Origin of the sequence: Pseudomonas sp. BN411 (assembly GCF_029871235.1) — a bacterium.
Classification (GTDB): Bacteria; Pseudomonadota; Gammaproteobacteria; order Pseudomonadales; family Pseudomonadaceae; genus Metapseudomonas.
On the sequence record NZ_SSOM01000032.1, the window covers coordinates 1 to 88,692 of the forward strand.

Genomic DNA, 88,692 nt, shown 5'->3' on the forward strand with positions numbered 1-88,692 from the left:
CCGCGAGAGGCGTGTGGGGCCATGGATGGCCCCTCTCGCCGTGCCCCCGGCGCAATGATGGAGCGAGGGAAGTCCGGCGAAGCCGGACCCGGATGCAGGGGCAAGCGTTTTGGTTCCTTTTGGGCGTTTGCAAAAGGGACTCGCCTGGGAAGGCGAAACCAGAAACATCCGCAGAACTCGGCAAGCAGCTTGGCTCGACGCTTTCCAGCCACACACCCACAAAAACAAAGACGCCAGCCCTTTGCGGGGCTGGCGCCTGGAATAAGAAATCGGGGCCGGTGTGAGGGCACCGAACCCCGGTGGACGATGCTGCGATGCGAGCAGGATCGCAGCCCGGCCACAAGGATCTCCACCTCCCGTACTGGCGAGAGGGAGTGCTAGGGAACTCTGGCGCCCAGGGCGCCGTGCCTGGTGGTGGATCAGTGGCGGCGATCCGGCCTCACCAGGCCCAGTTTTTCGATTCGGTAGCGCAGCATGTCCCGCGTCAGGCCCAGCAAGCGGGCGGACTTGGTGACGTTCCAGTCGGTCTTGTCGAGCATCCGGATGACCATGTCCCGCTCGGCCTCAGGCTCGGCGCCCTGGCCGTTGCCATTGCCGTGGGTGCGGTAGTGTCCGGAAGGCTCGTCCACCAGGGTCGGGCAGATGTGCAATTGCGCGGCGGTCACCAGTTGGCCCTGGGCCAGCAGCACGGTCTGCTCCAGCATGTTGCGCAGCTCGCGCACATTGCCCGGCCAGCTGTAGCTCTGCAGCAGGTGCTCGGCCTCGGCGGAGAACTGCAGCCCCGGCTTGCCATAGCGCTTGCCGTGCTGTTTGAGGAAATGCCGGGCCAGCAGCAGGATGTCGTCGCCGCGCGCGTACAGCCGTGGCACGCGGATGGAGATGATGCGCAGGCGGAAGAACAGGTCCCGGCGGAATTTCCCCTGCTGCACCATCTGTTCGAGGTTGCAGTTGGTGGCGCTGATGATGCGCAGGTTGACCTTGCGCTCCTTCACCGAGCCGATGCGGCGGATGGTGCGGTCTTCCAGCAGCTTGAGCAGCTTGGCCTGGAGCACCAGGTCCATCTCGCCCACCTCGTCGAGGAACAGGGTGCCGCCGTCGGCGGCTTCCACCAGGCCCAGGCGGCGATCCTTGGCATCGGTGAAGGCGCCCTTCTCGTGGCCGAACAGCTCGGCCTCCAGCAGATGCGCGGGAATCGAGGCGCAGTTGAACTCGACGAAGGGCCCCTTGCCCCGCGTGCCGTCGAAGTGCAGCGCACGGGCGATCAGTTCCTTGCCGGTGCCGGTCTCGCCTTCGATCAGTACCGCCGGCAGTTCGGCGTCGACCATGCGGCTTTCGGCATCCAGCAACTGGCGCACCATGGATTTGACTTCGAGCATCACTGGCGAATCGCCGATCAGCGCCGCCAGCCCGGCGTCCTGCGCCGCGCGGCTGTGGTAGAAGTCCAGCTTGTGCTCCAGGCGCTGCGCCTCCAGGGCCTTTTCCAGCAGCAGCTTGAGCTCGGCCAGGGCCACCGGCTTGGTCAGGTAGTGGAAGGCACCGGCCTTCATCGCCTGCACCGCGTCCTCGATGTTGCCGTAGCCGGTCATCATGATCGGCTTGATCTGCGGCGCACGGGCGCTCACCTCGCGGATCAGTTCATGGCCGCTCATGCCCGGCAGGGAGTTGTCGGTGAGCAGCACGTCGGGCACCTGGTCCCGCAACAGCTCCAGCGCCTCTTCGGCCGAATGGCACACCAGGGCCTCGAAGTTCTTGCGTTCGAGGTAGGTCTGGATATTGCCGGCCAGCAGCTCGTCGTCTTCGACAATCAATACGCTGTGTTCCATTACCTGCGCCCCCCAGCGACCTTGAAGTTCAGGCAGATGCGGGTGCCTTCGCGCTCGCGGCTGGTCAGGCTGACCTTGCCGCCAAAGCGCTCCATGATCCGCTTGACCATCACCAGCCCGACGCCGAGGCCGCCCTGCTTGGTGGTGTAGTAGGGCTTGAAGGCCATGGTTTCCTGCTTGCGCGTCATGCCCTGGCCGGTGTCGGTGATGGCCAGCAGCAGGCGCTTGCCGGAGCCGTCGGGCTTGACCTCGATGCGCAGCAGGCCGCCGCTGGGCATGGCCTCGATGGCGTTAGCGAACAGGCTGTTGAGCACCTGCGCCAGCAACACCCGGTGGCTGACCACCGCCGGCGCCGACTCGGCGTGGAACTCCACCCGCACGCCGGAGTGGCGAATCTGCTGGTCGAAACCATGCAGTGCCTCGTTGATCACCGCCACCGGCTCCACCACCTCGATATCTCCGGACAGCGGCCGCGCCGAGATCAGCAGCTCGCGGACCCACTTCGACATGCGGTCCACCTGGCTGATGATGTCGGCGATGTTCTTCTGCACCGGCGGGTCCACCAGTTCCTGGGCGAGCTCCGCGCTGGAGCGGATCGACGCCAGCGGATTGCGCAGGCTATGGGCCACGGCGGAAGACATCTCGCCGAGGGCGACGAAGGTCTCGTTGGCGATCAGCTGGCTCTGCTGCTGGGCCAGCAGCCCCTGGGCACGGCGCACGATCCAGAACAGGCCGAAGTAGATCAGCCCGCCACCGATGGCGGTGGCCAGCCAGATCAGCACGAAGCCGCGCTGGATGCGCTGCACCAGGTCGCGGGGCTCCTTGTAGATCTCCACCACCGACGCCACGTTGCCCTGCTCATCCAGCAGCGGAATGTAGTTCTCGATGAACAGGGTGCGCGGGGCGCGGAGGAATTTCTGCTCACTGCGCCCGCTGGTGACCTCGTCGTAGCTGGTGGCCACTTGCTGCGGCGAAGAGAAGGCCTGCTCCAGGTCCTCGTTGCCGCTCATGTCCCTCCCCACCAGCGCCGGGTTGGTGGACCAGACGATCACCCGGTCGGCGCCGTAGATATTGGCCAGCAGGGCATCGGGCAGCATCGCGATGTGGTCGAGGAATTCATTGCGCGCCCGCTGCCGCGCTTCCAGCATGCTCTGCGGGTGGTGGCCGTCCTGGCGGGCGTCCAGCAACTCGCCCATGGTCATGCTCACCGGCAGCGCCACGTGGCGGATTTCGGCCGAAGCGATGGACTGGATGAACTGCGAGCTGAGCATCGCGTCGCGTTCGATGCTCTCGGTCACCACGAAGCGCGTCGAGATGATCCCAAGGCCGATGGCCACACTGGCGATCACCACCAGGCTGACCAGCGAGAACCAACGCAACAGGTTGAATTGCGGCGGCGGGGAATCGCCGGTCTTGCCGATTGCGTACCTATCCCAGATCACCGACAGAGCGCTCATGGAAGCCTTCCTATGCGTTGCGTGATGGGTTCGTCCCGTCGTGCCAACCGGGGGGCCTTGGACGCTTGTGCCTGTGCATAAACCAGGCCTGTTTTGCCCAGGCACCGTGCAAGCCCCCTAGCACGCGGCCTCCCCGGTTTTCCCCAGGCTTTTCCCCACTCCCCCACCACCCCCAAATTCACCCAGTTCTGGGGGGACTCCCCCACCTCGGCGGCAGTGTCGGCGACTTTTTACGCCACAACCGAAAGCCTTGAGCAGCGCGGCCTGGAGAGGCGATTTCGCAACACTGGCACGCTCGTTGCGGAGGGCCGGGCAGCCAGCCTGTGGCACAGCGAATCCGCAGCAAGGCGCCCACATTGCAAGAGGGAAAGCTCATGCAACGCACACTCTCCAAGGCCACCACCTCGATCCTTCTCATCGTCGCGGCGGACCAGGCGCCCGCCGCCCTGTACGCCGTGGATCCCGGCCCCTACAACCCTGACATCGGTTCCTTCGCCGCCTGGTACCAGGACACCCACGGCCGCACCCTCGACCTCTGCCTGTCGAAGACGGTCAGCTCGCGGGTAGCCGGTGCCCCAGGTGCTCCCAGCTACATGTGCTCGCTACTGCCGGAACCGGGGGTCTACGACGACAACCAGCCTCTGGTGTTCCCCACCAACTTCCCGCCGGAAGCCTTCTGGTTCACCGCCGACGCCGCCATCGCCGATGCAGCCAGTGGCATCGACCTGTCGTACGGGGCCGCCATCGAAGCTGCCTTCGCCGTTGAAGAACCCGCAGAAGGCGATCAGATCAGCTTCGCCCGCATCCGCATCCGGGTGGATGTCCCCACCATCGGCACCTACACCGTCACCCACCCCTATGGCGTGGAAGTCTTCGAAGTCACTGCCGCCGAGTTCGGTACCGACGGTGGCCGCGCCATCAACATGACCCGCGACATCGGCATCGGCGCGCCGAAGACCTATGACGGCGCCCTGGGTGGCGACATCGGCCCGTTCCTGCGCAGCGTCAACGGTCCCTACATCGAGGTGAACCCGGAGACCAGCGCAAGCGAGCGCTTCATCGGCGACCCGAACATCAACGAGCCGGTCACCGGCAGCCCGTTCAACACCAACTACGTGCGCATCCAGGGCCCCGCTGGCATCGACGTGCGCACCAACCTGTTCGCCATCTCCGGCAAGCTCTCCGACGTGGAGCGCCCAACCCCGGTAATCGTCCAGCGCTCGACCTACTCGCGCGGCACCGCTGAAGCAGGTTCCAGCGCCCAGCAGGACGTCTTCGTGATGGCGCCACCACCACCCGGCACCGCCAGCTATGACGACGCTGCCGGAGCCGCCGTGGCCATGACCGAGGCCAACGCCACCGGCAACTGGTACGGCCAATCCACGGGCAATCCGTCGACACCGGCCAGCGTCACCATCCATGCCGACAACAGCATCGCCATCCCGGAAAACACGCCGACCACCGTGGGCGCACCGCTGGTGGATCTGGTTCGGATCCAGCGCGCCGAGTACAGCCTGAATTCCGGCCAACTGACCGTGGTGGCCAGCAGCAGCGACGAGACCAATCCGCCCACGCTCACCGCCACGGCCAGCAGCGGCGCAAGCATCGGCTCGCTCACCGGTGACGGCGCGACCAAGACCCTGATCACCGGCGTCACCCCCACCCCTCCGGCGACGGTCACCGTCACCTCGGGCAGCGGCGGCAGTGATACCGAAGAAGTGGTCATTCTTCCCTAAGCGAACCCAGAGCCGAGCGCTCAAGCGCCAGGAGGCAACATGAACAAGTGGCCCTGCCTGCTTCTCACAACCCTGGGTCTCGCCGTCGAAGGTATTGACGTGGCGGAGGCTGCCCTCGAGGCGGTCCACCTGGGTCCTTACACCGCATCTACCGGTTACTTCCCGCAGTGGTATCAGGATGGCGACGGCCTGAGCCTGGAGCTCTGCCAATCCAAGGCACTCAGCCCCACCGGCGGCTACATGTGCACCCTGCTGCCGGAACCGGGCCAGTTCGATGACCTGCAGCCGATGGTCTTCCCCAACAACTGGCCCAGCGAGTTGTTCTGGTACATGGCCGAGGCCAGCATCCCGGCCAACGCCGCCGGCTACGAGCTGGAGGTCTACACCGCCGCCATCGAGGCCGCCTTCGCCCTGGAAGTGCCCCGTGTCGGTGACCAGCAGAGCTTCGCGCGCATCCGTATCCGCGCCAACATCCCCGTGGCGGGAACCTATGTCGTCACCCACCCCTACGGCCAGGAGACCTTCACCGTGACCCCGGCCCAGGCCGCCGACAAGGGAGGCCGTCGCGCCATCAACATGACCCGCGATATCGGCATCGGTGCGCCGGGCATCTTCACCAGCGCCCTCACCGGCGACGTCGGCCCCTTCCTGAAAGGCCCTGGCTACCCCTATCCAGGCACCAATCCGGAAACCGGGGAGGCTGAGCAGTTCGTCGGTGACCCCAACGTTCCCTCGACAGTGACGGGCAGCCCTTTCGACACCAACTTCGTCGAGATCAGCGGCCCGGCGGGGACCATCCGCACCGAGTTGTTTTCGGTCTCCGGCAAGGTCTTCGACTCCCGTGCCGCCACCCCGGTGGAAATCGAACGGGCCAGCTACCGGCGCACCAGCCAGGGCACCCGCCTGGAAGTGTTCGCCAACGGTCCGGCCAACTCCGAGTTGTGCTACCGGGAAACCCTGGAGCTGGTGACAGGGGGCACGAGGCCTGCCTGCCTGGCAGACATGGACAATGACGGCAGCGGCTACTTCTTCGCGCATAACCCGTCGCCGTCCGTACTGCCGCCGTTCGTGGTGGTCACCGGTACCGACCCGGCCAATGTCACCAAACCGACCTCGGTTTCCCGTGAAGTCACGGACGTGGTGAAAGTCAGCACCGCTCGCTACAACTGGGCCGATCACTCGCTGACCATCGAAGCCAGTTCCAGCGATGAGACGCAGATCCCCGATCTGGCTGCCCAGGGCTTCGGCCGCATGATCAAGGCGGGTGTCCTGCAGACCCTGCGGGTAACCGACCTGTCCCAGCCGCCAGCCGTAGTCACGGTGAAGTCCGCCGCAGGCGGTGCCGATACCGAGCCGGTGGTCGTGGTCGGCAGTGCACCCGCAGAAGTGCCCAACCAGGCACCGGTGGCCGTGAACGACGGCATCAGCACCGGCTTCGGCGTACCGGTGACCATCAATGTGCTGGCCAACGACAGTGATGCCGACGGCGACGTCCCACTCAGCATCACCGACCTGACCCCGCCGTCCACCGGCCTTGGCACCGTGGACATGAACGGCAGCACCAGCGTGGTCTACACCCCGCCGCCCGTGGTCAACAGCCCACTCACCGCCACCTTCACCTACCGCGCCCAGGATGTACGCGGCAAGGCGTCGGCACCGGCGACCGTCACCGTCAGCGTCAGCCCGAACCAGCCACCTGTGGCCATCGCCGACACCGGCGCGACCCTGAACGTGCCGGTGACCCTGAACGTGCTGACCAACGACAGCGATCCGGAAGGCAACGTGCCGCTCACGGTGGTCAACCTCACCCAGCCGGCTACCGGCCTGGGCACGGCGAGCACCAACGGCACCACCATCACCTACACCCCACCGGCCACTGTCACCACAGCCTTCGCCGCCACCTTCACCTACCAGGCCCAGGACGCCCACAACGCCCTCTCCGCCCCGGTCACGGTGACCGTGCAGGTGACGCCGCCGCCGGCTGCCGCAGAGAACTTCACCGTCACCACCAGTGAGTTCACCCTGCGTTCCAACAACCGGGTGACCTGGAGCCTGGACGGCACCAGCTCGGTAACGGTCGGCAACAGCGTGCGGGTCCGGGTGACCAGCACCACCGGCCTGGTGGATCTGGGCAGCGTGGTAGTGCCGGCCAGCGGACGCTGGCGTGTGGCGGTCACCACCACCAACGTGGTCCCAACCGCCGCCCCGACGGCCACCATCACCACCTCCACGGGCACGGTGCGCACCGTGACCCTGACTCCCCGCTAGGAGCCTGGCCATGACCACCGCCGTCCTGTCGCGCACCGTCCTTCTCCTGGTTCTCGGACTCGGAAGTGGCGCGCCGCAGGCGGCGGACCTGATGGAAAACTTCGACCTGGCCGGCGGCAACGCCGACCTCGCCAGCCCACAAGGCGCGCCCCTGGACCAACAGGCCCTGGTGCGCCAACTGGGCGAGGCGAACGTCGCGCTGCTGACGCAGAACGGCCAGTCGCTGCTGGGACAGATCATCCAGAACGGCAGCGACCAGGAGGCCTACATCCTCCAGGAAGGGGTGCAGAACCTGGCGTCCATCTCCCAACAGGGCACCGGCAACCAGGCCTACATCTCCCAGAGCGGCGCCAACAACCGGGCCGGAATCGACCAGGTCGGCGCCAACAACAGCGCAACCATCGTGCAGTCCGGGGAAGGACTGAACAGCAGCATCACCCAGTACGGAAACGGCCTGAGCGTGCAGGTGATCCAGCACTGACGGCGCACTCACGACCCGAATGACTCGCAGGGAACCATCCCCAGGAGGCAATACCATGTTCCAGTACAAACCGCTTGCCGCTGCGATCCTGGCCCTGGTCAGCATCCAGGCCTTCGCCGACGACAGCATCTCGAACCAGACCCAGAACGGCTTCGAGAACGTCGCCGAAGTACAGCAGGACGCCGCCACGAGCACTGCAACCCAGGACCAGACTGGGGATGGCAACAACGCATACGCCGACCAGTCGAACGGCACCGGCACCCTGATCCAGACCCAGAACGGCCAGTTCAACGCCTCCACCGGCGTGCAGGACACCGAGGCCGGAAGCCAGATCACCCATACCCAGACCGGCGAGTTGAACGGCGCCCACAGCGAACAATGGTTCAACGACAGCAGCCACGCCACGGTGACCCAGGACGGTGACTACAACTCCGCCTTCAGCTTCCAGGACAGCCAGATCGGCAGCCGCGTCGAGATCAACCAGGGCGATTCGGAAAACATCGCCAACGCCGAGCAGATTGCCGGCACGGACAACCAGACCACGATCGACCAAGCCGGCATGGCCAACGAGTCAGGCACCTGGCAAATCGACCAGACCGGCAGCCGCATCGGTATCCAGCAGGGCGGCGAGCTGAACACCGCCTATGTGGACCAGAGCCAGGGCAACACCAACCAGGTGGACGTGTTCCAGACCGGCGAAAGCGGCTACCTCGAGGTCTGGCAGACCGAGCAAGAAGGTAGCCAGGTCAGCATTGACCAGGGCGGCGGCGCGCTCAACGAGTTGGTGGTCGACCAGAGCTTCGGCTCCGGCAACCTGGCCACCATGATCCAGAGCGGCGACACCAACGCCGCCTGGGCCGACCAGTACCAGTCCACCGACTCCACCACCACCGTGACCCAGGCCGGCAGCAGCAACCTCGCCCTGACCTACCAGGAAGGCGACCGCCTGGGCCTGACCGTCAGCCAGACCGGCAACGACAACAACGTCTACGCCAGCAACTGGCAGGGTGCCCAGGAAGGCGGCCAGTTCGGTGCCGACCAGGCCGTAGTGCTGAGCCAGGACGGCAACCGCAACACCGCCAACTTCACCCAGGAAGGCAACTTCAACGAGCTGTACTTCGACCAGGTGGGCGACGACAACACCCTGGCCATCAGCCAGCGTGACAGCAACAACCTGGCCGAAGGCTCCAGCGAAGGCATCGGCAACAACGTCGAGATGGACCAGTCCGGCAGCCTGAACCTGAGCCAGGTCTACCAGAGCGCCGGCGGCGGCAACACGGCCACCATCACCCAGGCCGACATGAACAACATCTCCGTCGTCACCCAGGCGGGCTGGGACAACCAGGCCACCATCACCCAGAGCAACTTCAACCAGAACTCCGTCATCGACCAGACCGGCACCGGCAACAGCGCCATCGTCGTCCAGCAGTAACTCCCCTCTGCCGCCGCCCTTCATGGGCGGCGGCCTTTTTCCCCATGCTCCTAGCCGCCCTGCTGGCCAGCGCCAGCCTCCAACTGCAACCCCAGGCTCCCGGCCAGGCCAGCGTGAGCCTGTGCTTCGAACCTGCAGGCGCGGCCATCCGGTATGAACTCCTGGTCACCACGCAGAGCCCAGCAGGCAGGAGCCAGTCGCGCCAGAAAGGCGTAGCCGAGCGTAACTGCCCGGTGCACAACAGCCTGAGGCTACCGCCGGGTACGCGAGTGGAAGCGCGACTGAGATGGTGGGTGGAGGGGGTGGAGCAGGTGGCTGTGGTGAGGGAGGTTGGTTTGTGAATTATTCTGCGGTGCGCCCGCCTGTAGGGGCGAATTCATTCGCCAAGCAGAACGCAGTTCTGCCATAGCGTGTGCACGCGGGAAATTACCCTCACCCCCGGCCCCGGCCCTGCGCCCCAGCCTGATCGCTTCGCGCTCAGGCGCTCATCGGCACTGGAAGCGGTGCTTCCAAAAGCGTGCCTCTTCGCCCCAGAGGTAGAGGGGTGACTCGCGCCGGAACCGCCTTGCCTCCCTGGCACCTCGGCCCGGCCAGGCACATTCCCTGTGGGGGCGAATTCATTCGCAAAACAGGACGCAGTCCTGCTCCCTGGCACCTCACCCCAGCCAGGCACCATCCCTGTAGGGGCGAATTCATTCGCCAAGCAGGGCGCAGCCCTGCCCTACTCGATCGACGCCTGCGCACCCATGTATTTCTTCAGCGAGGTCTGTTCCAGCGGCTGGTCCCCGGCGGCCTGCCACAGGCGGCGTTCCACGCCCTGGGCGATCAGGTGGGCCACGGCGGATTCGATGGCCGAAAGCACGCAGAGCTGCGCCGGTTCATTGGTGGTGTAGCCGGCTTCGGCCTCCAGCAGTTCCTTGAACTCGATGAACTTGAACACGCTGGCGCTCTGCCCCACCGAGTAGATGGTCTTGGAGGTCATCACATTGGCCAGGACCATGCCGCTGCGCACGTCCACCGCGCGCAGGTTCACCGAGACCTGGTCCACGCGGTATTCGTGGGAGGCGCCGATCCCCAGGTAGCGGGCGCCTTCGCCGCCGCTGCGGACGTTGGTGTCATACGCGATGATGCCGCCCTCCAGCAGCAGGTTGGCGGCCTGCAGCGGCGGCAGCTGGCTCTGGATGTTCGCCGGAGTGTTGGGCTTGTTCTGCGAGGCGCGGATGATCTTGCGTTCGGTCAGCACGTTCTGCAGGCCTTCGCGCTCCAGCACCATGAACCAGCCGCTGGCCTGCAGCGCGTCCACCAGCATGCTGGCAGCGCCTTGGGTGACGCTGGTGGAGAAGGAACTGGCCGGAGTCGGCTTGTACTGGCCGGTCTGGTCGCGGAACCCGTACACCGCCGCCACCAGCCGCCCCTTGGGCCGGGGCAGGTTGAGCAGGTCGTAGTAGGTCGAGGCGCGCGGGGTCAGGGTCGGGATCTGGTCCGCGGTATCCGCCGACATCGGCTGGCGCAGAGCGCAGCCTTGCAGGGTGGCGAGCAGCAGGACCAGCATCAGCACTCTGTTCATGGTCGTGGCTTCCTGTCGATGCCTGGATTAGGGGAGCAGGCCGTTGACGACGACTTCGGAGATTTCGCCCGTGGCGCGATCGGTGATCTGGATGGTCAGCTCACCACCGTCGTCGATCATGTTGACGATGAAGGAGTCGGTGGTGAGGCTGCCGGTGTTGCCGTCCTCGATATTGGTCAGCAACTGCGACAGCAGGCGCGACTCCAGCGAGCTGGTGAAGCGCTGGAGGGCGGATTGCCGGCTGGCGGCGGACGAGCTCGAATCCGGGTCGTCGTGATCGTTCTGCGCCTGGGCGTTGTTCAGCAGCCAGGTGCCGTTCAGCGGGTTGCCGCCGAACGCGGGGTTGACCGGGGTGTACACCAGCTCGGTGGCCTGGACCGAACCGACCAGGCCGAATCCGAGCAGCCACAGGGCAAGTCTGTTCTTGTTCATAGCTCGTCCCTCTCCATGTCGTGCGTGTCTTGCAGGAGGCGCTGCAGCTTCTGCTGGGCGATGGCCTCCAGCACCAGGTCGGCCGCCGCGTAGGCGGTGGGTTTGAGTTCGGCGGTGTTGGGCGGGAGAAACTGGCGGTAGAGCACGCGCTGTTCGTACTCCACCCAGATCAGGCTGCCCCAGCGGGCATCGGGGCGTTCGCGCACCACCAGGTTGAAATCCAGCTTGCTGGTGTCGCGCAGGCGCTCGCTGAAGGAGCGATAGAAGTCGTGGCCGATGTGGGAAATCGTGTAGTCGATGATGAAGCCCATGATCTCGTCGTCATCGGCGCGTGCCGTACCCAGCGCGCAGCACAGCGCGATCACGGCCAGCACCGGTGCGCGGCTCATGGCGCCACCCCTTTCGGCGCGCCTTCCATGAAGGCCTTCTCGGCGACGAAGCGCCAGTCGGCGTAGCTGCCCATGCCCTCGAACTCCACCCACTGCGCGGGGAAGTGCGCCTGCTTCAGCGGCCGCTGGCGGGACTGGCTGTAGACGCCGGCGATGCGCCCGTCGAAGGAGCGGATCAGGCCCCAATCGAGGCTGCCGGTCACGGGGTCGGGATAAAGCCGGCGCAGGTGGCGCGCAGCCTGGGGAAAGCGGTTGTCTTCCAGCAGGTCTTCCAGGGCGGCGGGGTACTGAGACACGCCGTTCGACGCCCGGTAGTAGCTGCGCAGGGCCTGCGCATACTGGCTGCCGACCCAGAGCAGGTCCCGCTCGCGGGCACGCTGGCTGGCGGTGGACCAGAGCTGCCCCGCACCGGCCAGCGCCATCCCCATCAGCATGACGAGGAAGAGCACGCCGAGGTAGGTGAAACCCTGCTCACCAGTCCGCATAGAGGCTCCCGTCCCGCGCCCGCCCGGGGGCGCCGCTCTTGACGTCGTAGACGCTGCCCGGCGCGCCATCCGGTGGCGGTAGTGCCACCCACAGGTCAGTGCGCTCGGTCATCGGGTCCAGCGGCAGGGCGCGCAGGTAGCGCTGGGCAACCAGCTCCTCTATCGAATCAGGATAGCGCCCGGTGTCGCCGTAGAACTGGTCCAGGGCCTCGCGCATGACCGAAAGGCTCTGGCGCAGGGTGGTCTCTTTGGAGTTCTCCAGGCTGGAGAAATAGCGCGGCGCGGCGATGGTCATCAGCGTGGCGATGATAGCCATGACCACCAGCAGTTCGATGAGGGTGAAGCCCTTCTGCCGTGCCATGTTCACCACTCCCGGTACGGCGTGCCGTTGAGGCCGTCGCCCTTGGCCAGTGAATAGACGTCGAACACGTCCACGCCGGGGCGCGGGTCGTCCGCCGGGCTGGTGTAGGCGCGCAGGCCCCAGCTTTCTGCCGGTTCCTCGCGCGCATCGGCGAAGGGGTCGCGGGGAATGCGGCGCAGGAAGTAGATGCGATCGCCCTTCACGCTGCGCAGGTCGCGCACCCCATCCACCAGCACCTGCAGCGACGGCGGGTAGCCGGTGCTGGCGGCGGACTTCTCGATATGCCCGGCATCGGCCGCCAGCTTGTAGGCGTCGATGGCGTCGCGGATTTCGTAGAGGGCGACCTTGAGTTCCTGCTCCTTGCCCCGGCGGATCACCGTTTCGGCCAGCGGCGCGGCCATGCTGGCGAGCAGGCCGAGGATGGCCATGGCGATCACCAGTTCGATCAGCGAGAAAGCAGCCTGGCGTTTCATGGTTCAGGGCCTCCCGCTGATGGGCGTGGGCGTGACCACCACCGCCGGTGCGTCGGGCAGTTCCACGCCGAGAGCCTCCACCGGGCCGCGCACGGTTGGCACGCGCATGCTGCTCTCGGTACCCGACGGGAACTCCATGTCGTAGGGGCTCTGGTACGGCAGGTTGCGCACGATGCGCGGGGTGATCGACAGCACCAGCTCCGACTTGGCGACCTGGTCGTTGTTGCTGCCGAACAGCCGTCCCACGCCGGGGATGTCGCCGAGGCCGGGAATCTTGTTGCCGCTGTTGGCCTGGTCATTGCGCACCAGGCCGGCGAGCACCTGGGTCTCGCCGTCACGCAGGCGCAGGGTGGTCTGGGCGTTGCGGGTATCCACCTGGACCGGGATGGTGCCCTGCTGGGTCGGCGGCAGCGAGGTGGCGTTGCTCACCTCCAGGGCGATCTTGATGGCCACCTCGTTGTTCAGGTGCACCGTGGGCTGCACCTCCAGCTTCAGGCCGACGTCGAGGTAGGTGATGCTCTCGGTGATCACCGGTCCCTGGGTGGACGGCACGGCGGTGGCACTGACGATGGGCACCCGCTGACCGATGTGGATGCGCGCCTGTTCACGGTTGCTGACCCGCAGTACCGGGCTGGCCAGGGTGTTCACGTCGTTGTCCTGGGCGTTGATCTTCAGCTGCGGCGACGGCGAGATGCTGATGCGGCTGGAGTCGATACCCTTGAGCTGGTCGAGGATGGACACCGGCTGGCCTTCGTCATTGAGCACGCCGAAGGTGTTGGGCCACTGCAGGCCGAGGTCGACGATGCGCTTGCGCGACACCTCCATCACTTCCACTTCCAGCACCACCTCGGGGTTGGACTGGTCCTGGGCCTGGAACAGCTTCTCGGCCATGCGCACGGCGTCGGGCGTGTCGCGCATGGTCAGGGTGTTGAGGCGCTCGTCGATGAACACGTCACGGGTCTTGAGCAGGGTCTTGACCAGGTTCATCGCGGTCGCCGCATCGGTGTTGGTGAGGTAGAAGGTGCGCATCACCAGGTCCTGGTAATCCTTCAGCTTCTGCGGCGAATCCGGGTAGACGACGATGGTGTTGTCGTTCACCACCCGCTGGTGCAGCTGGTTCTGTTGCAGCAGCAGCTCCACCGCATCCTCGATGGGCACCTCGCGCACGAAGATGGTGGCCTTCAGGTCCGGGCGCACATCCTTGTCGAAGATGAAATTCAGCCCCGAGGTCTGCGCCAGCACTTCGAAGATCACCTTCAGGTTGGCATCGCGAAACTCCAGGGTGACCGGACGATCCAGGCGCGAACGCAGCTGCGGATAGGGCGCGACGGAGCGTGCCTGGACCACCTCGATGCTGCGCTGCAGCTCGCGGGCGCCGTCGTGTTCCGGGTCCAGTGCGAGGATGCCGCGCACCTGGCGCGAGGCCCCCACCACATCGCCCCGGCGCAGGTCGGTCTGGCCCTGGCGCAGCATGTCCTGGATGTTGCGCTGCTGCTCGATCACGTGCAGGCCGTCCAGCGCCCGCTGGTTGTGCTTCTCGATGCGCAGCACCCGTTCGTAGTTCAGTCGCGCGGTGGCGAAATCGCGCTGGGTGCGGGCCAGGTCGCCGTCGCTCAGCAGCGCCTTCACCGCGCGGGCGCGCTGGGTGGTCACGGCCATCTGCGCGCCGACGTCGTTGGGCGACTCGCGGGCTTCCTGTTCCAGCCTGGCCAGCCCCTCTTCGAACTGGCCGGCGTCGATCAGGTCCAGCCCTTCGCGCTGGGCCAGGTTGGTGGTGCAGCCGGCGAGCAACACCAGGGCCAGGTAATACGCCAGGCGTTTCATAGCGCACTCCCCACGTCCAGGGACTGGGCGACGTCCAGGGGCAGATAGACCAGGGTCATGCGCTCGGCGTCGATGCGCTGGACCTTGTAGGTCTTGTCGATCAGGTCGCCTTCGCGCACCACCAGCACCTGTTCGCCGCGCAGCAGGAACACCTGCAGCGCCCGGCGATCATCCAGCTTGCCGATGAACTTGAACGGCAGCGGCGGCGCCGTGGGTTTGGCCGGCGCTGGCGGCGGCAGCGCGGAAGCGGCCATCGCCGGCGCGGGCGGTGGTGCCACGTACCAGCTCTGCGAGGCGAACAGGTCGGCCGCCGGAACCGCCACCTCGGGCGCGGCGGAAGGTGCCACGGCCGGAGCCGACGCGTTCTCGGCCGTTGCCGAGCCCAGGCGCTGGACGCGCGGCATGGCGCGGGGTTCGGCCTGGTCGCCGAAGAATTCAGGAACCGCCGCCAGCACGGCGGCCGAGCCGAGGAAAGCCAACCAGAACAGACGGCGTGCCATGGTCACCTCGCCAGATACAGGGTCATGCGGATGCGCCCTTCGAGTTCCGAATCGGCGATCTGCTTGCGTTGCAGTTCCACCTCTTCCAGGGCCAGGGCCGGCAGTTGTGTCTGCAGGCCATGGAGGAAGCGGCGCAGTTGCGGGTAGCTGCCGCGCACCGGCAGCAGTACCTGGTAGCGCGCCAGGCGGGTCTTGGGATCGAGTCCGAGGGCGTATTCGCCACGGGCCAGGGAAATGCCCTCCTCCTGGGCCAGCCCGTAGATGCGGTCGATGGCGCCGGTGGCGTCCAGTTGCGCCGGCAGGTTGCGGCGGAAATCCTCCAGCTGCGCCGACGACGCGCCGCTGGCTGGCCTGCTGGCCGCCGGGGCGGCTGCCGCCGCGAGTTGCCCACGATCAGCCGCCAGCTGGCGCTCCATGTTCGCCAGGGCCTGCCGTGCCGGCAGCAGGCCCAGCACGGCGTAGCCCAGCGCCACCAGCAGCAGCGCGCCACCGACCAGGCCCGGCCAGCCGAGACGAAGGGCCTGCTCGATGAGGATCAGCCTAGGGACGCGCATCCTTCACCCCCCAGCTCGCCAGCAGGTTGAAACGGATGGGCCGCTCGGCCTGCTCGGCGACCATTTCATGGTTGAGCAGCGAGACATCGCTCAGGGCGTCGCTGGCTTCCAGTTCGCGGTGGAAAGCCAGCATGGCCGGCAGGTCGCGCGCTTCGGCGGCGATGCGCAACTGGCCCTTGCGGGCATCCGGGGCCAGGGACAGCAAGGCGATGTCCTTGCGCGGCTGGGATTCGAGCATGGCGAACAGGCCGTCCCAGGGCAGGTTCATCTGCGCGGTGATGCGGCGCATCTCCGCCACGCTGGCAGCCCTGGCCTTCTCCTCGCTGGCCGACATGGGCGCCTGGCGCAGGCCACGCTTCTGCAGTTGCTGCTCGACGCGTTCCAGTTCGGCGCTGCGGGCTTCGCGTTCATCGCAGGTACGCAGGTGGGCGCCGAGCATGAAGACGGCCATCAGCATCCCGCCGCCCAGGAGAATCCAGCCGGGGACGGTGGAAATGGCCTTGCGCTGAAAGTCGAGATCGATCGGGCGCATGTCAGTTCACCGTCATGGCCATGGCAAAGAGTGGGTCGCCTTGTGCAGCAGCCGGCAGTTCAAGCTCCAGACGGGCGATAGCGTCGGTGATCGAGCCCGCACGGCCGGGGGCGTGCAGGTAGCAATTGACCGGCCGGTCCTGCTCCAGGCTGTGGAGCTCGCCTTCGCGGGCGATCAGGTCATTCAGGGCGGCGTCGCTGTCGTCCAGGGCCACCGAGCGCACGGCCGCCCAGCGACCGCCACGGGCCAGCAGCAGGTTGCCGCGTCCGGGTTCGGCCACCAGGAAGAGAAAGTCGTCCAGCACCAGGGCGGCGCGGTGGCGGTTGAAGGCCGCCATCAGGTAAGGCTGTACCGAAGCGAGCCGCAGGCCGTTGGCCTTGGCCACGCTGCGCAACTGGGCCAGCAGCTCCTCCGGCATGGCGGCGGCCAGGCGTGGATGGCCGGCAGCTTCGGGCGACAATTTCAGGCTCCAGCCGTCGCCGAGGGCGCCGTAGATGTCCTCGAAGCACAGGCGCGCGTAACCGGCCAGTTCCTCGGGGCTGTTGATGGCCTCGCTCCAGGGCACCAGGCAGAAGCGCGTGTAGTGGCTGGAGAGGACCACCCGCAGCTCCGCGCGGCCGGGTTGGCGTCCGGCCAGCAGGGACTCCAGCGCCGCCACGGCGCCCGGCCAGGCCAGACCGCCGACTGAGTCGAAGTCGACGCTGCCGAGCCAGCGCTGGCCGCGGCTGCGGTACAGGCCCACGCTGCGGGGCCCGAGCACGGCGGTGCAGGCCTCAGGCCACAAACGTGACACGGTTGATCTCCTCCAGCGTGGTGCGGCCTTCGCGGACCAGGTCCAGGGCCGAGGTGCGCAGCAGGCGCAGGCCGCGCTTGACCGCCAGGTCCTTGATGCGACTGATGGGCTGGCGCTCGATGATGAGTTGCCGCAGGTCGTCATCCAGGCGCAGCAGCTCGGCGATGGCGGTGCGCCCGCGATAGCCAGTGCCCCGGCAGCGGCCACAACCGGGGCAGCTGACGAAGCGGTACTGGTGGGCGCTGGCGGGGTCGATGCCGGAGAGCAGCAGCTCCTCCTCACCCGGTTGCACGGCCTCGGCGCAGCTCGGGCAGGCCAGGCGGATCAGGCGTTGGGCGAGCACCGCGTTGAGGGCGGAGACGAAGCTGTAGGGGTCCACCTCCATCTGGCTGAAGCGGCCGATCACGTCGAAGACGTTGTTGGCGTGGATGGTGGTGAACACCAGGTGGCCGGTGAGTGCCGACTGCACGGCGATCTGCGCGGTGTCGGGGTCGCGGATCTCGCCGACCATGATCTTGTCCGGATCGTGACGCAGGATGGAGCGCAGGCCACGGGCGAAGGTCAGGCCCTTCTTCTCGTTCACCGGGATCTGCAGCACGCCGGGGAGCTGGTACTCCACCGGGTCTTCAATGGTGATGATCTTGTCCACGCCGTGGTTGATCTCGGTGATCATCGCGTAGAGCGTGGTGGTCTTGCCGCTGCCGGTGGGGCCGGTGACCAGCACCATGCCGTAGGGCTCGGCGGCAAGCCGGCGCAGGCTGCGCAGGGTGCTGTCCTCGAAGCCCAGGGACTCCAGGCGAACGCCGTGGACCTGGTCGGCCAGGTCCTGCTTGTCGAGCACCCGCAGCACCGCGTCCTCACCGAAGATGCTCGGCATGATGGATACACGGAAGTCGATCTGCCGGCCATTGATGCCGATCTTGAAGCGACCGTCCTGGGGCACGCGCTTCTCGCCGATATCCAGCTCGGCCATCACCTTCACCCGCGAGATCACCTGCTCGGCCAGCTCCACACCGGGCACCCGGCTGGAACCGCCAAGCACGCCGTCGATGCGGTACTTGATGGACAGGCCGCTGCCGGTCATGCCCAGGTGGATATCGCTGGCATGCAGCTTGAGGGCGTCGTAGAGGGTGGAGTTGACCAGCTTGACCACCACGCTGGCGTCTTCGCTGATGCGCGCCAGGGAGAGAGTTTCCAGGGCCTCGCTTTCCTGCACCGAGCCGGCTTCGGCCTGCAGGGATTCGACGGCGTGGAAGCTCTCCTCGTGGCGTTCCAGGAAGGCAGCCAGCTCGCGCGGGTGGACCAGATGGAGCGGCGCGCCCTGGCGTTGCTCCTCGATCCAGGCCAGGCGGGTTTCGTCGAAGGGGTCGGCGAATACGCCGAGGGTCTGCCCGTCCAGCTCCAGCAGGACGAACTCGCGCTTCAAGGCGTGCGCCAGGGAAATCCGCTCGAAACCGGGGATACCCCGGCTGAGGTCCTCGAAGGCCAGCACCGGGTAATGCAGGGTGCTGCCCAGGCGCCGGGCGAACAGATCAGGCGGCAGGTCGGCCAGCTCGTCCAGGGCATCCACCAGACGATGGCCCAGCTCGGCCGAACGTTTGCGCGCGGCGCGCATCAGTTCGGTATCGAAGCGCTCCGGTACAGGCTGCGCGAGGAGTTGGCTGTCCATGGTCTTGCCTCCAGGGGCCGTGGCGCTCCGGCCTTGCCGGAGTCCGCCCTCGCTTGGACATACGCACGCATCGTGCCAGCCGTTTCTCGCGTACGAAGGGTCTCTAAGTCGCTGATTTCAAATGGGGGTGAATTACCCGCCACCGGGGGTTCCCCCAAAACCGGGGGAATGGCCGAAGCGGGCCAGCGGCTGTCCCCAGAAGTGGGGGAAGGCATTGGTGGGAGCCCTGCGGGCTCCTTTGCGATTGAAATCGCCCCCACAGAAAAGCTGGGCCGGTGTGTAGGGTGGATGTCGCTCTTTACATCCACCATTGGCGCCCGATCGGGGCTCCGATGGTGGACCGGTGAAGCGTGGTCCACCCTACGGGGCCGCTGCGCGGCCCTTTCGCGAATGAATTCGCCCCCACAGGGACCGTGCTTCCGGCTAGGCACGGAGCGACCGGCGCGAGTCACCCCTCGCCCTCGGGGAGAGGGGCCGGGGGTGAGGGCATTCCCCGCCGCGCGGAACACCATGGGAGCCCTTCGGCCTCCTTTGGCGATTGAAATCGCCCCCACAGAAAAGCAGGACGGATAGCGCCCCTACAACGCCACCAACACTTCCACCCGGCCCTTCGCGCGCAGTTTCTCCAGCGCCGCTTCGCGTCCCTGGGCCATGCGCTGGGCGGTGAGGTACTGGCGCACCAGGGCCTTGGCGCGGGTGGCGTCCATGGCCGGGTCGAGCTGGGGCTTGAGGCTTTCGTAGGCCGTATTCACTTCGCCCTCACCGGGCGGGAGCACTTCGGCCAGTTCGTCCAGCACGCGGCTGGCGGCCAGTTCGTGGCGCAGGTAGTCGCGGTAGCCGGCCTCGTCGAAACCGGCTTCTGCCAGGGCACGGTCGAAGCCCTGGGTATCGGCGAAAGCGGCCTTCATCTCCGCCAGGCTGGCGCTGATCTCCTCATCCGACACCGTCACCCCGAGACGCCCGGCTTCCTGCCACAGCAGCTCCTTGTCGATCAGCTGCTGCAACGCCTCGCGCTTGAGGCGCTTGTAGGCCACCGGGCTGCGGATGGCGCCCACCTGGCGACCCTGGATCTTCAGGTAGTCGGCGAAATGCCGCTCCAGCCGGAAGTTGCTGATATCGGCGCCGTTGACCCGCGCGGCGATGCCGGTTTCCCCGGCCAGCACCAGGGGCGTGAGCAGGCCGATGACCAGCCCGAGCCATGGATTCCCGTTCATGCGCTGTCCTCCCCTAGAGTCGCTTGTCCACCTTGATGAACCGGCCCAGGGGCCGAAAGCTCCGGTCGCGCAGGTCCACGGTGACGATGTGGGCGCCAGCCAGGCCCGTGCGCTCCCCCGGACCGAAACTCAGGGCCGGGGTCAGGCCGGTACGGAATCCGTGCAGGCCTTCCAGGGAGCTGACCAGTTTGTCGCGGCTGACGTCGCGTCCCGCCCGCTTGAGCCCCTCGCTTAGCAGTACCGTGGCGCAGTAGGCACCGACCTGCAGTACCGCGTCCTGGCTGCCGAGCCCCTGACTGCGCCGAATCTCCAACAGGGCTGCCTCGCCCTCTGGCGTCCAGTCGGCGGGCATGAAGGGATAGGCGAGGAACAACCGCCTGGAGAAGCGTGGCGGGATGCGCAGGGCGCTGCTGGCCACCTGGGACGAGGCGGCGAACAGGTACGGCGACAGGTTCGCTGCCTGGAGCTGGTCGGCGAGCCGCGCGAAGGCCTCCGACTGGCCAAGGAAGAACACGCCCTGGGCACCCTTGGCGGCATGTCGCAGGACACTGTCCCCGTTGTTGGTGTCGTAGCCCAGCAGGCGTACCCGCGACCAGCCCTGGTCCATCAGGCGCAGCGCCAGGTCTTCGGCCAAAACCTGCTGATGAGCATCGCCGGGATAGGCCACCAGGGCTTCCGGCTGCTTCAGCCCCAGGTCGCTGCTGGCGTAGCCGGCCAGGGCGAAGAGTTGTTCGCGCAATCCCGGCAGGGCGTTGAATACCAGGGGGTTGGCACTGGCTTCGTCGAACAGCGCAAGTGGCCCCACCAGCGGTACACCCGCCGCACCGATCCGCTCGGAGAGCTCGTCACCCAGCGCCGGCACCATGGGCGCCAGCAAGGCGAACACCCGGTCCTCGCCCAGCAACTGATCCAGCGCCCGTTTCGTCGCCTGCAGGTCCGCACTGGAGTCGCGCACCACCAGCGTCAGTCGCCGGCCATGGATGCCACCGGCATCGTTGACCTGGGCCAGGGCGCCGCGCAGCACCGCCTCCACCGTGTGCCCCAGTTCCGCCAGCGGCCCACGGGTCGGCAGCAGGGTGCCAAGGCGCAGTTCACCCTCCTCCACGCCGGGGTCGCGGTCCTCCTCCAGCCGCTTGAGGTAGGCGGAGAGGCTGGCCATGTCACGCAGGGACATGACGAAGCGCGGCATGGCCGGATCGAGCCGGTTACCGGCGGGGTCGACTCCCTCGCTCACGGCGCGGGCCAGTGCGCCGTCATCGTAGGGACCGTGGCTGCGGCCGCTGGCCTGCATCTGGCCGTAAGGCAAGGCGAGCCGCCGCCAGGTGATGTCCGGGGGACGCACACCGCCTTCCGGCCGCCCCCGGCCATCGGCGCCGTGACAATTGGCGCAGGGCATCAGCGCCGCCGGCACCAGGGTGTCGGCGGCACCGACCCGCGCGCTGATCTCGCCGTTGGCCGAGCCCACGCCCTCCAGGTAGATGCGCCGGCCAGCCGCCTCTTCGGGGCTCAGCTCCAACGCCAGGGCTCCGCCCGCCTGAGCGAGGAACGCAACCAGCAACAGCGCCCGCCACATGGCCGCCACCTTCAGCGTCCAGCCACGGGCATGGTCATCAACTGCAGGCGCTGGGCGATGGCGTTCACCGGCGCATCGGGGCGGATCTTGCTCCAGCGTTTGTTCGGCACATCACCGGCGATCAGCAGGGTGGAATGGGCTTCGGGGCTTTCCCCCAACTGCCCCAGGCGCGCCAGCACCCGGTCCATGTTGGCCCTGTCGCCGGTCAGGAAGATCCAGTTGGGCGAATCCACTCTGTGCTTGGCGGCGAAGGCCTTGAGCACGTCCGGCGTGTCGTTCTCGGCATCGCTGGACAGGGAGATGAAATAAACCTGCTTCGCCAGGTCCTCGCCCATGGCGTCCCGCACTTCCTTGAGCTTGCGGGTGATCAGCGGGCAAGCGTCGTTGCAGTGGGTGAAGATCACGTTGAGCATCACCAGCCGGCCCTTGAGCACGTCGCTGTAGAAGCGCACCTCACGGCCGTTCTGGTCGCGCAGCAGGGTATCGGTAAAGTAGGTCTGCGCGTCCGTGGTGCCGCCGGCCTTCAGGGTTTGGGCGGCGGGCGCGTTGGCTGGTGCGGCCTGCTGGCTTGTATGGCCTTCGTGGGCACTGGCGCCGCTGGCCATTGCCAGGGCCAGGACGAGCGGGAGCAGGCGCTTCATGGATGGGTCTCCTGGGCGAGTGCGTCGTGGCCGCTGTGTTCGCGGGCGGCACTGAGTTCGTCGACCCGCGCCATCAGCACGGCGGGATCGGTGAAGCCATAGAAGCGGGTCCACTGACCGGTGCGGCCATCGCCCACCATGATCAGCGGCGGGTGGTCCTGGTAGTTGGCAGTCCAGGTGCCAAGGCCCTTGAGGGTGTCGGCCACCGCTTCGCTGCTGCCGGTCAGCCAGCGCCAGCCCAGGCCGGCGTCGAAGCGCCCGGCGTAGTCGTGGAGGCGTTCGGGGGTGTCGCGCAGCGGGTCGATGCTGAGGGAAATCAGCTGCACGTCGCGGCCAGCGCGTTCGCCCAGTTGTTTCTGCAGCTTCTGCAGGATCGCCGAGATCACCGGGCAGACCGTGGTGCAGCTGGTGTAGACGAAGCCCATGACGACGATGCGGTCGCCCACCAGGTCGTCCTTCAGGCGCAGCTCGCGGCCATCCTGGTCCAGCAGCGGAACATCGGCGAAAGCCACCTGGGCGCCTGACTGAGTGCTGGCAGGTCCCTGGTGCTGGGCATGGGGATCGGCAGCCAGTGCTGCCATGTGCGCTGCATGTTCTTCCGGGCTGTGGTCCGCCAGCGCCGGCCCGGCCATCAGGCCCAGGGCGAGCAGTGCGGCGATGCCTGACTTCAGGGGTTCCATGGCGTGCTCCTCAGGGGTTGTTCCGGGCCTGGGCCGCGACGGCGCGCAGGCTGGCGTAGGGTTGCGAGCCGAAGGGCATGCCCAGGGAGGCCGACCCCACGTGCAGGTAGTAGGCGCCGGCCTGTGGCGTCTCGATGGGCGCCTCATAGACCCCCTCGCCCACTTCCACCGCCGCCACCTCATGGGGGCGCGAGGCCGGCGCCTGGAAGTAGCGCACCCGCAGGTCGGCGATACCGGCCTTCGGCTGGTCGGCGTTGCCCTGGAGGATGCGGAAACGCAACTGGGCGGTGGCGCCCACGGTCACCTGCAGCTGGTCGATGAGGAATTCCACCCGTGGCTTGCTGCGTTGGGCGACCAAGGCTTTGTTGGGCTGGACCTCGGCGCTGAAGCAATGGGCGATCTTCGGCTGATTGAGCATCACCGCCAGGTCGAACCTGCCCGGCGCCGGCAGCTTGATCCGGCTGCTGAACAGGCCCGGCTCCACCTCGCGCATGCTGCGGTCGATGACCCGCGCGGCACGGGAGGTGTGGCCCCGGTTGAGGTAGCCGGTCATGGGGGCGTTCATGCCTTCCATGTAGAAGTAGGTGGTGTTGTCCACCGGGTTGACCACGAACACCGCACCCTCATCGCGGGCCTGGCTGAGGCTGTCGGCCAGCGGCAGGTCGCCGGCCAGCTTGGGCGCCGCCGGACCGGCCTCGAAGGCCTGGACGATGAGCTGCTTGCCGGTGCCCAGGGACTCCAGGTTGATCATGCTCACCTTGGGCGAGGCCAGGCCGCGCACGTAGGCGTAGGCGCGGGTGAACACCAGTTGGTAGGGCTCGGCGGTGACCTCGGCGCGCTGGACGATTTCGTCGCTGCCGGCGTCCAGCACCAGCACCTGGTCGTCCAGGCTGTTCAACGCCAGACCAAAGCGACCGTCCTGGGTGAAGCGCAGCGGCCCCAGGCCCTGGCCAGCCTCGATCACCTTGCGCACCTTGAGGCTGCGGGCGTCGATCACGGTGATGCTGCCGGCCTTGCCGTCGCTGACGTAGAGCGCGCCGGACAACGGTGAGACGGCCAGCGACAGTGGGCTGGGACCGGTTTCGATGTCTTTCAGCTTCTTCAGTGTGGCAATGTCCACCACCGTCACCCGGCCGGCCTCGCGGCTGCTGACGAAGGCATGGCGCGAGTCGGCGCTGAAGGCGATTTCGTGGTGGCCGCCGCCGGTGGCCAGGGTCGCCACGGTCTTGCGGGTCTGGGTGTCGATCACGGTGACTCCACCTTCTTCGCCACGCCGGGCATTGTTGCCGACCCACAGGTAGCGGCCGTCCGGCTGCAGCGCCACGCGCACCGGCTCGGGGCCGGCGGGCAGGTTGCCCAGCACCTTGAACTCGCTGGTGTCCACCACAGCGACCTCGCCCGCGCTGGGCATGGAGACGTAGAGCAGGCGGTCATCGGCGCTGGCGGCCCAGTCCATCGGCGGGCGCTTCAGGGCAATGCGAGTGAGGGTGCTGGTGATGCCGCCGACCGAGGTCACCGGGTCGATCACGGTGAGCGCGGAATCCTTGTTCATCACCACCAGGTAGTAGCTGTTCAGGTCCACCAGCGGACGGGCACTGAGCACTCCCTTGAGGTAGGTGCCGATGCGCACCTTGCACTGGTCCGCCTGGCCTTCCGGCAGCGCCTGGTCGAGCCAGGCACCCGGCACCTGCCCCGCCAGGGGTTGGCCGGTGTTGGCATCCGTGAGGCGCAGGCGGATATCGGCGAACATGCCTTCGGTGAGCACGCCGTTGCTGCCCAGCGGCCGGGCCTCGAACTCGATGGCCACGCCGTCGCGCACCAGGCGCTGGGAAGCGCCGGCAGGTGCTTCGGCGGCGGACAGATGGACAGCCAGCAGACCGGAGAGCAGCAGGCTGGAAGCTTTGTGCAGGGCTTTCATCTGATGTCCTTCCCCTCGTCTGGACCTCGCCCTGATGCAGGAGCAATGCCTGTGCCAGCCGGGAAAGATCATTGAACTCAATAGGTTGCGAACGAGGAGAAGGATCGCCATCGGAATATTCCCCACCCATTTCCCCCTCTTTTGGGGAACGCTGAGTTGGCGAGTGCGATACAGCCTGACACTACCCTCACCCCAACCCTCTCCCAGAGGGAGAGGGGGCTGTCCGTGCCGGCGTTCAGTCTGGGCACAATCCTGTGGGGGCGAATTTATTCGCGATGCAGGACGCAGTCCTGCCCCCCGAAAAAGAAAATCGCAGGCCATGCCTGGCCTGCGATTTCAGTGTTTTGGTGAGCTCCGATGATGGGTATCGCTTCGCTCAACACCATCCTACGGATCCGTTGGGTTTGATCTGCTCCCTACGGCTCGCTAGTCACCCGCAACAGCCCCCAGACCCCGCCGACGTTGCCGAAGGCGGCGTAGTCCCGGTACAGGTAATCCCCCGGCACGCCGTTGGCGCCACCGGCACTGGGGATCGACAGGCTGAAGTGCGCCGCCGGCAGCACGCTCTCCTGGGCGCCGATGTACAGGGCCGCCGGGTTCAGGCCGAAGCGTAGCGAGCCGATGCCGGCGTTCTTCTGCGGGTAGCCCCACTGGTCGATCTTCTCCGAGAGGAAGGGGTTGAACGCCCACACATGGCCATCGAGCTGGAAGGTCATGCCACGGCTGCCGCCGGAGGGCATGGTCACGTGGGTGCGGAACGGCTGGCCGGGCTTAACCTTCAGGATCGGGGTCACCGGGTCGCCGCCCACCAGCTCGTTGCTGTAGGCCATGTGCGCGTCGGGCACATCGCCCCAGCCTTGCCCCTGGGCGTGTCCGAAGGGCGCATCCGGGGCCTTGGCGAAGCGGTACCACAAGGGCTCGCTCCGGTAGTTCACCGCCATGCCGGAGTTGTCCTTGGGATCGGCCGGGATGCCGAAGCCTTCGGAGGCCATGTTTTCCACCGGCCGGCCACTGGCCCAACGCATGTTCAGCGACTTGTGCAGCACCAGCGAGAAGTCGCGGTACGGCGTGCCGGACAGCGGGGTCACGGTGGCGGCGGCGCGCGAGCTGGCGTCTTCGGTCCAGGTGGCACCCAGGGGGGCGATGCTCATGGCGCCGGACAGGCCTTTCTGTCCCTGCTTGACCGGGTCGGCCGGCAGCAGGTTGAAGCCGCCGAATTCCACCGGGGTCGCGGTGATGTTGTCGACGCTGCGGCCGAGCTGGGTCACCGGTTTGCCTTCACGCTCCAGGTGGCCGACGTAGAACTTGTACGCCTTGGACGGCCAGGCCCCGCCCGCCGCACCGCGCGGTTCGACGGTCTGCACCGGGTTGATGCCGACGTTGAAGCCGTCCGACTTGGTGATGTCGTAGGCCAGCAACTGGGTATGCAGGCCCACATGGCTGGAGGGTCGCATCATGTTGTTGTTGAAGGTGGTGGAGCCCTTGGCACTGTTGCGGTCGCGCTTCACCAGGCCCTGCATCACGGCGTAGGTGGGCAGGTCGGGCATCACCTGCGGCAGGCGGTTTTCCAGGGTGATGTTCACGCAGTCGCCAGCCGCGGCGCGCAGCACCAGGGGTTCCACCGGGACGCCGGGTTTCAGCTTGCCGGTGGATGGGTCCAGGTCCGCCTTGCGCACGTAGAGGATGGCGGTGGGGTCATGCAGCGGGCCGGACTGGCCGCCGATGGTGAACACCTCGCCATCTTCCTCATCCACCACCGTGACCTGCGGGATGGTCACCGGCCGCGGGTTGAACACCAGGGTGCCGCCCTGCGGATTGAGCGGGCCACCGGCATGCTGGCCGTCGCCGGCCGGGTCGCCAATGGTCAGGCCCAGCGCGTTGGGCAGGACGTCGTTGGCGAGTACCGCGACCACCTCGTAGTTGCGCTGCACCGTGGTGCGGGTGCCAATGCCATTGGGGTTGGGGCTGGTACGCGGGCACACGCCATCGAATTGCGTGGTGTTGCGTGAGGACACCGGGCGCGGGTTGTTGGGCAGGGCGAAGAGGTCGTTGCGCGGCTGGGTGTAGTTGCGCATCACGCCCCAGATGCCGTTCCAGTAGCCTTCGATGGAAGCGTCCAGGTTGTACAGGTAGTCGGCGGCGTCGAGGACGGTATTGCCGGACATCATGGCCACCGGGGCAACGAAGCCCATCTGCTCGGAAATACCGACCATCTGCGAGGCCTTCCAGCCCGAGTTGCCGCTGTTGCCGAAGCCGGTGCCCGAATGCAGCCACTTCACGCCGTGCAGGGTGACGTTGTGCTCCTCCTCATGGCCGCCTGCATGCATGCGCAGGCGCACATTGTCGCCGGAGTAGGCTCGCAGCATCGGGGTGAAGGGATCACCCGGCAGGTCGCCGGCGCGGTTGATGTGCGGTGGGAAAACGGTACTGGCACCGGTGGGGCCGGAGGCCGAGCTGATGGCGCTGGGCGCCAGGTTCAACGCCGGGATGGCGCGGTCGGTGCGGGTCTGCAGGGCATAGGCAAGATCGCCCGCCAGGCCGTCGGCCTGCATGCCGGGCTTGCCGTCCGGGGCCACCTTGTTGGGGTCGAAGACGCGCAGGGCCACGGGCTCGTTGCGGTAGTTCACGACAAACATGCCGGGGTCATCCACTGAGATGGCCTGTGGGCAGGGACGGCTCGGGCAGCCCAGGACCTGCCCGCCAGCGGCCTCGCGCACCGACTCGAAGAGGTTCGAACCGGACTGGCGCACGGGCGGGTTGATGGCGTAGCGGAAACTGTCCATGGAAGTCGGGTAGGCGCCCGCATCCGGGACACCATCAGGACCGGCACCGACGTAGACGCCCGCCTCGTAGGCATGCTGGAAGTCGCTGTACTCCATGAAGAACTCACGGAAGCTGTCGTTCTTGCCGTCGCCGTCCAGGTCGCCGGTGGCGATCACCGCCTGCCAGGAGGTCGGGCCGCCATCCTGCCGACCGCTGCCCAGCGGCTGGCCGGTCTCGGCGTGGTACCAGCTGGAGCCGGCCGGTTCGGTGAGCACGGTGGCGTAGAGGCCGACCTGCTGGTGGGTGGACGGACCGAAGTGGTCGTGGGTGAAGATGTTCCCCAGGCCACGGTCGACGTTGTAGGTGTTGACCAGCGGGTCGGCGAACCAGCGTTGCAGGGTCGTGCGGGCACCCAGCCAATCGGTCCGGCCGAACTGGCCGAAGTACGGGTGCTGCCTGGCCACCGGGCACTCCGTGCTGCCATCGCGGGCATCGGCCTCGGTGCAGTGGTTGTACTCGCGAATGGCGTGGATGCGCTCCACAACGGCGGCCGGCGAGAGTGTGCCGTCCTCGTAGTTCCAGCCATTGGCCGAGCCGTCGGAGGCGGTCAGGTCCCACTTCGGCAGGTGGATGTGCTGGCCGATGATGTCGGTGGGCGTGCGCACCTGGTAGTCATCCAGTTCATACACCGAGGGGATCAGGTTGGTGTGCTGGTACATGGTGCAGTCGAAGGTGTTCATCCGCATCACCAGCGGCTCCGGTGGCTGCTGCTTGGTGATCACCGGCCAGGCGTCTTCCCAGAGGGCGAGGATGCGGGTCTGCGGGAAGTGGTAGCCGACCTTGTTGAACACCGCGTCGAACTGGATATTGGCGCCCTTGTAGACGCGGGGGCGGTCGGCGGTGAACGCCGAGCTGCCGGTGAAGGACTGGCCATTGAGGGTGTCGCCACTGTTGTAGCGACCCAGCGAAGAAGCCTGGGTCAGGCGCTTGCCGGTGTCGTCCATGCAGGGCTCGTAGTAGGGCGCGCCGGGAACCGGCAAAGCGCCGTTGGTGCGGAAGTCCCTGGCTTGCACGGCGCCACCGGGCAGCACGGCGAAGCTCGGGTGGCTGGCCTTGGCGTGGAAGGCCATCACCGACTGTTCGACGTCAGTGCCCTCCTCCGGCAGGAACACGGCCTTGGCGCGGTGGACCACCTTGGAGAAGTCCAGGGCGCTGGTGACCACTTCCGCCTCACCGCCAGCGGACACGCCGTCGAGGGTGTGGCGCGGCAGGCCACCGTCCCAGCCGCCGGCCTGGGCCGGGTCGATGTTGGCCCACAGGGCCTTGCCCGAATCACGCAGGCTCTGGGCCTTGGCGCTGTCGAGCATGTCCAGTGGCGGGGTGCTGGGGCGCTGGCCAACGGTCTTTTCGATCCCACCGATCCAGAACGGGAAGCCGGGGTTCTTCAGGGTGCCATCGGCGTTGCGGTTGGCTTCACTGCGGTCCACCAGGGCGACGGAGCCCACGGCCTGGCGTTCGGCTTCGTGAGTGGAATCGTCGTCGCCTTCTTCGTGTTCGTCGTCATCGTCGGCCACGAGCGTTTCGCCGTATTTGGGCACAACGGCCACCTTGCCCGGCATGGGCGGCATGGCCTTGCCCGGCAGCGGGACGATGGCGGGAATCGGCGTGCCGGCGACGATTTCGCCATCCGGCAGGGCGCGGGCGCCGGTTGCCGGCAAGCCGCTGCGCAGCTCGAAGGGCTTCTTGTGGAAGCCGTCGTCGCCCTCTTCCGATACGGCCAGGCGGGTGCCTTCCTCGAACACGTCGTGGATGCGCCACATGGCCCACATGCCCTGGGCGAAATGCGGGTAGAAGTGGCAGTGGTAGATGGCATCGCCCGAGGTGCGGTTGCGGTTGCCGGAGCCGCCGTTGGCGATCTCGTAGGTGTAGCCAGAGCCCGGCCCTATGCCCTGGGCGTCGATGTAGTCGGAGTTGTCGTCATTGGGGTTGAACAGCCACTGGTGGCCGTGCAGGTGGAACACGTGCTGCTCGTAGCCGTTGTGGGTGTTGCGGAAGCGCACCGCGTCGCCGATGTAGCTGTGGGCGACGTTGGACGGCTCGGCGGGGAACAGCGCCATGGTCGCCTTGACCCCGGTGGTGCCCTCCGGTGGCACTTCGCCGGGGCGGATGTTTTCCAGGCCGACGTTGGCCGGCACGTCCACCTGCATGGCGATGTCGCCAACGGTGTGGGCGCTGAGGAAGAACTCCTCGTAGGCGCAGGACAGGCAGTCGTGCATGGGGCCGACGCCGAGCCGGTTGGCCACCACTTCAGCCCCGATGCCACCGGCGCCGTAGTTGATCATGAAGGAGTCGCGGGTGGGCTCCAGCACGTGGCCGAACACCGGGTCCGCCCAGTAGCCGGGGAAGGCCTGGGCGACGGCGTTCTCGTCGTGGAAGACCGAGGAGAAATCGCGGAACGGTTCCAGCCGGTTGGGCAGCGCCGGGTTGCGCTTGCCGTAGCTTTCCAGCGGGTAGGTGTACTGCGGGAAGGTGCCGTCGGGGTTGGGCCCCATGACCACGGCGTCGGTGTCGCTGGCGATGATCTCGCCGTTGTCCATCATGGCGATCACCGGCAGGCCGGCCTTGCCTTCCTCGATCCAGGGCGCGGCCTGCGGATAGCGAGCCTCGTAATCGATGATGGGCTGGCCGGCTGGGGTGCGGCCGGTGCTGGCCAGGCGCATCTCTTCTTCAGTCACCACGTTGCGGTAGGTGCGCGCGCCCTTGGGCAGCACCACCACCTGGGCGAACAGGCCATTGGCGGTGTTGCCGCCGGTGCCCTCACCACCGAAGGTGGCGCCGTAGCTGCTGGCGGCAAAGGCGCCCTCGCGTTCGGCATACAGGGTGTAGCTGCGGCTGCCGCCGGGCGGGATCAGGCTGTTGGGGTTGCGGCCTGCGTTGGTGGCGATATCGCCGATGTCGTTCACCGCCTGCATGCCGTTGACCTGGAAGCCGACGTTGCGGTCGGCGACCTGTTTGTCCTTCTTGAACAGCGGGTCTGGCGAGTTGTGCGGGTTGGTCTGGTAGGCCAGCAGGTTCTGCAGGTTGATGGTCAGGCAGTCCCCTGCGGCCACCCGCAGCACCAGCGGACGCGGGCGCTTGTCCGGACGCAACGCTACTTCGCCGGGCACCGCTGCACCGCCCCGGTTGAGCGGCACGTCATTGCGGTCCACCACGTCGCGGCGCAGGGCGAACATCATGCCGTTGATGTTCTGCGCCCCCAGGCGGTTGAACATCAACGGCTGGTCCAGGGCCACGACGTTGGCCACCAGGTTGCGTTCGCAGCGCACGGCCGCCTGCGCGTCCCCGATGGAAAAGAGCGCGCCCAGCAACAGCAGGGCACCGCCCAGGTAAAGGGATGCCCCCTGGGCACCAGGGGATTTGGGGTTTGCACTGTTCGAAGGGTTAGTCCGGTTCATCTTGGCTGACCTCGGTATCAGGTGCACGGATGCCAAAGAGGGCAGGACTGTCCGAGCAATGCCTGTGCCACCACAGGAAAGCCAATGGATTCAGATGGTTATGTGCAGGCCGGGGAAGTGGCCAGTAGTTTCCCCACCCGATTCCCACCCAATTCCCCGGTTTAGCGGGGAGCGGGATGTTGGGGTGTGGGAGTGCTGGGGGAAGCGTGAAGGACGGCTCGGTTGTTCCCATTGGCAGGCCTTCGGCCTGCTTGGCGACTGAAGTCGCCCCCACAGAAAAACCAGGACTTCGGATGCAATCGATGTGGGGGCGATTTCAATCGCTATGGGCAGCGCAGCTGCCCTTCTCCTCAGACGCTTTCATTGGCAGAAATCGCCCCCGCATCTGGGGAATTTCCCCACTAGCGGGGTCGTTTTGCGTCGGCCTGGAGGCGTTGGTAGTGCCCCAGGACGCTGGGCACATAACGCTGGGTTTCGGGGTAGGGAGGAATGGCGCTGCCATAGGCGAGGACTGCCCCAGGGCCCGCGTTGTAGGCGGCCAGGGCCAGGGAAACGTCGTTGTCGAACATCCTCATCATGCGCTTGAGGTAGCGCGCGCCACCGCGGATATTGGCGGTCGGGTCGAACACGTCGTGCACGCCCAGGTCCTTTGCGGTGTCGGGCATGAGCTGCATCAAGCCGGCCGCGCCCTTGGGAGAGAGGGCGAAGGGATCGTAGTTGGATTCGGTGGTGATCACGGCATGCAGCAGTTCAACGGGAAGGTCGTACTCGAAAGCCGCCTGGGCCACGATAAGGGCGTAGCGCGGAGCCTTTCTCGGCGCCCTGCGCGGGAGCTTGCGCGTTGGCTGGATGAGGTTCGGAGCCCTGACCAGCACTGGTCTTTCGCGGGCCACGCGCACCAGATTCCGGTCCGTTCGGTGGATGTTGGTGAGGAAGATGCTGCCGTTGGCAGAGACCACCTGATAGATGTCGGAGTGGGCTTCGAATGCGGTGGTCGCAAGGATGCTGAACAGCACCAGGGTGGGCACTTTCATCATTGTTCTCCCCTGTCAGGGCCAATGCGTTTCGGGTTTCCGAGTGCTGTAACGTCAGCAAAGCACGTGCCGAGTGATGCGATGGGCGGTGTGTCGCCCCTCTCGCCCGCTCGTCGTGCATAGCTCTTGCATAGCCTCCTCTCGCGACACCCACTGGAGGCTCCCATGAAGACCTTTCGTCGACCCGAACAGGGTTTTACCCTCCTCGAACTCCTGGTTGTGCTGGTGGTGCTCGGCCTGTTGGCTGGAATTGTGGCGCCAAAATATTTCAATCAACTGGGCAAGTCCGAGACCAAAGTGGCCCGCGCGCAGATCGAGGGACTGGTGAAGGCCCTGGATATCTACCGCCTGGAAGTGGGCCGCTACCCCAGCACCGAGCAGGGTCTTTCGGCACTGGTGGCCGCGCCGTCCGACGAGCCCCGCTGGGGCGGTCCCTATCTGCAGAAGGATGTACCCCAGGACCCGTGGGGACGTGCCTACGTCTATCGCTCCCCTGGTGAGAACGGCGATTTTGACTTGCTCACCCTGGGCAAGGATGGCCAGCCCGGCGGCGACGGCGACAACGCCGAAGTCACCAGTTGGCAGTGACCGCCATGCGCTTCCAGGTGAAGGCGGTACGCGCCCAGGCCGGGGTGGTAGCGCTGGTAGTGGAGGCGGCGAGCCCGGACGATGCCCGCCGCCAGGCCGAAGCCCAGGGGTTGCGGGTGCTGGCCATGCGCGCCGAGAACGGCTGGTCGCTGCGCGGCTGGCGGCGCCGGGAGACATTCCCGCTGCTGCTGTTCAGCCAGGAGCTGACCACCCTGTTGAATGCCGGACTGGCGTTGATCGATGCGCTGGAGAGCCTTGCCGAAAAGGAGGCCGACCCGCTGGCGCGCAAGGTGCTGGCCGGGCTGGTGCGGCTGCTCTATGAGGGCAAGTCGCTGTCCCAGGCACTGGCGCAGTTCCCGCTGGTGTTCCCCTCGCTCTATGTCGCCCTGGTGCAGTCCAGCGAGAAGACCGGCGCGGTGGGCGACGCCCTTGGCCGCTACGTGGCCTACCGTACGCGGATGGACGAGGTGCGGCAGAAGATCATCAGCGCCTCGGTGTACCCGGTGCTGCTGTTCATGGTGGGCTGCAGCGTGTTGCTGTTCCTGGTGGGTTATGTGGTGCCGCGCTTCAGCCTGGTGTTCGAGGGGCTGGGGTCCAACCTGCCCTGGCTGTCCCAGGTGCTGCTGCACAGCGGGCTGTTCCTGCACTCGCACCAGGCCGAGGTGTTTGGTGGTGCCGCCCTGGGATTGGTGGCGATGGTCGTCCTGCTGCGCCAGGAGGGCGTGCGCCGCGCGCTGGCTCGCCAGGTGGAACGCCTGCCGGCCATCCGCGAGCGCCTCCAGGTGTACGAGCTGGCGCGCTTCTATCGCTCGCTGGGCATCCTCCTGCAAGGCGGGATTCCCATCCTCACCGCCATCGACATGGTCCGCGGCCTGCTCGGCGCCGCCTCGCGCCCACGCCTGGACCAGGCCGCCGCGCGCATCCGCGAAGGCCAGTCGCTGTCCCGCGCGCTGGAGGAACATGGGCTGGCGACGCCGGTGTCCCTGCGCATGCTCCGGGCGGGCGAACAGTCCGGCAACCTGGGCGAGATGATGGAGCGCACGGCGGACTTCCATGACGAGGAAACCAGCCGCTGGATCGAATGGTTCGTGCGCCTGTTCGAGCCGCTGCTGATGACCTTCATCGGGTTGATCATCGGGGTGATCGTGATCCTGATGTACATCCCGATATTCGAGCTGGCGTCGAGTATTCAGTGAGGGGTTTCGTTGTCGACTCGTTCTCGGCGCCTGCCTGTAGGGGCGAATTCATTCGCCATGGGCCGCGCAGCGGCCCCGTCGGCATGTTGCCCTCACCCCCGGCCCTTCTCCCGGAGGGAGAGGGGTGACTCTCGGCCCACCATCGGCACAGGCCCTGTGGGGGCGATTTCAATCGCTATGCAGGACGCCGTCCTGCCCCTCGGGCAATCAGGAAAATCCAGGTCTAGTCTTGAGCCTGCCGGGGACGTAGCTCAGCTGGGAGAGCGCGGCGTTCGCAACGCCGAGGTCGGGAGTTCGATCCTCCTCGTCTCCACCAGAAAAAAGCCCCCGAAGGTGACTGGCCTTCGGGGGCTTTGCATGTCAGGCGTGGCCATAGGCGAGCCAGGCAAGGCCGCTCAGGGTAGAGGCAATGGCCAGGCTGAGGAGTTGGTGTTCCAGCATGAGTTCGAACGAAAGCATGGGGCAGTCCTCGTGTCCGGTTGGGAATCCAGCAGCCACGATCTTGCTTCGCCCTGTCGCGTCGGTCGATCTGTCAACTTTTCGCCCTGTAAAGAAAAAGCGCAGGTCGATGCCTGCGCTTGATTCGTTCCAACGAACTCAGGTCCCCTTCTTGGCCTGCTTCAAAGGTTCTTCGGAGCTGGACGCGGGACGGCGGCGGTCGGAGAGCACCCAGGCGCCGTCATACAGTTTCAGCGGAAAGCTCACTTCGCCGCCACCGCGCCTTTCCACCTGCATCGGCTGCTCGCGCGGCGCCTCCTGTTCGCGCATTGCCGCGCTGGGCAGGCCGTGGAGCACCACATTGCCCAGTTCGGGCAGCGGGAAAGGCTTGAGGAGGATAATGTCGATGCTGCGCTCGATGGCACGGTTGCACACTTCGATACTGGGGTGCGCGGTCATCAGCACCGCTTCGCAGCTATGCACGCCGCGAATGGCATCGAAGACATCGAAGCCGGTCATGTCCGGCAAGCGATAGTCGAGCACCAGCAGGTCAGGCTTGAAATCCGCAACGACCTGCTGGGCGATTGCGCCATTGGCTGCAGTGCGGACTTCACAGCCGAGCATCTCCAGGTAGGTCTGGAAGTTTCCGGCAAGAATTTCTTCATCGTCGACTATCAGTACTTTCTTCGACACTGCGGCTACTCCCCTGTCAGGAGATCGGACGACGGCCAGGCTGACCGCTGCTTGCATCCCTGCACGTTCCGAGCCAAGGCTGCATCGGCCGTCTAGGGCCGATGACTCCTAGAGTCTAGTTCGGAGGATATGTTTCACCAGACGAAAACCCCCGCCCTTGGTCGGGGAAAACCCCGTAAACGGGGCATTCAGTGCTGGTGACGGTCGGGGCGCTCCAGGCCCAGCTTGTCGATGCGATAGCGCAGCATGTCGCGGGTCAGGCCGAGCATGCGGGCGGACTTCGAGATGTTCCAGTCGGTCTTGCCCAGCACCTTCACCACCAGGTCTCGCTCGGCGTCGGACAGGCTCATGTTCTCGTCTTCCAGCCCCAGCGGGCCGCCGTTCACCATGGGCGCGGCGGCCTCGGTGACGCCCGCGCCCGCCAGCAGGCCGCGGCAGATGGTGAGCTGCTCGGGGCCGATGGTGTTGCCCGACGCCAGCAGCACGGTCTGTTCCAGCATGTTGCGCAGCTCGCGCACGTTGCCCGGCCAGCTGTAGCCCCTGAGCACGGCCTTGGCTTCCGGGCTGAAACGCAGCCCCGGCTTGCCGTAGCGCTTGCCGTGCTGGGTGACGAAGTGGTCGGCCAGGGTCAGGACATCATCGCCACGGGCGCGCAGCGGCGGCACCTTGATGGTGATGATGCGCAGGCGGAAGAACAGGTCGCGGCGGAACTTGCCCTCCTGGACCATCTGTTCGAGGTTGCAGTTGGTGGCGCTGATGATGCGCAGGTTGACCTTGCGCTCGCGCACCGAACCCAGCCGGCGGATGGTGCGGTCTTCCAGCAACTTGAGCAGTTTGGCCTGGAGCAGCAGGTCGATCTCGCCCACTTCGTCGAGGAACAGGGTGCCACCGTCCGCCGCTTCCACGAGTCCCACACGACGGTCCTTGGCATCGGTGAAGGCGCCTTTCTCGTGGCCGAACAGCTCGGCCTCCAGCAGGTGCGAAGGAATCGAGGCGCAGTTGAATTCGACGAAGGGACCCTTGCTGCGCGCGCCGTCGAAGTGCAGGGCGCGGGCCACCAGTTCCTTGCCGGTGCCGGTCTCGCCTTCGATCAGCACCACCGGCAGGTCTTCCCCGGCCATGCGTTCTTCGGCCGCCAGCACCTGGCGCACCATGTCCTTCATGTTGCGCATGGGCTCGGAGTCGCCGATCAGCCCGGTAAGCCCTGAGTCCTGGGCTTCACGCTGTTGGTAGAACGACAGCCGTTGTTCCTGGCGACGCGCCTCCAGCACCTTGTCCACCACCAGCTTGAGCTCGGCCAGGGCCACCGGCTTGGTCAGGTAATCGCTGGCGCCGGCCTTCATGGCTTCCACCGCGCCCTGCACGTTGCCGTGGCCGGTGATCATGATGACCTTGAGCTGCTCGTCCATGGCACGGGCGCGACTGATCAGGTCGCAACCGCTCATGCCCGGCAGGCAATAGTCGGTGAGGACCAGGTCCGGGTGCTGCGCCTCGATGATCGGCAGGGCTTCCTCGGCAGAACTGCAGACCATGACATCGAACTGGCGCCGCTGCAGATAGGTGCAGAAGTTGTCGGCCAGGATCTCGTCGTCTTCGACGATCAGAATGCTGTTACCCATAGCTTGTTATCCCCCTGCCGTGGCCCTGAAAGTCAGGTGCACGTTGGTGCCGGCGTTTTCCCGGCTGTCGATGCTGACATCGCCACCGAAGCGCTCGATGATCTTGCGCACCAGCACCAGGCCAACGCCCAGGCCGCCACGCTTGGTGGTGTGAAAGGGTTTGAATGCCATCTCCAGCATGGCCGGCGACATGCCGCTACCGGTGTCGCTGACGGTCAGTGTGAGCAGGCGGCGGCGCGCATCCGGCTCCAGGCAGATGGCCAGGCGGCCGCCGCGCGGCATGGCTTCGATGGCGTTGGAAAGCACGCTGCCCAGCAGTTGCTGTAGCAGCACCGGGTGGCTGACCACCTTGGGCGCCTGCCGGCTCTGCCAGTCCACCTCGATGCCGGCATGGCGGATCTGCGGTTCGTAGGCGGCCAGGGTTTCCTCCAGGGCGACCGTGAGGTCCACCGGCTCCTGGTCGCCGGAGAGCGGGCGGGCCGACATCAGCAGCTCGCGCACCCACTTCGACATGCGATCGACCTGGGTAATGATGTCGCCCAGGTTCTTGTGCAGCGGCCCCGGGTCCACCTCCAGCGCCAGCTCGGCACTGGAGCGGATGGAAGCCAGCGGGTTGCGCAGGCTGTGGGCGACGGCGGTGGACATTTCGCCGAGCAGGGCCAGGGTTTCGTTTTCCACCAGTTTCCGCTGCTGGTCTTCTACCAGGCGCGAGGCGTGGCGGACGAACCAGAACAGGCTGAGGTAGATGACCGCGCCACCCAGCGCGGTGGCGGTCCAGAGCAGGACAAGGCCGCGATTCATGCGGGCAATCAGGTCCACCGGCTCCTTGTAGATTTCGATGACCGAGAGCACCTCGCCCCGGCTGTCGAGCAGCGGGATGAAGCTTTCCAGATAGAGGCTCTGCGGCACGCGCATGAAGAAGTCTTCCGCCGGGCAGGCATCGGGGCCGTGATGCTCGGTGGTCACCGTATTGCGGCTGTTGACCGCCTCGTTCAGCTTGGCGCGCTCCAGTGAGTGCCCACCCACCAGCTTCGGATTGGTCGACCAGATCACCACCCCGTCAGGCGCATAGACGTTGGCCAGCAGCACATCGGGCAGACGCACGATGTGGTCGAAGAACTCTTCGTGGGACTTGACCAGCTGTTCGTGGGAGACGCCAAGACGAGCGCCATCGACTCGCTTGTCGAGGAATTCACCGAGGGTCAGGCCCGGCGAGAAGTTGCCGTGGATGACTTCGACGTCGGCAATGGATTTGATGAACTGGGCGCTGAGCATGGCATCGCGGTCGATGCTCTCGCGCATGAGGAAACGGGTTGCCGCCGAGCCGAGCAGAATGGCCACCACGAGGATGATCACCAGGCTCACCAGGGAAAACCAGCGGAACAGATTGAAGGGCTTGGCAGCCATCGCCATCTTCATCGAGACCTCCCCGTGTGTGACCGTCGGTTCGCTCGCAAGGCGAGTGTCAGAAAGGGCCGTCGGCCGGGCCGGCAACTCCTGCGCCGGCTCCGGGTAGTTATAGCGCAGGCCCCGTCGTCCGCGGCCCTACCGTTCAGCGGCGGGTGAGCGGTAGTCCTGGGGATTCCCCATTTCCCTACCCAATTTCCCCCCAGATCTGGGGAGCCAGTCCCCAGCGGTCGCCGAGCACATTCGTGCCATCAAGTGCGCGTTTTTTCGCCATCCCCGCGAGGCAGAGCGGGTGGAACCAGATGGCATGGGAGTTGCGCTTTCCCCCTGTCAACGACGGGCCTCCCGCCCATCGGAGCCGGACAAACGGCGAAGTTCATCGACTGGAAGGGCGACACCATGCACAACGCACTGCCAAAACTCGCGCTCCCGCTGCTTCTAGGACTCACGGTCGTCCCGGCCAAGGCCGGTCTCTATGCGGTCGACCAGACAACCTTTACCGAGGCCAACGGATTCTTCGCCGCCTGGTATCAAGACACCCACGGCCGCGCCCTCGACCTGTGCCTGTCCAAGGCACTGAGCACACGCGTACCCGGCTCGTTCATGTGCAACCTGCTGCCGACGCCCGGGGTGTTCGACGAAACCCAACCCATCGTCTTTCCCGGCAACTTCCCGGATGAGGCGTTCTGGTTCACCGGCGATGCGGCCATCACCGACGCCGCCACCGGCATCGACCTCATCTATGTCTCCGCGCTGGAGGCCGCCTTCAGTGGCGATGCGCCGGCGGCGGGCGACCAGATCAGCTTCGCGCGCATTCGTATCCGGGTGACGGTGCCGGTGGCCGGTACCTACACCATCACCCACCCCTACGGCGTGGAAGTGTTCGATGTGGATGCGCCCGGCACCCGCGCGATCAATCTGACCCGCGACATCGGCATCGGCGCGCCGGGAGATTTCGCTGGCGCTTTGAAGGGCGACATCGGCCCCTTCCTGCGCTCGGTGAACGGCCCCTATGTGGAGACCAACCCGGTGACCGGACTATCGGAGTCCTTCATCGGCGACCCGAACATCCTCGAAGAAGTCACTGGCAGCCCCTTCAGCACCAACTTCGTGCGCATCGAAGGCCCCAACGGACTGCGCGCCGAAACCCGGCTGTTCGCCATCTCCGGCAAGCTGTCGCAGGTGCCGCTGTCGACTCCGCTGATCGTCGAGCGCGCCACCTATTCCCGTGGCGGCGCCAACGGGGTGGCCCAGCAGGACTACTTCACCCAGGCGCCACCGGCCCCCGCCACCGTGACCTGGACCGATACCGCCGGCATCAGCGGCGCCATGCAGGGCAACGCCAACGGCGCCTGGTACGGCCAATCCGCCAGCAGCCCCGCCGGTAGCGGCAGCGTGTCCTTCACTGCCGACAACGCTGCAGCCATTCCCGGCAGCACGGCTACCACCCAGTCCGCCCCGCTGGTGGACCTGGTGACCATCAGCCGCGCCGAGTACAGCGTGGGCACCGGCCAGCTGACCGTGGACGCCAGCTCCAGCGACGAGACCGGCCAGCCCGCGCTGACCCTCGAAGGCCTGGGCACGCTGGTCGCCGGTCACCTGCAGCTACCGCTCAACAGCATTCCTCCGGCGACCGTGCGCGTGCTCTCGGCCAACGGCGGTTCCGATACCGAAGAAGTCCAGATTCTCCCCTGAGAACAACACTCACCCGCCGCCGGCGGGTGAACGGAGGCAGTCATGTTCAAATGGCCAGGAATACTCACCGTGGCGATGGGCCTGCTCATCGGTCTGCCGGTTGCCGAGGCGCAACTGGCAGCGGTGGACCTCGGACCCTACACCGCCGCCAGCGGCTACTTCCCGCGCTGGTACCAGGACGAGCCAGGCGTACCCCTGGAGCTGTGCCTGTCCAAGGCGCGCAGCTCGCGGGTGCCGGGTAGCTTCATGTGCACCCTGCTGCCGACCCCCGGTGTCTTCGACGACACCAAGCCCATCGTCTTCCCCGCCAACTTCCCCGATGAAAGCTTCTGGATGCTCGCGGAAACCGCCATCGACGACCCCGGCAACGGGCTTCAGCTGGATACCTATGTGGCTGGTGTCGAAGCAGCCTTCGCCGCCGAGGTGCCACGCGTGGGCGACCAGCAGAGCTTCGCGCGCATCCGCATCCGCGCCACGGTTCCGGTGGCCGGGACCTACACCGTCACCCACCCCTACGGCGTGGACACCTTCACCGTCACCGGGTCCGGCCGGCGCGCGATCAACCTGACCCGCGACATCGGCATCGGTGCACCCGGCGACTTCACTGGCGCCCTGGCCGGCAACATCGGTCCATTCCTCCATCGTGACGGCCCGCTGTACACGGAAACCAACCCGGAAACCGGCGAGACGGAAACCTTCATCGGCGACCCGAACCTGGCCGAGCGGGTGACCGGCAGCCCCTTCGGCACCAACTTCGTGCGCATCGACGGGCCAAACGGCCTGTCCATCCGGACCGAACTGTTCAACCTGTCCGGCAAGGTGTTCACCGGCGGCATCGCCAGCCAGATAGGCGTCGACCGCGCGACCTACAGCCGCGATGCCCAGCGCACCTGGATCTCGGTGTTCGCCAACTCCGGCGCCAATGCCACGCTGTGCTTCCGCGAGAGCCTCGACCTGGTTGGCGACCCGCCGTCACCCTGCCAGTTCCAGATGACCGGCGATGGCAGCGGCCACTTCTTCGGCCAGGACGTCGCCCCAGCCAGCCTGCCGCCCTTCGTGCTGGTCACCGCCAATGACACCAACGCCTCGGCGACCACCCAGACCCAGCCGCTGGTCGACGTCGTCAACATCACCCAGGCCCGCTACTCCTGGCCGGACAAGACGCTGACGGTAGAGGCGCGCTCCAGCGATGAAGTCGAGATCCCGGCCATGGTGACCGAGGGCTTCGGACGCTTGCTGCCGGTCAGTGGTGCGATCCAGCGCCTGGTGGCCGTGGGCATCGAGCAGCCGCCGGCGAAGATCACGGTGAAGTCCGCCGCAGGCGGCAGCGACACCGAGTTCGTGGTCATCGAAGGCAGCCCCTTCCCCCGCCCGGCCAACCAGCCGCCCGTGGCCAATCCGGACAGCGCCAGCACCACCGCCGGCGTGCAGGTGACCCTGGCCCTGACCGCCAACGACAGCGACCCGGACGGCAACCTGCCGCTGATCATCGACAACTTTGGCAGCGTCCCCATTGGCAACCTGCTGCAGAGCGGCAACGGCTCGCTGATCTACACCCCGCCGGCGCAAGTCGCCACGACGCAGACGCTGACCTTCACCTATCAGGTCCGAGACAATCTCGGCGCCCTCTCCGTCCCGGCCCTGGTGACCCTCACCGTGCAGCCGAACCTGGCGCCGGTCGTGGCCAACGACACCGCCACCACCAGCGCTGGCGCGCAAGTGACGATCAACGTGCTGGCCAATGATGTGGATCCGGAAGGCAATGCCATGACCGTGGTGAACCTGACGCCGCCGGCGGCCGGGAGCGGCACCGTCAGCACCAATGGCACGACGGTGACCTACATCGCGCCGGCAAGCCTGAACGCCCCCTTGACCGCCACCTTCACCTACCAGGTGCAGGACGCCATCGGCGCCACCTCCACCACCGCAACGGTGACCGTGACGGTGAACCCGGCGACGGCCGCCGATACCCTGGCGATCACCACGGCCAACGTGAAGTCAGGCAACAACGGGCGCGTTTCCTGGGACATCCAGGGCACCACGTCGCGGCCCCAGGGCAACCAGATCCGCATTGAAGTCACCACTACGCGGGGCGTGGTGCAGTTGGGCACCGCCACCCCGGCCGGCAATGGCCGCTGGAAGCTGTCGGTGAACAACACCACCACCTTTATCCCCAGCGCCACCCCCAGCGTCACCGTCCGCTCCACGTTCGGCGGCGTGAGCACCGCACCGATCAACGCGCGCTGACGGTCCGGCTCCAGTTACCCCCGGCCGCGCGAGGCGCGCCGGGGGATTTTTTTGTCCGGGGTTGATGGGACACCTTTCCCCGTGGGAGCGGACTCATTCACGATTCCCCCGACGGTCGGCACCTGAACAAAAAATGCACATCAACGCTTGAAAAACCGCGTTATCTCCCGATAATCGCGCCCCCTGCCCTTCCTGCCTCGCAGGCGGCCATGACCAACCAGTCAAGTTTCCACACAGATGGAAACGCTCGAAAACCATTGGAACCCTTGATGAATCGCGCCCTTTCTTCCCTGATGCTCGCCGGCAGCCTGCTGGCGGCCGGCAACGCCCTGGCCGACGGCCCCCTGCTGTGGCAGGACAACAGCCTGACCTACCTGTACGGCCAGAACTTCCAGATCAACCCGGAAACCCAGCAGACCTTCACCTTCGAGCACGCCAGCGGCTGGACCTTCGGCGACCTGTTCATCTTCGTCGACCAGATCAACTACAACGGCGAGGAAGATGCGAACCTGGGCAAAAACACCTACTACGGTGAAATCTCCCCGCGCCTGTCCTTCGGCAAGATGTTCGACCAGAAGCTGGAATTCGGCCCCATCAGCGACGTGCTGCTGGCCGCTACCTATGAGCGTGGCGAGAACCGCAACCAGAACTACCTGCTCGGCCCGGGCTTGGACCTCAAGGTCCCCGGCTTCGACTACTTCCAGCTGAACTTCTACTACCGCAAGCCCGACGGCATCACCAACAACCCGTCCGGCCAGTGGCAGGTCACTCCGGTGTGGTCCTACACCATTCCGGTGGGCAACTCGGACGTTGTGATCGACGGTTTCATGGACTGGGTGTGGAACAACAAGGACGCCACCTCCGACCGTCCGAACGACCTGCACGCCAACCTGCACTTCAACCCGCAGATCAAGTACGACCTGGGCAAGGCCATGGGCTGGAGCGCGGTGAAGCACTTCTACGTCGGCGTCGAGTACGACTACTGGAAGAACAAGTACGCCATCGACGACAACGGCTTCCTCGGCGACGACATTCTCGGCGGCACCGACCAGAACACCTTCAGCCTGCTGGCCAAGGTGCACTTCTGATATCCGTGGGGCCCGTCGCAACGGCGGGCCCCTCTGGCTTGCGCCATTGGGGAGGCAGGTGGAGAATGCGCGACAGTCTCAGCCTGCAGTCAGACAAGGAACCCACCGATGGCCAGCGACAGCGCCCAAGCTTCCCCTCGCACCCGGGGTGAGAAACTGGTTACGTGCGGCTGGCTCGCCCTGGCCGTCGCCATCCCCGTCAGCTGCATCTTCTCCAGCGAGCCCTTCGACTTCTCCGCAAGCCTCGCCGCGCTTTCCCTGATCACCCTCTGCGCCGCCTTCGCCTGCTGGCCGAAGCTCTTCATCGCCCCCATCGACTACAAGCACCTGTGCGACACCGTGCCCCGCAAGAGCCAGATCGCCATGAGCCTGTTCGTCGGCCTGACCGTGCTGCGCGGCTTCGTCGAACTGATGGCCTGATCGCCACCCGTTGCGTTGGGCTTCGCGTAGCTCAGCCACAACCTACAAGGCCCTGGCGAAGCGCTTCCGTTAGCCGGGGTCGCTGCTGATGGCCTGATCAGCACCCGTAGGTTGGTGCAGAGCGCAGCGAAGCCCAACATTCGGAGCCAACCCTTGCGTTGGGCTTCGCTTAGCTCAGCCACAACCTACAAGCCACTGGCACAGTGCATTCAATTCCAGAGCCCATGAAAAAGCCCCGCACTTGGCGGGGCTTTTTCATGCTTCGGTCGATCAGGCGCTAGCCGGGGTCGCACCGATGATCTCGGCACGGCTGCGCACGAACTGCGGCAGCAGAGAACCGGCGACCATGCCCAGCCAGCTGAACAGCAGGCCAGCCAGTTGCGGCGGCCAGAAGTCGGTTTCCTGGTAGGTCATTTCCAGCAGGCCCCAGGAACCGAGGCCGGCGAAGATGGCCAGCAGGGCGCCCTGGGTGGTGGCGCGCTTCCAGAACAGACCGGCGAACAGCGGCACCGCGGCGGCAACCAGGGTCACCTTGTAGGCGTTGCCCACCATCTCGTAGATGCTCGACTCGGAGTTCATGGCGAACAGGCCGGTGGCGAAGGTCATCGCCAGCACGCTGCAACGCATGGCCAGCAGGGCCTGGCGGTCGGTCATGTCGGGGATGAAGCGCTTGAGGATGTTCTCGGTGAAGGTCACCGACGGCGCCAGGAGGGTGCCGGAAGCGGTGGACATGATCGCCGAGAGGATCGCACCGAAGAACATGATCTGGGCGAACAGCGGGGTACGTTCCAGGATCAGGCGCGGCAGGATCATCTGCGAGTCTTCAGCCAGCCAGTGCTGGACCATCGCCGGATCGATCATCTTGGCCGAGTAGGCGAGGAAGATCGGCAGCATGCAGAAGCACAGGTAGAAGCAGGCACCGGTCATCGAAGCGCGGGCGGCGATGTTCTCGCTCTTGGCCGACATGACGCGGGCGTACACGTCCTGCTGCGGAATGGAGCCGAACATCATGGTCACTGCGGCTGCGAGGAAGGCAACGATGTCCTTGGCCGAAGTACCGTGCAAGAAGGTGAACTTGCCTTCGTTCGCAGCCTGGCTGATTACGGCCGCAGGGCCGCCAGCCATGTCACCGACCAGCCAGGTCAGGTAGAACAGGCCGACCACGATGATGATCATCTGCAGGAAGTCGGTCATGGCCACCGACCACATGCCACCGAACAGGGTGTGCAGCAGGACGATGAAGGTACCGATCATCATGCCCTGGGTCGTGGTCAGGGCGCCGTCGGACAGCACGCTGAACACTACGCCCAATGCGGTGAGCTGTGCAGCGACCCAGCCGAGGTAGGAGGCGATGATCACCAGGCTGGTGAGCAGTTCCACGTTCGGGCCGAAGCGCTTGCGGAAGAAGTCACCGATGGTGAGCAGGTTCAGGCGATAGAGCGGACGGGCGAATACCAGGCCCACCAGCATCAGGCAACCGAACGAGCCAAAGGGGTCTTCGACGATCCCGGCGAAACCTTCTTCGAGGAAGGTGGCGGGAATGCCGAGTACGGCTTCCGAGCCGAACCAGGTGGCGAACACCATTGCCACGACGAGGGGGAAGGACATGCTCCGACCACCGGAGGCGAAGTCGGTGGAGTTCTTGACGCGAGTGGAGGCGTAGAAACCAACAGCGACGGTGATCAGCAGGTATACCGCAACAAACCAGATCAGCATTTGTTCTTGTTCCAGAGGCACGCCCGTCGGGGCCAGGGCGCCTTGGGGGGGCGAACACCTCGACTGACGGAGTTTTTGTTATTGACGCGGAAGGGCCCGGTGCAACGCGAGGCTGGCGGGTACCACGGAGGCGCAGTCTGCCAAAGACGTAAAATATGTCAAACGATTACGGCGTCGATGAGCAAAAAAATCGACAGGATGCCTGTGCAAGTACGACACAACGATGAATGCAATGCCTTGATTTGAAAGGCCTGCGAACGTCAGCTTGTGACTCGTCAGTTTTTTATTTTTTACAGGCTCCGTTGATTAAGAAAAACACCAAGCTACCGTTCGTCGCCGTGCAGGAAGCATCTGCTAGCATCCACGCGTCACTCCCATGGAGCCGCTCCGCATGTACGCGCTGACCCCGCAGCAGACCGAAGCCTATCTGCGCCACCTGGACACCCCTGCTCCACAGCGTCCCGACCTTGCCAGCCTTGACCGGCTGATCGCCGCCCACCAGCAGCGGGTGGCTTTCGAGAACGTCGACGTGCTTCTCGATCGCCCCATCCACATCGACGCCGATGCGGTGTTCGCCAAGGTGGTGGAGCGTGGCCGGGGTGGCTACTGCTACGAGCTGAACAACCTCTTCGGCCGCTTGCTGCTCGCCCTCGGCTACCAGGTCGAAACGCTGGGCGGCCGGGTGCGCTGGGGCCTGCCGCTGGACGCGCCGCAGACCATGCTCTCCCACCTGATGCTGCGCGTGCTGCTGCCGGAAGGCCCGCATCTGGCGGATGTCGGCTTCGGCTCCGCCACCCCCTGGCGCGCCGTCCCCCTCGAAGGGCCGATGCCCGATGACCTGCCTTACCGGCTGAGCCCCCAGGTCGACGGCACGGGCGAGGTGCAACTGGAAAACTTTCGCGCCGAGACGGGCTGGGCGGCCTGCTACCGCTTCGGCCCCGAGGTGAACGCCTGGGTCGATTGCATCCCGCGCAACTGGTACACCTCCACTCACCCCGACAGCGTTTTCCGCAAGATGCTGATGACCGCCTGCAGCGACGGCGAGTGGCGCCTGACCCTGGCCAACGGCACCTTCAACAGACGCCACCGCGACGGCCGCCTCGAAAGTCGCAAGATCGAGGATGCCGCCGAGTTGGTGGAGGTGCTGAAGCACGACTTCCTGCTGAATCTCACCGACGACGAGATCGAGCCGCTGCGCATGAGGCTCGAGGGTCTGCTGAACGCTTGAACCTGTAGGGTGGATGGCGCTCTTCCATCCACCATCGGTGCCATGCCGGACCTCGAATGGTGGACCGGTGGAGCGTGGTCCACCCTACAGGTAGTTCACTCGCGCAAGAGGACATGCCCATGTCCACCGCCGACCATCTCATCGCCCTTCACCAGCAAGGCTTCACCCTTCTCCCCGGCGCGCTCGACGCCACCGCCGTCGCCACCCTGCGCCATCTGATGGACCAGCTTCAGCCCGTCCACTGGGACTACCTCGGCCTGGTGGACGATCACTTCAAATGCGTGTTCAACCGGGGGCCGGAATGGCTGCCCTGGCTCGACCGGCCCGGCGTGATCGAGCTGGCCGAAGCGGCACTGGGCGGGGATTGCCATGTGATTGGCCAGACCGCCTGGCGCTGCCATCCGGGCTTCGTCGGCGCCGAACTGCACCTGGATCACCTGGCGATGGAGCTGCCGGAAAGCCTGCTGGCCGATCCGTCCTTCACGCTGCCGATGCAGGTCTGCACCGCGCACCTGTACCTCGACGATATCGACGCCGACCTCTGCCCTACCCTGGTGATCCCCGGCAGCCACCGCGCCGGCCGCAAACCCCGGCCCGGCGAAACCCATTGGCACGGCAAAACGGCCGAGCCCGCACTGTGCCAGGCGGGCGATGTGCTGATGTTCCGCAGCGAACTCTGGCACGCCGGCAGCCGCAATCGCACCCACGACCGCAGCCGCTACCTGCTGCAGGTCCACTACGGCCGGCGCATGGTGGCGCAGAAGTTCTCGCCCTACCTGGACTTCCGCTTCAACCCGCAGGTGCTCGCTGCCTGCACGCCACGCCAGCGCCGGCTACTGGGCGACCACGAGGCTGCCGAGTACGACTGACGCCGAAAAACCGAGCAACCGCTTCCAGCCCAGCTCCCATGGGCAACCCACGCAGTTATCCCGAAGATATCCACAGGACGGCCCACAGATTTTGTGGGCATTCCCCCTTCGTGTGCGACGCGCTATCCGGACCTTCCGGGAGCGAATCCATTCGCGAAACTCCCCAGCATCGCAACCCATCCCGCGAGCACCACAATCACCTGAACAAAATCCGATCACCGCGCTGAAAGCCACGCAGATAGAGACCTCCAGCCATCCACCCCAAAGCTATCCACAGCTTGCCCCACAGAATCCGTGGGTATCCGCAACGGGCTGCACGCTCGACAGGGTTGCACCTCATTCGCCCAGGAAACGAGCAACCCGAACCAGCCCTTGCAGCACGGGCTCTGGCGCAATCCATCCAGACGATATCCACAGCCCGGTCCACAGAAAATGTGGGTACGTCGACGCCGGGCTGTTCTTTACTCAAGGCAAGCCTCCACGCAGGAATCCGTTCATGCGCGCCATCATCCCCGCCGCCCTGCTGCTTGCCTTGTCGCTCCTGTCCGGATGCGTCGGCTTCGTCCAGCACGATCCCTTGCAGGTGGACGTGGCGGGCATGGAGCCGATCCATGGCGAGGGCATGGAAATGCGCTTCAACCTCAAGCTGCGGGTGCAGAACCCCAATGAAAGCGCGATCCATTACAGCGGCATCGCCCTGGAGCTGGACCTCAACGACCTGCCGCTGGCCAGTGGCGTCAGCAGCCAGGACGGCACGGTAGAGGGTTTCGGGGAAAAGCTGATCGAAGTGCCGGTGACCATTTCCGCCTTCTCGGTGCTGCGCCAGACCTGGAACCTCACCGGCGGCAGCCCGATCCAGAATGTCCCCTATGCCTTGCGCGGAAAACTGGGGGGCGGCTTCTGGGGAACCCGGCGCTTCTCCGATGCCGGCGTGTTGAGCATCCCCGAGCCCATCGACACGCCCTGAGCCTCAGTTGCTCAGCACGAACCCAAGCAGTTCGTGGATTGCCAGTGGCAGCGCGATAGCTTCGGTGTCCACTTCCCAGTCCGCATCGAGTGGCGGTTCGTAGGGGCTGTCCAGGCCGGTGAAGTTACGAATGCGCCCTTCCAGCGCTGCCCGGTACAGCCCTTTGGGGTCGCGCCGGGCGCAGGCGTCGAACGAGGTGCTGACGTAGACGGTGGAGAACTCCCCCGGCGCGAACATCTGCCGCGCAGCCTCGCGATCGGCGCGAAACGGCGAGATCGCCGACACGATCACCACCAGCCCCGCATCCACCATCAGCCGCGCCACCTCGGCGATACGCCGGACGTTCTCGCGGCGATCCTCCGCAGACATGCCCAAGTCCCGGCACAGGCCGCCGCGCAGGTTGTCGCCATCCAGCACATAGGTGTGCAGGCCACGGGCGTTGAGCTCCACTTCCAGCGCATTGGCCAAGGTGGACTTGCCCGAGCCGGACAGGCCGGTCAGCCAGATGCAGCGCGGCCGCTGATGTTTGATCGATGCCCTGGCCCACATCGGCAGGGTCAGTTCGTAGGGAACGGCGTCACTCATAATCCCAGCCACTCGTAGTCACTTTCGTAAGCCCGCGATTTCTCCGAGCTGGGAGACTAGCAGCCGTTCTGCGCGAAAAGATTTGGATAGGGTCAAGTCGGTAAAGCATCCGATACATCTGACATACGAAATCGCAGAAACGGGCAAAGCAGTGCCAAAACCTTATATAATTCATGGTTTTTCGTGACACCGAAGTCGAGGTCCCCATGAGCACCCTGCCGCCCTGCCCCAAATGCAACTCCGAATACACCTACGAAGACGGCGCGATGCTGATCTGCCCCGAGTGCGCCCACGAGTGGTCCGCTGACGCCAGCAGCGATGCCACCGGTGATGACAAGGTGATCAAGGATTCCGTCGGCAACGTCCTGCAGGACGGCGACACCATCACCGTGATCAAGGACCTCAAGGTCAAGGGCTCGTCCCTGGTGGTGAAGGTCGGCACCAAGGTGAAGAACATCCGCCTGGTGGACGGCGACCACGACATCGACTGCAAGATCGACGGTATCGGCGCGATGAAGCTGAAGTCGGAATTCGTGCGCAAGGTCTGAGCCGCGAATCCACCCCGAAAAAGCCTGGCCTGTGCCGGGCTTTTTTGTGGGCCAGGCAGCGCTTCGTTCCCCTCTCCTGCTGTCATTCCCGCGCGGACTGACATGCGGAGGATTTTTCGGTTGTCCTCCATCGCCCCACCAAGCTAAACAGTCGTTCAACGAGCAGCAGGATGCCGGCGACAGGAACGACTGATGAGCCCCCAATTCCACAAGACCTACTACGAAGCCACGGTCGATCGGACCGCCTACCCTGCCCATTCGGGCCGCACCGACGCCAGGGTATGCATCCTCGGTGGCGGGCTGGCAGGGCTGTCCACCGCCCTGGGGCTGGCCGAGCGCGGCGTCACCGACGTGGTGGTGCTGGAGTCCCACGATGTCGGCCACGGCGCCTCGGGGCGCAATGGCGGTTTCGTCTTCGGCGGCTACAGCCTGGGCAACGCCGATCTGCTGGCCACCCTGGGTGCCGAGGAGGCGCGTCGCCTGTATCAACTCACCCTCGATGCGGTCGAACTGATCCGCCACCGCAGCCGCCACTACGGCATCGACTGCGACCTGGTGGACAAGGGTGTGATCCTCGCCAACTGGTTCAACGACCCCGCGCGCCTGGAGACCCCGCGCCAGCTGATGAAGCAGGCCTACGGCGTGGATTGGGAGTACATCCCGCCCGGCGAACTGAAGGAGATGCTCAGGACCGAGCGCTACTTCGGCGGCCTGCTGGAGCGCAATGCCTTCCACTTCCATCCGCTTAAGTACGTCTGTGGCATCGCACGGACACTGGCCAACCTGGGCGTCCGCCTCCACGAACGATCCCCCGCCCTGGCCATCGAGAAGCGCGCCGGCAAGTACGTGGTCAGGACCGAGGGCGGCGAGGTGCACGCCGAGCATGTAGTGTTCTCCGGCGGCGGCTATTCACGCGGCCTCCACCGCCCCGTCGAGCGCGCGGTGCTCCCCATCGCCACCTACGTGGTCGCCACCGAGCCCCTGGGCGCGCGCCTTGCGGAGGCCATCGATTGCGAGTCGGCGGTCTACGACACCCGCTTCGCCTTCGATTACTACCGGCCGCTGCAGGACAGCCGGATTCTCTGGGGCGGGCGCATCTCCATCCTCGACCGCAATCCGGAAGCCATCGCCAGACTGCTAAAGGCCGACCTCGTCTCGGTCTATCCACAGCTGGAGGATGTGGAGATCCAGTATTCCTGGGGAGGACTGATGAGCTACGGCCGCCACCAGATGGCGCAGATCGGCCAGGACGCCGATGGCATCTGGCACGCGGTGGGCTTCGGCGGCCACGGCATGGCGCCGACCACAGTGGCGGGCGAAGTGCTGGCCGACGCCATCGCCAACGCCACGCCGATTCCCGCCGGCTTCAGCCGATTCGGCCTGACCCGCACCTTCGGCCTCGCCGGGCTGGTGGCTGCGCAGATGACCTACACCGCCTTCCAGGCCCGCGATGCGTTCGATGCGCGGCGGTTGAATCGGTAATCGCGCGCGGTTGAACCGGCGTGATGGGTATCGCGGAGCTCAACCCATCCTACAGAGCACATTCCCCGTAGGATGTGGTGGAGCGAAGCGATACCCATCAAATAAATGGCAAGGAAGCCAAACCATGACCAACTACCGCCGCGATCACACGCCAGGTGCTACCTGGTTCTTCACCCTGAATCTTGCCGACCGACGAAGCCGCCTGTTGATCGACCAGATCGCCCTGCTCCGCGCCAGTTTCCGCTACTGCATGAAGCGTCACCCCTGGCGTATCAACGCCATCGTCATCCTCCCCGATCACCTCCATGCCCTGTGCACGTTGCCGCCAGACGACGCCGACTACGCCTTGCGTTGGCGACTGATCAAGACTGAGTTTTCCCGCGCACTTCCCTATGGAGAGCAGGCATCTGAAAGCCGGTCGAGCAAAGGCGAACGCGGCATTTGGCAACGCCGTTTCTGGGAGCACCGTGTCCGCGATGACGACGACTTCGCCCGGCATGTGGATTACATCCACCACAACCCACGCAAACATGGGCATGTGGAGCGGGTGGCGGATTGGCCGTGGTCATCGTTTCACCGCTATGTGAACGCGGGCATCCTTCCGGTGGATTGGGCGGGGGATGGAGGGGACATGGAGCGCGGTGCGGGGGAACGGTGATGGGTATCGCTCCGCTCCACCCATCCTACGAGTTAGTCATCTGCACGAACCTGCTCTTGTAGGATGGGTGGAGCTCCGCGATACCCATCAGCCCGAGCGCATGAGCTGAAGGAGAACACCATGGAAGACCAGGACAAGGGTGTCGGCGCCACGGTGGTTGGCGGCGATTCAGGCGATCATCGATTCTGCCAAGGGAAATCGAGGTGGTTAGAAAGCTACCCACCAATGAAAAAGCCCGGCATTAGCCGGGCTTTTTTCATTCAACGCATCACTCAGCCGTTGCTGGGGAACGCGAACTGCGCCGCCTCGTGGCTGGCGCGCTGCGGCCAGCGCTGGGTGATGGCCTTGCGGCGGGTGTAGAAGCGCACACCGTCCGGGCCGTAGGCGTGGAGGTCGCCGAACAGCGAGCGCTTCCAGCCGCCGAAGCTGTGGTAGGCCACCGGTACCGGCAGCGGCACGTTGACGCCGACCATGCCCACTTCGATCTCGTCGCAGAACAGGCGGGCGGCTTCGCCGTCGCGGGTGAAGATGCAGGTGCCGTTGCCGTACTCGTGGTCGTTGATCAGCTGCATGGCGTCTTCCAAGCTGCCGACGCGAACGATGCAGAGCACCGGGCCGAAGATTTCTTCCTGGTAGATGCGCATGTCGGCTTTGACGTTGTCGAACAGGGTGCCGCCGACGAAGTAACCGTCTTCATGACCGGCGACGCGGTAGCCACGGCCGTCCACCACCAGCTTGGCACCAGCGGCCACGCCGTCGTCGATGTAACCGACCACCTTGTCGCGGGCGGCGGCGGTGACCAGCGGGCCCATGTCCAGGCCGCAGTTGGTGCCGGCGCCGATCTTCAGGCCCTTGATCTGCGGAACGATCTTCTCGACCAGCGCATCGGCGATCTGGTCGCCCACACACACCGCCACGGAGATGGCCATGCAGCGCTCGCCGCAGGAACCGTAGGCGGCGCCCATCAGTGCGCTGACAGCGTTGTCGAGGTCGGCGTCGGGCATCAGCACCGCGTGGTTCTTAGCGCCGCCCAGGGCCTGCACGCGCTTGCCGCGCTTGGTGCCTTCGGCATAGATGTATTCGGCGATCGGGGTCGAGCCGACGAAGCTGAGGGCTTTGACTTCCGGCGCTTCGATCAGCGCGTCCACCGCTTCTTTGTCACCGTTGACCACGTTCAGCACGCCCTTGGGCAGGCCGGCCTGATGGAACAGCTCGGCGATCAGCAGGGTGGAGCTCGGGTCACGCTCGGAGGGTTTGAGGATGAAGGTGTTGCCGCAGGCGATGGCCAGCGGGTACATCCACAGCGGCACCATGGCCGGGAAGTTGAACGGGGTGATGCCGGCGACCACGCCCAGCGGCTGGAAGTCGCTCCAGGCGTCGATGTTCGGGCCGACGTTGCGGGTGTATTCGCCCTTGAGGATTTCCGGGGCGGCGCAGGCGTACTCGACGTTCTCGATGCCGCGCTTCAGTTCACCGGCAGCGTCTTCCAGGGTCTTGCCGTGCTCTTCGGCGATCAGCTTGGAGATCACCGCTTCGTTGGTTTCCAGCAGTTGCTTGAAGCGGAACAGCACCTGGGCGCGCTTGGCCGGCGGAGTGTTGCGCCAGGCCGGGAAGGCGGCCTTGGCGGCGTCGATGGCCTGCTGGATGGTGGCGCGGCTGGCCAGGCCGACCTTGCGGTGGGCTTCGCCGGTGGACGGGTTGAACACGTCCGCGGTGCGGCCTTGGTCGTCGATGCGTTCGCCGTTGATCAGGTGCGGGATGAGGCTCATGGGTGGGGTCTCTTGTAGGGCTTTTGTCTTGGTGGCGCCGGAAGCATGGAGGGGTGGATATTTCCCTCACCCCAGCCCTCTCCCAGAGGGAGAGGGGGTTGTCCGTGCGCTATTTCAATTCGGTTTCCACGAAGACCACTTCGTGGTCGCTGGCGTTGATCACGTTGTGCTCGACGCCGGCCTTGCGGAAGTAACTCTGGCCGGCCACCAGGGGGGCGTGTTTGTCGCCCTCCGGGGTTTCCAGCAGCAGGGTGCCGTTGGTCATCGGCACCACGACGTAGTCGTAGCCATGGCGGTGGCGACCGGTTTCGGCACCGGGGGCGAAGCGCCATTCGGTGACGATCACCTCGTCGTTATCCACCTGCACGGTGGGCACGGCCTGCGGGCGCTGGCTCATCAATTCACGCCCTGCAGGGCCTGGCCGACGGCGTCGAACAGGCGGTCCAGTTCTTCCGGCTTGGCGTTGAAGGTCGGGCCAAACTGCAGGGTGTCGCCACCGAAGCGGACGTAAAAACCAGCCTTCCACAGGGCCATGCCGGCCTCGAACGGACGGACGATGGCGTCGCCGTCACGCGGGGCGATCTGCAGGGCACCGGCCAGGCCGCAGTTGCGGATGTCGATGACGTGCTTGGCGCCTTTCAGGCCGTGGATGGCCTTCTCGAAGTGCGGGGCCAGTTCGGCGGATTGCTGCACCAGGTTTTCCTTCTCCAGTAGGTCCAGAGCGGCCAGGCCAGCGGCGCAGGCGACCGGGTGTGCGGAGTAGGTGTAGCCGTGGGTGAACTCGACGGCGTATTCGGGCGTCGCCTGGTTCATGAAGGTCTGGTAGATCTCGCGGCTGGCGATCACCGCGCCCATGGGAATGGCGCCGTTGGTGACCTGCTTGGCCACGTTCATCAGGTCCGGGGTCACACCGAAGTACTCGGCGCCGGTCATGGTGCCCATGCGGCCGAAGGCGGTGATCACTTCGTCGAAGATCAGCAGGATGTTGTGCTGGTCGCAGATTTCACGCAGGCGCTGCAAGTAGCCGGCCGGCGGCACGATGACGCCGGCGGAGCCGGACATCGGCTCGACGATCACGGCGGCGATGTTGGACGCGTCATGCAACTCGATCAATTTCAGCAGTTCGTTGGCCAGTTCCACGCCGCCGGTTTCGGCAGCGCCCTTGGTGAAGGCCATGCCCGGCTGCAGAGTGTGCGGCAGGTGGTCGACGTCCATCAGTTGGCCGAACATCTTGCGGTTGCCGCCGATGCCGCCCAGGGCGGTGCCGGCGACGTTCACGCCGTGATAACCACGGGCGCGGCCGATCAGCTTGGTCTTCTGCGGCTGGCCTTTCAGGCGCCAGTAGGCACGGGCCATCTTGATGGAGGTGTCGGCGCACTCGGAGCCGGAGCCGGTGAAGAACACGTGGTTCAGTTCGCCGGGAGTCAGGTTGGCGATCTTTTCGGCCAGTTGGAAGGACAGCGGATGGCCGTACTGGAAGCCCGGGGAGTAGTCGAGGGTGCCGAGCTGCTTGGCCACGGCTTCCTGGATTTCCTTGCGCGAGTGACCGGCACCGCAGGTCCACAGGCCAGAGAGGCTGTCATAAATGCGGCGGCCCTGGTCGTCGATCAGCCAGCTGCCTTCGGCGGCGACGATCAGGCGCGGGTCGCGCTGGAAGTTGCGGTTGGCGGAGAACGGCATCCAGTGAGCGTCCAGCTTGAGCTGGCTGGCGAGGGGAAGCTGGGCGGTCTGCGGCATGTTCATGTATGGCCTCGAAAGTGTCTTGTTCTGAGGAACGACGCGCTACTTGCTGCCGACATTGCCACGGGCATAAAGTCACGAAAATCCAACTTTTCAAATCTTTAGGTTAGAGGTTGCTAAACCATGAGTACCCGCCGTCCCGAGCCGCTGGCGCAGGTGAGCGATTTCGATATCCGCCTGCTGCGCATCTTTCGCAGCGTGGTGGAGTGCGGCGGTTTCTCCGCTGCCGAGAGCGTGCTGGGCATCGGCCGTTCGGCCATCAGCCAGCAGATGAGCGACCTGGAACAACGGCTCGGCCTGCGGCTGTGCCAGCGCGGCCGTGCCGGTTTCGCCCTGACCGAGGAAGGCCGCGAGGTGTACCAGTCGTCCATGCAGCTGCTGGCATCGCTGGAGACCTTCCGGACCGAGGTCAACGGCCTGCACCAGCACCTGCGCGGCGAGCTGAACATCGGTCTCACCGACAACCTGGTGACGCTGCCGCACATGCGCATCACCCATGCGCTGTCACGCCTGAAGGAGCGCGGCCCGGACGTGCAGATCAACATCCGCATGACGCCGCCCAGCGAGGTGGAACAGGGGGTGCTCGACGGCCGCCTGCACGTCGGCGTGGTACCGCAGACCGCTGCCCTCTCCGGGCTGGAATACCAGCCCCTGTACAGCGAACGCTCGCTGCTTTACTGCGCCGTGGGCCATCCGCTGTTCTACGTGGACGATGCGCAACTCAGCGACGACCGCCTGAACCAGCAGGACGCCATCGCCCCCACCTTCCGCCTGCCGGCGGACATCCAGGCGCACTATCAGGTGCTCAACAGCACGGCCAGCGCATCGGACCGCGAGGGCATGGCCTTCCTCATCCTCACCGGCCGCTACATCGGCTACCTGCCGGACCACTACGCTAGCTTCTGGGTACAGCAAGGGCGGCTGCGGGCGCTGAAGCCGGCGACGCGCTTCTACGACCTGTCGCTGTCTTCGGTAACCCGCAAGGGCCGCCGGCCGCACCTGGTGCTGGAAAGCTTTCTGGAAGCGCTGGCCGCAACCAGTTAAGGAACCGGATCTTGTAGGGTGAATGTCGCTTTTTGCATCCACCAACGAGACCAAGCCCGGCACCGATGGTGGATCGGTGAAGCGTGATCCACCCTACGCTCAAGCCCCATTCCGGTGCAGCCCGGACAAATCCGCGAATAACCTGACCGATGCTCCAGTTTTGCTTGTAGGCGCGGTCATCCTGGGTTATCAGTGCTGTCGCCAACCCCCTCTTACAATAAGGAAGCCTATGACTTCACTGGTGCCCGCCCACAGCCCGAACCCTCCCACCAAGCCCGCCGGCCGCATTCGTCAGAAGAACGAAGAGCTGATCCTCGCCGCCGCGGAGGAGGAGTTCGCCCGCCACGGCTTCAAGGGCACCAGCATGAACACCATCGCCCTGCGCGCCGGGCTGCCCAAGGCCAACCTGCACTACTACTTCAGCAACAAGTTGGGCCTGTACATCGCCGTGCTGAGCAACCACCTGGAACTCTGGGACAGCACCTTCAACGCCCTCACCGCCGAAGACGACCCGGCCGAGGCGCTGGCCCGCTACATCCGCGCCAAGATGGAGTTCTCCCGTCGTCATCCGCTGGCCTCGAAAATCTTCGCCATGGAAATCATCAGTGGCGGCGGCTGCCTGGAAGCCCACTTCGATCAGGACTACCGCACCTGGTTCAAGGGCCGCGCCGGGGTATTCGAAGCCTGGATCGCTGCCGGCAAGATGGACCAGGTCGACCCGGTGAACCTGATCTTCCTGCTCTGGGGCAGCACCCAGCACTACGCCGACTTCAACACCCAGATCTGCCGCGTCACCGGCCGCAAGCGCCTGACCAAGGACGATTTCGAAGCGGCCACGCAGAACCTCATCCAGATCATCCTCAAGGGCTGCGGCCTGACTCCGCCCGCGACTGCCTGATGCCGTTCACCCTGTCCGCTCCCGCCGAGTACCGCGAGGAGATCAAGAAGAGCCGCTTCATTGCCCATGCCGCGCAGGTGACCTGCGTCGAGGAAGCGCAGGCGTTCATCGCGCGCCAGTCCGAGCCTGGCGCATCCCATAACTGCTGGGCCTGGAAGCTGGGTAACCAGTACCGTTTCAGTGACGACGGCGAACCCGGCGGCACCGCCGGACGCCCGATCCTCGCTGCCATCGAAGGCCAGGACTGCGATCAGGTCGCGGTTCTGGTGATCCGCTATTACGGCGGTATCCAGCTCGGCACCGGCGGCCTCGCCCGCGCCTACGGCGGCAGCGCCGCCAAATGCCTGCAAGGTGGCCAGCGCGTGGAGCTGGTAGCCCGCAGCCGCATCAGTTGCCATCCCGGTTTTGCCGAACTGCCGCTACTGAAGGCGCGCCTCGGCGACTTCGAAGCGCTGGTGGAAAGTGAAAGCTTCGATGCCGAAGGCGCCGAGCTGATCCTGGCCCTGCCCGAAGGTCGCATTGCCGGGTTCGAGCAGGTCCTGCGAGATATCAGCCGGGGACGGTTGGAAGTAAAGCGGCTCTGACCCTATCGAATACCACCCACATTTTCTGTGGAGCCCGCTGTGGATAACTCGTGGGCTTTTGCCTGACAGGCAGCAGCGGCGCGGCTTGGCGAGAACTGTTCGCTTTTTGCCCAATACCCGGCTTATCCCCTGCCCCAAACTTAAGCACCTGATTTCTGGTGCATTCCTCCGCGCACCAATGCAGCGCAGCAAGCGCTCGGCAGGTCCGCCCTTGTCCACGCCCAACGGGGAAAAGGCTGTGGATAAGCTTGGGAGTATCCGCCGCAGCCCAGGGCTGGCGAGCCTTGCGGAAAACTGATCAAAAAACAAACAAAACCAGGCAGACGAAGAGTGCCCGGCACTGGCGAATGAATCTGCCCAAACAACAGGTAAACTTTCCGCCATCCCCGCCTGATGAAGAGAATCCACCATGTACGAATGGCTGAATGCCCTGCCCAAGGCTGAACTGCACCTGCACCTGGAGGGTTCGCTGGAACCCGAACTGCTGTTCGCCCTGGCCGAACGCAACAAGGTGGTGCTGCCCTGGGCCGACGTGGAAACCCTGCGCAAGGCGTACGCCTTCAACAACCTGCAGGAGTTCCTCGACCTCTACTACGCCGGCGCCGATGTGCTGCGCACCGAGCAGGATTTCTACGACCTGACCTGGGCCTACTTGCAGCGCTGCAAGGCGCAGAACGTGATTCACACCGAGCCGTTCTTCGACCCGCAGACCCACACCGATCGCGGCATTCCCTTCGAAGTGGTGCTGTCCGGCATCCGACAGGCCCTGGAAGACGGTCGCGAGCAACTGGGCATCAGCTCCGGGCTGATCCTCAGCTTCCTGCGCCACCTCTCTGAAGACGAGGCGCAGAAGACCCTCGATCAAGCCCTGCCCTTCCGCGACGCCTTCATCGCTGTCGGCCTGGACAGTTCGGAGAAGGGCCATCCGCCGAGCAAGTTCCAGCGCGTATTCGACCGCGCCCGTGCCGAAGGCTTCCTCACTGTCGCCCACGCCGGCGAGGAAGGCCCGCCGGAGTACATCTGGGAAGCCCTGGACTTGCTCAAGATCGAGCGCATCGATCACGGCGTACGTGCCGTCGAGGACGAGCGGCTGATGCAGCGCATCATCGACGAGCAGATCCCGCTCACCGTCTGCCCGCTGTCCAACATCAAGCTCTGCGTGTTCGACCACATGCGCCAGCACAACATCCTCGACATGCTGGAGCGCGGCGTGAAGGTGACGGTGAACTCCGATGATCCGGCGTACTTCGGCGGCTACGTCACGGAGAACTTCGCCGCCCTGCACGAGCACCTGGGCATGACCGAGGACCAGGCCAAACGCCTGGCGCAGAACAGCATGGATGCGCGGCTGATCAAATAAGGCAGCCGCTGAATTCGTAGGGTGCGCTGCGCGCACCGGCTTCGACACTCTGTCAAACCGCTGGTGCGCGTGGCGCACCCTACCGGATCGGTTTCGGCGTTTCCTACAACGAAGCTGCCGGACGCGGCGTCAGCAACCGCAGGATGCTGCCGAGCAGCACACCGTAAAGCGGCACGAAGAGCACCAGGCTGATGGCCAGCTTTACGCCGTAGTCCACGGTGGCGATTTCCACCCAGTTCGCCGCCATGAAGGGGTTGTCGCTGCGCCAGAAGGCCACGGAGAAGAAGGCGAAGGTGTCCAGCAGGTTGCCGGCGATGGTCGAGGCCACCGGGGCTATCCACCACTGGCGCATCTGCCGCAGACGGTCGAAGACCTGGATATCCAGCACCTGACCCAACACGTAGGCGAGGAAACTGGCCAGGGAAATTCGCGCGACGAACAGGTTGAACTCGCCGAGAGCGGCGAAGCCCTGGAAGCTCGCTTCCTGGAACAGCACCGACACCACATAGGACGCCAGCAATGCCGGGACCATGACCCGTGCGATGACCCGGCGCGCAGCCTGCTTGCCCATCAGGCGAACGGTGAGGTCGGTGGCCAGGAAGATAAAGGGAAAACTGAATGCGCCCCAGGTGGTGTGCCAGCCGAACAGGGTGATCGGTAGCTGCACCAGGTAATTGCTGGCGATGATGATCAGGATGTGGAAGGCGATCAGGCCGGTGAGTGCCGGGCGCCAGACCGTGGGAGAAGCTGCGGGCATGGTGATTTGCATCCTTTTTGCCGATGGGGTGAGGGAACCCATGTCGCGGCCCCCTGGCCGACGACGGCGCGCATTCTAACTTGACCCACGCGTCAGGAAAAGACGGATCGTCCGGTGGCCCGCATCAGAACGACCAGTAGGATGGGTGGAGTTCGACGATACCCATCAGCCGGGCTTGATGGGTATCGCTTCGCTCCACCCATCCTACTGACTTTCGGGTCCGGCTCCGTTGAGGCTGCCACTTCCCTCATCCGAACGCGGCCCGCCCCGGCCCCTCTCCCTTAAGAGGAGAGGGGTGACTCGCGACGGCGAGGTCCAAACAATCCTGAAGCAGCTTGCGACCTGAAACTGAGCAACCGAGGTGGGGCAGCGACCTCGCCCCTTCAGGAGGCCGAGCGGAATCGTTGCAAAACGGAGCGAAGCGAAGTAACAGCCGAAGGCTGGCCCGAAGGGCGAGCGCAGCGAGTCAGGGGGACGAGCGGCATGGATGCCGCGAGAGGCGTGTGGGGCCATGGATGGCCCCTCTCGCCGTGCCCCCGGCGCAACGATGGAGGAAGGGAATCCCGGCGAAGCCGGGGCCGGATGCAGGGGCAAGCGTTTTGCTTCCTTTTGGGCGACTGCAAAAGGGAGTCGCCTGGGAAGGCGAAACAGAAACCCGAAGCGCACTCGGCAATGATCTGGCCACCAAGCCCAAAGCCAATTCACGAAAAAAGGGCCGCGATGCGGCCCTTAGTCGTTAAGCGTCTTGCGTCGCCCGGTCACCATCGACCAGGGCAGGTTCTCGCGCATGCGCACGCTTTCCACCAGCGCGGCGCCGACGTGCACAAAGGCCAGCCAGAACAGGCCGTCGGCCATGAACTCATGGATGTCCCGAGGCAGGTCCTCGCCCCAGAAGTAGTCGACTTCTTCCATCAGGAAGCCGGTGACGCCCAGCCCGACCATCAGCAGCAGCATGAGGATCATCACCAGCCCGCCCAGAGGCGAGTGACCCAGGCGGTGCATGTGGCCACCGGTCAGCAGCGCCTTGGCGTGGGCCACCAGGCGCGCCGGATGCGGCCAGAAGTCCGACCAGCGTGCAGGCCCGGGGCCGACGAAGCCCCAGACCAGGCGCACCAGCACCACCGCCACGGCGTAATAGCCGAGCCAGCGGTGCCAGCCGTCACCCGCCTCGTTGAGGAAGTAGTCACCGATGAAGGCGGCCACCAGGGACCAGTGGCCGATCCGCACCACCGGGTCCCAGAGGCGAACAGTCTCGGCGCTCACGGTTTAGTCCTCGATCTCCTGTTTGACCACCTTGCCGTCGACCGGGTTGAAGTAGATCTCGACCTTGCGCTTGTCCTTGTCCCAGCCGTAGATCTCGTAGCAGTTGCCGGCGGTGACCTTGAACTTCTTGATGTCGTAGCCCTGGGCCTTGAGGTCGTCCTGGAACTTGGTCTGGTCTTGCCACTGGGCCTTGTCGGCGGACGTGCATTCGGTCTTGGCAAAGGTCAGCGGGCTGACAAGGACCAGGGAAAGGAGCAGGAGCTTACGCATGGTATCGACCTCGAATTTTGCGTTGTATGGCGAAAGGCAATGCAAGGGTTTCTCATTCACTGCCATGACGATGGAGAGTAGGTCAGGCCTTGGCGGCTGTCATATGTCGGTCCGCCGATCTCAGCGGTGTTCGACAGCGAATTGTCCCCGACCTGCGTGTTTGGCCCGATAGCAAGCTGTATCAGCCTGTTTCAGAAGCTCTGCAGGCTGCGCGTTAGCGCTGTGGATGCAGGCGATGCCGACGCTGGCACCGACGCAGAATTCCTGCCCTTCCCAGGTCAGCACCAGGCCCTGGATCTGCGCGATGAGCCGCGCCGCCAGCATTTCCGCCTGGGGCAGCGGGCAACTGCGCAGGATCAGCGCGAACTCGTCGCCGCCCAGCCGCGCAAGTTGATCACCGGCCCGCACCTGGGCCTGCATCAGCCTGGCGAGCTGGCGCAGCAGTTCATCCCCGGCGGCGTGGCCGGCACTGTCGTTGACCTGTTTGAAGCGGTCCAGGTCGATGAAGCAGAGCACGCTGTTGCCGTCGTTCTGCAGTACGTCGCGGCAGCTTTCGGCCAGGGCGTCCTCGAAGGCCGAACGGTTCAGCAGTCCGGTCAACGCATCGTGGGTGGCGGCATAGCGCAGGTGTTTCTGCATGGCCCGTGCTTCGCTGACGTCGGTAAGCACCAGCACGCTGCCCAGCAGGGTGCCGTCACCCGCGCGCATGGGCGCGGCCTGGCCACGCAGTGCGATGGTGCCGCCGGCCGGATGGCGCAGCGAGGCCAGCCCCTGGAGGCTGGCGGCACTGCCCTGCTCCAGGCAGTCGCGCACCGGGTTGGGTACCAGACGGCCATCTTCGCCTTCCAGCAGCAGCACCTGTTCGATGGGCAGGCCCTGGGCCTCGTCGCTGCGCCAGCCGCTGAGGCGCTCGGCCACCGGGTTGAGGAAGCTGACCCGACCCTCAAGGTCGGTGGTGATGACGCCGTCACCGATGGCATCGAGGGTCACCTGCAGGCGTTCACGCTCGTCGCGCAAGCGCTCGGCGAGCTGGCGCAATTCACTGACGTCCCAGTTGGTGCCGACCATGCGCAGCGGTCGTCCCTGGGCATCGCAGACCAGCCGGGCGTGGCCCTTGAGCACGCGCTGGTCACCGTCGCCGCGACGGATTCGGAATTCGATGTCCAGGCGCCGACTACCCTCCCGGGCGGCCAGCACTTCGCGCTCGGCACGGGCGGCGTCATCCGGATGCAGGTGGGCGCGCCAGTCGGCGTAAGAGAGTTCGCCACCCGCCGTACGGCCGTAGAGGCGGTACATGCCTTCATCCCAGAGCAGGCGGTCGCTGGCCAGGTCCCACTCCCAGACGCCGACACCACTGGCCTCGGTGGCCACCGAGTAGCGCCGCGCCAATACCGCTTCACGTTCTTCGGCACGTTTGCGGCGGTCGATGTCTTCAATCTGGGAGATGAAATACAGCGGCTCTCCCTCGTGGTCGCGCACCAGCGACACCGCCAGCAGGCCCCAAATCTCCCGCCCGCTCTTATGCAGGTAGCGCTTTTCCAGGCGGTAGCTGTGGCGGCGCCCAGCGATGATTTCCCGCACCAGTTCGAGATCGCCAGCGAGGTCGTCCGGGTGGGTGACATCCTGGAAGTTCAGGGCCGACAGCTCTTCTTCGTCGTACCCGAGCATCTCGCAGAGTGCATGGTTGACCCGTTGCCAGCGGCCATCCAGCCCCACCAAAGCCATGCCGATGGCGGAGTGATCCATGGCGTCGCGAAAGCGCGTTTCACTGGCCGCCAGTTCGCGGCGACGCTTGCGCAGTTGCTCCACGGCCGAGGCCAGCAGCAGGGCTGGCAGCAACGCCAGCAGCAGCGGCAGGTAGATCAGCAGGTCGCGCCAGCCCTTCTCCAGATCCGGCGTTTCGAGCAGGCCGAGGGCGATGATCATCCCCCCGCTCACCGAAGCCAGCGCCACCAGCAGTGCAGTGCTGGCGAAGGTCAGGCGGACCGCCGCAATCATCAGCGGCAGGGCCAGGTAGACGAAGGGGAACGGCAACAGCAGCAAGGCGAAGGGCGTGCCCAGCAACACCAAGCCGCCATAGAGCAACAGTTCGCGCCGACGCCGTTCACCGAGGAATTCCCACCAGCCCTGCTGGCGCATCCACACGGCCAGGGGCAGCACCGAGACGGCACCGAGCATGGCGCCCTCGACCCAGTACATCCAGCCACGCTCGAAGGAGCCCACTCCCTGCCAGGCGAGGATGCTCGCCCCCAGGCTGGCACTGGCCAGCGGAGGCAACAGGGCACCGAAGAAGATGAACTGGAGGAAGGCACCCGGGCTTTCGTTCATCCGCAATGCGGCGCCACTGACCCGCAGCAGGGCAGCCGCGAGGATGACCTCCAGCAGATTCGGCGGAACGAAGCTGGCCGCCAGGGCAAGGGCATCGCCGAAGGCCAGGTTGGCCAGCAGATCGGCCAGCATCGCGGCCGCCAGCAGGGCCGGCCAGCGGCGCAGGGGCTGGTCCCAGAGCAGCGCCACGGCGAAGGCGTTGGCATACCAGAGGGTGGCGATACTGCCGGGCTGGCGCGACAGCCAGACGGCTCCCATGGCCAGCAACAGGTAGCCGGAGAACACCAGCAGCAGGGTTGGCAGGAGGCTTCCAGGCTCGCGGATGCGCGGCATCAGTCGAGTCTCCAACGGCTTGCGCCGGGCACGGGCCCGGCAGGGATCAGGCAGGTCGGGGTCAGGTCAGCCACGGGAACCTCCATGCGGCCACGGCTTATCCAGACGATAGCGGAACCTGGGTTACGAGCAATTCGATGCTCAGACGCCGACCTGCCCGTGGCCGACACTCAACGCCAGGGCGCGCCGACGAGCAGCGTGGCACAACGCGCCTGGACGAACTCGCGGAGCAGACGCACGGGCTTGCTGAGCTGGGCGCGATGGGCACAGATCAGGTTCAGCGGCGTGGCCTGGCCGAGGTACTGCGGCAGCACCAGCTCCAGGCGCCCGGCGCGGACGTCTTCGGCCACGTCCAGCCAGGACTTGTAGATGATCCCCTGCCCCGCCAGCGCCCAGCGCCGCACCACATCGGCATCGTCGCAGACGCGGTTGCCGGTCACTGCCACCACGAATTCGCGCCGGCCCTCGCTGAAGGTCCAGCGGTCGTGGACACGTCCCCCAAGCTGATAGAGCAGGCAGTTGTGGCCGGTCAGCGCTTCGGGTTGGCGCGGACGCCCGTGAGCTTCCAGATACGCCGGCGCGGCGCAGAGCACGCGACGGTTGCCGGGCACCAGGGGCAGCGCCACCAGGCTGGAGTCTTCCGGCTCGCCGTAGCGGATGGCGATGTCCACCGCCTGGCGGAACAGGTCGGCGACACGGTCGCTGAGGTGCAGGCGGATGCCCAGGCGCGGGTGTTCGTGCTGGAACTCGTCCAGCCAGGGCAGCAGCACATTGCGGCCAAAATCCGACGGGGCGGAAAGCTGCAGCACGCCGGCGATGTCCTCACGGCCGCCGACCAATTGCCGCTGCCCCTCGGCGAGGCTCTCCAGGGCATTGCGCGCATGGGCCAGGAATTGCTCGCCTTCCGGGGTCAGGCGCAGACTGCGGGTGGAGCGCGCGAACAGGCGGGTGTCGAGCTGCTGCTCCAGGCGCTTGAGCGCGGCGCTGGCCACGGCGGGCGAGACGTCACGCTTGCGGGCGGCGGCCGAGAGGCTACCGTGGTCAGCGGTGCTGACAAACAGGGCGAGATCGTCGAGGCGCAGCATTTTCAAAGCTCCATTGAAAGACTGTCGTTTTCTAGCCGATTTTTCTTGTTTGCGGAATAACCGAACATGGGGCCCATCCAGCCCTTACGCGGAGAATCCCGATGAAAGCCGTCGCCTACTTCCAGAACCTTCCCATCGATAACCCCGAGTCCCTGCAGGACATCGTGCTGCCTGAGCCACAACCAGGCCCCCGCGATCTGCTGGTGGAAGTCCGTGCCATTTCGGTGAACCCGGTGGATACCAAGATCCGTCGCAACGCCGCACCGGAAGCCGGCCAGCCCAAGGTGCTGGGCTGGGACGTGGCGGGCGTGGTGAAGGCGGTGGGCAGCGAGGTAACCCTGTTCCAGCCCGGCGACCGGGTGTTCTACGCCGGCGATCTGACCCGTCCGGGCGGCAATGCCGAGCTCCACCGGGTCGACGAGCGCATCGTCGGCCACATGCCCAGAAGCCTGGACTTCGCCCAGGCCGCCGCCCTGCCGTTGACCTCCATCACCGCCTGGGAGCTGTTGTTCGATCGCCTGCAGATCGCCGAAGGCAAGGCCGACCAGGGCCAGAGCCTGCTGGTGGTGGGCGCTGCCGGCGGCGTGGGCTCGATCCTCGTGCAACTCGCCCGCCAGCTCACCGGCCTGACGGTGATCGGCACCGCCTCGCGCCCGGAAACCCAGGCCTGGGTCCGCGAACTGGGCGCCCACCATGTGCTGGACCACAGCAAGCCGCTGGCCGAAGAACTGCGCCGTGCCGGCCTTTCCCAGGTCACGCATGTCGCCAGCCTGACCCAGACGGATCAGCACCTGGACCAACTGGTGGAAGCCCTGGCGCCCCAGGGCCGCCTCGGCCTGATCGACGACCCCGCCTCGCTGGACGTGGCCAAGCTCAAGCGCAAGAGCCTGTCGCTGCACTGGGAGTTCATGTACACCCGGTCGATGTTCCAGACACCGGACATCCTCGAACAGCACCGCCTGCTGGAGCGGGTCAGCCAGCTGATCGACGCCGGCGTACTGAAAACCACGGTGGGCGAGCACTTCGGCGCCATCAACGCCGCCAACCTGCGTCGCGCCCACGCCCTGCTGGAAAGCGGCAAGGCCAAGGGCAAGATCGTGCTCGAAGGGTTCTGAGCCGTTCTTTGTAGGAGCGAGCTTGCTCGCGAAAATTTGTGCTCGGACTACGCGAGCAAGCTCGCTCCTACAATTGGCGCAACGATTTCGTGGATGAGAAGACACTGACCGGCGAGCAGATGCGCTGGCGAACGGTCCGGTACGTGAGTGCGAAGAGACTAGACTTTTCTCGTCTCGCCAGCGGCCGGCTGCGCCGCATCGACCTTTCTCCGCCGGGGTTCAGGATGCATCCCACCCTCGCCCGACCCGTCATTCACGCGGGCCTCTACCTGCTGTGCGCAGGCGCCTGGCTCCTGGCCTGGGGGACAGGACCGCTCGGCACCTTCGGACTCATCCTGCTCACCACCCTGCTGATCTTCTTCCTCGAACGCCGCCATCGCCTGGGACGCGAGCGATTGCGCCAAGGCCTGCGACGCACCAACCTGCAATTGGAACAGGCACAGCGCGACGCCATCCTCGGCAACTGGGAATATGACCGCGGTTTCTCCTGGAGCCCCGGCGCCCAGCGCATCCTCGGCTGCGCTGGCGAAGACAACGTCGACGGCCTGCTCAATCGCGTTCACCCGGCCGACCGCAGCGGCGTGCAGCGTGCACTGGAATCGCTGATCCTCCACGGTGTCGCACTGACAGTGAACGCGCGCCTGAACCTGCCCAGCGACCAGCAACCGATCTGGCTGGCCCTGCGCGGCGAAGCCCAACCCGACGGTCGCGCCTTCGGCACGGTACAGGACATCAGCACCCAAAAGCGCGACGAGGAAGCATTGCGCGCCAGCGAGCTGCGCTTTCGCCAGCTGTTCGAGCAGACCCCGCGCATCGCCGTGCAGGGCTATGACCGCCAGCGCCGGGTGATCTACTGGAACCGCGCCAGTGAGCAGCTCTACGGCTACACGGTGGACCAGGCCATGGGGCGGTATCTGGAGGAATTGATCATCCCGCCGGCCATGCGCGACCAGGTGATTGCCGACATCAACAACTGGCTGATCGGCGGTACGGCTATCCCCGCCAGCGAGCTGACCCTGCAACGCCGCGACGGCAGCCCGGTGACGGTGTTCTCCAGCCACCTGCTGCTGCGCAACCTGCACAACCAATTGGAGCTCTACTGCGTGGACATTGATTTCAGCGCCCTGAAGTCCGCGCGGGACGCGCTTCGACAGAGCGAGAATCGTTACCAGGCGTTGCTGGAAAGCATCGGCCGGCGCACTCCCGAAGGCCAATCAAGCAGCGGGGAACAACGCTAGGGCGGGCGGCGCCGACCACCAGTCGGCTGTTTGACGCAGGTCATTTTCTGTCATCTCGGCGGGTCTACACTCATTTTCCCCGCCACTCGAAAGGGAGATGACTGAGGTGAAAATTCTCGTTCGTCCGTCCACCACCCAACAGGGTTCCAGCTGGCAAGTCTGCCTTGACCAGCATGCGGTGAGTTTCCGTAGCGAGGCCGAAGCACGTCGGTTCGTCACGGTTCTCGAGGAGCGCCTGAAAGCGCCCCACGTACTGCCGGACTGGTCACGACGATTGGCGGGTTAGCCCAATGGCGCCTGACCGTTGCGGTCGAGGCGCCAGGTCACTAGCGAGCAGACGACTGCCGCGCAGCCGCACAGGCTGATGACCAGGGCCAGGGGCATGGCGCTGCCGTCGTGCAGCCCCCCCACCAGGGCGGCGGCTCCCGCCGCCACTCCAAATTGCAGACTGCCCATCAACGCAGAGGCACTACCGGCGTTCTGGCCCTGACCGGCCATGGCGCAGGCCGATGCGTTGGGCAGGATGCACCCCAGGCTGGCGATGCAGCCGAACAGGGGCAGCAGCAGCGGCCACAGCGATTCGGTATGCAGGCTGGACACCACCAGCAGCGCCAACGCACACACCAGGTAGATCCAGATCACCCGACGCATCCAGAAGGCCGGCCCGCGATGGCGCAGCAGGAAGGCGTTCACCTGCGCGACGAGGATGAAGCCCGCCGCATTGGAGCCGAACAACCAGCCGTAGTGTTCCGGCGGCACGCCATAGAGCTGGATGAAGACGAAGGGCGAGCCGGCGATGTAGGCGAACATTCCGGCGATGGCGAAGCCGCCCGTCATGCCATAGGCGAGGAACTGCCAGTCGCCGAACAACCGCCGGTACTGCCCGAGGGCGCCACTCAAAGGGGCACGCGGCATGAGGCGGGACAGGGTTTCCGGCAGCCAGGCGGCAATGCCCAGCAACACCAGGGTGCTGAACAGGGTCAGCACCCAGAAGATTGATTGCCAGCCGAACAGCTCCAGCAGCAGGCCGCCCCCCAGCGGCGCCAGAATCGGTGCCAGCCCCATCACCAGCATCAGTTGCGAGAACGCCTTGGCCGAAGCAATGGGGTCGCAGAGGTCGCGAACCACCGCCCGCGACACCACCATTCCGGCGCAGCCACCCAGGGCCTGGACGAAGCGCGCGCCAATCAGCCATTCGAGGCTGGGCGCCAGGGCGCAGGCAACCGATGCCAGGGTGAAGATGGTCACGCCCACCAGCAGCGGCGGACGGCGGCCGAAACGGTCCGCCAGCGGGCCATAGATCAGTTGACCGAACGCCAGGCCGATGAAGTAGGAAGCGAGGGTCAGCTGCACATGCTCCACATCGGTGGCGAATGCCTTGGCCAAGGCGGGGAAGCTGGGCAGGTAGAAGTCGATGGCCATGGGGCCGAAAGCGCTGAGGGCGCCAAGGAGCAGGAGAATGCGGAAAGTCATGGTGATATCGGGCGCCATCCATTGCGGATAAGCGCCAGATAGTAACAGGGGTGAATAGGACTGCGGCGGAGCGGCTTTTCTGTGGGGGCGAATTCATTCGCTAACCGGACCGGCAGGTCCGGCGCTGCAGTCCGAAAGTGGGCGCTGCGCGCCCATCAGCGAATGAATTCGCCCCCACAAGTCTCTGTAGCCGCCTAGCCCTCGTGGACCTCCTCAGCCTTGGGAGTCTTGGGCGCCTTCCGGCTCTCCAGCCAGTCCGAAGCCTTCTCCACCAGCATGAAGAACATGGGGATGAGGAAGGTCGCCAGCATGGTGGCGGCGAGCATTCCGCCGATCACCCCGGTGCCGATGGAATGGCGGCTCGCGGAACCCGCACCGGAGCTGATGGCCAACGGCACGCAACCGAGGATGAAGGCCAGGGAGGTCATCACGATCGGACGGAAACGCAGCTTGGCCGCTTCCAGCGCCGCCTGCACCGGCCCCATGCCCTGTTCGCGGCAGAGCACGGCGAACTCGACGATGAGGATGGCGTTCTTCGCGCCGAGGCCGATCAGGGTCACCAGGCCGACCTGGAAGTACACGTCGTTCTGAATGCCCCGCAGCCACACCGCGAGGATGGCGCCGAACACCGCGAAGGGCACCGCAGTGACCACCGCCAACGGCAGGGTCCAGCGCTCGTACTGGGCGGCGAGGATGAGGAACACCATGATCAGGCCGAAGACGAACGCGGTACTGCCGGAGCCGTGGGACGCGAGTTCCTGGTAGGCAGAACCGATCCAGCCGAGGCTGTAGTCCTCACCCAGTACTTCGTTCGCCACCTCTTGCATTGCCTCCAGCGCCTGGCCCGAGCTGTAGCCCGGCGCCGGTCCGCCCAGCACCTTGGCCGCCGGGTAGACGTTGAAGCGCGCGTAGGAGTCCGGGCCGAGGATGCGCTCCACCCGCACCAGGGATGACAGCGGCACCAGATCGTCGGAGGTCGAACGCACATAGACCTGGCTGAGGTCATCCGGCTTGCGGCGGAACTCCGGCTCCGACTGCAGGCTCACCTGCCAGGTACGCCCATAGAGGGTGAAGTCGTTGACGTAGTAGCTGCCGAAGGTGGATTGCATGGCGGTGAATACATCGTTGATCGCCACGCCCAGGGCACGCGCCTTGGTACGGTCGAGGTCGATGTAGTACTGCGGCACGTTGGCGTTGAAGGTGGTGTTCACGCCCGCCAGTTCAGGACGCTTGGAGGCCGCGGCGACGAACTTCTGCACCACGGCTTCGAGCTGCTGCACGGTGCCGCCGCTGCGGTCCTGGATATAGGACTCGAAGCCGCCGGTGGTACTCATGCCGGTGATCGGCGGCGGGTTGAACGACATCACGATGCCATCCTTCTGCCCGGCGCCCATCTGCATGAAGGTGTGCGTCAGGTTGCGTGCATCGAGTTCCGGCGTGGTGCGCTCGCTCCAGTCCTTCAGCGGCACGAAGGACACCCCGGCGTTGCTGCGGGTGCCGAAGGTGAGGATGTCGAAGCCGGCGAAGGTCACTACGTCCTGCACCGCCGGGTGCTTCATCAGTTCCTCGGTGACCGTGCTGGTGAGTTCTTCGGTACGGGTCAGCGAGGCTGCCGGGGGCAGGAAGTAGGCGTTGAGCACATAGCCCTGGTCCTCGTCCGGCACCAGCGCACCAGGCACCCGCCCGAAGAGGAGGACCAGCAGCGCGATCATTCCGCCGAACAGCACAAGGCCGAGCAGCGAACGCTTGAGGAAGAACTGCACCCCGGCGCCATAGCCATTGGTCATGCGCTCGAAGAAGCTGTTGAACCAGCGGAACGGTGCGGCTGGCACACCATGGGTGGGCTTGAGCATCAGGGCACAGAGCGCTGGCGACAGAGTCAGCGCGACGATGCCGGAGATCACCACGGATACCGCGATGGTGATCGCGAACTGCTGGTACATCTGCCCCGCCAGGCCGCCAAGGAAGCCCACCGGGATGAACACCGCACAGAGCACCAGCACGATGGCGATGATCGGCCCGGTCACCTCTTCCATGGCCTCGATGGCCGCTTCGCGCGGGCCGATCTTCTTGGCCGACATCACCCGTTCGACGTTCTCGATCACCACGATGGCGTCGTCGACCACGATGCCGATGGCCAGCACCATGCCGAACAACGTCAAGAGGTTGATGGAGAAACCGAGCATGTACATGCCGGCGAAGGTGCCCACCAGGGAAACCGGAATCGCCAGTACCGGAATCAGGGTGGCGCGCCAGTTCTGCAGGAAGATGAAGACCACCAGCACCACCAGCAGCAGGGCTTCGAAGAAGGTCTTGATCACTTCTTCGATAGAGACCTGTACGAATTTGGTGGTGTCGTAGGGGATCTTGTAGGCGATGCCTTCGGGGAAGCGCTTGGCCAGTCGCTCCATGGTCGACTTCACCGCGTCGGCGGTGTCCAGCGCGTTGGCGCCCGGCTGCAGGTAGATACCGAACGCGGCGTTCTGCTGGCCGTTGAGGGAGGTCATCAGGGAATAGTCCTGGGCCCCCAGTTCCACTCGCGCTACGTCCTTCAGCAACAGGCTGGCGCCGGTGGCGTCGGAACGCAGGATGACGCTCTCGAACTCCTTGGGATCGGTGAAACGACCCTGGGTGGTCACCGTGTAGGTGAAGTCCTGGGGCTGGTTCAGCGGCTGCTGGCCGAAGCTGCCGGCGGCGAACTGGGAGTTCTGCTCGCGAATGGCGTTGACCACGTCGGTCGGGGTGAGGTCGTACTGCGCCAGCTTGTCCGGGCGCAGCCAGATGCGCATGGAGTAGTCCTTGGAGCCGAACTGGCTGGCATCACCCACGCCGGGAATCCGCTTCAGCTCGTCGATCACGTTGATCAGCGCGTAGTTGCTGATGAAGATCGGATCGCGGGAGTTGTCCGGCGAATACAGCGTGACCACCTGGAGGATGTCGGAGGATTTCTTCTCCACCTTCACACCCTGCCGGCGCACCTCTTCAGGCAGCTTGGCGAGCGCGGCCTGGACCTTGTTGTTGACGTCGATGGTGGCCTGGTCAGGATCACGGCCCACCTCGAAGTACACGGTCAGGCTCATGGCGCCGCTGCTGTCGGAGTTGGACAGCTGGTAGATCATGCCCTCCACGCCGTTGATTTCCTGCTCGAGCGGCGCGGCCACGGTTTCCGCAATCACCTGCGAGCTGGCGCCCGGGTAGACGGCGGTGACCGATACCTGGGGCGGAAGGATTTCAGGGTACTGGGCGATCGGCAGTGCACGCATGGCGGCGAGGCCAGCGAGCACGATGACGATGGATATCACCGCAGCGAAGACGGGTCTGTCGATAAAGAAGCGCGAGATCACGGCGTGCGCTCCTCAAGATTGCTTGGAAGCTTGTTCGGCGGCGGCCTTGCTGGCCTCCACCGCCTTCACCGGCGAGTCGGGGCGTACCTTGGGCAGGCCTTCGACTATCACGCGGTCGCCGGCGGAAACGCCGGACTCGATCACCCAGCGGCCATCACGGGTATCCCCGGTCTTCACCTGGCGCACCCGCGCCATGCTGTCCTTGTCGACCACATAGACGAAGGTGCCGCGCGGCCCCTGGGCCAGGGCGCGCTCGGGCAGGGTGATGGCCTGCGGGCGGGTGAAGCCCTTCACCAGGACACGCACGAACATGCCGGGCAGCAACTTCTGCTCGGGGTTGGGCACCACCGCGCGGGCGCTGACGGTGCCGGTGCCGGTATTGACGAAGCTGTCGGTGAAGTCCACGCGACCGGATAGTGGGTAGGTGGAACCGTCGCCGAACTTGAGGTCGGCGCTCAGCAGGCCATCGTGGGGCAGTTCGATCTTGCCGTTCTTCACGCCGTCACGCAGGCGCTCGGCCTCGGTATCCGGGTAGGCGAAGTTGACGTAGATGGGGTCGAGCTGGGTGAGCTGGGTGAGCAAGCTGCCATTCGGGTCGCCCGCCACGATGAGGCTGCCCTCGGAACGGGTCTCCTTGCTGGTCATGCCGGAGATGGGCGCTTCCACTGTGGTGTAGTCGAGGTCGATCTGACGGGCTTTCACCTCGGCCTGGGCGGCTTCGACGTTGGCCTTGCTCTGTTCGAAGTTGGAAATCGCGTTGTCCAGCTCGCTCTCGCTGGCGTAGCCCTTCTTCTGCAGTTCACGGGTACGTTTCAGATCACGTTCGGTCTGGCGGTAGCGCGCCTGTTCCTGTGCCAGGGCGCCCTTGGCCCGCGCCAAGGCTGCTTCGTAGGTACGCGGATCGATGCGGAACAGGATCTCGCCCTGCTTCACCCGGCTGCCTTCGGTGTAGGTGCGTTGCTGGAGGATGCCGCTCACCTGGGCCCGCACTTCCACCTCGCGATAGCCCGCAGTGCGCCCGGCGTACTCCAGGACCAACGGCAGCGGCGCGGCCTTGGCGGTCTCCACGACCACTTCCGGGGCAGGCGGTGCACCTCCCGGAGCATCGGCGGCACCAGCTAATCCAGCAAAACTGGCGCTTGCGGCGATTAGTGCAAGGCTAAAGGGAAGGCTGCGAACAAACGGCATAAGGTGTCTCCATACGGTGCCGAACTGGCAAAAAGAACAGGAGCGGAACTCTACATCCATATATGTATGTAAATGATTGTTTACCACGCAAAATCGGTAAACTCCGACCCCCAAACAAGAAGCCTAGACAGTATTGGCCCAACTGCTATGCGCAGAACGAAAGAAGAAGCAGAGAAAACCCGCGGTGCGATCCTGGTCGCAGCCGAACACTTGTTCCTGGAAAACGGTGTGGCGCACACGTCGCTTGAGCAGATAGCCCGTGCCGCCGGCGTGACGCGGGGTGCCGTTTACTGGCATTTCCAGAACAAGGCGCACCTGTTCCACGAAATGCTGTCCCAGGTGCGCCTGCCCCAGGAGCAGATGATCGACCGCCTCGGCGGCTGCAACGGGCAGGACCCGATGCTGTCGCTACGCGACCTGTGCCTGGAGGCCATCATCAATCTGGCGCGGGACGAGCAGCGCCAGCGGATCTTCAACATCCTGCTGCACCGCTGCGAATTCACCGAGGAATTGCGTGAGGCCGAAGAGCGCCATTACGCCTTCGTCGACCAGTTCATCCAGCTGTGTGATGCCCTGTTCGCACGGGCGCCCTGCCGCGAACGCCTGCGCCCGGGCATCACGTCGTTACAGGCTTCCCGTGCGGTGCACGGCCTGGTGATCGGTCTGTTCAGTGACTGGACCCGCGACCCGACGCTGTTCGACCCGCTGACGGATGCCGAACCCATGGTGGACGCACTGTTCCGCGGGTTGGTGAAGGATTGGGACTGATTCGAAATTTGCGTGTAGGGGCGAATTCATTCGCCAAGGGCGGCGCTGCCGCCCCACGAGACCCAAGTGGCGAACCTGCGGTCCGCTTTGCGATTGAAATCACCCCCACAAGGAGCAGGCTTCAGGCCGCCTCGGCCTGATAACCCTCTTCGCGGATCGCCTCCAGCACCTGCTCTTCCGCCAACCGACTGGCGACCCGGACTTCACCCGCCGCCAGGTCCACCTGCACTTCGGCAGCCTGGTCACGGGCCTGCACGGCCTGGGTAATGGCGCGGACGCAATGGCCGCAGGACATGCCTTGAACCTTGAATACCTGCATGGTCGTTCTCCTTTCGAGTGGAAACTGGAGCCAGTCTCATCCTTCCCACCATGGCAAGGTCAATAGGCCTTTTTGCAGCCTCCATCCGCACCGACGGGTTCATTCCGTGGAACTAGAATGGTGCTGTCCACCTCGCAGGAGATTCCCGCCATGTACGGCTTCCGCCCTGCCCTTCTGGCCCTGCTGGCCGCGCCCTTGCTGGCCCAGGCCCAGCCGCCGATCGACTACGGCGTGCTGATCATCTCCCGCGAGCGCATCGAGCTCGCCACCGCCTGCGACGTCGGTCTCTATCTGGAAGATCAGTTGGCCGCGCGGCTGGTACAGGGGCAGATCGTGTCCTTCAACCTGCCGCCGGGGCCCGTGTCGATCCGTCTCAGCCTGCTCGGACCGGGTCGCTGCAAGCCAGGCATCGAGCAATTGCGCCAGCAGACCATCACCCTGGGGGCCGGAGAGGTGCGCAAGTACCGTCTCGCGCAGAGCACCGAAGGCCTGTACCTGGTGCCGACCACAGCGGTGCAATGACCGCTTGACCTTACCCTTGTGTCAAGGTTGATCCTAGTTCGCAGATTAGGAGGATCAACCCATGACCCAGTCGATTTCCATCGATCTGCCCATCAGCGGAATGACCTGTGCCAGCTGCACTGGACGGGTCGAGCGTGCCCTGGCCAAGGTGCCGGGCGTGCAGACCGCCAGCGTCAACCTGGCCACTGAACAGGCCCGCGTCGAAGCCCCCGGCGATAGCCTGCCGGCCCTGGTGGCGGCCGTCGAGGCGGCCGGTTATCAGGTTCCCGCCCAGCGCCTGGAACTCGCCATCGGCGGCATGACCTGCGCCAGTTGCGCCGGTCGCGTGGAGCGCGCGCTGCGCAAGGTGCCGGGTGTAGCGCAGGTAAGCGTGAACCTGGCCAGCGAACGCGCCCATCTGGAGCTGTTCGGCCAGCCCGACAGCTCCGCCCTGATCCAGGCCGTGGAAGGCGCCGGCTACAGCGCCAGCCTGGTGGATGAAACCCGGCCCCCGGTCGATGACGCCGAGGCCCGCCTGAGCCGTGAGCGCTGGGCGGTACTGCTCGCCCTCGCCCTCGCCCTGCCGCTGGTGGTGCCCATGCTGCTGGAATGGTTCGGCGGGCACTGGATGCTGCCGGCCTGGGTACAGTTCGTCCTGGCGACGCCGGTGCAATTCATCCTCGGTGCACGCTTCTATCGCGCCGCCTGGAAGGCCGTGAAGGCCGGTGCCGGCAACATGGACCTGTTGGTGGCCATCGGCACCAGCGCCGGTTATGGCCTGAGCCTCTACCAGTGGTGGGCCGCACAACCCGGCCAGATGCCGCACCTGTATTTCGAAGCCTCGGCGGTGGTGATCGCCCTGGTGTTGCTGGGCAAGTACCTGGAAAGCCGCGCCAAGCGCCAGACCAGCGCCGCGATTCGCGCCCTGGAGGCCCTGCGGCCGGAACGTGCCACCCGCCTGCGCGAGGGTCGCGAGGAAGAAGTGGGCATCGCCGCCCTGCAACTGGGCGACCTGCTGGTGGTGAAGCCTGGCGAACGTTTCCCGGCCGACGGCGAAGTCAGCGAGGGCCAAAGCCACGCCGATGAAGCCCTGATCAGCGGTGAAAGCCTGCCGGTACCGAAGCAGCCCGGCGACCGCGTCACCGCTGGTGCCATCAATGGCGAAGGCCGGCTTCTGGTGCGCACCACGGCCCTCGGCGGCGAAACCGTGCTGGCGCGGATCATCCGCCTGGTGGAAGACGCCCAGGCAGCCAAGGCGCCGATCCAGAAGCTGGTGGACAAGGTCAGCCAGGTGTTCGTCCCGGCGGTCCTGCTCATCGCCTTCGCCACCCTGGTGGGCTGGCTGCTGGCCGGGGCCGGCGTCGAAACGGCGTTGATCAACGCTGTGGCCGTGCTGGTGATTGCCTGCCCCTGCGCCCTGGGCCTGGCTACCCCCACCGCGATCATGGCCGGTACCGGCGTCGCTGCACGTCACGGCATCCTGATCAAGGACGCCGAAGCCCTGGAAGTCGCTCACGCGGTGCAAGCGGTGGCCTTCGACAAGACCGGCACCCTGACCTCCGGCAGCCCGCGCATTGCCCACCTGGCGGCGTTGAACGGCGACGAAGGCGAATTGCTGCAACTGGCCGGGGCCCTGCAGCGCGGCAGCGAGCACCCGCTGGCCAAGGCGGTGCTGGATGCCTGCGCCGAACGCAACCTCGAAGCCCCCACGGTGGACGCGAGCCAGGCCCTGGCCGGACGCGGCATCCAGGGCCGGGTGAACGGCCGGCTGCTGGCCCTCGGCAACCGTCGCCTGCTGGACGAGCAGAAACTCCCGGCCGGCGACCTGGCCAATCACGCCAAGGCCTGGGAAGCCGAAGGGCGCACCCTGTCCTGGCTGCTGGAACTGGAACCGGAGCGCCGCGTGCTGGGCCTGTTCGCCTTCGGCGACACCCTGAAGGACGGTGCGGCTGACGCCGTGACGGCCCTGCGTGACCGCGCCATCCACAGCCACCTGATCACCGGCGACAACCGTGGCAGCGCGCGGGTGGTGGCCGAAGCGCTGGGCATCGAGTCGGTGCATGCCGAAGTGCTGCCAGCAGACAAGGCCGCCACCGTAGCCGAGCTCAAAGCCAAGGGCGCCGTGGTCGCCATGGTCGGCGACGGTATCAACGACGCCCCGGCCCTGGCCGCGGCCGACGTCGGCATCGCCATGGGCGGCGGCACGGATGTGGCGATGCATGCGGCCGGTATTACCCTGATGCGCGGCGATCCGCGCCTGGTGCCAGCGGCCCTGGATATCTCCCGGCGCACCTATGCGAAGATCCGCCAGAACCTGTTCTGGGCCTTCATCTACAACCTGGTCGGCATTCCCCTGGCCGCTGCCGGCCTGCTCAGCCCCGTGGTGGCGGGCGCGGCCATGGCGCTGTCCAGTGTCAGCGTGGTGAGCAACGCCCTGCTGCTGAAAACCTGGAAGCCGGAAGAATGATGCTTCCGCAAATTGGCACCGTGTTTTGTAGGGTGGGCTTCAGCCCACGAACGGACTCTCCGGTGGGCTGAAGCCCACCCTACGAGCTGGTGCGCTCCTGTAGGAGCCAGCTTGCTGGCGAAGGTTCGCGAGCAAGCTCGCTCCTACGGTCGAGCGCGTGCACAAGAGAGGAAATCGGTATGAACATCGGCCAAGCCGCGAAAAAAAGCGGGCTGACCTCCAAGATGATCCGCTACTACGAAGGCATCGGGCTGCTGCCGGAAGCGGGACGCAGCGACAGCGGCTACCGCCAGTACAGCAACCAGGACCTGCACACACTGGCCTTCATCAAGCGCTCGCGGGACCTGGGGTTCTCACTGGAGGAGGTGGGCCGGCTGCTGGAGCTCTGGCAGGACCGCCAACGCGCCAGCGCCGACGTGAAGTCCCTGGCCCGCGACCATATCGAGGCGCTGAACCGCAAGATCGCCGAACTGGCCGGCCTGCGTGACACCCTGCAGGAACTGGTGGATCACTGCCAGGGCGACCACCGCCCGGACTGCCCGATCCTCAAGGACTTGGAGTCAGGCGGCTGCTGCCACTGAAGACACGATCGATCACCGACTTGGGCAGCACCGTGATCGCGAGGCCGGTGAACACCAGTACGCAGGCGAGCCAGCCGCTCGTGCTGAGTTCTTCGCCCAGCAACAGCCAGCCGGCCAGCAGGCCGGATACCGGCACCGCGAGGGCGAAGGGTGTCACCAGGCTGGCCGGGTAGCGATGCAGCAGGAAACTCCACAGGCCGTAGCCGACGGTGGTGGCGAGGAAGGCGACGTTGAGCAGCGCGCCAATCCCGCCCCAGCTGGGATGGGTCAGGGCCGCCACTATGGCCTCCGGCCCCTCCAGCAGATAGGAAAGCGCCAGCAGCGGTAACGGCGGGATCAGGCTGACCCAGCAGATCAGCCGCAACATGTCCGTCGCACCGCTGCGCTTGGTGGCGATGTTGGAGAAAGCCCAGGCCAACGCTGCGGCGATCACCATCATGAACGCCACCAGGCTATTCCCCATCGGCCGGTCGATCCCGATCAGCACCAGTCCAGAGGCCGCCAGCACCAGACCCATCAGGCTCCGGCGGCTGGGGCGCTCGCCGAGGAACAGGGCGGCAAGCAGAATGGTGAAGAACACCTGGCTCTGCAGCACCAGCGACGACAGCCCCGCCGGCATCCCCATGTGCATGCCCACGAACAGGATGCCGAACTTGATCACCCCGAGCAGCACTCCAATCTGCACGATGCGCCAGAACGGCGCCGGCATCGGCCCACGCAGGAACAGCAGCGGCAGCGCCGCGAGGGCGAAGCGCAGGGCGCAGAACAGCAGCGGCGGGAAGTCCTCCAGGCCGACCTTGATGAACACGAAATTGACGCCCCAGATCAGGGTGACCAGTAGGGCCAGGAGAATGTGCGGGAGAGGCATGGCAAGGGCTCCGGGAATTGGGGCACACGCTAGCAGCAGGGCGCTGAAATGTATGGATACAGATTCCGGGGAAAACTGTGGTGGGCTGTATGGGGACTTGTGGGGGCGAATTCATTCGCGAATGGCGTCGGAACGACGCCCAAAGAAAAAGGGCCGCAAGCGCGGCCCTTTCTTTCAACCTGAAACCCTCACGCCTGCGACTGCAGGTAGTTCTCCAGGCCGATGCGGTCGATCAGGCCAAGCTGCTGTTCCAGCCAATAGGCGTGATCTTCTTCGGTGTCCTTGAGCTGGGCGGCGAGGATGTCGCGGCTCATGTAGTCCTTGTGCTTCTCGCACAGGGTGATGCCCTTGCTCAGTGCGGCGCGTACTTCGTATTCCAGCTTGAGGTCGGCGCGCAGCATGTCCGGTACGGTGTGGCCGGGATGGATAGTGCGCGGGCGCATGTCCGGGGTGGCTTCGAGGAAGAGGATGCGCTGCAGCAACGCATCGGCGTGCTGGGTCTCTTCTTCCATCTCGTGGTTGATGCGCTCGAAGAGCTTGTTGAAGCCCCAGTCCTGGTACATCCGCGAATGCAGGAAGTACTGGTCACGGGCAGCCAGCTCGCCGCGCAACAGGTCCTTTAGGTACTCCACCACTTCGGCTTGACCTTGCATCTGTCCATCTCCTGAAAAAACCAATGAGCAAGGATCGTGCGCCGCCCCGAACTGGTCAAGTGCGGCTCAGCCGCGCATCCACGGTGGCTCAGGCTCTTCCCGTACTTCCGGCGCGTCCTGTTCGGTAAGCGCCGCCTGGCGCCGGGCTTCATCGGCCAGGGCCGCCTTGATCTCGCGCATCACGGCATCCAGATCGGCGGCGTCTTCGGGCTCGTCGAAGTGACCGGTGAGCGGGGATTCCGGGGTCAGCTTGCCTTCCTCGAAGAGCGCCCACATTTCCTTGGCGTACCGGGTATACAGCAACTCGGGGGCGAATTGCCCGAAATAGGCCGCCATGTTGCCGACATCACGCTCCAACATGCGGAAGGCGTGGTTGTTGCCAGCAGCGTCCACTGCCTGGGGCAGGTCGATGATCACCGGGCCGTAGGGGTCTAGCAGCACGTTGAACTCGGACAAGTCGCCATGCACCAGACCCGCGCAGAGCATCTTCACGATCTCGCCGATCATGAAGGCATGGAATTCGCGGGCATCCTCAGGCGTCAGGTCGACATCGTTCAGGCGCGGTGCGGCATCGCCCTCGCCATCGCTGACCAGTTCCATCAGCAGCACGCCGTCGAGGAAGTCGTAGGGCTTGGGCACCCGGACACCCGCATTGGCCAGACGGAACAGCGCCGACACCTCGGCGTTCTGCCAGGTCTCCTCGCGCTCGCGGCGGCCGTACTTCGAGCCCTTGGCCATGGCGCGGGCATCGCGGCTGTTGCGGACCTTGCGGCCCTCCTGGTACTCGGCGGCCTGGCGGAAACCGCGCTTGTTGGCCTCCTTGTAAACCTTGGCGCAACGCAGCTCGCTGCCGCAGCGCACGACATACACGGAGGCTTCCTTGCCGCTCATCAGCGGACGCAGGACTTCATCGATCAGGCCATCTTCCAGCAATGGCTCGAGGCGCTTCGGGGTCTTCATGCAGGTGCTGCGGGTGCCTTCAAAGGAGAGGAGAGAATGGGCCGACGTTATACGGCATGCGGGCAGCGGCGGCTATCCACGCCGTGAAAGACCGCGACGAAGCGCCTCTATCCCATAGCGCACCTTGGCCGGCAGGGCATCACGGCGCGGGGTGACGATATACAGCCCCACCGGCGTCGGCTGCCACTCCGGCAACAGCGCCAGCAAGCGGCCGCTGGCCAGTTCCTCGCGGACTTCCGGCTCCGGCTGCAGCGACAGGCCAAGCCCGGCCAGGGTGAAGCTGCGCACCGCGAGGATGTTGTTGCAACCCACGCGCGGCTCCAGGCGCAGCCGTTGCTGCTCACCGCCGGGGCCGGTGAAGGTCAGTTGATGCTGCTGGCGCTCGCCGTTGAGGCTGATCCAGTCCAGCTCCAGCAATTGTTCGGGACGCTGGATCGGGCCGCTGCGGGCCAGATAAGCCGGCGCGCAGCAGAGCACCGCCGGCCAGTCGGCGAGGTGACGGGCCACCAGGCTGGAATCCTCCTGGCGGCCGACGCGGATGGCGAGATCGATACGCTGCTCCACCAGGTCGATCTGTTCGTCATGGAAGAACAGCTGCAGGCTCAACCCCGGATGGGCCTCCAGCAGCGGCGCCAGGGCCTCGGTCAGCATGCCGTTGGAAAAGCCCACGGGGGCGGCGATGCGCAATTCGCCCACCGGCGCATCGCGCAGTTCGGCCAGCCGCTGCTCGGCCTGCTGCGCCAACTCCAGCACCTGGGCGCAGCTCTTGTAGAACACCGCGCCGGCCTCGGTCAGGGTCAGCTTGCGGGTGGTGCGGTGCAGCAGGCTGACCTGGGTTTCCTCCTCCAGCTTGCGGATCTGCTGGCTGACCGCCGAGGCCGTCATGCCCAGCACTTCCGCCGCCGCCACCATGCTGCCGCGCTCCACCACCGTGGCAAATACCGCCATGCGCTTGAGCTGCTCCATTCGTAAGCTCCGCTTAATTGTGAAAGCACCTTTCGGCACTTTTTCCGCTGATTATCCAGCAGCGATTATGCGTCACCTCGCAACCTGCCATGGAGACGCACATGAAAATCGCCCTGATCGGCGCCACCGGATTCGTCGGTTCCGCTGTCCTCAGCGAAGCCCTGCAACGCGGCCACCAGGTGACCGCCATCGTCCGCCACCCGGAAAAACTGCCCCAGCACACCAGCCTCACCGCCGTGAAAGGCGATGCCTATGACGCCGCGGCCATCGCCCAGGCCGTCGCCGGGCATGACGCAGTGGTCCACGCCTTCAACCCCGGCTGGGGCGAAGCGCGGATTCGCGAACTGTTCATCGAAGGCACCCGCGCCATCTTCGCCGGGGTCAAGCAGGCCGGCATCAAGCGCCTGCTGGTGGTCGGCGGTGCCGGCAGCCTGTACGTCGCACCGAATCTGCAACTGATCGACACGCCAGACTTCCCCGCCGAGTACAAGGAAGGCGCGGAAGGCGCGCGCCAGGCACTCAACCTGATCCGCGAGGAACAGGGCCTGGACTGGTCCTTCATCTCCCCGCCCGCCCTGCTGGAACCGGGCGAGCGTAGCGGCCGCTTCCGCGTCGGCGGCGACCAGTTGCTGATGAGCGGCGAACACCCGGCGCGCATCAGCGTGGCCGACCTTGCCGTGGCCATCGTCGACGAGTTGGAACAGCCCCAGCACATCCGCCAACGCTTCACCGTCGGTTACTGAGGAGCACGCCCATGACCCTGACCGCATCCGCCCATGTCACCACCGCCACCCCGGCGCGCTACATCACCCGCCTGTGCAAACACTTCGCCCACCGCGTGCCGGTGAGCTACGACGAACAGCAGGGCCGCATCGAGTTCGACCTGGGCCTCGGCCTGCTCCGCGCCGAAGGTGACGGCCTGAGCCTGGCCGTGGAAAGCCAGAACACCGAAGGCCTGGAGCGCCTGAAGGACATCGTCGGCAGCCACTTCGTGCGCGTGGCCTGGCAGGAGGAGCTGACGCTCGTGTGGAGATGATCCCTGTGGGGTGAATTCATTCGAGCCCCGTAGGATGGGTGGAGCTTGCGATACCCATCAGCCCTGTCCGCATGGGTATCGCTCCGCTCCACCCATCCTACGAACTGTGGGGGCGAATTCATTCGCTAAGCAGGCCGAAGGACTGCCCTGGAATCTATTGGGGCGGCTACGCCGCCCTAGCGATTGAAATCGCCCCCACAAATGCACGATCCATCGCCTGCACCTACCGAAACAACTCACCAGGCGTCACGCCGAACAAGCCCTTGAATGCAGCAATGAACGCCGACGGCGATTCATACCCGCTGGCCAGCGCCACTTCGGTAACGCTGGCACCGCTCTCCAGGGGCTGCAGTGCGGCGAGCAAGCGCAGGCGTTGCCGCCACTGGCGAAAGCTCAGTCCCGTCTCGCGCTGGAAGGCACGGGTCAGGGTCTTCTCCGAGGTGTTCAGCCGCGCCGCCCACTCCCCCAGGCTGTGACCGAGATCCGGCTGGGCCACCAGTTCGCTGCACAACCGCAATAGGCGGGGCTCAGCCGGCATCGGCAGGGAGAACCCCGCCTCCGGCAAGGCTCGCAACTGGTCCAGCAGCACGCTAACCAGCCGCGCCTCGGCGCTTTCGCCCTCGGGGTACTCCACCGGCAGCTCACAGAAGGCCTTGATCAGCTCCCGCGCCAACGGCGTCACTTCCAGCACCCGGCAGCGCTCGGGAGCCCAGGCGCTGGCATCGCGACGCACGTAGAGACTGCGCATCTCGGCGTTCATCGACGTCACCACCTCATGCTCCAGCCCGGCTGGCACCCACACCGCCCAGTGCGGTGGCGCGTAATAGCTGCCCTCGGCGGTATGCACACCGAGCACGCCACTGATGGCATAGGAAAGCTGCACCCAGTCGTGGGTGTGACGGGCCGTCCAGGAGCCAGCACGCAGGCTTTCCGCGCGGGCATAGAGGGGGCGGGGCAACTGCTCGAGCCGGGGAATCTGGCGTTGCAGGTCGATTTGTCCGTTTGGCGACATATGTTGATCTCATGTCGTTAGACGGTCGGATTCTGCGCCCGTTAGTCTCCGGCCTCAAGTTCGCGCGATTTTGGAGGCCCCATGTCAGCACTCAAACCCCTGAAACGGCTGTTCACCGACTGGTTCCTCGGCGGCATGCTGCTGGCGGTCACCCTCGCCTGGCTGTTCCCCAATGTCGGCAAGCACGGCGGCACCCTGCATGCCGGCAGCCTGATCAACGCCGGGGTGTTCCTGGTGTTTTTCCTCCACGGCATCAACCTGTCCACCGAGCAGATCAGGAAGGGCCTGGGTAACTGGCGCCTGCACGTGATGGTGCAGATCTTCACCTTCGCCATCTTCCCGCTGTTCTGGCTGGCGGCGAACAAGCTGCTGGGCGGCCAGGTGCCGCCCGCCTTGATGCTGGGCTTCTTCTACCTCTGCGCCCTGCCCTCGACCATTTCCTCGTCCGTGGCCCTGACCGGCAGCGCCGGTGGCAACGTACCGGCGGCCATCCTCAATGCCAGCCTGTCGAGCCTGCTGGGGGTGTTCCTGACGCCCTGGCTGATCAGCCTGGTGGCCGACGCCAACGGCGGTATCGACCTCGGCCAGACCCTGCTCGACCTCAGCCTGCTGCTGCTCCTGCCGCTGGTGCTCGGCCAGGCGCTGCGGCCGCTGTGGGGCAAATTCTTCGCCCGCTACAAGCGCTACACCGGGATCTTCGACAAGCTGGTGATCCTGCTGCTGGTGTTCGCCTCCTTCAGCGACTCGGTGGCCGGTGGCGTCTGGCAACAGCAAGGACCGGAAACCCTGGTGGTGGCCTTCGTCGGCTGTGCCCTGCTGCTGGCGCTGATGCTCTGGCTGACCACCCGTTCCGCCCGGAGCCTGGGCTTCAACCATGAAGACGAGATCGCCGCGGTGTTCTGCGCCACCAAGAAGTCCCTGGCCGCCGGCGCACCGATGGCCGCCATCATCTTCGGCGCCAGCCCGGCGCTGGGCCTGATCCTGCTGCCGATCATGCTCTACCACCAGATGCAGCTGATCGTCTGCGCGGTCATGGCCGAGCGATATTCCCTGCACGGCCGGGCCCTGGCGGCCAGCACCGCCTGATCCTCCACCCTCGCCCCCACTGGGGGTGGGGGTGGCCCCACTTCTGGGTGGCATTCCCCACTCGCGTCAATGCCCGACGCCACTTCCCGCGCGCCAGCCTCATTGCAGAGCGCCTGTGCACTTCTGGCACAGCCGTTGCTCCATAGCGGGGGCAACTGCGCTGCACCCAGTTGCAGGCCAGGACGGCTGCATGCGTCCGAACGCAATCGTGCAATAGGGAGGTGCTTTCGAATGACTGACCCCAGACTGCTGTACGACCCCGAGCTGCTTCCCGAAGCCGCCCTCAAGGGACGGGTGGTGCCCACGACCGACCGCAACGAACAACCCTGGATTGAGTACGTGGCAGGGCAATGGGTCGTACTCAAGCGTCGCCGCGATGTGCCGACGGAACGGCGCAGCCTACACGCCATGCGCAAACACATCGACACATTGCTGGAGCAGGGCTGGAGCATCACCGGCCGCGACCCGGTGCGCCTGGAGCGCCACCATCAGGTCAAGGTCGTCAGGGGTGGCGTGCTGGTGGACGGTTAAGGCCCTCACCCTCCGCAGGACGCGGGCCGGCAAGGGTTTCTGCGGGGCAAAAAAAAGGGCGGCCCCGACATTGCGGGCCGCCCTAAATCACGGAGTTGCTTACATCGCGTGGCGGCGATGACTTGCCGCCACGGGTATTGGATTACTTTTCGAGGATCGCGGTCACACCTTGGCCACCTGCGGCGCAAATCGAGATGAGCCCGCGCCCCTCGCCCGCCACCGAAAGCAGCTTGGCCAGGTTGGCGACGATGCGCCCGCCAGTGGCGGCGAAGGGATGTCCGGCGGCCAGAGAGCTGCCCTTGACGTTCAGCTTGCCGTGGTCGATGGAGCCCAGCGGCTTGTCCAGGCCGAGGCGGGTCTTGCAGTACTCGGCGTCTTCCCAGGCCTTGAGGGTGCAGAGCACCTGGGCGGCGAAGGCTTCGTGAATCTCGTAGAAATCGAAATCCTGCAGCGTCAGGCCATTGCGCGCGAGCAGGCGCGGCACGGCATAAGCCGGCGCCATCAGCAGCCCCTCCTTGCCGCCGACGAAATCCACCGCCGCCGCTTCGCCATCCTTGAAGTAGGCGAGGATCGGCAGCCCGCGCGCCTTGGCCCATTCCTCGCTGGCCAGCAGCACCACCGAGGCACCATCGGTGAGCGGTGTGGAGTTGGCCGCCGTCAAGGTGCCGCGCGGGCCGCGCTCGAACACCGGTTTCAGGCTCGCCAACTTCGCAGGGTCGATGTCCGGGCGCAGGTTCTGGTCGCGGTTCAGACCACGGAAAGGGCTCATCAGGTCGTTCTGCCAGCCTTCGGCATAGGCTGCCGCCAGCTTCTGGTGGCTGGCGACGGCGAGTTGGTCCTGCTCATCACGGGGGATGGCCCAGGTCTGCGCCATCAGCTCGCAGTGCTCGCCCATGGACAACCCGGTGCGCGGCTCACCGTTGCGCGGAATATGCGGCGCCAGGTGGCGCGGGCGCACCTTCAGCAGGGTCTTGATCTTGTCGCCGGTGGTCTTGCCGCGATTGGCCTCCAGCAGGATCTTGCGCAGCTCCTCGTGCACGCCGATGGGCGCATCGGAAGTGGTGTCCACGCCGCCGGCGATGCCGCACTCGATCTGCCCCAGGGCGATCTTGTTGGCCACCAGGATCGCCGCCTCCAGGCCGGTACCGCAGGCTTGCTGGATGTCGTAGGCCGGAGTTTCCGGCGCCAGGCGCGAGCCCAGCACGCATTCGCGCGCCAGGTTGAAGTCGCGGGAGTGCTTGAGCACCGCGCCCGCCGCGAACTCCCCTACGCGCACGCCATGGAGGTTGAAGCGTTCCACCAGGCCTTCGAGGGCGCTGGTCAGCATGTCCTGGTTGCTCGCCGTGGCGTAGACGGTATTGGAGCGGGCGAAGGGGATGCGGTTGCCGCCGACGATGGCGACCCGGCGAAGCTGGGCCATGGTGACTCCTTGCGATGAGGGTTTGCAGGTTGCAGTGTCGGCTACAAGACTAGACGCCTGGATTGGCCGCCTTGCCGGCTGGCAGGTCAGCGCGGTCAATTGCGCGCAACCTGCGTCTGCGTAGAGTGGGCCCACTTTCGATTGTCCAGCAGGAGCGCTATCCCATGAACGACCGTTACCTCGCCTTCGCCAACTCCAATACCGGCCGGCGCCTGGTTTGCGCCCTCGGCCTGCCGGCGCCGGTGCGCCTGGAGCGCTGGATGGCGGGCCGCGCTCGACCGGTGGATGGTGCCCTGCTGATCGGCGGTTCAGGCAGCCTGGCCGAAGCCGCCAGCGCCGTGCTGAACAAGCTCACCGACCAGAGTTTTGCGGACGAAGACGGCCGCTTCGGCCTGCCGCGCTGGACCGCCGAGCACGGCCCGAAACTCAAGGCGCTGATCTTCGATGCCAGCGGCCTGACCCGCTTCGAGCAACTGATCGAGCTGCGCGACTTCTTCCAGCCGGCCATCAAGGGCCTGGGCAAGTGCCCGAAAGTGGTGGTCCTGGCCCGCGCCCCGGAAGCCACCAAGGACTTGGTAGCCGCCAGCGTGCAGCGTTCCCTGGAAGGCTTCACCCGCTCGCTGGGCAAGGAAATCCGCCAGGGCGGCAACGTCCAACTCATCTATGTGGGCAAGGGTGCCGAGGACCAACTGGAAGGCACGCTGCGCTTCTTCCTCTCGCCGAAGAGCGCCTACGTGTCCGCCCAGGTGCTGCGCCTGACCGCCTGCGCCGAGCAGGTGCAGGACTGGACCCGCCCGCTCGCCGGCAAGCGCGCGCTGGTCACCGGCGCCTCCCGGGGCATCGGCGCCGCCATCGCGGAAACCCTGGCGCGCGACGGGGCCGAGGTGATCCTGCTGGACGTACCCCAGGCGAAGGACGCCCTCGCCGGCCTGGCCGCGCGCCTGGGTGGTCGTGGCGTGGCCATGGACATCACCGCCGAAGAGGCCGCCGGCCAGCTGGTGGACGCGCTGCCGGATGGCGTGGATATCCTCGTGCACAACGCCGGCATCACCCGCGACAAGACCCTCGCCAAGATGAGCGACGACTTCTGGAATTCGGTGATCAACGTCAACCTGCGCGCCCCGCAGGTCCTCACCCAGGCCCTGCTGGACGCCGGCAAGCTGCACGACAACGGCCGCGTGGTGCTGATCGCCTCCATCAGCGGCATTGCCGGCAACCTGGGCCAGACCAACTACGCGGTAAGCAAGGCGGGCGTCATCGGCCTCGCGCAGAACTGGGCGCCGGTACTGGGCAAACGTGGCATCAGCATCAATGCCGTGGCGCCGGGCTTCATCGAAACCCAGATGACCGCCGCCATCCCCCTCACCATCCGCGAAGCCGGCCGGCGCATGAATTCCATGAACCAGGGCGGCCTGCCCCAGGACGTGGCCGAGGCGGTTGCCTGGTTCGCCCAACCGGGCTCCGGCGCCCTGACCGGGCAGGTGATGCGGGTGTGTGGGCAGAGCCTGTTGGGGGCCTGAGCCAAGGCAGCCGGCGCGAATCAAACCCCTGTAGGGGCGAATTCATTCGCCAAAGGGCAGCGCAGCTGCCCCAGTAGGCTCTGCTAGGCAGACCTTCGGCCTGCTCAGCGATTGAAATCGCCCCCACAGGAAGATCGCCCTCCTGAAACACCTGGGTCAGGACAGCCCCTTGTGGGGGCGAATTCATTCGCCAAGGACAGCGCAGCTGTCCCCTGAGGCCCTGAAGGGCAGACCTTCGGCCTGCTCAGCGATTGAAATCGCCCCCACAGGAAAATCACCCACCTGAAACATCTGGCTCTGAACAGCCCCTTGTGGGGGCGAATTCATTCGCCAAGGACAGCGCAGCTTTCCCCTGAGGCCCTGAAGGGCAGACCTTCGGCCTGCTCAGCGATTGAAATCGCCCCCACAGAAAAATCGCCCGCCTGAAATATCTGGCTCAGGTGAAGTGGCCTAATGATTCTGGACACCCCGATAGGGCGTTAAGCTGCGCCCAAGCAAGAGGTGTTCATGAGCAGAAGATCATTCAGTCCGGAATTCAAACTTGAGGCCGCCAGCCTGGTGCTGGATCAAGGCTATTCCATACCGGCAGCCTGTAAGGCGATGGGGGTAGGCCCAACTGCCATGCGGCGCTGGGTCGAGCAACTGACCCTGGAGCGCCATGGCAAGACGCCGGAACACGGCAAGGCCATGACGCCGGAGCAGCGGCGAATCCAGGAG

78 protein-coding genes and 1 tRNA gene are annotated in these 88,692 nt (G+C 65.7%); 35 read left to right on the top strand and 44 right to left on the bottom strand.

Translation table 11 applies throughout. The features are described 5' to 3' along the window. Positions 1-419: 419 nt before the first annotated feature. Both E8F06_RS03495 and E8F06_RS03500 read right to left on the bottom strand, forming a co-directional pair. The gene (locus E8F06_RS03495; protein WP_280364229.1) at positions 420-1,823 is read right to left on the bottom strand and encodes a sigma-54 dependent transcriptional regulator; all 1,404 of its coding nucleotides are present in this window, start codon (positions 1,821-1,823) and stop codon (positions 420-422) included. Further along, positions 1,823-3,280, bottom strand: a complete 1,458-nt coding sequence (locus tag E8F06_RS03500; protein ID WP_280364232.1) for an ATP-binding protein — start codon at positions 3,278-3,280, stop codon at positions 1,823-1,825. Before E8F06_RS03500 ends, E8F06_RS03495 begins: the two co-directional genes overlap by 1 nt. Positions 3,281-3,654: 374 nt before the next feature. On the opposite strand from E8F06_RS03500, the gene E8F06_RS03505 reads away from it, so the two are divergent. The 5 genes from E8F06_RS03505 to E8F06_RS03525 are packed head-to-tail and all read left to right on the top strand — an operon-like array spanning position 3,655 to position 9,538. Continuing rightward, positions 3,655-5,016, top strand: coding sequence for a hypothetical protein (locus E8F06_RS03505; RefSeq protein ID WP_280364235.1), 1,362 nt, complete (start codon positions 3,655-3,657; stop codon positions 5,014-5,016). A 39-nt stretch (positions 5,017-5,055) separates the two neighbouring features. Further along, on the top strand, positions 5,056-7,284 hold the full coding sequence (locus E8F06_RS03510; protein WP_280364238.1) for an Ig-like domain-containing protein: 2,229 nt from the start codon (positions 5,056-5,058) through the stop codon (positions 7,282-7,284). 10 nt (positions 7,285-7,294) lie between these two features. Next, positions 7,295-7,765 (top strand): curlin, encoded by a 471-nt coding sequence (locus tag E8F06_RS03515; protein WP_280364241.1) that lies wholly within the window; start codon positions 7,295-7,297, stop codon positions 7,763-7,765. 55 nt (positions 7,766-7,820) lie between these two features. Beyond that, positions 7,821-9,197, top strand: a complete 1,377-nt coding sequence (locus tag E8F06_RS03520) for a curlin (protein WP_280364244.1) — start codon at positions 7,821-7,823, stop codon at positions 9,195-9,197. Positions 9,198-9,241: 44 nt separating this feature from the next. After that, positions 9,242-9,538 carry a hypothetical protein gene (locus tag E8F06_RS03525; RefSeq protein WP_280364247.1) on the top strand — a complete coding sequence of 99 codons (297 nt, stop codon included), beginning with the start codon at positions 9,242-9,244 and terminating at the stop codon, positions 9,536-9,538. Positions 9,539-9,918: 380 nt separating this feature from the next. Here E8F06_RS03525 and E8F06_RS03530 read toward each other — a convergent pair whose 3' ends face one another. The 19 genes from E8F06_RS03530 to E8F06_RS03620 all read right to left on the bottom strand — a co-directional run bounded on the left by E8F06_RS03530 (position 9,919) and on the right by E8F06_RS03620 (position 32,054). Further along, positions 9,919-10,764: a CsgG/HfaB family protein gene (locus tag E8F06_RS03530; RefSeq protein ID WP_280364250.1), complete on the bottom strand. Its 846-nt coding sequence runs from the start codon at positions 10,762-10,764 to the stop codon at positions 9,919-9,921. A gap of 27 nt (positions 10,765-10,791) precedes the next feature. Continuing rightward, positions 10,792-11,196 (bottom strand): curli assembly protein CsgF, encoded by a 405-nt coding sequence (locus tag E8F06_RS03535; RefSeq protein ID WP_280364253.1) that lies wholly within the window; start codon positions 11,194-11,196, stop codon positions 10,792-10,794. Further along, a complete protein-coding gene (gene csgE / locus E8F06_RS03540) occupies positions 11,193-11,585 on the bottom strand; it encodes a curli production assembly/transport protein CsgE (RefSeq protein WP_280364256.1) in 393 nt (130 codons plus the stop codon). Before csgE ends, E8F06_RS03535 begins: the two co-directional genes overlap by 4 nt. Next, positions 11,582-12,070, bottom strand: coding sequence for a type II secretion system protein (locus E8F06_RS03545; protein ID WP_280364259.1), 489 nt, complete (start codon positions 12,068-12,070; stop codon positions 11,582-11,584). The genes csgE and E8F06_RS03545 overlap by 4 nt, the downstream gene beginning before the upstream one ends. Then, on the bottom strand, positions 12,057-12,431 hold the full coding sequence (locus tag E8F06_RS03550; RefSeq protein WP_280364261.1) for a type II secretion system protein: 375 nt from the start codon (positions 12,429-12,431) through the stop codon (positions 12,057-12,059). The genes E8F06_RS03545 and E8F06_RS03550 overlap by 14 nt, the downstream gene beginning before the upstream one ends. 2 nt (positions 12,432-12,433) lie before the next feature. Continuing rightward, entirely contained in the window at positions 12,434-12,904 is a 471-nt protein-coding gene (locus tag E8F06_RS03555; RefSeq protein ID WP_280364264.1) for a type II secretion system protein, read from the bottom strand. 3 nt (positions 12,905-12,907) lie between these two features. Continuing rightward, complete coding sequence (locus E8F06_RS03560) at positions 12,908-14,728, bottom strand: secretin N-terminal domain-containing protein (protein WP_280364267.1); 1,821 nt, start codon at positions 14,726-14,728, stop codon at positions 12,908-12,910. After that, positions 14,725-15,228 carry a secretion system X translation initiation factor gene (locus E8F06_RS03565; protein WP_280364270.1) on the bottom strand — a complete coding sequence of 168 codons (504 nt, stop codon included), beginning with the start codon at positions 15,226-15,228 and terminating at the stop codon, positions 14,725-14,727. The genes E8F06_RS03560 and E8F06_RS03565 overlap by 4 nt, the downstream gene beginning before the upstream one ends. Positions 15,229-15,230: 2 nt before the next feature. Beyond that, positions 15,231-15,782: a GspMb/PilO family protein gene (locus tag E8F06_RS03570; RefSeq protein WP_280364272.1), complete on the bottom strand. Its 552-nt coding sequence runs from the start codon at positions 15,780-15,782 to the stop codon at positions 15,231-15,233. Next, positions 15,769-16,314 carry a pilus assembly protein gene (locus E8F06_RS03575; protein ID WP_280364274.1) on the bottom strand — a complete coding sequence of 182 codons (546 nt, stop codon included), beginning with the start codon at positions 16,312-16,314 and terminating at the stop codon, positions 15,769-15,771. The genes E8F06_RS03570 and E8F06_RS03575 overlap by 14 nt, the downstream gene beginning before the upstream one ends. A 1-nt stretch (position 16,315) precedes the next feature. Next, positions 16,316-17,107, bottom strand: a complete 792-nt coding sequence (locus tag E8F06_RS03580; RefSeq protein ID WP_280364276.1) for a hypothetical protein — start codon at positions 17,105-17,107, stop codon at positions 16,316-16,318. Beyond that, entirely contained in the window at positions 17,088-18,776 is a 1,689-nt protein-coding gene (locus tag E8F06_RS03585; RefSeq protein ID WP_280364279.1) for a GspE/PulE family protein, read from the bottom strand. Before E8F06_RS03585 ends, E8F06_RS03580 begins: the two co-directional genes overlap by 20 nt. A 578-nt stretch (positions 18,777-19,354) precedes the next feature. Further along, positions 19,355-19,990 carry a SurA N-terminal domain-containing protein gene (locus E8F06_RS03590; protein ID WP_280364281.1) on the bottom strand — a complete coding sequence of 212 codons (636 nt, stop codon included), beginning with the start codon at positions 19,988-19,990 and terminating at the stop codon, positions 19,355-19,357. A 13-nt stretch (positions 19,991-20,003) separates the two neighbouring features. Further along, positions 20,004-21,563, bottom strand: coding sequence for an ABC transporter substrate-binding protein (locus tag E8F06_RS03595; protein ID WP_280364284.1), 1,560 nt, complete (start codon positions 21,561-21,563; stop codon positions 20,004-20,006). Positions 21,564-21,574: 11 nt separating this feature from the next. Then, a complete protein-coding gene (locus E8F06_RS03600; protein ID WP_280364287.1) occupies positions 21,575-22,204 on the bottom strand; it encodes an SCO family protein in 630 nt (209 codons plus the stop codon). Then, entirely contained in the window at positions 22,201-22,884 is a 684-nt protein-coding gene (locus E8F06_RS03605; protein ID WP_280364289.1) for an SCO family protein, read from the bottom strand. The genes E8F06_RS03600 and E8F06_RS03605 overlap by 4 nt, the downstream gene beginning before the upstream one ends. Before the next feature lie 10 nt (positions 22,885-22,894). After that, positions 22,895-24,802: a cytochrome D1 domain-containing protein gene (locus E8F06_RS03610; protein ID WP_280364291.1), complete on the bottom strand. Its 1,908-nt coding sequence runs from the start codon at positions 24,800-24,802 to the stop codon at positions 22,895-22,897. 416 nt (positions 24,803-25,218) lie between these two features. Next, a complete protein-coding gene (mnxG, locus tag E8F06_RS03615; protein ID WP_280364292.1) occupies positions 25,219-31,020 on the bottom strand; it encodes a manganese-oxidizing multicopper oxidase MnxG in 5,802 nt (1,933 codons plus the stop codon). Between the two features lie 401 nt (positions 31,021-31,421). Continuing rightward, positions 31,422-32,054, bottom strand: a complete 633-nt coding sequence (locus E8F06_RS03620; protein ID WP_280364294.1) for a lytic transglycosylase domain-containing protein — start codon at positions 32,052-32,054, stop codon at positions 31,422-31,424. Between the two features lie 165 nt (positions 32,055-32,219). Between E8F06_RS03620 and gspG the strand changes: the two genes are divergently transcribed. The 3 genes from gspG (at position 32,220) to E8F06_RS03635 (ending at position 34,154) form a co-directional block, all read left to right on the top strand. Then, positions 32,220-32,642 (top strand): type II secretion system major pseudopilin GspG, encoded by a 423-nt coding sequence (gene gspG / locus E8F06_RS03625; protein ID WP_280364296.1) that lies wholly within the window; start codon positions 32,220-32,222, stop codon positions 32,640-32,642. A 5-nt stretch (positions 32,643-32,647) separates the two neighbouring features. Further along, a complete protein-coding gene (locus E8F06_RS03630) occupies positions 32,648-33,838 on the top strand; it encodes a type II secretion system F family protein (protein ID WP_280364414.1) in 1,191 nt (396 codons plus the stop codon). A gap of 240 nt (positions 33,839-34,078) precedes the next feature. Then, positions 34,079-34,154, top strand: a tRNA-Ala gene (locus tag E8F06_RS03635). A 281-nt stretch (positions 34,155-34,435) separates the two neighbouring features. On the opposite strand, the gene E8F06_RS03640 is transcribed toward E8F06_RS03635, so the two are convergent. From E8F06_RS03640 to E8F06_RS03650, 3 genes are all read right to left on the bottom strand, one after another. Beyond that, the gene (locus E8F06_RS03640) at positions 34,436-34,969 is read right to left on the bottom strand and encodes a response regulator (RefSeq protein WP_280364299.1); all 534 of its coding nucleotides are present in this window, start codon (positions 34,967-34,969) and stop codon (positions 34,436-34,438) included. A 188-nt stretch (positions 34,970-35,157) separates the two neighbouring features. After that, complete coding sequence (locus E8F06_RS03645) at positions 35,158-36,588, bottom strand: sigma-54 dependent transcriptional regulator (protein ID WP_280364301.1); 1,431 nt, start codon at positions 36,586-36,588, stop codon at positions 35,158-35,160. Positions 36,589-36,594: 6 nt separating this feature from the next. Next, entirely contained in the window at positions 36,595-38,007 is a 1,413-nt protein-coding gene (locus E8F06_RS03650; protein WP_280364304.1) for a HAMP domain-containing sensor histidine kinase, read from the bottom strand. A 387-nt stretch (positions 38,008-38,394) separates the two neighbouring features. On the opposite strand from E8F06_RS03650, the gene E8F06_RS03655 reads away from it, so the two are divergent. The 4 genes from E8F06_RS03655 (at position 38,395) to E8F06_RS03670 (ending at position 43,445) form a co-directional block, all read left to right on the top strand. Further along, positions 38,395-39,690 (top strand): hypothetical protein, encoded by a 1,296-nt coding sequence (locus E8F06_RS03655; RefSeq protein WP_280364306.1) that lies wholly within the window; start codon positions 38,395-38,397, stop codon positions 39,688-39,690. A 42-nt stretch (positions 39,691-39,732) separates the two neighbouring features. Further along, a complete protein-coding gene (locus E8F06_RS03660) occupies positions 39,733-41,937 on the top strand; it encodes an Ig-like domain-containing protein (RefSeq protein ID WP_280364308.1) in 2,205 nt (734 codons plus the stop codon). A 269-nt stretch (positions 41,938-42,206) separates the two neighbouring features. Continuing rightward, complete coding sequence (locus tag E8F06_RS03665; protein WP_280364311.1) at positions 42,207-43,025, top strand: outer membrane protein OmpK; 819 nt, start codon at positions 42,207-42,209, stop codon at positions 43,023-43,025. Positions 43,026-43,133: 108 nt separating this feature from the next. Next, a complete protein-coding gene (locus E8F06_RS03670) occupies positions 43,134-43,445 on the top strand; it encodes a hypothetical protein (protein ID WP_280364313.1) in 312 nt (103 codons plus the stop codon). Between the two features lie 270 nt (positions 43,446-43,715). On the opposite strand, the gene E8F06_RS03675 is transcribed toward E8F06_RS03670, so the two are convergent. Next, entirely contained in the window at positions 43,716-45,161 is a 1,446-nt protein-coding gene (locus E8F06_RS03675; RefSeq protein WP_280364315.1) for a sodium:solute symporter family protein, read from the bottom strand. Between the two features lie 391 nt (positions 45,162-45,552). On the opposite strand from E8F06_RS03675, the gene E8F06_RS03680 reads away from it, so the two are divergent. From E8F06_RS03680 to E8F06_RS03690, 3 genes are all read left to right on the top strand, one after another. After that, positions 45,553-46,389, top strand: a complete 837-nt coding sequence (locus E8F06_RS03680; RefSeq protein WP_280364316.1) for an arylamine N-acetyltransferase — start codon at positions 45,553-45,555, stop codon at positions 46,387-46,389. A 113-nt stretch (positions 46,390-46,502) separates the two neighbouring features. Beyond that, positions 46,503-47,258, top strand: a complete 756-nt coding sequence (locus tag E8F06_RS03685; protein WP_280364318.1) for a phytanoyl-CoA dioxygenase family protein — start codon at positions 46,503-46,505, stop codon at positions 47,256-47,258. A gap of 496 nt (positions 47,259-47,754) precedes the next feature. Further along, positions 47,755-48,225 carry an LEA type 2 family protein gene (locus E8F06_RS03690; RefSeq protein WP_280364320.1) on the top strand — a complete coding sequence of 157 codons (471 nt, stop codon included), beginning with the start codon at positions 47,755-47,757 and terminating at the stop codon, positions 48,223-48,225. Positions 48,226-48,228: 3 nt separating this feature from the next. On the opposite strand, the gene cysC is transcribed toward E8F06_RS03690, so the two are convergent. Further along, positions 48,229-48,810, bottom strand: coding sequence for an adenylyl-sulfate kinase (gene cysC / locus E8F06_RS03695; RefSeq protein WP_280364322.1), 582 nt, complete (start codon positions 48,808-48,810; stop codon positions 48,229-48,231). Positions 48,811-49,016: 206 nt separating this feature from the next. On the opposite strand from cysC, the gene E8F06_RS03700 reads away from it, so the two are divergent. From E8F06_RS03700 to E8F06_RS03710, 3 genes are all read left to right on the top strand, one after another. Then, complete coding sequence (locus E8F06_RS03700; protein ID WP_280364324.1) at positions 49,017-49,358, top strand: zinc ribbon domain-containing protein YjdM; 342 nt, start codon at positions 49,017-49,019, stop codon at positions 49,356-49,358. A 192-nt stretch (positions 49,359-49,550) separates the two neighbouring features. Beyond that, a complete protein-coding gene (locus E8F06_RS03705) occupies positions 49,551-50,840 on the top strand; it encodes an FAD-binding oxidoreductase (RefSeq protein ID WP_280364327.1) in 1,290 nt (429 codons plus the stop codon). Between the two features lie 124 nt (positions 50,841-50,964). After that, on the top strand, positions 50,965-51,498 hold the full coding sequence (locus E8F06_RS03710; RefSeq protein ID WP_280364330.1) for a transposase: 534 nt from the start codon (positions 50,965-50,967) through the stop codon (positions 51,496-51,498). A gap of 272 nt (positions 51,499-51,770) precedes the next feature. Here E8F06_RS03710 and E8F06_RS03715 read toward each other — a convergent pair whose 3' ends face one another. The 3 genes from E8F06_RS03715 to E8F06_RS03725 form a co-directional block, all read right to left on the bottom strand. Continuing rightward, complete coding sequence (locus E8F06_RS03715; RefSeq protein WP_280364332.1) at positions 51,771-53,267, bottom strand: CoA-acylating methylmalonate-semialdehyde dehydrogenase; 1,497 nt, start codon at positions 53,265-53,267, stop codon at positions 51,771-51,773. A 109-nt stretch (positions 53,268-53,376) separates the two neighbouring features. Continuing rightward, a complete protein-coding gene (locus tag E8F06_RS03720; protein WP_077524298.1) occupies positions 53,377-53,664 on the bottom strand; it encodes a cupin domain-containing protein in 288 nt (95 codons plus the stop codon). Then, positions 53,664-55,010, bottom strand: coding sequence for an aspartate aminotransferase family protein (locus tag E8F06_RS03725; RefSeq protein WP_280364336.1), 1,347 nt, complete (start codon positions 55,008-55,010; stop codon positions 53,664-53,666). Before E8F06_RS03725 ends, E8F06_RS03720 begins: the two co-directional genes overlap by 1 nt. Positions 55,011-55,130: 120 nt before the next feature. Here E8F06_RS03725 and E8F06_RS03730 point away from each other — a divergent pair, with 120 nt between their 5' ends. The 4 genes from E8F06_RS03730 to E8F06_RS03745 all read left to right on the top strand — a co-directional run bounded on the left by E8F06_RS03730 (position 55,131) and on the right by E8F06_RS03745 (position 58,893). After that, on the top strand, positions 55,131-56,051 hold the full coding sequence (locus tag E8F06_RS03730) for a LysR family transcriptional regulator (protein WP_190831718.1): 921 nt from the start codon (positions 55,131-55,133) through the stop codon (positions 56,049-56,051). Between the two features lie 229 nt (positions 56,052-56,280). Further along, a complete protein-coding gene (locus tag E8F06_RS03735) occupies positions 56,281-56,949 on the top strand; it encodes a TetR/AcrR family transcriptional regulator (protein WP_280364342.1) in 669 nt (222 codons plus the stop codon). Beyond that, the gene (locus tag E8F06_RS03740) at positions 56,949-57,533 is read left to right on the top strand and encodes a YigZ family protein (protein WP_280364345.1); all 585 of its coding nucleotides are present in this window, start codon (positions 56,949-56,951) and stop codon (positions 57,531-57,533) included. Before E8F06_RS03735 ends, E8F06_RS03740 begins: the two co-directional genes overlap by 1 nt. A gap of 409 nt (positions 57,534-57,942) precedes the next feature. Continuing rightward, positions 57,943-58,893 (top strand): adenosine deaminase, encoded by a 951-nt coding sequence (locus E8F06_RS03745; RefSeq protein WP_280364348.1) that lies wholly within the window; start codon positions 57,943-57,945, stop codon positions 58,891-58,893. 103 nt (positions 58,894-58,996) lie between these two features. On the opposite strand, the gene E8F06_RS03750 is transcribed toward E8F06_RS03745, so the two are convergent. From E8F06_RS03750 to E8F06_RS03770, 5 genes are all read right to left on the bottom strand, one after another. Continuing rightward, positions 58,997-59,650 (bottom strand): 7-cyano-7-deazaguanine/7-aminomethyl-7-deazaguanine transporter, encoded by a 654-nt coding sequence (locus tag E8F06_RS03750; protein ID WP_280364351.1) that lies wholly within the window; start codon positions 59,648-59,650, stop codon positions 58,997-58,999. A 729-nt stretch (positions 59,651-60,379) separates the two neighbouring features. Then, a complete protein-coding gene (locus tag E8F06_RS03755) occupies positions 60,380-60,913 on the bottom strand; it encodes a cytochrome b/b6 domain-containing protein (RefSeq protein WP_280364353.1) in 534 nt (177 codons plus the stop codon). Positions 60,914-60,916: 3 nt separating this feature from the next. Next, positions 60,917-61,183 (bottom strand): PepSY domain-containing protein, encoded by a 267-nt coding sequence (locus tag E8F06_RS03760; RefSeq protein WP_280364356.1) that lies wholly within the window; start codon positions 61,181-61,183, stop codon positions 60,917-60,919. Positions 61,184-61,303: 120 nt separating this feature from the next. After that, complete coding sequence (locus E8F06_RS03765) at positions 61,304-63,844, bottom strand: PAS domain S-box protein (RefSeq protein WP_280364358.1); 2,541 nt, start codon at positions 63,842-63,844, stop codon at positions 61,304-61,306. Between the two features lie 170 nt (positions 63,845-64,014). Then, on the bottom strand, positions 64,015-64,929 hold the full coding sequence (locus E8F06_RS03770; protein WP_280364360.1) for a LysR family transcriptional regulator: 915 nt from the start codon (positions 64,927-64,929) through the stop codon (positions 64,015-64,017). Positions 64,930-65,030: 101 nt separating this feature from the next. Between E8F06_RS03770 and E8F06_RS03775 the strand changes: the two genes are divergently transcribed. The 3 genes from E8F06_RS03775 to E8F06_RS03785 all read left to right on the top strand — a co-directional run bounded on the left by E8F06_RS03775 (position 65,031) and on the right by E8F06_RS03785 (position 67,568). Beyond that, entirely contained in the window at positions 65,031-66,044 is a 1,014-nt protein-coding gene (locus tag E8F06_RS03775; protein WP_280364362.1) for a zinc-binding alcohol dehydrogenase family protein, read from the top strand. Between the two features lie 224 nt (positions 66,045-66,268). Then, the gene (locus tag E8F06_RS03780) at positions 66,269-67,282 is read left to right on the top strand and encodes a PAS domain S-box protein (RefSeq protein WP_280364364.1); all 1,014 of its coding nucleotides are present in this window, start codon (positions 66,269-66,271) and stop codon (positions 67,280-67,282) included. 106 nt (positions 67,283-67,388) lie between these two features. Continuing rightward, the gene (locus E8F06_RS03785) at positions 67,389-67,568 is read left to right on the top strand and encodes a hypothetical protein (protein WP_280364366.1); all 180 of its coding nucleotides are present in this window, start codon (positions 67,389-67,391) and stop codon (positions 67,566-67,568) included. On the opposite strand, the gene E8F06_RS03790 is transcribed toward E8F06_RS03785, so the two are convergent. The 3 genes from E8F06_RS03790 to E8F06_RS03800 all read right to left on the bottom strand — a co-directional run bounded on the left by E8F06_RS03790 (position 67,565) and on the right by E8F06_RS03800 (position 73,287). Beyond that, positions 67,565-68,755 (bottom strand): Bcr/CflA family multidrug efflux MFS transporter, encoded by a 1,191-nt coding sequence (locus tag E8F06_RS03790; RefSeq protein ID WP_280364369.1) that lies wholly within the window; start codon positions 68,753-68,755, stop codon positions 67,565-67,567. The genes E8F06_RS03785 and E8F06_RS03790 overlap by 4 nt on opposite strands. Before the next feature lie 194 nt (positions 68,756-68,949). Continuing rightward, positions 68,950-72,099: an efflux RND transporter permease subunit gene (locus E8F06_RS03795; protein WP_280364370.1), complete on the bottom strand. Its 3,150-nt coding sequence runs from the start codon at positions 72,097-72,099 to the stop codon at positions 68,950-68,952. Between the two features lie 12 nt (positions 72,100-72,111). Then, positions 72,112-73,287: an efflux RND transporter periplasmic adaptor subunit gene (locus E8F06_RS03800; RefSeq protein WP_280364372.1), complete on the bottom strand. Its 1,176-nt coding sequence runs from the start codon at positions 73,285-73,287 to the stop codon at positions 72,112-72,114. Positions 73,288-73,434: 147 nt separating this feature from the next. On the opposite strand from E8F06_RS03800, the gene E8F06_RS03805 reads away from it, so the two are divergent. Further along, positions 73,435-74,055, top strand: a complete 621-nt coding sequence (locus E8F06_RS03805) for a TetR family transcriptional regulator (RefSeq protein ID WP_280364374.1) — start codon at positions 73,435-73,437, stop codon at positions 74,053-74,055. Positions 74,056-74,176: 121 nt separating this feature from the next. On the opposite strand, the gene E8F06_RS03810 is transcribed toward E8F06_RS03805, so the two are convergent. Further along, entirely contained in the window at positions 74,177-74,374 is a 198-nt protein-coding gene (locus tag E8F06_RS03810; protein WP_069085773.1) for a cation transporter, read from the bottom strand. A 117-nt stretch (positions 74,375-74,491) separates the two neighbouring features. Between E8F06_RS03810 and E8F06_RS03815 the strand changes: the two genes are divergently transcribed. The 3 genes from E8F06_RS03815 (at position 74,492) to cueR (ending at position 77,923) form a co-directional block, all read left to right on the top strand. Next, positions 74,492-74,896 carry a hypothetical protein gene (locus E8F06_RS03815; protein WP_280364376.1) on the top strand — a complete coding sequence of 135 codons (405 nt, stop codon included), beginning with the start codon at positions 74,492-74,494 and terminating at the stop codon, positions 74,894-74,896. A 61-nt stretch (positions 74,897-74,957) separates the two neighbouring features. Then, a complete protein-coding gene (locus tag E8F06_RS03820) occupies positions 74,958-77,342 on the top strand; it encodes a heavy metal translocating P-type ATPase (protein ID WP_280364378.1) in 2,385 nt (794 codons plus the stop codon). Positions 77,343-77,521: 179 nt separating this feature from the next. Beyond that, entirely contained in the window at positions 77,522-77,923 is a 402-nt protein-coding gene (gene cueR / locus E8F06_RS03825) for a Cu(I)-responsive transcriptional regulator (protein ID WP_280364381.1), read from the top strand. Here cueR and E8F06_RS03830 read toward each other — a convergent pair. The 4 genes from E8F06_RS03830 to E8F06_RS03845 form a co-directional block, all read right to left on the bottom strand. Continuing rightward, positions 77,889-78,791: an EamA family transporter gene (locus tag E8F06_RS03830; protein ID WP_280364384.1), complete on the bottom strand. Its 903-nt coding sequence runs from the start codon at positions 78,789-78,791 to the stop codon at positions 77,889-77,891. The two genes, cueR and E8F06_RS03830, sit on opposite strands and share 35 nt — an antisense overlap. A 188-nt stretch (positions 78,792-78,979) precedes the next feature. After that, the gene (gene bfr / locus E8F06_RS03835) at positions 78,980-79,444 is read right to left on the bottom strand and encodes a bacterioferritin (RefSeq protein ID WP_280364386.1); all 465 of its coding nucleotides are present in this window, start codon (positions 79,442-79,444) and stop codon (positions 78,980-78,982) included. Between the two features lie 66 nt (positions 79,445-79,510). Then, positions 79,511-80,404 (bottom strand): PA4780 family RIO1-like protein kinase, encoded by an 894-nt coding sequence (locus tag E8F06_RS03840; RefSeq protein ID WP_280364389.1) that lies wholly within the window; start codon positions 80,402-80,404, stop codon positions 79,511-79,513. A gap of 72 nt (positions 80,405-80,476) precedes the next feature. Next, complete coding sequence (locus E8F06_RS03845; protein WP_280364392.1) at positions 80,477-81,370, bottom strand: LysR family transcriptional regulator; 894 nt, start codon at positions 81,368-81,370, stop codon at positions 80,477-80,479. A 101-nt stretch (positions 81,371-81,471) separates the two neighbouring features. Here E8F06_RS03845 and E8F06_RS03850 point away from each other — a divergent pair, with 101 nt between their 5' ends. Together E8F06_RS03850 and E8F06_RS03855 are read left to right on the top strand one after the other, a co-directional pair. Then, a complete protein-coding gene (locus tag E8F06_RS03850; protein WP_280364394.1) occupies positions 81,472-82,113 on the top strand; it encodes an NAD(P)-dependent oxidoreductase in 642 nt (213 codons plus the stop codon). An 11-nt stretch (positions 82,114-82,124) separates the two neighbouring features. Next, positions 82,125-82,406, top strand: a complete 282-nt coding sequence (locus tag E8F06_RS03855; protein ID WP_280364397.1) for a DUF2218 domain-containing protein — start codon at positions 82,125-82,127, stop codon at positions 82,404-82,406. A 223-nt stretch (positions 82,407-82,629) separates the two neighbouring features. On the opposite strand, the gene E8F06_RS03860 is transcribed toward E8F06_RS03855, so the two are convergent. Then, the gene (locus E8F06_RS03860; protein ID WP_280364400.1) at positions 82,630-83,418 is read right to left on the bottom strand and encodes a helix-turn-helix transcriptional regulator; all 789 of its coding nucleotides are present in this window, start codon (positions 83,416-83,418) and stop codon (positions 82,630-82,632) included. 81 nt (positions 83,419-83,499) lie between these two features. On the opposite strand from E8F06_RS03860, the gene E8F06_RS03865 reads away from it, so the two are divergent. Further along, on the top strand, positions 83,500-84,504 hold the full coding sequence (locus E8F06_RS03865) for a bile acid:sodium symporter family protein (RefSeq protein ID WP_280364403.1): 1,005 nt from the start codon (positions 83,500-83,502) through the stop codon (positions 84,502-84,504). 231 nt (positions 84,505-84,735) lie between these two features. Further along, the gene (locus tag E8F06_RS03870; protein ID WP_280364405.1) at positions 84,736-85,035 is read left to right on the top strand and encodes a hypothetical protein; all 300 of its coding nucleotides are present in this window, start codon (positions 84,736-84,738) and stop codon (positions 85,033-85,035) included. A 142-nt stretch (positions 85,036-85,177) separates the two neighbouring features. Here E8F06_RS03870 and E8F06_RS03875 read toward each other — a convergent pair whose 3' ends face one another. Further along, positions 85,178-86,455, bottom strand: a complete 1,278-nt coding sequence (locus E8F06_RS03875; protein ID WP_280364407.1) for an acetyl-CoA C-acetyltransferase — start codon at positions 86,453-86,455, stop codon at positions 85,178-85,180. A 164-nt stretch (positions 86,456-86,619) separates the two neighbouring features. On the opposite strand from E8F06_RS03875, the gene E8F06_RS03880 reads away from it, so the two are divergent. Then, on the top strand, positions 86,620-87,975 hold the full coding sequence (locus E8F06_RS03880; protein ID WP_280364409.1) for a 3-oxoacyl-ACP reductase: 1,356 nt from the start codon (positions 86,620-86,622) through the stop codon (positions 87,973-87,975). Between the two features lie 501 nt (positions 87,976-88,476). Continuing rightward, positions 88,477-88,692: transposase (locus tag E8F06_RS03885; RefSeq protein ID WP_280364412.1), on the top strand; the 216-nt coding region annotated here is incomplete at its 3' end.

Excerpts from the sequence above, each read along its gene's own strand:
- E8F06_RS03685 (WP_280364318.1), top strand. The coding sequence starts at position 46,503 with ATGCCCATGTCCACCGCCGACCATCTCATCGCCCTTCACCAGCAAGGC.
- E8F06_RS03560 (WP_280364267.1), bottom strand. The coding sequence starts at position 14,728 with ATGAAACGCCTGGCGTATTACCTGGCCCTGGTGTTGCTCGCCGGCTGC.
- E8F06_RS03495 (WP_280364229.1), bottom strand. The coding sequence starts at position 1,823 with ATGGAACACAGCGTATTGATTGTCGAAGACGACGAGCTGCTGGCCGGC.
- E8F06_RS03555 (WP_280364264.1), bottom strand. The coding sequence starts at position 12,904 with ATGAAACGCCAGGCTGCTTTCTCGCTGATCGAACTGGTGATCGCCATG.
- E8F06_RS03525 (WP_280364247.1), top strand. The coding sequence starts at position 9,242 with ATGCTCCTAGCCGCCCTGCTGGCCAGCGCCAGCCTCCAACTGCAACCC.
- E8F06_RS03570 (WP_280364272.1), bottom strand. The coding sequence starts at position 15,782 with ATGCGCGTCCCTAGGCTGATCCTCATCGAGCAGGCCCTTCGTCTCGGC.
- E8F06_RS03710 (WP_280364330.1), top strand. The coding sequence starts at position 50,965 with ATGACCAACTACCGCCGCGATCACACGCCAGGTGCTACCTGGTTCTTC.
- E8F06_RS03515 (WP_280364241.1), top strand. The coding sequence starts at position 7,295 with ATGACCACCGCCGTCCTGTCGCGCACCGTCCTTCTCCTGGTTCTCGGA.
- E8F06_RS03585 (WP_280364279.1), bottom strand. The coding sequence starts at position 18,776 with ATGGACAGCCAACTCCTCGCGCAGCCTGTACCGGAGCGCTTCGATACC.
- E8F06_RS03600 (WP_280364287.1), bottom strand. The coding sequence starts at position 22,204 with ATGAAGCGCCTGCTCCCGCTCGTCCTGGCCCTGGCAATGGCCAGCGGC.
- E8F06_RS03520 (WP_280364244.1), top strand. The coding sequence starts at position 7,821 with ATGTTCCAGTACAAACCGCTTGCCGCTGCGATCCTGGCCCTGGTCAGC.
- mnxG (WP_280364292.1), bottom strand. The coding sequence starts at position 31,020 with ATGAACCGGACTAACCCTTCGAACAGTGCAAACCCCAAATCCCCTGGT.
- E8F06_RS03590 (WP_280364281.1), bottom strand. The coding sequence starts at position 19,990 with ATGAACGGGAATCCATGGCTCGGGCTGGTCATCGGCCTGCTCACGCCC.
- E8F06_RS03855 (WP_280364397.1), top strand. The coding sequence starts at position 82,125 with ATGACCCTGACCGCATCCGCCCATGTCACCACCGCCACCCCGGCGCGC.
- E8F06_RS03750 (WP_280364351.1), bottom strand. The coding sequence starts at position 59,650 with ATGCCCGCAGCTTCTCCCACGGTCTGGCGCCCGGCACTCACCGGCCTG.
- E8F06_RS03845 (WP_280364392.1), bottom strand. The coding sequence starts at position 81,370 with ATGGAGCAGCTCAAGCGCATGGCGGTATTTGCCACGGTGGTGGAGCGC.
- E8F06_RS03645 (WP_280364301.1), bottom strand. The coding sequence starts at position 36,588 with ATGGGTAACAGCATTCTGATCGTCGAAGACGACGAGATCCTGGCCGAC.
- E8F06_RS03850 (WP_280364394.1), top strand. The coding sequence starts at position 81,472 with ATGAAAATCGCCCTGATCGGCGCCACCGGATTCGTCGGTTCCGCTGTC.
- E8F06_RS03740 (WP_280364345.1), top strand. The coding sequence starts at position 56,949 with ATGCCGTTCACCCTGTCCGCTCCCGCCGAGTACCGCGAGGAGATCAAG.
- E8F06_RS03510 (WP_280364238.1), top strand. The coding sequence starts at position 5,056 with ATGAACAAGTGGCCCTGCCTGCTTCTCACAACCCTGGGTCTCGCCGTC.
- E8F06_RS03655 (WP_280364306.1), top strand. The coding sequence starts at position 38,395 with ATGCACAACGCACTGCCAAAACTCGCGCTCCCGCTGCTTCTAGGACTC.
- E8F06_RS03780 (WP_280364364.1), top strand. The coding sequence starts at position 66,269 with ATGCATCCCACCCTCGCCCGACCCGTCATTCACGCGGGCCTCTACCTG.
- E8F06_RS03545 (WP_280364259.1), bottom strand. The coding sequence starts at position 12,070 with ATGCGGACTGGTGAGCAGGGTTTCACCTACCTCGGCGTGCTCTTCCTC.
- E8F06_RS03770 (WP_280364360.1), bottom strand. The coding sequence starts at position 64,929 with ATGCTGCGCCTCGACGATCTCGCCCTGTTTGTCAGCACCGCTGACCAC.
- E8F06_RS03670 (WP_280364313.1), top strand. The coding sequence starts at position 43,134 with ATGGCCAGCGACAGCGCCCAAGCTTCCCCTCGCACCCGGGGTGAGAAA.
- csgE (WP_280364256.1), bottom strand. The coding sequence starts at position 11,585 with ATGAGCCGCGCACCGGTGCTGGCCGTGATCGCGCTGTGCTGCGCGCTG.
- E8F06_RS03680 (WP_280364316.1), top strand. The coding sequence starts at position 45,553 with ATGTACGCGCTGACCCCGCAGCAGACCGAAGCCTATCTGCGCCACCTG.
- E8F06_RS03500 (WP_280364232.1), bottom strand. The coding sequence starts at position 3,280 with ATGAGCGCTCTGTCGGTGATCTGGGATAGGTACGCAATCGGCAAGACC.
- bfr (WP_280364386.1), bottom strand. The coding sequence starts at position 79,444 with ATGCAAGGTCAAGCCGAAGTGGTGGAGTACCTAAAGGACCTGTTGCGC.
- E8F06_RS03530 (WP_280364250.1), bottom strand. The coding sequence starts at position 10,764 with ATGAACAGAGTGCTGATGCTGGTCCTGCTGCTCGCCACCCTGCAAGGC.
- E8F06_RS03595 (WP_280364284.1), bottom strand. The coding sequence starts at position 21,563 with ATGTGGCGGGCGCTGTTGCTGGTTGCGTTCCTCGCTCAGGCGGGCGGA.
- E8F06_RS03865 (WP_280364403.1), top strand. The coding sequence starts at position 83,500 with ATGTCAGCACTCAAACCCCTGAAACGGCTGTTCACCGACTGGTTCCTC.
- E8F06_RS03790 (WP_280364369.1), bottom strand. The coding sequence starts at position 68,755 with ATGACTTTCCGCATTCTCCTGCTCCTTGGCGCCCTCAGCGCTTTCGGC.
- E8F06_RS03840 (WP_280364389.1), bottom strand. The coding sequence starts at position 80,404 with ATGAAGACCCCGAAGCGCCTCGAGCCATTGCTGGAAGATGGCCTGATC.
- E8F06_RS03535 (WP_280364253.1), bottom strand. The coding sequence starts at position 11,196 with ATGAACAAGAACAGACTTGCCCTGTGGCTGCTCGGATTCGGCCTGGTC.
- E8F06_RS03870 (WP_280364405.1), top strand. The coding sequence starts at position 84,736 with ATGACTGACCCCAGACTGCTGTACGACCCCGAGCTGCTTCCCGAAGCC.
- E8F06_RS03575 (WP_280364274.1), bottom strand. The coding sequence starts at position 16,314 with ATGCGCCCGATCGATCTCGACTTTCAGCGCAAGGCCATTTCCACCGTC.
- E8F06_RS03765 (WP_280364358.1), bottom strand. The coding sequence starts at position 63,844 with ATGCCGCGCATCCGCGAGCCTGGAAGCCTCCTGCCAACCCTGCTGCTG.
- E8F06_RS03660 (WP_280364308.1), top strand. The coding sequence starts at position 39,733 with ATGTTCAAATGGCCAGGAATACTCACCGTGGCGATGGGCCTGCTCATC.
- E8F06_RS03805 (WP_280364374.1), top strand. The coding sequence starts at position 73,435 with ATGCGCAGAACGAAAGAAGAAGCAGAGAAAACCCGCGGTGCGATCCTG.
- E8F06_RS03775 (WP_280364362.1), top strand. The coding sequence starts at position 65,031 with ATGAAAGCCGTCGCCTACTTCCAGAACCTTCCCATCGATAACCCCGAG.
- E8F06_RS03715 (WP_280364332.1), bottom strand. The coding sequence starts at position 53,267 with ATGAGCCTCATCCCGCACCTGATCAACGGCGAACGCATCGACGACCAA.
- cueR (WP_280364381.1), top strand. The coding sequence starts at position 77,522 with ATGAACATCGGCCAAGCCGCGAAAAAAAGCGGGCTGACCTCCAAGATG.
- E8F06_RS03720 (WP_077524298.1), bottom strand. The coding sequence starts at position 53,664 with ATGAGCCAGCGCCCGCAGGCCGTGCCCACCGTGCAGGTGGATAACGAC.
- E8F06_RS03745 (WP_280364348.1), top strand. The coding sequence starts at position 57,943 with ATGTACGAATGGCTGAATGCCCTGCCCAAGGCTGAACTGCACCTGCAC.
- E8F06_RS03875 (WP_280364407.1), bottom strand. The coding sequence starts at position 86,455 with ATGGCCCAGCTTCGCCGGGTCGCCATCGTCGGCGGCAACCGCATCCCC.
- E8F06_RS03505 (WP_280364235.1), top strand. The coding sequence starts at position 3,655 with ATGCAACGCACACTCTCCAAGGCCACCACCTCGATCCTTCTCATCGTC.
- E8F06_RS03620 (WP_280364294.1), bottom strand. The coding sequence starts at position 32,054 with ATGAAAGTGCCCACCCTGGTGCTGTTCAGCATCCTTGCGACCACCGCA.
- E8F06_RS03860 (WP_280364400.1), bottom strand. The coding sequence starts at position 83,418 with ATGTCGCCAAACGGACAAATCGACCTGCAACGCCAGATTCCCCGGCTC.
- E8F06_RS03830 (WP_280364384.1), bottom strand. The coding sequence starts at position 78,791 with ATGCCTCTCCCGCACATTCTCCTGGCCCTACTGGTCACCCTGATCTGG.
- E8F06_RS03725 (WP_280364336.1), bottom strand. The coding sequence starts at position 55,010 with ATGAACATGCCGCAGACCGCCCAGCTTCCCCTCGCCAGCCAGCTCAAG.
- E8F06_RS03820 (WP_280364378.1), top strand. The coding sequence starts at position 74,958 with ATGACCCAGTCGATTTCCATCGATCTGCCCATCAGCGGAATGACCTGT.
- E8F06_RS03800 (WP_280364372.1), bottom strand. The coding sequence starts at position 73,287 with ATGCCGTTTGTTCGCAGCCTTCCCTTTAGCCTTGCACTAATCGCCGCA.
- E8F06_RS03605 (WP_280364289.1), bottom strand. The coding sequence starts at position 22,884 with ATGGAACCCCTGAAGTCAGGCATCGCCGCACTGCTCGCCCTGGGCCTG.
- cysC (WP_280364322.1), bottom strand. The coding sequence starts at position 48,810 with ATGAGTGACGCCGTTCCCTACGAACTGACCCTGCCGATGTGGGCCAGG.
- E8F06_RS03690 (WP_280364320.1), top strand. The coding sequence starts at position 47,755 with ATGCGCGCCATCATCCCCGCCGCCCTGCTGCTTGCCTTGTCGCTCCTG.
- E8F06_RS03550 (WP_280364261.1), bottom strand. The coding sequence starts at position 12,431 with ATGGCACGGCAGAAGGGCTTCACCCTCATCGAACTGCTGGTGGTCATG.
- E8F06_RS03630 (WP_280364414.1), top strand. The coding sequence starts at position 32,648 with ATGCGCTTCCAGGTGAAGGCGGTACGCGCCCAGGCCGGGGTGGTAGCG.
- E8F06_RS03700 (WP_280364324.1), top strand. The coding sequence starts at position 49,017 with ATGAGCACCCTGCCGCCCTGCCCCAAATGCAACTCCGAATACACCTAC.
- E8F06_RS03675 (WP_280364315.1), bottom strand. The coding sequence starts at position 45,161 with ATGCTGATCTGGTTTGTTGCGGTATACCTGCTGATCACCGTCGCTGTT.
- E8F06_RS03735 (WP_280364342.1), top strand. The coding sequence starts at position 56,281 with ATGACTTCACTGGTGCCCGCCCACAGCCCGAACCCTCCCACCAAGCCC.
- E8F06_RS03650 (WP_280364304.1), bottom strand. The coding sequence starts at position 38,007 with ATGAAGATGGCGATGGCTGCCAAGCCCTTCAATCTGTTCCGCTGGTTT.
- E8F06_RS03565 (WP_280364270.1), bottom strand. The coding sequence starts at position 15,228 with ATGGCACGCCGTCTGTTCTGGTTGGCTTTCCTCGGCTCGGCCGCCGTG.
- E8F06_RS03880 (WP_280364409.1), top strand. The coding sequence starts at position 86,620 with ATGAACGACCGTTACCTCGCCTTCGCCAACTCCAATACCGGCCGGCGC.
- E8F06_RS03810 (WP_069085773.1), bottom strand. The coding sequence starts at position 74,374 with ATGCAGGTATTCAAGGTTCAAGGCATGTCCTGCGGCCATTGCGTCCGC.
- gspG (WP_280364296.1), top strand. The coding sequence starts at position 32,220 with ATGAAGACCTTTCGTCGACCCGAACAGGGTTTTACCCTCCTCGAACTC.
- E8F06_RS03610 (WP_280364291.1), bottom strand. The coding sequence starts at position 24,802 with ATGAAAGCCCTGCACAAAGCTTCCAGCCTGCTGCTCTCCGGTCTGCTG.
- E8F06_RS03815 (WP_280364376.1), top strand. The coding sequence starts at position 74,492 with ATGGTGCTGTCCACCTCGCAGGAGATTCCCGCCATGTACGGCTTCCGC.
- E8F06_RS03730 (WP_190831718.1), top strand. The coding sequence starts at position 55,131 with ATGAGTACCCGCCGTCCCGAGCCGCTGGCGCAGGTGAGCGATTTCGAT.
- E8F06_RS03760 (WP_280364356.1), bottom strand. The coding sequence starts at position 61,183 with ATGCGTAAGCTCCTGCTCCTTTCCCTGGTCCTTGTCAGCCCGCTGACC.
- E8F06_RS03705 (WP_280364327.1), top strand. The coding sequence starts at position 49,551 with ATGAGCCCCCAATTCCACAAGACCTACTACGAAGCCACGGTCGATCGG.
- E8F06_RS03665 (WP_280364311.1), top strand. The coding sequence starts at position 42,207 with ATGAATCGCGCCCTTTCTTCCCTGATGCTCGCCGGCAGCCTGCTGGCG.